115 protein-coding genes and 2 tRNA genes (3 of these 117 cut by a window edge) are annotated in these 109966 nt (G+C 68.6%); 43 read left to right on the top strand and 74 right to left on the bottom strand.

Translation table 11 applies throughout. The annotated features are described in order from the left end of the window. Positions 1-16, top strand: the final stretch of a protein-coding gene (locus tag ACZ5KV_RS15100; RefSeq protein WP_464240111.1) for a hypothetical protein. It extends 1205 nt beyond the left edge of the window; the window shows 16 of its 1221 coding nt (coding positions 1206-1221); its start codon lies off the left edge, out of view; it ends in the stop codon at positions 14-16. Continuing rightward, a protein-coding gene (locus tag ACZ5KV_RS15095) for an OmpA family protein (RefSeq protein WP_464240110.1) crosses the window boundary here: on the top strand, positions 1-713 show its 3' portion. 1 nt of this gene lie to the left of the window's left edge; only the last 713 of its 714 coding nucleotides appear in the window; the start codon is cut by the window's left edge — 2 of its three bases fall inside, at positions 1-2; the stop codon is at positions 711-713. Before ACZ5KV_RS15100 ends, ACZ5KV_RS15095 begins: the two co-directional genes overlap by 17 nt. Further along, positions 700-1584 carry an HNH endonuclease gene (locus ACZ5KV_RS15090; RefSeq protein ID WP_464240109.1) on the top strand — a complete coding sequence of 295 codons (885 nt, stop codon included), beginning with the start codon at positions 700-702 and terminating at the stop codon, positions 1582-1584. Before ACZ5KV_RS15095 ends, ACZ5KV_RS15090 begins: the two co-directional genes overlap by 14 nt. Before the next feature lie 128 nt (positions 1585-1712). Here ACZ5KV_RS15090 and ACZ5KV_RS15085 read toward each other — a convergent pair whose 3' ends face one another. From ACZ5KV_RS15085 to ACZ5KV_RS15030, 12 genes are all read right to left on the bottom strand, one after another. After that, a complete protein-coding gene (locus ACZ5KV_RS15085; RefSeq protein WP_464240108.1) occupies positions 1713-2222 on the bottom strand; it encodes a GNAT family N-acetyltransferase in 510 nt (169 codons plus the stop codon). Continuing rightward, positions 2219-2488, bottom strand: a complete 270-nt coding sequence (locus ACZ5KV_RS15080) for a type II toxin-antitoxin system TacA family antitoxin (protein ID WP_464240107.1) — start codon at positions 2486-2488, stop codon at positions 2219-2221. The genes ACZ5KV_RS15085 and ACZ5KV_RS15080 overlap by 4 nt, the downstream gene beginning before the upstream one ends. Positions 2489-2728: 240 nt before the next feature. Further along, positions 2729-3718 (bottom strand): ketol-acid reductoisomerase, encoded by a 990-nt coding sequence (gene ilvC, locus ACZ5KV_RS15075; RefSeq protein ID WP_464240106.1) that lies wholly within the window; start codon positions 3716-3718, stop codon positions 2729-2731. Positions 3719-3861: 143 nt separating this feature from the next. Continuing rightward, on the bottom strand, positions 3862-4341 hold the full coding sequence (gene ilvN, locus ACZ5KV_RS15070) for an acetolactate synthase small subunit (RefSeq protein WP_464240105.1): 480 nt from the start codon (positions 4339-4341) through the stop codon (positions 3862-3864). Between the two features lie 13 nt (positions 4342-4354). Then, positions 4355-6052, bottom strand: a complete 1698-nt coding sequence (gene ilvB / locus ACZ5KV_RS15065; RefSeq protein WP_464240104.1) for a biosynthetic-type acetolactate synthase large subunit — start codon at positions 6050-6052, stop codon at positions 4355-4357. 1 nt (position 6053) lies between these two features. Then, on the bottom strand, positions 6054-6281 hold the full coding sequence (locus tag ACZ5KV_RS15060) for a DUF465 domain-containing protein (RefSeq protein WP_464240103.1): 228 nt from the start codon (positions 6279-6281) through the stop codon (positions 6054-6056). Positions 6282-6333: 52 nt separating this feature from the next. Further along, the gene (locus ACZ5KV_RS15055) at positions 6334-6627 is read right to left on the bottom strand and encodes a DUF167 domain-containing protein (protein WP_464240102.1); all 294 of its coding nucleotides are present in this window, start codon (positions 6625-6627) and stop codon (positions 6334-6336) included. Positions 6628-6631: 4 nt separating this feature from the next. Continuing rightward, a complete protein-coding gene (locus ACZ5KV_RS15050) occupies positions 6632-7138 on the bottom strand; it encodes a DivIVA domain-containing protein (protein WP_464240101.1) in 507 nt (168 codons plus the stop codon). Between the two features lie 12 nt (positions 7139-7150). Then, positions 7151-7441, bottom strand: a complete 291-nt coding sequence (locus ACZ5KV_RS15045) for a YggT family protein (RefSeq protein WP_464240100.1) — start codon at positions 7439-7441, stop codon at positions 7151-7153. Between the two features lie 81 nt (positions 7442-7522). After that, positions 7523-8227, bottom strand: coding sequence for an HAD family hydrolase (locus tag ACZ5KV_RS15040; RefSeq protein WP_464240099.1), 705 nt, complete (start codon positions 8225-8227; stop codon positions 7523-7525). Positions 8228-8234: 7 nt separating this feature from the next. Beyond that, positions 8235-9092, bottom strand: a complete 858-nt coding sequence (locus ACZ5KV_RS15035) for a hypothetical protein (RefSeq protein ID WP_464240098.1) — start codon at positions 9090-9092, stop codon at positions 8235-8237. 37 nt (positions 9093-9129) lie between these two features. Further along, positions 9130-9507, bottom strand: coding sequence for a hypothetical protein (locus ACZ5KV_RS15030; protein WP_464240097.1), 378 nt, complete (start codon positions 9505-9507; stop codon positions 9130-9132). A gap of 199 nt (positions 9508-9706) precedes the next feature. Between ACZ5KV_RS15030 and ACZ5KV_RS15025 the strand changes: the two genes are divergently transcribed. Beyond that, positions 9707-9901, top strand: a complete 195-nt coding sequence (locus ACZ5KV_RS15025; protein ID WP_464241849.1) for a twin-arginine translocase TatA/TatE family subunit — start codon at positions 9707-9709, stop codon at positions 9899-9901. A 139-nt stretch (positions 9902-10040) separates the two neighbouring features. On the opposite strand, the gene ACZ5KV_RS15020 is transcribed toward ACZ5KV_RS15025, so the two are convergent. The 3 genes from ACZ5KV_RS15020 to ACZ5KV_RS15010 all read right to left on the bottom strand — a co-directional run bounded on the left by ACZ5KV_RS15020 (position 10041) and on the right by ACZ5KV_RS15010 (position 12857). Further along, on the bottom strand, positions 10041-10604 hold the full coding sequence (locus tag ACZ5KV_RS15020; protein WP_464240096.1) for a CDP-alcohol phosphatidyltransferase family protein: 564 nt from the start codon (positions 10602-10604) through the stop codon (positions 10041-10043). A gap of 32 nt (positions 10605-10636) precedes the next feature. Then, the gene (locus ACZ5KV_RS15015; RefSeq protein ID WP_464240095.1) at positions 10637-11575 is read right to left on the bottom strand and encodes a hypothetical protein; all 939 of its coding nucleotides are present in this window, start codon (positions 11573-11575) and stop codon (positions 10637-10639) included. Positions 11576-11759: 184 nt separating this feature from the next. Then, on the bottom strand, positions 11760-12857 hold the full coding sequence (locus ACZ5KV_RS15010) for a hypothetical protein (protein WP_464240094.1): 1098 nt from the start codon (positions 12855-12857) through the stop codon (positions 11760-11762). A gap of 193 nt (positions 12858-13050) precedes the next feature. On the opposite strand from ACZ5KV_RS15010, the gene ACZ5KV_RS15005 reads away from it, so the two are divergent. After that, a complete protein-coding gene (locus ACZ5KV_RS15005) occupies positions 13051-14364 on the top strand; it encodes a calcium/sodium antiporter (protein WP_464240093.1) in 1314 nt (437 codons plus the stop codon). Positions 14365-14746: 382 nt separating this feature from the next. Here the strand turns inward: ACZ5KV_RS15005 and miaA are convergent, their stop codons facing one another. From miaA to ACZ5KV_RS14985, 4 genes are read right to left on the bottom strand one after another with little or no spacing between them, the layout of a single operon-like run. Further along, on the bottom strand, positions 14747-15661 hold the full coding sequence (gene miaA / locus ACZ5KV_RS15000; protein WP_464240092.1) for a tRNA (adenosine(37)-N6)-dimethylallyltransferase MiaA: 915 nt from the start codon (positions 15659-15661) through the stop codon (positions 14747-14749). Beyond that, positions 15658-16188: a pantetheine-phosphate adenylyltransferase gene (gene coaD / locus ACZ5KV_RS14995; RefSeq protein WP_464240091.1), complete on the bottom strand. Its 531-nt coding sequence runs from the start codon at positions 16186-16188 to the stop codon at positions 15658-15660. Before coaD ends, miaA begins: the two co-directional genes overlap by 4 nt. After that, the gene (gene rsmD / locus ACZ5KV_RS14990) at positions 16167-16736 is read right to left on the bottom strand and encodes a 16S rRNA (guanine(966)-N(2))-methyltransferase RsmD (RefSeq protein ID WP_464240090.1); all 570 of its coding nucleotides are present in this window, start codon (positions 16734-16736) and stop codon (positions 16167-16169) included. The genes coaD and rsmD overlap by 22 nt, the downstream gene beginning before the upstream one ends. After that, the gene (locus ACZ5KV_RS14985) at positions 16736-18343 is read right to left on the bottom strand and encodes an MBL fold metallo-hydrolase RNA specificity domain-containing protein (protein WP_464240089.1); all 1608 of its coding nucleotides are present in this window, start codon (positions 18341-18343) and stop codon (positions 16736-16738) included. The genes rsmD and ACZ5KV_RS14985 overlap by 1 nt, the downstream gene beginning before the upstream one ends. Before the next feature lie 150 nt (positions 18344-18493). Here ACZ5KV_RS14985 and ACZ5KV_RS14980 point away from each other — a divergent pair, with 150 nt between their 5' ends. From ACZ5KV_RS14980 to ACZ5KV_RS14950, 7 genes are all read left to right on the top strand, one after another. Further along, on the top strand, positions 18494-19150 hold the full coding sequence (locus ACZ5KV_RS14980; RefSeq protein ID WP_464240088.1) for an LOG family protein: 657 nt from the start codon (positions 18494-18496) through the stop codon (positions 19148-19150). Positions 19151-19204: 54 nt separating this feature from the next. Then, positions 19205-20095 carry a DMT family transporter gene (locus ACZ5KV_RS14975; protein ID WP_464240087.1) on the top strand — a complete coding sequence of 297 codons (891 nt, stop codon included), beginning with the start codon at positions 19205-19207 and terminating at the stop codon, positions 20093-20095. Positions 20096-20170: 75 nt separating this feature from the next. Beyond that, a complete protein-coding gene (locus ACZ5KV_RS14970; protein WP_464240086.1) occupies positions 20171-21082 on the top strand; it encodes a phosphoglycerate dehydrogenase in 912 nt (303 codons plus the stop codon). Next, positions 21079-21729 (top strand): HAD family hydrolase, encoded by a 651-nt coding sequence (locus ACZ5KV_RS14965; RefSeq protein WP_464240085.1) that lies wholly within the window; start codon positions 21079-21081, stop codon positions 21727-21729. Before ACZ5KV_RS14970 ends, ACZ5KV_RS14965 begins: the two co-directional genes overlap by 4 nt. A 26-nt stretch (positions 21730-21755) precedes the next feature. Further along, positions 21756-22829, top strand: coding sequence for a glycosyltransferase (locus ACZ5KV_RS14960; protein WP_464240084.1), 1074 nt, complete (start codon positions 21756-21758; stop codon positions 22827-22829). After that, positions 22826-23956, top strand: a complete 1131-nt coding sequence (locus ACZ5KV_RS14955) for a glycosyltransferase family 9 protein (RefSeq protein ID WP_464240083.1) — start codon at positions 22826-22828, stop codon at positions 23954-23956. The genes ACZ5KV_RS14960 and ACZ5KV_RS14955 overlap by 4 nt, the downstream gene beginning before the upstream one ends. Then, positions 23947-25029 (top strand): glycosyltransferase family 4 protein, encoded by a 1083-nt coding sequence (locus ACZ5KV_RS14950; protein ID WP_464240082.1) that lies wholly within the window; start codon positions 23947-23949, stop codon positions 25027-25029. The genes ACZ5KV_RS14955 and ACZ5KV_RS14950 overlap by 10 nt, the downstream gene beginning before the upstream one ends. Before the next feature lie 301 nt (positions 25030-25330). On the opposite strand, the gene ACZ5KV_RS14945 is transcribed toward ACZ5KV_RS14950, so the two are convergent. The 7 genes from ACZ5KV_RS14945 to pgl all read right to left on the bottom strand — a co-directional run bounded on the left by ACZ5KV_RS14945 (position 25331) and on the right by pgl (position 30516). Continuing rightward, a complete protein-coding gene (locus ACZ5KV_RS14945; protein ID WP_464240081.1) occupies positions 25331-25534 on the bottom strand; it encodes a hypothetical protein in 204 nt (67 codons plus the stop codon). Between the two features lie 221 nt (positions 25535-25755). Next, positions 25756-26763, bottom strand: coding sequence for a glycosyltransferase (locus ACZ5KV_RS14940; protein ID WP_464240080.1), 1008 nt, complete (start codon positions 26761-26763; stop codon positions 25756-25758). A gap of 13 nt (positions 26764-26776) precedes the next feature. Next, positions 26777-27019 (bottom strand): hypothetical protein, encoded by a 243-nt coding sequence (locus ACZ5KV_RS14935; RefSeq protein WP_464240079.1) that lies wholly within the window; start codon positions 27017-27019, stop codon positions 26777-26779. A 2-nt stretch (positions 27020-27021) separates the two neighbouring features. Further along, positions 27022-28578 (bottom strand): 2,3-bisphosphoglycerate-independent phosphoglycerate mutase, encoded by a 1557-nt coding sequence (gene gpmI / locus ACZ5KV_RS14930; protein ID WP_464240078.1) that lies wholly within the window; start codon positions 28576-28578, stop codon positions 27022-27024. Between the two features lie 90 nt (positions 28579-28668). Further along, a complete protein-coding gene (rsfS, locus tag ACZ5KV_RS14925; RefSeq protein ID WP_464240077.1) occupies positions 28669-29115 on the bottom strand; it encodes a ribosome silencing factor in 447 nt (148 codons plus the stop codon). Between the two features lie 24 nt (positions 29116-29139). Next, positions 29140-29730: a nitroreductase family protein gene (locus ACZ5KV_RS14920; RefSeq protein ID WP_464240076.1), complete on the bottom strand. Its 591-nt coding sequence runs from the start codon at positions 29728-29730 to the stop codon at positions 29140-29142. Between the two features lie 66 nt (positions 29731-29796). Beyond that, positions 29797-30516, bottom strand: coding sequence for a 6-phosphogluconolactonase (pgl, locus tag ACZ5KV_RS14915; protein ID WP_464240075.1), 720 nt, complete (start codon positions 30514-30516; stop codon positions 29797-29799). 350 nt (positions 30517-30866) lie between these two features. Here pgl and ACZ5KV_RS14910 point away from each other — a divergent pair, with 350 nt between their 5' ends. From ACZ5KV_RS14910 to ACZ5KV_RS14885, 6 genes are all read left to right on the top strand, one after another. After that, positions 30867-32171 (top strand): phenylacetate--CoA ligase family protein, encoded by a 1305-nt coding sequence (locus tag ACZ5KV_RS14910; protein ID WP_464240074.1) that lies wholly within the window; start codon positions 30867-30869, stop codon positions 32169-32171. Between the two features lie 113 nt (positions 32172-32284). After that, the gene (locus ACZ5KV_RS14905; protein WP_291498728.1) at positions 32285-32716 is read left to right on the top strand and encodes an ACT domain-containing protein; all 432 of its coding nucleotides are present in this window, start codon (positions 32285-32287) and stop codon (positions 32714-32716) included. Positions 32717-32810: 94 nt separating this feature from the next. Then, on the top strand, positions 32811-33143 hold the full coding sequence (locus ACZ5KV_RS14900; protein WP_464240073.1) for a TraR/DksA family transcriptional regulator: 333 nt from the start codon (positions 32811-32813) through the stop codon (positions 33141-33143). A gap of 464 nt (positions 33144-33607) precedes the next feature. Next, on the top strand, positions 33608-33805 hold the full coding sequence (locus ACZ5KV_RS14895; protein WP_464240072.1) for a YqaE/Pmp3 family membrane protein: 198 nt from the start codon (positions 33608-33610) through the stop codon (positions 33803-33805). A 764-nt stretch (positions 33806-34569) separates the two neighbouring features. Then, positions 34570-35610 carry a hypothetical protein gene (locus tag ACZ5KV_RS14890; protein WP_464240071.1) on the top strand — a complete coding sequence of 347 codons (1041 nt, stop codon included), beginning with the start codon at positions 34570-34572 and terminating at the stop codon, positions 35608-35610. Between the two features lie 2 nt (positions 35611-35612). Then, positions 35613-36191: a hypothetical protein gene (locus ACZ5KV_RS14885; RefSeq protein ID WP_464240070.1), complete on the top strand. Its 579-nt coding sequence runs from the start codon at positions 35613-35615 to the stop codon at positions 36189-36191. A 91-nt stretch (positions 36192-36282) separates the two neighbouring features. On the opposite strand, the gene ACZ5KV_RS14880 is transcribed toward ACZ5KV_RS14885, so the two are convergent. The 6 genes from ACZ5KV_RS14880 to uvrB all read right to left on the bottom strand — a co-directional run bounded on the left by ACZ5KV_RS14880 (position 36283) and on the right by uvrB (position 44462). Beyond that, the gene (locus tag ACZ5KV_RS14880; RefSeq protein ID WP_464240069.1) at positions 36283-37017 is read right to left on the bottom strand and encodes a 4Fe-4S double cluster binding domain-containing protein; all 735 of its coding nucleotides are present in this window, start codon (positions 37015-37017) and stop codon (positions 36283-36285) included. 460 nt (positions 37018-37477) lie between these two features. Beyond that, positions 37478-38257 (bottom strand): 4-hydroxy-tetrahydrodipicolinate reductase, encoded by a 780-nt coding sequence (gene dapB / locus ACZ5KV_RS14875; protein WP_464240068.1) that lies wholly within the window; start codon positions 38255-38257, stop codon positions 37478-37480. Positions 38258-38282: 25 nt separating this feature from the next. After that, positions 38283-40433 (bottom strand): NAD-dependent DNA ligase LigA, encoded by a 2151-nt coding sequence (gene ligA / locus ACZ5KV_RS14870; RefSeq protein WP_464240067.1) that lies wholly within the window; start codon positions 40431-40433, stop codon positions 38283-38285. A gap of 36 nt (positions 40434-40469) precedes the next feature. After that, entirely contained in the window at positions 40470-41267 is a 798-nt protein-coding gene (locus tag ACZ5KV_RS14865; protein ID WP_464240066.1) for a glycosyltransferase, read from the bottom strand. Between the two features lie 37 nt (positions 41268-41304). Then, positions 41305-42336, bottom strand: a complete 1032-nt coding sequence (locus tag ACZ5KV_RS14860) for a potassium channel family protein (RefSeq protein ID WP_464241848.1) — start codon at positions 42334-42336, stop codon at positions 41305-41307. Positions 42337-42446: 110 nt separating this feature from the next. Continuing rightward, positions 42447-44462, bottom strand: coding sequence for an excinuclease ABC subunit UvrB (gene uvrB, locus ACZ5KV_RS14855; RefSeq protein WP_464241847.1), 2016 nt, complete (start codon positions 44460-44462; stop codon positions 42447-42449). A gap of 220 nt (positions 44463-44682) precedes the next feature. Between uvrB and ACZ5KV_RS14850 the strand changes: the two genes are divergently transcribed. Both ACZ5KV_RS14850 and ACZ5KV_RS14845 read left to right on the top strand, forming a co-directional pair. Continuing rightward, entirely contained in the window at positions 44683-45117 is a 435-nt protein-coding gene (locus tag ACZ5KV_RS14850) for a MarR family winged helix-turn-helix transcriptional regulator (protein ID WP_464240065.1), read from the top strand. Positions 45118-45259: 142 nt separating this feature from the next. After that, on the top strand, positions 45260-45739 hold the full coding sequence (locus tag ACZ5KV_RS14845; RefSeq protein ID WP_464240064.1) for a hypothetical protein: 480 nt from the start codon (positions 45260-45262) through the stop codon (positions 45737-45739). 175 nt (positions 45740-45914) lie between these two features. On the opposite strand, the gene aat is transcribed toward ACZ5KV_RS14845, so the two are convergent. From aat to ACZ5KV_RS14825, 4 genes are all read right to left on the bottom strand, one after another. Continuing rightward, positions 45915-46625, bottom strand: coding sequence for a leucyl/phenylalanyl-tRNA--protein transferase (gene aat, locus ACZ5KV_RS14840; RefSeq protein WP_464240063.1), 711 nt, complete (start codon positions 46623-46625; stop codon positions 45915-45917). Positions 46626-46832: 207 nt separating this feature from the next. Then, a complete protein-coding gene (clpA, locus tag ACZ5KV_RS14835) occupies positions 46833-49133 on the bottom strand; it encodes an ATP-dependent Clp protease ATP-binding subunit ClpA (RefSeq protein ID WP_464240062.1) in 2301 nt (766 codons plus the stop codon). After that, positions 49134-49445, bottom strand: a complete 312-nt coding sequence (locus tag ACZ5KV_RS14830; RefSeq protein WP_464240061.1) for an ATP-dependent Clp protease adaptor ClpS — start codon at positions 49443-49445, stop codon at positions 49134-49136. It abuts the gene before it with no gap. Positions 49446-49609: 164 nt separating this feature from the next. After that, a complete protein-coding gene (locus ACZ5KV_RS14825; RefSeq protein WP_464240060.1) occupies positions 49610-50236 on the bottom strand; it encodes a class IV adenylate cyclase in 627 nt (208 codons plus the stop codon). Between the two features lie 89 nt (positions 50237-50325). Here ACZ5KV_RS14825 and ACZ5KV_RS14820 point away from each other — a divergent pair, with 89 nt between their 5' ends. Then, positions 50326-50703, top strand: coding sequence for a fluoride efflux transporter FluC (locus ACZ5KV_RS14820; protein ID WP_464240059.1), 378 nt, complete (start codon positions 50326-50328; stop codon positions 50701-50703). 20 nt (positions 50704-50723) lie between these two features. Further along, complete coding sequence (locus tag ACZ5KV_RS14815) at positions 50724-51071, top strand: DUF190 domain-containing protein (RefSeq protein ID WP_464240058.1); 348 nt, start codon at positions 50724-50726, stop codon at positions 51069-51071. Here ACZ5KV_RS14815 and ACZ5KV_RS14810 read toward each other — a convergent pair. The 8 genes from ACZ5KV_RS14810 to ACZ5KV_RS14775 form a co-directional block, all read right to left on the bottom strand. Next, positions 51068-52141 (bottom strand): protein-glutamate methylesterase/protein-glutamine glutaminase, encoded by a 1074-nt coding sequence (locus tag ACZ5KV_RS14810; RefSeq protein ID WP_464240057.1) that lies wholly within the window; start codon positions 52139-52141, stop codon positions 51068-51070. The genes ACZ5KV_RS14815 and ACZ5KV_RS14810 overlap by 4 nt on opposite strands. A 13-nt stretch (positions 52142-52154) precedes the next feature. Then, complete coding sequence (locus ACZ5KV_RS14805; RefSeq protein WP_464241846.1) at positions 52155-52967, bottom strand: CheR family methyltransferase; 813 nt, start codon at positions 52965-52967, stop codon at positions 52155-52157. 67 nt (positions 52968-53034) lie between these two features. Further along, positions 53035-55158 (bottom strand): chemotaxis protein CheA, encoded by a 2124-nt coding sequence (locus ACZ5KV_RS14800; RefSeq protein WP_464240056.1) that lies wholly within the window; start codon positions 55156-55158, stop codon positions 53035-53037. 54 nt (positions 55159-55212) lie between these two features. Next, positions 55213-55575, bottom strand: a complete 363-nt coding sequence (locus tag ACZ5KV_RS14795; RefSeq protein WP_464240055.1) for a response regulator — start codon at positions 55573-55575, stop codon at positions 55213-55215. Positions 55576-55578: 3 nt separating this feature from the next. Continuing rightward, on the bottom strand, positions 55579-55902 hold the full coding sequence (locus tag ACZ5KV_RS14790) for an STAS domain-containing protein (RefSeq protein ID WP_464240054.1): 324 nt from the start codon (positions 55900-55902) through the stop codon (positions 55579-55581). Between the two features lie 42 nt (positions 55903-55944). After that, entirely contained in the window at positions 55945-57861 is a 1917-nt protein-coding gene (locus ACZ5KV_RS14785; RefSeq protein WP_464240053.1) for a hypothetical protein, read from the bottom strand. 207 nt (positions 57862-58068) lie between these two features. After that, on the bottom strand, positions 58069-59268 hold the full coding sequence (locus ACZ5KV_RS14780) for an aminopeptidase (protein WP_464240052.1): 1200 nt from the start codon (positions 59266-59268) through the stop codon (positions 58069-58071). Between the two features lie 32 nt (positions 59269-59300). After that, positions 59301-59558 (bottom strand): hypothetical protein, encoded by a 258-nt coding sequence (locus tag ACZ5KV_RS14775; RefSeq protein ID WP_464240051.1) that lies wholly within the window; start codon positions 59556-59558, stop codon positions 59301-59303. Between the two features lie 413 nt (positions 59559-59971). On the opposite strand from ACZ5KV_RS14775, the gene ACZ5KV_RS14770 reads away from it, so the two are divergent. After that, positions 59972-60508: a GDSL-type esterase/lipase family protein gene (locus tag ACZ5KV_RS14770; RefSeq protein WP_464240050.1), complete on the top strand. Its 537-nt coding sequence runs from the start codon at positions 59972-59974 to the stop codon at positions 60506-60508. A gap of 97 nt (positions 60509-60605) precedes the next feature. Here ACZ5KV_RS14770 and ACZ5KV_RS14765 read toward each other — a convergent pair whose 3' ends face one another. The 12 genes from ACZ5KV_RS14765 to ACZ5KV_RS14710 all read right to left on the bottom strand — a co-directional run bounded on the left by ACZ5KV_RS14765 (position 60606) and on the right by ACZ5KV_RS14710 (position 71748). Beyond that, complete coding sequence (locus ACZ5KV_RS14765) at positions 60606-61337, bottom strand: amino acid ABC transporter ATP-binding protein (RefSeq protein WP_464240049.1); 732 nt, start codon at positions 61335-61337, stop codon at positions 60606-60608. 9 nt (positions 61338-61346) lie between these two features. Continuing rightward, positions 61347-62018 carry an amino acid ABC transporter permease gene (locus ACZ5KV_RS14760; RefSeq protein ID WP_464240048.1) on the bottom strand — a complete coding sequence of 224 codons (672 nt, stop codon included), beginning with the start codon at positions 62016-62018 and terminating at the stop codon, positions 61347-61349. A 92-nt stretch (positions 62019-62110) separates the two neighbouring features. Continuing rightward, positions 62111-62863, bottom strand: a complete 753-nt coding sequence (glnH, locus tag ACZ5KV_RS14755; RefSeq protein ID WP_464240047.1) for a glutamine ABC transporter substrate-binding protein GlnH — start codon at positions 62861-62863, stop codon at positions 62111-62113. 648 nt (positions 62864-63511) lie between these two features. After that, positions 63512-64348, bottom strand: a complete 837-nt coding sequence (locus ACZ5KV_RS14750; protein ID WP_464240046.1) for an FAD/NAD(P)-binding protein — start codon at positions 64346-64348, stop codon at positions 63512-63514. After that, the gene (locus ACZ5KV_RS14745; RefSeq protein ID WP_464240045.1) at positions 64341-65414 is read right to left on the bottom strand and encodes a 4Fe-4S dicluster domain-containing protein; all 1074 of its coding nucleotides are present in this window, start codon (positions 65412-65414) and stop codon (positions 64341-64343) included. Before ACZ5KV_RS14745 ends, ACZ5KV_RS14750 begins: the two co-directional genes overlap by 8 nt. Next, entirely contained in the window at positions 65411-66379 is a 969-nt protein-coding gene (locus ACZ5KV_RS14740) for a 4Fe-4S dicluster domain-containing protein (RefSeq protein WP_464240044.1), read from the bottom strand. The genes ACZ5KV_RS14745 and ACZ5KV_RS14740 overlap by 4 nt, the downstream gene beginning before the upstream one ends. Beyond that, on the bottom strand, positions 66376-66846 hold the full coding sequence (locus ACZ5KV_RS14735) for a hydrogenase iron-sulfur subunit (RefSeq protein WP_464240043.1): 471 nt from the start codon (positions 66844-66846) through the stop codon (positions 66376-66378). Before ACZ5KV_RS14735 ends, ACZ5KV_RS14740 begins: the two co-directional genes overlap by 4 nt. Further along, positions 66816-68795: a 4Fe-4S binding protein gene (locus ACZ5KV_RS14730; RefSeq protein ID WP_464240042.1), complete on the bottom strand. Its 1980-nt coding sequence runs from the start codon at positions 68793-68795 to the stop codon at positions 66816-66818. The genes ACZ5KV_RS14735 and ACZ5KV_RS14730 overlap by 31 nt, the downstream gene beginning before the upstream one ends. Before the next feature lie 2 nt (positions 68796-68797). After that, positions 68798-69676: a CoB--CoM heterodisulfide reductase iron-sulfur subunit B family protein gene (locus ACZ5KV_RS14725; RefSeq protein ID WP_464240041.1), complete on the bottom strand. Its 879-nt coding sequence runs from the start codon at positions 69674-69676 to the stop codon at positions 68798-68800. Continuing rightward, positions 69673-70230 (bottom strand): 4Fe-4S dicluster domain-containing protein, encoded by a 558-nt coding sequence (locus ACZ5KV_RS14720; protein ID WP_464240040.1) that lies wholly within the window; start codon positions 70228-70230, stop codon positions 69673-69675. The genes ACZ5KV_RS14725 and ACZ5KV_RS14720 overlap by 4 nt, the downstream gene beginning before the upstream one ends. Positions 70231-70375: 145 nt before the next feature. After that, positions 70376-71263, bottom strand: coding sequence for a nitroreductase family protein (locus tag ACZ5KV_RS14715; protein WP_464240039.1), 888 nt, complete (start codon positions 71261-71263; stop codon positions 70376-70378). After that, complete coding sequence (locus ACZ5KV_RS14710) at positions 71260-71748, bottom strand: Lrp/AsnC family transcriptional regulator (RefSeq protein ID WP_464240038.1); 489 nt, start codon at positions 71746-71748, stop codon at positions 71260-71262. The genes ACZ5KV_RS14715 and ACZ5KV_RS14710 overlap by 4 nt, the downstream gene beginning before the upstream one ends. Positions 71749-72037: 289 nt before the next feature. Here ACZ5KV_RS14710 and ACZ5KV_RS14705 point away from each other — a divergent pair, with 289 nt between their 5' ends. The 5 genes from ACZ5KV_RS14705 to ACZ5KV_RS14685 all read left to right on the top strand — a co-directional run bounded on the left by ACZ5KV_RS14705 (position 72038) and on the right by ACZ5KV_RS14685 (position 77880). Next, positions 72038-73234 (top strand): glycine C-acetyltransferase, encoded by a 1197-nt coding sequence (locus tag ACZ5KV_RS14705; protein WP_464240037.1) that lies wholly within the window; start codon positions 72038-72040, stop codon positions 73232-73234. Between the two features lie 26 nt (positions 73235-73260). Then, positions 73261-74295 carry an L-threonine 3-dehydrogenase gene (tdh, locus tag ACZ5KV_RS14700; protein WP_464240036.1) on the top strand — a complete coding sequence of 345 codons (1035 nt, stop codon included), beginning with the start codon at positions 73261-73263 and terminating at the stop codon, positions 74293-74295. 850 nt (positions 74296-75145) lie between these two features. Continuing rightward, positions 75146-76042, top strand: a complete 897-nt coding sequence (locus ACZ5KV_RS14695) for a flagellin N-terminal helical domain-containing protein (protein WP_464240035.1) — start codon at positions 75146-75148, stop codon at positions 76040-76042. 428 nt (positions 76043-76470) lie between these two features. Then, positions 76471-77370: a flagellin N-terminal helical domain-containing protein gene (locus ACZ5KV_RS14690; protein ID WP_464240034.1), complete on the top strand. Its 900-nt coding sequence runs from the start codon at positions 76471-76473 to the stop codon at positions 77368-77370. A gap of 81 nt (positions 77371-77451) precedes the next feature. Continuing rightward, positions 77452-77880 (top strand): hypothetical protein, encoded by a 429-nt coding sequence (locus ACZ5KV_RS14685; protein ID WP_464240033.1) that lies wholly within the window; start codon positions 77452-77454, stop codon positions 77878-77880. Between the two features lie 219 nt (positions 77881-78099). Here the strand turns inward: ACZ5KV_RS14685 and fliD are convergent, their stop codons facing one another. The 7 genes from fliD to ACZ5KV_RS14650 all read right to left on the bottom strand — a co-directional run bounded on the left by fliD (position 78100) and on the right by ACZ5KV_RS14650 (position 86929). Next, positions 78100-79800 (bottom strand): flagellar filament capping protein FliD, encoded by a 1701-nt coding sequence (gene fliD, locus ACZ5KV_RS14680; RefSeq protein ID WP_464240032.1) that lies wholly within the window; start codon positions 79798-79800, stop codon positions 78100-78102. A gap of 54 nt (positions 79801-79854) precedes the next feature. Next, on the bottom strand, positions 79855-81339 hold the full coding sequence (gene flgL, locus ACZ5KV_RS14675; protein ID WP_464240031.1) for a flagellar hook-associated protein FlgL: 1485 nt from the start codon (positions 81337-81339) through the stop codon (positions 79855-79857). Between the two features lie 10 nt (positions 81340-81349). Continuing rightward, on the bottom strand, positions 81350-83443 hold the full coding sequence (flgK, locus tag ACZ5KV_RS14670) for a flagellar hook-associated protein FlgK (RefSeq protein WP_464240030.1): 2094 nt from the start codon (positions 83441-83443) through the stop codon (positions 81350-81352). A 66-nt stretch (positions 83444-83509) separates the two neighbouring features. Next, complete coding sequence (locus ACZ5KV_RS14665) at positions 83510-85087, bottom strand: flagellar hook protein FlgE (protein ID WP_464240029.1); 1578 nt, start codon at positions 85085-85087, stop codon at positions 83510-83512. Between the two features lie 32 nt (positions 85088-85119). Further along, positions 85120-85818, bottom strand: coding sequence for a flagellar hook assembly protein FlgD (locus ACZ5KV_RS14660; protein ID WP_464240028.1), 699 nt, complete (start codon positions 85816-85818; stop codon positions 85120-85122). Between the two features lie 216 nt (positions 85819-86034). After that, complete coding sequence (locus ACZ5KV_RS14655) at positions 86035-86346, bottom strand: zf-HC2 domain-containing protein (RefSeq protein ID WP_464240027.1); 312 nt, start codon at positions 86344-86346, stop codon at positions 86035-86037. A gap of 22 nt (positions 86347-86368) precedes the next feature. Next, positions 86369-86929 (bottom strand): RNA polymerase sigma factor, encoded by a 561-nt coding sequence (locus ACZ5KV_RS14650; RefSeq protein ID WP_464240026.1) that lies wholly within the window; start codon positions 86927-86929, stop codon positions 86369-86371. 362 nt (positions 86930-87291) lie between these two features. On the opposite strand from ACZ5KV_RS14650, the gene ACZ5KV_RS14645 reads away from it, so the two are divergent. Both ACZ5KV_RS14645 and ACZ5KV_RS14640 read left to right on the top strand, forming a co-directional pair. Beyond that, complete coding sequence (locus ACZ5KV_RS14645; RefSeq protein WP_464240025.1) at positions 87292-88017, top strand: response regulator transcription factor; 726 nt, start codon at positions 87292-87294, stop codon at positions 88015-88017. Further along, positions 88014-89429, top strand: a complete 1416-nt coding sequence (locus ACZ5KV_RS14640; protein ID WP_464240024.1) for an ATP-binding protein — start codon at positions 88014-88016, stop codon at positions 89427-89429. Before ACZ5KV_RS14645 ends, ACZ5KV_RS14640 begins: the two co-directional genes overlap by 4 nt. Before the next feature lie 158 nt (positions 89430-89587). On the opposite strand, the gene ACZ5KV_RS14635 is transcribed toward ACZ5KV_RS14640, so the two are convergent. The 4 genes from ACZ5KV_RS14635 to ACZ5KV_RS14620 form a co-directional block, all read right to left on the bottom strand. Continuing rightward, the gene (locus ACZ5KV_RS14635) at positions 89588-90868 is read right to left on the bottom strand and encodes a DUF4857 domain-containing protein (RefSeq protein ID WP_464240023.1); all 1281 of its coding nucleotides are present in this window, start codon (positions 90866-90868) and stop codon (positions 89588-89590) included. Next, the gene (locus tag ACZ5KV_RS14630; RefSeq protein WP_464240022.1) at positions 90865-91563 is read right to left on the bottom strand and encodes a hypothetical protein; all 699 of its coding nucleotides are present in this window, start codon (positions 91561-91563) and stop codon (positions 90865-90867) included. Before ACZ5KV_RS14630 ends, ACZ5KV_RS14635 begins: the two co-directional genes overlap by 4 nt. 1 nt (position 91564) lies before the next feature. Further along, positions 91565-92449 (bottom strand): ATP-binding cassette domain-containing protein, encoded by an 885-nt coding sequence (locus tag ACZ5KV_RS14625; protein ID WP_464240021.1) that lies wholly within the window; start codon positions 92447-92449, stop codon positions 91565-91567. A 395-nt stretch (positions 92450-92844) separates the two neighbouring features. Next, a tRNA-Arg gene (locus ACZ5KV_RS14620) sits at positions 92845-92921 on the bottom strand. Positions 92922-93308: 387 nt separating this feature from the next. Between ACZ5KV_RS14620 and ACZ5KV_RS14615 the strand changes: the two genes are divergently transcribed. The 8 genes from ACZ5KV_RS14615 (at position 93309) to rho (ending at position 100491) form a co-directional block, all read left to right on the top strand. Continuing rightward, entirely contained in the window at positions 93309-94748 is a 1440-nt protein-coding gene (locus ACZ5KV_RS14615) for a Do family serine endopeptidase (RefSeq protein ID WP_464240020.1), read from the top strand. Between the two features lie 127 nt (positions 94749-94875). Beyond that, entirely contained in the window at positions 94876-95790 is a 915-nt protein-coding gene (ispE, locus tag ACZ5KV_RS14610) for a 4-(cytidine 5'-diphospho)-2-C-methyl-D-erythritol kinase (RefSeq protein ID WP_464240019.1), read from the top strand. Positions 95791-95797: 7 nt separating this feature from the next. Next, positions 95798-95873: transfer RNA gene (locus ACZ5KV_RS14605), tRNA-Gln, on the top strand. A 24-nt stretch (positions 95874-95897) separates the two neighbouring features. Continuing rightward, positions 95898-96839: a ribose-phosphate diphosphokinase gene (locus ACZ5KV_RS14600; RefSeq protein ID WP_464240018.1), complete on the top strand. Its 942-nt coding sequence runs from the start codon at positions 95898-95900 to the stop codon at positions 96837-96839. Between the two features lie 68 nt (positions 96840-96907). After that, positions 96908-97495, top strand: a complete 588-nt coding sequence (locus ACZ5KV_RS14595) for a 50S ribosomal protein L25 (protein WP_464240017.1) — start codon at positions 96908-96910, stop codon at positions 97493-97495. Positions 97496-97662: 167 nt separating this feature from the next. Next, positions 97663-98301 carry an aminoacyl-tRNA hydrolase gene (gene pth / locus ACZ5KV_RS14590; protein WP_464240016.1) on the top strand — a complete coding sequence of 213 codons (639 nt, stop codon included), beginning with the start codon at positions 97663-97665 and terminating at the stop codon, positions 98299-98301. Positions 98302-98354: 53 nt separating this feature from the next. After that, a complete protein-coding gene (locus tag ACZ5KV_RS14585; RefSeq protein WP_464240015.1) occupies positions 98355-98876 on the top strand; it encodes a CarD family transcriptional regulator in 522 nt (173 codons plus the stop codon). 367 nt (positions 98877-99243) lie between these two features. Then, positions 99244-100491, top strand: coding sequence for a transcription termination factor Rho (gene rho, locus ACZ5KV_RS14580; protein WP_464240014.1), 1248 nt, complete (start codon positions 99244-99246; stop codon positions 100489-100491). A 563-nt stretch (positions 100492-101054) separates the two neighbouring features. Here the strand turns inward: rho and argB are convergent. From argB to pyrR, 6 genes are read right to left on the bottom strand one after another with little or no spacing between them, the layout of a single operon-like run. Further along, positions 101055-101939 (bottom strand): acetylglutamate kinase, encoded by an 885-nt coding sequence (gene argB, locus ACZ5KV_RS14575; protein ID WP_464241845.1) that lies wholly within the window; start codon positions 101937-101939, stop codon positions 101055-101057. 33 nt (positions 101940-101972) lie between these two features. After that, positions 101973-103343 carry an ATP-dependent protease ATPase subunit HslU gene (hslU, locus tag ACZ5KV_RS14570; protein WP_464240013.1) on the bottom strand — a complete coding sequence of 457 codons (1371 nt, stop codon included), beginning with the start codon at positions 103341-103343 and terminating at the stop codon, positions 101973-101975. A 58-nt stretch (positions 103344-103401) separates the two neighbouring features. Continuing rightward, positions 103402-103941 carry an ATP-dependent protease subunit HslV gene (gene hslV / locus ACZ5KV_RS14565; RefSeq protein WP_464240012.1) on the bottom strand — a complete coding sequence of 180 codons (540 nt, stop codon included), beginning with the start codon at positions 103939-103941 and terminating at the stop codon, positions 103402-103404. Between the two features lie 27 nt (positions 103942-103968). Further along, positions 103969-104550, bottom strand: coding sequence for a macro domain-containing protein (locus ACZ5KV_RS14560; protein WP_464240011.1), 582 nt, complete (start codon positions 104548-104550; stop codon positions 103969-103971). 27 nt (positions 104551-104577) lie between these two features. Further along, positions 104578-106038: a M48 family metalloprotease gene (locus ACZ5KV_RS14555; protein WP_464240010.1), complete on the bottom strand. Its 1461-nt coding sequence runs from the start codon at positions 106036-106038 to the stop codon at positions 104578-104580. A 52-nt stretch (positions 106039-106090) separates the two neighbouring features. Continuing rightward, the gene (gene pyrR / locus ACZ5KV_RS14550; protein WP_464240009.1) at positions 106091-106624 is read right to left on the bottom strand and encodes a bifunctional pyr operon transcriptional regulator/uracil phosphoribosyltransferase PyrR; all 534 of its coding nucleotides are present in this window, start codon (positions 106622-106624) and stop codon (positions 106091-106093) included. Between the two features lie 255 nt (positions 106625-106879). Here pyrR and ACZ5KV_RS14545 point away from each other — a divergent pair, with 255 nt between their 5' ends. Both ACZ5KV_RS14545 and ACZ5KV_RS14540 read left to right on the top strand, forming a co-directional pair. Beyond that, positions 106880-107203, top strand: coding sequence for an IscA/HesB family protein (locus ACZ5KV_RS14545; protein WP_464240008.1), 324 nt, complete (start codon positions 106880-106882; stop codon positions 107201-107203). Between the two features lie 266 nt (positions 107204-107469). Continuing rightward, complete coding sequence (locus ACZ5KV_RS14540; protein WP_464240007.1) at positions 107470-107811, top strand: IscA/HesB family protein; 342 nt, start codon at positions 107470-107472, stop codon at positions 107809-107811. A 79-nt stretch (positions 107812-107890) separates the two neighbouring features. On the opposite strand, the gene ACZ5KV_RS14535 is transcribed toward ACZ5KV_RS14540, so the two are convergent. Beyond that, complete coding sequence (locus ACZ5KV_RS14535; RefSeq protein ID WP_464240006.1) at positions 107891-108157, bottom strand: hypothetical protein; 267 nt, start codon at positions 108155-108157, stop codon at positions 107891-107893. A gap of 209 nt (positions 108158-108366) precedes the next feature. On the opposite strand from ACZ5KV_RS14535, the gene hypA reads away from it, so the two are divergent. The 3 genes in view from hypA to ACZ5KV_RS14520 are tightly spaced (at most 43 nt apart) and all read left to right on the top strand, a layout consistent with a single transcriptional unit that may run on beyond the window. Continuing rightward, the gene (hypA, locus tag ACZ5KV_RS14530) at positions 108367-108717 is read left to right on the top strand and encodes a hydrogenase maturation nickel metallochaperone HypA (protein ID WP_464240005.1); all 351 of its coding nucleotides are present in this window, start codon (positions 108367-108369) and stop codon (positions 108715-108717) included. A gap of 43 nt (positions 108718-108760) precedes the next feature. Next, the gene (hypB, locus tag ACZ5KV_RS14525; protein ID WP_464240004.1) at positions 108761-109420 is read left to right on the top strand and encodes a hydrogenase nickel incorporation protein HypB; all 660 of its coding nucleotides are present in this window, start codon (positions 108761-108763) and stop codon (positions 109418-109420) included. Positions 109421-109433: 13 nt separating this feature from the next. Beyond that, positions 109434-109966, top strand: partial view of a sigma-54 interaction domain-containing protein gene (locus ACZ5KV_RS14520; RefSeq protein ID WP_464240003.1) — the beginning only. It continues 811 nt past the right edge of the window; only the first 533 of its 1344 coding nucleotides appear in the window; it begins with the start codon at positions 109434-109436; the stop codon falls past the right edge of the window.

The following is a 109966-nucleotide window of genomic DNA, read 5'->3' as shown; positions in this document are numbered from 1 at the left end:
TGACCGTATGGTCTAAAAAAGAAGAAAGCCACTGGCCTTCAATCTCCGACCTCATGTCTGGGCTTATGCTTGTCTTTCTTTTTATTGCAATTGCCTATATGAGGAATGTTGAGGACGGGCAAAAGCGAATAAAAAAAGTAGCCGTCGCCTACCAAGAAACACAAGTCAGCCTCTACAATTCTTTAATGGATGAATTCAAAAATGACCTTCCAAAATGGAAGGCAAGAATAGACCGCGACACATTATCTGTTCAATTCATGGAGCCTGACGTCCTTTTTCAAACAGGAAGCTCAGATGTAACGGCAACGTTTAAGTCTATTTTAGATGACTTTTTCCCAAGATACGTAAAAATTATATTCTCCAAAGAATACCAGAACTGCATTGAAGAGATAAGAATTGAAGGCCACACATCGTCAGAATGGGGAAATGGCAATGTCGAACATGAAGAGGCATACTTTAATAACATGCGCCTTTCTCAAGACAGGACAAGATCTGTACTCCAGTACTGCTTCAATTTGAAAAGCACAACAGATGAAAAAACAAAAATGGAACGATATATAACTGCAAATGGCCTATCTTCTAGCAGGCCAGTCAAGGATAAACAAGGCTTTGAACTAAAAGAGCTCTCCAGACGCGTTGAATTCCGAACCAGAACAAATGCCGAACAAAAAATAGTTGAGATCGTGGAACAAATAAACAATGAAGCTCCCTGACTATTTTAGTTGCGTCGAAGTCAAAGAAATTTTGATCAACATGGGAATCATAACGATCCCTGAGCTTGAGCCTATTGACTTTACATATGAAACCAGCAAAATAAAAGAAATAGAAGTCGAAAACCCTACTCTCCAGTTCAGCGAACGGCTTATGGTTGGAGCAATTTCACTCAGTGACCCAAATATAACAGTAACAATCTCTCAAGACGGCACCATCGAAGTCAATGGGCTCAAAGCCTGTGCATACATCAAAAAGCAATACATTGGCGTTGATATTTATTCAAAATCAAGCGGATACAGATATCACCTCTGCAACTGCCAAACAATTCAAAGAATGATACACAGCCAGCGCCTTAGCAGATATGTTTCAACGACAAGAAGCGATGGTTTTTTTCCTGTGATCACTCAAGTACAGCAGCAAGCGAGAGAGTGCATCATTAAGCTTGAATTATGCCAAAACTGCCGTGACATATTGCGTTCGCGGGGGATGTTGCCAGAACCATACTCTCTAAAACGATTCTTCGCGATATACCAACCAAACATTCCTCCAACAATTCTCCGGACAGAACAAGTTATTGTCGAAGAAAAATACGCGCCTAATCATCCAGAAATAGCCAGACGATACAAGAAAAAAGCAAATTACTGTTGCCAAATTTGCGGCGTCAACTGCTCTAGGGCTGAAAACCATTTGCATTTGCACCATAAAGATGGAAATGGCCAAAATAACAATCGTTCAAACTTGCTTGTACTCTGCATAGACTGCCATTCTCGACAACCGATGCACACACATATGCGCAACATTATTGAAAATATTAGATTAATAGCCCACATCAAACAACTAAGAAAAGAGCAGGGAATACATGAGCTCTAATAAAAGGCGTTCAACACATTACCAACTCCCCCTCTTGGCTGGCTGATTTTCAGGCGACCTTCCCGGTCGCCTTTTCCTTGCCCTTTCCCAATCTTGGACAGGTCGTCCAGAAAAATTTGTAAGCAAGGCTACCCCAGCGCCGCAATCAGCGCTCCGGCCTGTTTTCTGTGCATCCAGAGCGTGAGCGTGTTTTCATGGAAACGCTGGAAGAGGAATTTTTCGTAGAAGGCGGCGGCGCGGTCGGTTTTGGCATCGACCAGGAGGACGGCCCACGCCAGTTCGTTGCACCACGCCCGGCGAACGGCGTCCAGCACCAACAGGCTGCCGATATGCTGGCCCTGCGTGGCGGCGGACACGGCCAGCCGCCCCAGGCGGATGGCCGGTACGGCCGGGTAGCGCGGCATCTTGCGGGCCGTCGCATCCGGCAGAGCGGTCAGGAGAACCGACGCGGCGCACAGGGTGTAATACCCGACGATCACGGCAGGGCCGGAACTCTCGCGGGCGGCCACCACGGTGGCGAAGCCGCGTTTCATGTCCTGCCCGGCCTGTTTGTGCAGATAGGCATCAAGGACGGGTTCGCCGCAGGCAAAGCCGCTCCTGTCCATGTCCGGCGTCAGCAGCCCGAACAGCAGGCTCATTTATCGCGTATCCGCGCGGCGTACTCGGCGGCCAGCCCCTTGATGAACGGCGTGGCCTCCGTGACCTGCTCCTCCAAAAGAGCCTTGGCGAGCAATTCCTGATCCCGCACGGCCAGACGGAGGACCGCCTGCTCCGTGATGACCTTTTCCGCTTTCTCCAGCGCCGCTTCGATCAGAAAGTCCGTGCGGGTTCTGCCCTGCATGGCGGCGGCGCGGTCGATGGTTTCGCGGACGGAAAGAGGAATCCGCGCGTCGATCCGGGACATGGGATTTTCAGCCTGCTGTGTCATGGAAGATACCCTCGCGCCCCATTAATACGGATTTTTACCGTACAAAGCAAGAGGTCGGCACCGCTCTATGACGCTCCATCCGGCGGACCAAGGCCACCATCCCCCCTCTTCGGCAGGACCGACCCAACGGCCTGAACGCAGCCGCAACGCATTCCCCCGACGCAAAAAGGCCGCGCCCTCACGGGCGCGGCCTTTTCGTTCACGCGCGGGGGCGCGTTACTTCTTGAGCCAGGTCATCATGCCGCGCAGGCGCGCGCCGACCTTCTCGATGGGGTGCTCGGCGGTCATCTTGCGCATGGCGTGCATGGAGGCCTGCCCGGCCACGTTCTCAAGGATGAACTCCTTGGCGAAGCGGCCGTCCTGGATCTCCTGGAGCACGCGCTTCATCTCGGCCTTGGCCGCGTCGTTGACGATGCGCGGGCCGCGGGTGAAGTCGCCGTACTCGGCGGTGTCGGAGATGGAATGACGCATCTTGGCCAGGCCGCCCTCATAGATCAGGTCCACGATGAGCTTCACCTCGTGCAGGCACTCGAAGTAGGCCACCTCGGGCTGATACCCGGCCTCGCACAGGGTCTCGAAGCCCTTCTGGATCAGCGAGGTCAGGCCGCCGCACAGCACCACCTGCTCGCCGAAGAGGTCGGTCTCGGTCTCTTCCTTGAAAGTGGTCTCGATGACGCCCGAGCGCGCGCCGCCGATGCCCTTGGCGTAGGCCAGGGCGATGTCCTGCGCCTTGCCGCTGGCGTCCTGATGCACGGCCACCAGACACGGCACGCCGCCGCCCTCGGTGTACACCCGGCGCACCAGATGCCCCGGGCCCTTGGGGGCGACCATGACCACGTCCACGTCCTTGGGCGGCAGGATCTGCGAGAAGTGGATGTTGAAGCCATGGGCGAAGAAGAGCACCTTGCCCGGGGCCAGGTTGGGGGCGATGTCGGCCTTGTAGACGGCGGCCTGCACCTGGTCGGGCAGCAGGATCATGATGCAGTCGGCCTTCTTGGCGGCCTCGGCGGCGGACAGGGGCTCGAAGCCGTGCTCCTTGGCCAGGTCGTAGTTCGGGCCGCCGGGGCGCTGGCCGATGACCACGTTCACGCCCGAGTCGCGCAGGTTCTGGGCATGGGCGTGGCCCTGGCTGCCGTAGCCGATGATGGCCACGGTCTTGCCCTTGAGCAAGTCGAGATTGGCGTCCTGGTCGTAGTAGATTTTCATGGTCGTCCTCTCCAAATCGTTGTGGTTGAACCAAAATGCAGACGAGAAATCAGCCGCCGGAGGCTCCCCGCGCGGCTGATTTCCGTATCGGTTGATACCTCGTGCGCGCCGGGCGGGGTCTGCCGGCCGGCGCGGTGTCATTCCTACTGCATGCTCCTCTTCATGGCCACCGCGCCGGTTCTGGCGATCTCCTTGATGCCGAACCGCTGTAGTAGCGCGATGATGGCCTCCAGCTTGCCGCGGTCGCCCGTGGCTTCGATGGTCAGTTCGTCGGATGCGACATCGACCACCTTGCAGCGGAAGATGTCCACAATGCGCAGGATTTCCGCGCGCTTCTCGCCCTCGGCGCAAACCTTGACGAGCAGCATCTCGCGCTCCACGGAAACGTGGTCGTTCATGTCCACGACCTTGATGACCGTGACCAGCTTGCGCAGTTGCTTGATGATCTGTTCGATGACCACCTCCGGGGCGGAGGTGGCGATGGTCATGAGCGACACCTCGGAATCGAGGGTCGGGCCGACGTTGAGGGTTTCGATATTGTAGCCCCGGCCGCTGAACAGCCCGGCGATCCGCGACAGGACCCCCGGCTCGTTCTCCACCAGAACGGATAAGACGTGTCTCATGGCCGCGCTCCTTCTAGACCAGCAGCATCTCGTGCAGCGAGGCCCCGGCCGGGACCATGGGGTAGACGTTCTCCTCCCGCGAGACCACCACGTCCACAATGGTCAGCTTGCCGTTGCCGAAGGCCTGCTCCAGCACGGGCCGGACCTGGGCCGGGTCCGTGACGCGGTAGCCCTCGGCGCCATAGGCCTGGGCCAGCTTCACGAAGTCCGGCGCCCAGTCCATGCAGGTGGCGCAGTAGTTCTTCTTGTAGAACAGCTCCTGCCACTGGCGGACCATGCCCAGGTACCCGTTGTTGAGGATCACGATCTTCACGGGCAGGTCGTAGCACATGGCGGTGGCCATTTCCTGGATGCACATCTGGATGGAGCCGTCGCCGGCCACGTCGATGACCAGCTTGTCCGGGAAGGCCACCTGCGCGCCGATGGCCGCAGGGAAGCCGTAGCCCATGGTGCCGAGCCCGCCGGAGGTCAGCAGGGTGCGCGGCTTGTGGTAGTTGTAGAACTGCGCGGCCCACATCTGGTTCTGCCCGACCTCGGTGCTGATGATGGCCTCGCCCTTGGTCAGCTCATAGATCGTCTCGACCACGGCCTGGGGTTTGATCTCGCCCGCGCCCGCGCCGTTGTAGGTCAGCGGGTGGTCGATCTTCCAGGTCTTGATGGTTTCCGTCCACTGCTGGCGCTTGCGGCGCAGGGCGTCGGGGCCGCCCGCGGCCTCGACCTGGGCCTTGAGAGCCACCAGCGTCTCGCGGCAGTCGGCCACGATGGGCACGTCCACGCGCACGTTCTTGCGGATGGAGGTCGGGTCCACGTCGACGTGGATGACCTTGGCGTCCGGCGCGAAGGTCGCCAGCTTGCCGGTCACGCGGTCGTCGAAGCGCGCGCCCACGGCGATGAGCAGGTCGCATTCCTGCACGGCGCGGTTGGCCGCGTAGGTGCCGTGCATCCCGAGCATGCCCAGCCACAGCGGGTCGTCCCCCGGGAAGGAGCCCAGGCCCATGAGCGTCGCCGTCACGGGCACGTTGAGCTTCTTGGCCAGCCAGGTCAGCTCGCGGTGCGCGTCTGCCGAAACCACGCCGCCGCCCACGTAGAACAGGGGCCGGTCGGCCTTGTGGATGGCTTCCAGGGCCCGGGCGACCTGTTTGGCGTTGGGCGTCAGGTTCGGGTTGTAGCTGCGCATGCGCACCTGGCGCGGATACTTGAACTCGGCCCGGGCCTGGATCACGTCCTTGGGCAGGTCCACCAGCACGGGGCCGGGGCGCCCGGTGCGCGCCAGATAGAAGGCCTCCTTGATGACCCCGGCCAGACGCGTCACGTCCTTGACCAGATAGTTGTGCTTGGTGCAGGGCCGGGTGATACCCACGATGTCCACTTCCTGGAAGGCGTCGTTGCCGATGAGCGGCGACGGCACCTGCCCGGTGAAGATCACCACGGGGATGGAGTCCATGTAGGCGTTGGCGATGCCGGTGACGGTGTTGGTGGCGCCGGGGCCGGAGGTCACCAGGCAGACGCCGACCTTGCCCGTGGCCCGGGCGTAGCCGTCGGCGGCATGGATGGCCCCCTGCTCGTGGCGCACCAGATAGTGCTTGATTTCCGGGTGCCTGGGCAACTCGTCGTAGAGGTCGATGACGGCCCCGCCGGGGAAGCCGAACACCGCGTCCACGCCCTCGCGCTTCAGGCTCTCGAAGAGAATCTGGGCCCCGGTAAGCTCCATGTCATTCCTCCTCGATGCGCCTGTCCAGAACCTTCTGCAGCTTGGTCTTGCCCATGAGCTTCTTCTTCTTGATTTCCTTCATCACGCGCTCCTCCTCGGGAGTGCGGTAGGTCTTCTTCTCCAGCTTTTCCAACTGCTTTTCATAGAGGAGATGCTCTTCCCACAGGGCCTTGACTTCGGGGCTCTTGTCGGCCATCTCGGCAATCAGGTCGAGGTCCTTCTTCTCCATGGATCCTTCTCCTTTGGTAGTTGCGCGTTCGCGCCCCCGGCCTCGCGCTCCGCTAGGCGGGCCAGGACGGCGACGTTTCTGCCGCTATGAGCAGCGTCTTTTCGCGGCTCTTTTCGCCGCTGGCGATGCTGACGCCGCTTTTCTTCACATGAAAGAGCGTTGCCGCGAAGGCCACCAGAGCCTTGTTGGCCTTGTTGTCCACCGCCGGGGCCGTCAGGCGGACCTTGAGCCGCCCGTCGTGAATGCCGTCCACGGCGTCCTTGCGGGCCCCGGGCACCACGCGGATCTGCACCCGCCACCGGCCCGGCCCGCAGGGGCTGACGTATTCCGGCAGCCCCGCGCTCATGGGGTCAAGCCCCGGCCTTGGTCAAAAATTTCAGCTTGGACTCGGCGTCGTCCAGCTTCTCCTGCTCCTCCTTGTCCGCCTCCAGCATGCGCAGGTGGGCGTCGAGGATGGAGCGCAGCTTGATCTCGAACTGGGTGCGCTGTTTCTTCAGCTCCGAAATGTCGCCGTGCAACTGGGCCAGACGCTGGTGGGTCTGATTCAGCATGACCTCGGCCTTCTGGTTGGCCGCGTCGATGATGAGCTGGGCCTCCTTCTGGGCGTTGGCCTTCATGTCGTCCATCATGCGCTGGGTGGTCATCAGCGTGTCGCGCAGGGTAGCCTCGCGGCTCTTGTGCTCGCCCAGGGCCTCTTCCAGCACGGCCACGCGGGCCTCCAGGGCCTCCCTGGCCTCGGCCAGCTCGCCCAGGCTCTGGGCCGCGTCCTGAAGGAAGGCGTCGACCTCGTCGCAGGCATAGCCCCGGAAGGAGCGGCTGAATATCTTGTTCAGCACGTCGATCTTGCTGACTTTCATAGGCGGGCTCCCCTAGAAGCGCTGGGCCAGGGCCACCAGGTTGTTCACCAGGAAGGTATCCAGGAAGACCACGGCGAAGATGACCACGATGGGCGACAGGTCGAACCCGCCCACGCGCACGAAGGGCAGCCAGGTGCGGATGCGGTAGAACAGCGGCTCGGTCAACCCGCGCAGGGTGCGCACGACGGGATTGTAGGGGTCGGGGTTGACCCAGGTCAGCAGCGCGGAAATGATGACGATCCACATGTACAGGTTCAGGGCCATGCCGAGGACTTTGGCCACCGCCAGCAGGAAGTATCCCAATGCAGCCTCCTTTCAGGCCCCGCGGGCGCACAGAAAGTGGAACGCGGGTACCAATTTAGTTCGCACAGACACAACAACGAATCAAGGGAAATTTCCGCGCGCCGTCCGCCAGGGCACGCCAGCCGGGCGTCGCCCCAGCCCGGCCAGCCGCCGCCCCAGGCACCAGAAGTCGTTCACGTGCAGGTCTGCCGCCAGGGCCTCGGAGCGGTAGGCCCAGAAGCGCACCCCGGCCCCGCGCGCCGCGCGCTGGTCCAGGCTCGTGTCGCCCACGAAGGCCACCTGCCCCGCCGTGGCGCGCCAGCGGCCCAGGATGCGCCGCAGCCCCTCGGGCGCTGGCTTGGGCGGCACGTCGCGCGCGGTGATGACCGGCTCGAAGAAATGGTCCAGCCCGAAGGTTTCCAGCACCAGTTCCATGGTCGAGGAGCGGTTGGTGAACACGCCCAGGCGCAGCCCCGCATCGCGCGCGGCGTCCAGCATGGGCACCAGCCCCGGGGCCGGGCGCATGAGATGGATCAGGTCGCGGTAGTCCAGGGACGCGCGCACGGCCTGGGCCTCGTTCAACCGCCCCTCGGGGGTGATGCGGACGATGGATTCGCTTACCGCGTGGGCGTGGACGTAATGCTCCATGTCCGCGTCCATGGGCCCCAGGCCCAGGCCCTCGCGGATGGCGTTGTAATAGGCCTTGTTGACTTCCCAGGAGTCGAAGAGCACGCCGTCGCAGTCGAAGACCAGCCCGGTCAGCCCCTCCATGAACCGGGGGTCGGTGAAATCGGTGCACAGCAGCATGGGCGCCCTACTCCCCCGCTCCGGCCTCGCGGGCCAGCACGGTGCGCTCCTCGTCCAGCCAGGGCGCGTCGGCCAGGGGCCGGGAGGCGCCCATGAGCACGCGCCCCGGGCAGCGCGCCAGCAGGCGGCGCCCCGCCCCGGCCCCGGGCAGCAGGGCGTCCAGCGCCGCCCCGGCCACGGGCTCCAGAGGCACCCCGGCCTCGCGCCAGAAGTCCAGCACCGGCGCGGCGTCCACATACAGCACCGCCCCTGGGGGCAACAGGCGCAGCATGGCCGCCAGCACGGGCTGCCACTGGCCGGGCTCCGCATAGGGCGCCTCGGGGGCGGCGTCCAGGGCCAGCCCGCCCGCGGCGGCCAGCTCTTCCATGTCTTCCGGCTCCAGGCCCAGGGTGGCGCCCAGGCGTTCCACGGCGCCGCCGTGGGCCGCGCCCAACGCCCGGACCTCGGCCAACCCGCGTTCGCGCTCCCAGGCCAGAAGCAGCACGGCCTGGGCCCGCAGGCGCGAGGCGTCCGCGCCCGTGGCGGGATCCCCGGCGGGCGCGGCACCGCCCAGGCCCTCCAGGGCCGCCAGCTCACCGACGATGGCGCTGACCGGGTCGCCGTAGGGGTCGGCGCCGGGGGCCTTGGCCGCCGCATCGGCGGCGCGCAGGGCCCCGGGGGCGAACAGACCAGCATAGCCCGTGGCCTGGGCCAGCCAGCGGGCGGCGGCGCGCGCGTCCAGAGGCAGATCCGGCGGCGTAAAGCGCGCCTCGGGGGCCAGACCGGAGGACAGCCCGGGGTCCAGGTGGCGCACGCCGGGCACGGCCGTACCGCGCGAGGCGGGCAGCAGTTCGGGAAAATGGATCAGCACGGTGGTTTCGGCCATGGTCATCCTCGTTGCGGCTTGGGGCGCCGGGGGCGCGTCAGTCCCCGGGCTCCGGGCAGGGGGCGAAATGCCCGCAGCGGCCCGGGCACTGGGGCAGCCGCAGCAGGCACAACTCGGCCACGCCGTGGGCGCAGCCCGTGGCCGTGCCGCCGCCCCGGCGGAAGTCCGGGCAGTCGGGCGCGGCGGCCACCAGCCGCTCCACGCGGCGCTCCCACAGCCCGGCCACGGCGGCCTCCTCCAGGCGGAAGGCCTCGGCGCGCAGCAGGAAGTCGTCGTAGGACGCCTCCCACTGCACCAGGACGCGACAACGCCAGTTGCGGTGGTAGCCGGGGTTGCGCTGTTCCTCGAAGAGGCAGCGCCCCGAGGCGAAATGGCGGCATTCATTTCCCGGCAGGCGCCGGATATGTGCGGTCATGGTCCTTGCGGGTCCTGGTCTGCGGGCGGCGGCCGCGCGTTTCCGGGGCCTTCCTCCAGGCGAACCGGAGGGGGAATCCTCCCACATTCTCCTAAAATAGCAAGCCGATTTTTCCCCCGCCATCCGGGCCCGCGCCTTGACCTGCCCGGGGCCCGCGTGTATACGCCATCCAACACCCCAACGGAGGTCGCACACCATGATGTTCGGAACCCCGGGCTTCGGCGAGTTGATCATAATCCTGCTCATCGTGCTGGTCATCTTCGGTGCCAAGAAGCTGCCGGAGATCGGCGGCGGCCTGGGCAAGGCCATCAGCAACTTCAAGAAGGCCACCACCCAGCCCGACGAAATCGACGTGACGCCCAAAAAGGACACCGAGGAGAAGAAGGGCGAATAGCCCCTCTCCCCGCCCATATCCGCGCCCCGGCGCGAAAACGGGAAGACCCGGCGGCTCTGCGCTCCGCCGGGTCTTCCCGTTTTCATGCCCCCGCGGCCCCGGGCGATCCGCGCGCCCCGGGCCCCTCCGGGCGCGCGGGTCAGTCCTCCTGGGTGGGGAACAGGGACAGCCCGCGCAGCACGTAGCTCACCCCCGTGACCACCGTCAGCACGCTGACCAGCACCATCACCGTCGCCTGGGTGCCCGGCAGGGAGAGCATCCCGGCCCGGTCGGTCAGCACCAGGAACAGGAACACGAGTTGGGCCGTGGTGTTGACCTTGCTGAGCGCGCTGGGGCGGATGGTCGCGCGCACCTCCACGCCCCAGAAATGCAGCACGCCCAGCCCGCCGACGATGATCACGTCGCGGCTGATGACCAGCACCACCAGCCAGTCGGGCGCCCAGCCCACGATGCCCAGGCACAGAAAACCGGTGACGATGAGCACCTTGTCGGCCAAGGGGTCGAGCATGGCCCCCAGGCGGGTGCGCTGGTGCAGCACGCGGGCCAGGGCGCCGTCCAGAGCGTCGGAGACGCCCGCCAGGGTGAAGACCAGCAGCGCCAGATGCACATGGCTGGACACGAAGCTCATCACGAAGACCGGGGTGAGCAGAATCCTGAACACCGTCAGGATGTTGGGGATGGTCCAGTTGTTTTCCGGCTGCATGGGCGCCTCGCGGCGGGGCGGGGTCGGGGTGCTCAGGGCGCCTGGGCGCCCGGGCCTTCCCAGGTCAGGCCGCGCGACGGCAGGACCTGGGCCAGTCGGCGGGCCAGGGCGTCGGGGCTCAGGGTGCGCACGGTCCAGACCCCGGCCACGCCCTCGGGCAGCAGCAGCACCCGGGTCAGCACCCGGCCCTCCACCAGCCCGTCCCAGGCACCCAGCTCGGCGTCGAAGGCCTTCACGCCGTCGGCGGCGGACCAGCCGCGCACCGTCAGCGCCACCTGCGCCACCACCCCGGCCTCGGCCCCGGGGCGCGAGAAGTAGTGCCCCAGCAGCTCGAACCAGACATCGGCCAGGGCCGAGCCCTGGGCGGCCCAGGTCTGGCCGTCCTGCTCCAGGCGCCCGCTCCAGGTGCCCGCATCCAGGTTGGCCGACAGGGTCACCAGCGGCTGGGCGCCCCGGCGCACGGTGAAGCCCGAAAGCTCCTGAAGCCGTGCCAGCTCGTCCAGGGCGCCGCCCGCGCCGCCCTCCAGGGCCAGGTCGTAGTCCCGCCCGGCATGGACAGTGTAATAGACGCCCATGCGTTGCAGGGCCTTTTTCAGGGCCGGGCGGTTCACGGTCACGTCCAGGCGCAGCACAGTGGCGCCCTCGGGCGCGGCCAGGGCCGGGCCCTGGGGCGCGGCCTCGGAATAGCTCTGCACGTAGCCCGCCGCGCGGGGCAGCAGATAATGGCGCAGCAGTTCCTGGCGCGGGGCGGAGAGCGCCCCGGGCAGAAGGTCCATGGCCTCGGCCAGGGCGGCGTCGCGGAAAGCGGCCACCCGGGCCTGTTCGCGCGTGGCCGGGCCCTGGCCCTCGGCCGCGCCGGGGGTCCAGGCGACTTCCACCACCCGCGCCCCGGCGGGCGCGCAGGCCAGGACGACCACGGCGGCCACGGCCCAACAGGCCGACAGCAAACGGAAGGAAGATGCGTTGCTCATGATGCGGGCAGTACACTCTTTGCGTTGAAAAGGGAATCTCCATCGGCCCGCCGGGCCGGGCGCCGCGAAACATCCCCGGGCGGGCCCCCTGGCGATCCGGGTTTCGCCCGGGTGGCCGAAGGGCGGAAGCGCCGGGGCGCCGTGGTCCATTGCGCCACCGTGCCGCGGCCGCGCAACCGCAAAGCTATTCCAGAATCACCACCACCCGGCCCTGGGCCAGCAGGCGTGGGGCCTCGGGCAGGGCGGCCAGCCGGGCGGCGGACTCGTCGGGCAGCACGAGGTCCGTGCGCCCGGGGCCGCCGACCGCGCGGGCGGCGAGCAGCAGCGGGTTGCCCGCCACGCGGCGGTGGGCGCTGGCCGTCTCCAGGTCGCGCACGTAGACGGCCATGCCCGATCCGGCGGCCAGTTCGCGCGGCAGGGACGCCGGGCCGTAAAGCTCGCGGCCCTGACCGTCCAGCAGGCGCGGCAGGAGCGCCGGATGGGCCCCCAGGCCCCGGGCGTCGACCACCACCCCCGTGTACGGCGCCGCCGGGAGCGCCGCAGGCGCGGCCGGAGCGGTGTCCGGCCCCAGGCTCGGAACCAGGGACGGCGCCGGGGCCAGGGACGGCGCCGGAACCGGGGCGGGCGCGGGAGGCTCGGCCGGGGCGGGCTCCGGGGCGGCGGGCGCGGCCCGCCCGCCGAAACGCGAAGCCGGGGGCAGCAGCGCGTCGGCCAGGGCCCCGCGCAGGCCCATGTCCACGGCGACCACCATCGCGCCGTCGGACGCCTGACCCGCACTGGCCAGATGCGAATTCTGCACCAGCCCGCGCACGCGCGCGGCAACGCGCGGGTCGGCGTCCATGGCCGAGCAGATGGTGGTCGCGGCATCGACCTGCACGTTGCACAGCAGGCCGAAAAGCCCGCGCCGGGCGGCCACGGTGGCCGCGCGCCGGGCCAGGGCCAGGCCCTGCTCCTCCCCGGCCAGTTCCGCCGGGACCATGCTCCGGCCGCGCGCCGTGGCCAGCCCTGTCTCCCAATCCAGTTCCCCGGCGGGAGACATCTCCCGGTACGGCCCGGCGGGAGCGGACGCCGAGGCGCCGGGCAGCCCCCCGGGCAAGGTCAGCCCCGGGGCCAGCGGTCCGGCCGGGGCGACCGGAGACGCGGGCGTTTCGGGGGCCGGGGCCGGGGCCGCGGAAGGCTCCGGGCCGGGCGCGCCCTGCTGGGCCGGGGCGCCCGAGGCCTGGGCCAGGGCGGCGGCCAGGGCCAGAACGCAAGCCAGAACGGTCTTGGTGGCGGTGTGCATGGTCGGTTCTCCTTCCAGGCGCTGCGGCTCCGGGCCGGGGGGGCCCGGGCGCGCCGGGCCTTGTTTTCGCAGCGATTTCGCGCAAGCGCAAGCACAACCCGCGCCCGGGAGCCCGATCCTGTCCGCCGGGGGCTTGCCTCCGGCCCCGGATGGGCCCATCATGGACAGAAACAACCCATCGGAGACCGCACCCATGCCCATGGATTGGATACTGCTCGCCCTGGGGCTGGCCGTGTTGCTGGCCGGGGCGGAGATGCTGGTGCGCGGGGCCTCGCGCCTGGCCCTGGCCGCCGGGCTCTCGCCGCTGGTCACGGGCCTGACCGTGGTGGCCCTGGGCACCAGCGCGCCGGAGTTGTTCGTCAGCGTCGGCGCGGGCCTGGAGGGCCGTTTCGCCCTGGCCGCCGGAAACGTGCTCGGCAGCAACATCTTCAACGTCTTCGCCGTGCTGGGCATCTCGGCACTCATCGCCCCCCTGGCCGTGGAGCGCGAGGTGATCCGCTTCGACGTGCCGGTGATGATCGCCGCCTCCCTGGGCTGCTGGCTGGCCCTGGCCGACGACGTACTCACGCCCTGGGAATGCGCCCTCTTCCTGGCGGGCATGGGCGCCTACATGGTCATCCTGGTGCGCCGCAGCCTCCAGGGCCCGGGCGCCCTGCCCGAGATGGTCCTCGAAACGGCGCCGCCGCCGCCGCGCGGGGCCAGGGTCCTGGCCCTGGCGGGGGCAATGGCCGCCGGGGGCATCGCCCTGCTCGGCCTGGGGGCGGATACCTTCGTGGGCGCGGCGGCGGCCCTGGCGGCGGGCATGGGCGTGTCCGAGGCGCTCATCGGCGCCACGGTGGCCGCCGCGGGCACCTCCCTGCCCGAGCTGGCGACCTCGGCCCTGGCGGCCTTCAAGGGCGAGCGCGACCTGGCCGTGGGCAACGTGGTCGGCAGCAACCTGTTCAACATCCTGGTGGTGCTGGCTGCCGCGGGGCTGGTCGCCCCGGCGGGCACCGCCGTGCTGCCGCTCCAGGCGTCCTTCGACCTACCGGTAATGGCGACGGCGGCCCTGGTCTGCCTGCCGGTGTTCGTCACCGGCGCGGCCATCACCCGCGTCGAGGGCTTCGTGTTCTGCCTCTACTTCGTGGCCTACCTGGCCGCGCGCATCGCCATGGACCTTGGCCGGGGCTGGGGCCTGGCCGTGCAGGAGCATGCCCTGGCCACGGCCCTGGCGGCCACGGGGCTGGTCTACCTCCTGGCCCTGGGCCACGGCCTGGGCGCGCTGCGCACCCTGGAGGCCGACACGCGCCGGGCCCTGCGCAAGGTCGTGGTGCTGGCAGCGGGGTCGCTGGTACTCCTGGCCGGGGCGGTCATGCTGGTCACCCCCGGGCCGGGGCTGGCGGCCATTGCCCTGGGGCTGATCATCCTGGCCGGCGAATTCGCCTGGGCGCGGGCCCTGCTGGAGCGCCTCAAGGCCCGCTGGGCCGGACTGGCCGCGCGGATCAAGGGCCCCGGGGACGGCGCCTGACCCCCGCAGGCGCATGCGGGCCGCGACCGGAGCCTCCCGACCGGGTGCATTCCGGGGAGGATCGGGGCACCCAGCGCGCCCGCGCACCGTGGGGAGGTTCCTTCCCTGCCCCCATGCTGACCCGGAGTCCCCGCGCGACCGCGCGCCGTGCAACGACGAGGCAGGACATACTGCCGCTCGACCCGAGAAGAGCTTCCCGCGCACCGTTCAACTGCGTCGGATTTCGTGCGGGCGGCGTGACGGAGCCCCGGCGCGCCCGGCGGGCACGCCGGAAGGACGCCCGGCCCACGACAGCGCAACACGCCGCAATCACACTGTTTTTGATTTTCGCTAATGATTATCCAGACTTTCTGAAGCTCCGGAAAGCCCGGCTCCCGGGGCTTCAGGCGGCCAGAAAGCGCCGCGCGGCGGCGATCATGGCCGCGTGTTCCCCGGGGCGGTGCCAGCGGATGGCGGCGTCGGCGCGGAACCAGGTGAGCTGGCGCTTGGCGTAGGCCCGGGTGTTGGCCGCCCAGCGGCGCACGCACTGGTCCAGGTCCAACTCGCCGCGCAGGTGGGCCAGGCACTCGGCGCAGCCGATGCCCGTCCAGCCCGGGGCGGAGGGGTCGGCGTTCACGGCCATGGCCGCCCGGGCCTCGTCCAGGGCCCCGGCGCCGAGCATTTGCCCGATACGCCGGGCGAGCAGCGGCGTCAGTTCCTCCAGGTCCAGCCCCACCCCGAGCTTGAGCACGCGCAGGTCGCGCGGGGGCGGGGTCAGCGCCTGCCACTCCGAGAGCGGCCGCCCCGAGGCCAGAAAAACCTCCACCCCGCGCATGATGCGCTGGCTGTCGTTGGGGTGCAGGCGCGCGGCCAGGGCCGGGTCCATGCCCGCCAGGTCGGCGTGCAGCGCCGGGGCGCCGCGCAGGGCGCAATCCTCGCGCACGCCCCGGCGCACGGCCTCGGGAATGTCCGGAATGGGCGCCATGGGTTGCAGCAGCCAGCGCAGGTAGAGCCCCGTGCCGCCCACGAGGATGGGCACCCGCCCCCGGGCGCGGACCTCGGCCAGGGTGCCCAGGGCGAGGTCCGCATAGGCGGCGGCGGTCATGGTTTCGGTCAGGCCCAGCAGGCCGTAGAGCAGGTGCGGGCAGCGGGCGCGCTCCCCGGCGTCGGGCTGGGCGGTGATGATGGGGAAGTCCGCGTAGAGCTGGCGCGAGTCGAAGTTGACCACCTCGCCGCCCAGGGCTTCGGCCAGGGCGATGCCCGCCCCGGTTTTGCCCGCGCCCGTCGGGCCGGGCACGCAGACGAGAGCCATGGTCATGAGGACGGGTCTTGCTCCCGGCGCTGGCGCTCCAGGGCCGCGAATTTCTTGTAGACCTCGGGCACCAGGACGTTGGGGATCAGCCCCTGGATGTTCCCGCCGTGGCGCGCGGCCTCCTTGATTATCGAAGAGCTGATATACATCCACTTGTAGTCGGTCATCAGGAACACGGTCTCGATGTCGCGGTGCAGGCGACGGTTCATCAACGCGAGCTGGAACTCGTACTCGAAGTCGGACACCGCGCGCATGCCGCGCAGCACCGCCCCGGCGCCCCGGCGCGACACGTAGTCCACCAGCAGGCCGGTGAAGCCCTCCACCTGCACCCGGGGCTCGTTCTTGAAGACCTCGCGGATCATGGCCACGCGTTCGTCGATGGTGAACAGCGGGGTCTTGCCCGAATCGCGCGCAACGGCCACCACCACCGTCTGGAACAGCTTGAGCCCCCGGCGCACGATGGAAACGTGGCCGTTGGTCAACGGGTCGAAGCTGCCGGGGTAGACCGCCGTCACGCAGCAGAGTTTGTCCATGCCAGAATCCTTGTCTGCCCGTAGAGTTTGTCGGCAAGCGGGGCCAGGGCCGGATGGGCCGCGCCGGGGTCGAGGGCCAGCCGGGCCTCGACCTCGGCCAGCACCACGGCTTCGGGGGCGATCCAGCCGCTCGCCAGGGCCAGTTCCAGGGCGGGCAGCAGCAGGTCCTGGCCGTAGGGTGGGTCGATGAACACCACGTCGAAGGGCGCCTCGGGCGGTCCCTTGAGCAAGGCGAACAGATCGGAAGCATATACCCGGGCGCGCCGCGGGCCAAGGCCCAGGTCCGCCAGGGTGCCCTGGATGGCCGCAGCGGCCTTGCGGTTCTTCTCCACGAAGGCGGCAAAGGCCGCCCCGCGCGACAGGGCCTCCAGGGCCAGGCTGCCCGTGCCCGCGAACAGGTCGAGCACGCGCAGCCCGGGCCAGCGCACGCCCCGGGCCTCCAGCATGGAGAACACCGCCTGGCGGACCTTGGAGGTCGCCGGGCGATACCCCGGGCCGGACACCGAGCGGACCTCGCGCCCGCCGAACTGGCCGCTGATGAGCCGCATCACGCCTCGGAAACCAGGGTCATCAGGTTCTTGTTGACCTCGAGCAGCCGGTCGCGCAGCTCGGTCTGGTCCAGCCAGGGGCGGCTTTCGATGGCCTCCAGGCGCTGGCGCAGGTTGGCGAGCTGGCCCTCGGTCTGGCCGAGCAGGAAATTCCAGTCGATGCGCGGGGTGGCGGCTTCCTTGTCCACCACGGCCTCCAGGGGCTGGCCGGGGACCATGGTGCAGATTTCCAGGTAATCCGGAATGTGGACCTCCAGCCCGAAGCGCTCGCGGATGAGCTTGGCCAGCACGCGCTGTTTGAGCAGCTCGCCGTGGACCAGGAAGACCTTCATCTTGCGCGAGGTGAAGTGCTCCAGCCAGGCCAGGATTTCGCTCTGCCCGGCGTGTGCCGAAAAGCCGCCGATGGTGAAGACCCGGGCCTTGACGGCGATGTCCTCGCCGAACAGGCGGATGCTCTGGGCGCCGTCGACGATCTTGCGGCCCGGGGTGCCCCGGCCCTGGTAGCCCACGAAGACCACCGCCGCCCCCGGGCGCCAGAGGTTGTGGCGCAGGTGGTGCTTGATGCGCCCCGCGTTGCACATGCCGCTGGCCGAAATGACGATGGCCGGGCCCGTGGTGGCGTTGATGGCCTGGGAGTCGGCCGTGGACAGGGTGAACTTCAGGTTCGGCAGCTTGAGCGGGTCGTTGCCGTTCTGGATCATCTCCTTGGTCTGATGATCGAAATATTTTGGATGGTTGCGGAAGACTTCCGTAGCCCGGATGGCCATGGGGCTGTCCACGTAGACGGGCATGTCGGCGGGCAGGCGGCCGTCCATGCGCAGCAGGTTCAGGCTGTAGAGCACCTCCTGGGTGCGCTCCACGGCGAAGGCGGGGATGATGACCTTTTCCTTGTTGCCGTAGGCGTAGGCGATGGCCTGGGCCAGCTCGCCGCGGCTGGTGGACTCGTCCTTGTGGTCGCGGTCGCCGTAGGTGGACTCGATGAACAGGTAGTCGGCGTCCTTGATGATGGCCGGGTCCTGAAGCAGCAACTGGTCGGGGCGGCCCAGGTCGCCGGAGAACACGGCCTTGAAGCCGCCGCCGTTCTCCTTGACGCTCAGTTCGATGAAGGCCGAGCCCAGAATGTGCCCGGCGTCGCGGTAGGTCACGGTCATGCCCGGGAAGGGCTCGAAGGCCGTGTTGTATTCGACGGTCCGGATCAGCGTCATGGCCCGCTGGGCGTCGGCCACGGTGTACAGCGGGGTGGTCAGCTCCTTGCCGTAGCGCTGGCGCTTGCGGTTGCGCCATTCGGCCTCCATCTCCTGGATGTGGGCGCTGTCTTCGAGCATGATTTCCAGCAGGTCGCGCGTGGGCGGCGTGCAGTAGATCGGCCCGGAGAAGCCCTCCTTGGCCATGCGCGGCAGCAGGCCGGAATGATCGATGTGCGCGTGGGTGACGAGGAAGAACTCCACTTCCCGGGGGTTGTATTTCCAGGTGTCGTAGTTGCGCTTTTCCATCTCGGCGTTGCCCTGGTGCATGCCGCAATCCACGGCGAAGCGGTGCCCGGCGGTCTCCATCATGTGGCAGGAGCCGGTCACGGTCTGTGCGGCGCCGAGAAATTGAATCTTCATGCGGGGTTCTCCTTGGATTGGGGGGCCCGGGGGCAGGATGGGCGGTTCCCTCGCGGGGAAAAACAGGCTATCAGGGCCGGGCAAGCCATTTCCTTTACCCAACGCGGACCAGTCCTGTAAAGAATCACCTGCCCACTCAAGGAGGGGCCCGTGGCCGACAAGAAGCAATTCCTCATCGACGAGTTGTCCATGCGCGAGTCCTGGCGCCTGTTCAAGATCATGGCCGAAGTGGTGGACGGCTTCGACGCCATGAGCGAAATCGACAACGGCGTGTCCATCTTCGGCTCGGCGCGCGTCGCCCCCGAGGATCCGCTGTTCAAGGACACCGAGGAGATCGCCGCCAAGCTGGTCCAGGCGGGGTTCTCGGTCATCTCCGGCGGCGGCCCCGGGCTCATGAAGGCCGCCAACAAGGGCGCCTTCGAGGCCGGGGGCGAATCCGTGGGCCTACACATCCACCTGCCCTTCGAGCAGGCCACCAACGAGTACCTGACCACCAAGGTCGATTTCCGCTACTTCTTCGTGCGCAAGCTCATGTTCGTGAAATACGCCACGGCCTACGTGGCCATGCCCGGCGGCTTCGGGACCATGGACGAACTCTTCGAGGCATTGGTGCTCATCCAGACCCGACGCATCAAGCACTTCCCCATCGTACTCTACAAAAGCGACTATTGGAGCGGGCTGGTGGACTGGCTCAAAACGCGCATGGTGGCCGACGGCTTCGCGGGCCCCGGCGACCTGGACCTGCTCACCGTGCGCGACACGCCCGACGAGGTCGTCTCCTACATCAAGCGCCACGTCATCGTGTAGCGCGGCCCGGGGCCCCGGCGAACACCGGGGCCCGCGCCCAAGGCGGCACAGCCCATGCGCAGGCAGACCAAGGCGACCCTCTACGGCCTGGCCACGGTGCTTTTATGGTCCACCGTGGCCTCGGCCTTCAAGCTCTCGCTGCGGGTCATGACCCCGTTGCAGCTTCTGCTGTGGTCCTGCGTCTTCTCCCTGGCGGCGCTGGTGCTCATCCTGGCCGCCCAGGGCCGCCTGGGCCTGCTCGCGGGCATGGGCCGCCGCCAGTGGCTGCTGTCCGCCGGGCTGGGGTTCATGAACCCCTTCCTGTATTACGTGGTGCTCTTTTCGGCCTACGAGCTGCTGCCCGCCCAACAGGCCCAGCCCCTGAACTACACCTGGGCCGTGACCCTCTCGCTGCTCTCGGTGCCGCTGCTGGGCCAGCGCCTGGGCGCGCGCCAGGTGGCGGCGCTGCTGGTCAGCTACGCGGGCGTGGTCTGCATCGCCACCCAGGGCGAGCCCCTGGCCCTGCGCTTCACCAGCCCCCTGGGCGTGGCCCTGGCCCTGGGCAGCACGGTCATCTGGGCGCTGTACTGGATATTCAACACCCGCGACACGCGCGACCCCGTGGCCGGGCTGGCGGCCAACTTCATCTGCGGCACGCTCTACGTGCTGGCGGCCACGCTGCTGTTCTCCGACCCCGTGGTCGCCGACTGGCGGGCCCTGGCCGGGGCGGCCTACGTCGGCGTGTTCGAGATGGGCGTGACCTTCGTGCTCTGGCTCACGGCCCTGCGCCTGACGGACAGCGCGGCCAGGATCGGCAACCTGATCTTCCTGTCGCCCTTTTTGTCGCTGTTCCTCATCGGCACCCTGGTGGGCGAAACCATCCTGCCCTCGACCCTGGCCGGGCTCGGGCTCATCGTGGCCGGGATCGCCCTGCAACAGGCGGGAGGGCGCCGCGCCGGGGCCTGAGCCCGGCGTTGTGGGCCACGCCGGTTTCTGGTACCAAGGCGGCCCGAACGACATTTCACCGCAACAAGGACCGCCATGAAGATCGCCGTCACCACCTCGTCCTTCGCCACCTACGGCTCCGAGCCGCTGGACCTGCTGGCCCGGGCCGGGGCGGACATCGTGACCAACCCCCACGGCCGCAAGCTGCGCCCCGAGGAGACCGTGGCCCTGCTGGCGGGCTGCGCGGGCGTGGTCGCCGGAACCGAGGACCTGGGCGCCGCCGTGCTCAAGCGCCTGCCGGAGCTGCGGGCCATCTCGCGTTGCGGCGTGGGCCTGGACAACGTGGACCTGCCCTGGTGCGAGGCCCACGGCGTGGCCGTGCTGAACACACCCCAGGGCCCGACCCTGGCCGTGGCCGAACTGACCCTGGGCCTGATCCTGGACCTGCTGCGCAACGTCTCGCGCATGGACCGCGAGCTGCGCGGCGGCACGTGGAAAAAGCGCATGGGCTGGCAACTGGCGGGCAAGCGCGTGGGCGTGGTCGGCTACGGGCGCATCGGCCGGGCCACGGGCGAACTGCTGCGCGCCGCCGGCTGCGAAGTGGCCAGCTTCGACCCCCGGCCCACCTGCCCCACCACGCCCTGCCTGCCGCTGCACGACCTGCTGGCCTGGGCCGACATCGTGACCCTGCACTGCTCCAAGCCCGAGGGCGACTGCGCGGTCATCGGCGCCGCCGAACTGGCGCGGATGCGCCCGGGCTCGTGGCTGGTGAACTGCGGGCGCGGCGGGCTGGTGGACGAGGACGCGCTCTTCGCCGCCCTGGATTCCGGCCACCTGTCCGGCGCAGCGGTGGACTGCTTCGGCCAGGAGCCCTACACCGGCCCCCTGCGCGGGCTGGACAACGTCATCCTGACGCCCCACATCGGCTCCTACGCCCGCGAGGGCCGGGTGCGCATGGAGGCCGACGCCGTGCGCAACCTGCTGGCCGCCCTGGGAGGACACGCATGACCACCACCGCGCGGGGCACGGCCCTGGACGCCATCGTCTTCGACTGCGACGGCGTGCTCATCGACTCCATGCCCCTGAAGACCGCGACCTTCGGGCGGCTCTTCGAGAACCTCGGCCCCGAGGCCGCCCGGTACGTCATGGACTACCACATGGAGCACGGCGGGGTGTCGCGCTACGTCAAGTTCGAGCATTTCTACCGGAAATTCCACGGCCGTTCGGTGACCCCCGAGGAATCCGCCGCTCTGGACCGCCGCTTCGGCGAACTGGCCATGCAGGAGCTGCTGCGCACCCCGGCCCTGCCCGGCGCGCGCGAGTTCCTGGAGGCCCACAGCGCCACCTGGCCGCTGTTCGTGGCCTCGGGCGCACCCAAATACGAGCTGGACGCCGTGCTGGGCGCCATGGGCCTGGCGCAGTACTTCAAGGCCATCTGCGGCGCGCCGCCCGCCAAAACCGAAGTGCTGCGGGCCATCGTCGAAGGCGAGGGCCTGGACCCCGCCCGGGTGCTCATGATCGGCGACGCCAACACGGACCTGAACGCCGCCCGGGCCGTGGGCACGCATTTCCTGGGCGTGGGGCCGTTCCCCGAGCCCGTGACCTGGATGGCCGACCTCACGGGGCTGGCGGACTACATCGCCAGCCTGGGATAAACGCGCCAGCCGCGCCCAAGGCCGCAATGCATATCGCTTTCGTCAACGCCACGCGCCGCTTCGGCGGGGTCAAGGCCTGGACCCTGGACCTGTGCCGCACCCTGGACGCCCGGGGGCACAAGACCTGGATCTTCGCCCGCCCCGGCCCGTTCCTGGACCGCGCCCTGGCCCTGGGCCTGGACGCGCGCCCGGGCTGGTTCGGCTTCGACTACAACCCCGTGAGCGTCTGGCGCTTCACGCGCTTCCTGAAGGCCAACGCCGTGGACGCCCTGGTGGCCAACGTCGGCAAGGACCTGCGCATCGCCGGGGTCGCCGCGCGGCTGGCGGGGGTGCCCGTGGTGCACCGCGTGGGCCTGCCGCGCGACATGCGCGACACGCCCAAGGTCCGCCGCACCCACCGCTTCACGCGCCCGGCCCTGCTGGTGCCCTGCCAGGACATCAAGGACGGCCTGCTGGCCGAGATGAGCTTCCTGCACCCGGAGGGCATCACGGTCATCCCCACGGGCAAGGCCCCGGCCCTCCAGGCTCCGCCCGCCCCGCGGGCGCCCCGGGCCATCGCCGTCACCAGCCAGCTCAACCCCGACAAGGGCCACGCCGACCTGCTGCGCGCCCTGCACCTGCTCGCGGGCCGGGGCCGCGATTTTCACCTGCACGTGGCGGGCACGGGCCGCGACGAGGCGGCCCTCAAGGCCCTGGCCGCAAGCCTGGGCCTGGGCGGGCGCGTCACGTGGCACGGCTTCGTGGCCGACGTGGGCGCGGTGCTGGACCGGGCCGATCTTTTCTGCCTGCCGTCCCTGTCCGAAGGGCTGCCCAACACGCTGCTGGAAGCCATGGCCCGGGGGCTGGCCCCCGTGGCCCGCGACGTGGGCGGAATCCACGAAGCCTGGCCCGGGCATCTGGCGCCCCTGGGGCGGACCCTGGTGCCTACGGCCCGGGGGCCCGAAGGCCTGGCCGAGGCCCTGGACGCCCTGCTGGCCCTGGACGACACGGCCCTGCACGCGCTGCGCACCGGGGTCTGGCAATGGTTTTCCGCCGTGCATTCCCTGGATGCCCGGGCCACGCAATTCGAGCACTTCGTCCGGGAGCTGCGACGGCCATGAACCCCGACACCGCCCCCTCCTCCGCCCCCGGCGCATCCCTGCCGCGCATCGACCTGAACCCGGCCCGGGTGCGGCGCATCCTGGTCTGCCAACTGCGCCAGATCGGCGACGTGCTGCTGGCCACCCCGGCCATCCACCTGTTGCGCCAGCGCTACCCGCAGGCCGAAATCCACCTGCTGACCGAGGCCAAGGCCGTGCCGGTGGTGGCGGGCAACCCGGACATCGCGCGCATCCACGCCGTGGACCGCAAGGCCCACCGCGACCCGCGCGCACAGTTGCAATTCTACCTGGAAGTCGCCCGACACCGCTTCGACCTGCTGGTGGATTTCCAGCAACTGCCGCGCATCCGCTGGGTGCTGGCCCTGGCCCGCTTCTTTCCCCCCCCCGGCGGGGCACAGGTGCGCCTGTCCTACCGGGCACCGTGGTACAACGGCTGGCTGTACACGCACACCGTCCAGCCCCTGGGCGGTTATGCGGCCATGGCCAAGGCCAGCGTGCTGCGGCCCCTGGGCATCCACTGGAACGGCGAGGCGCCCCGGATGCATCTCACCCCCGGGGAACTGACCGGGGCCGACGCCATCCTGGCCGAGCACGGCATCGGCCCGGGGCAGACCCTGATCACCGTGGACCCCACCCACCGCCGCGACACCCGGCGCTGGCCCGGCGCGCACTTCGGACGACTGGCGGCCATGGCCGCCGCGCAGGACCCGGCCCTGCGCTTCCTGGTGCTCCACGGGCCCGGGGAGTTGCCCGAGGCCCGGGCCGTGGCCGAGGCGGCGGGCAGCCCGGCCTGCGTGGTCGCCCGGCGGGTGCTGACCCTGCGCGAAATGGCCGCCTGCATCGCCCGGGCCCGGCTGCACCTGGGCAACTGCTCCGCGCCCCGGCACATCGCCGTGGCCGTGGGCACCCCGACCCTGACCATCCTCGGCTCCACCAGCTCGGCCTGGACCTTCCCCGGCCCCGGCCACGCGGACCTGCGCCTGGGCCTGGACTGCCAGCCCTGCAACGAAAACGTCTGCCCCCTGGGGCACACGCGCTGCCTGACGGACCTGGCCCCCGAAACCGTGCTGCCCGCGCTGATGGCCCGCCTGCGCGCGGGCAAGGGAGACGCCGCCCCGTGCGCCTGATCTTCATCACCTCCTCCTCGTCGCTGTCCGGCGGCACGCGGCAGGCCATGTACCTGGCCCGGGGCCTGCGCGGGCGCGGCCACGAGCTGGCCTTCTTCGTGCCCCACGACGCGCAGATCCCCGAGTTGGACCAGGACCTCGACTGGCGCCACCTGCCGCCCCGGCCCGGGGACTGGCGCGCGGCCGTGGCCCAGGCTCTGCCGCCCCGGGGCGAGCCGTGCATCGTCCACGCCTTCCACAACCAGGCCAACAAGGCCCTGGCGTGGTGGAGCCTCGCCTGGCGCGCCCGGGGCTGCGTCTGCCTGGGCTACCGGGGCGTGGTCTACCGCCCGCACAACCCCCTGCCCTACTGGTCGCCGGGCATGGACGGCTTCACGGTCAACTCCCGGGCCTGCGCGCGCGTGTTGCGCACGGTGGGCCTGTCCGCCCGGCGCATGGCCGTGGTGCCCAACGGCATCCCGCGCGAGCGCGTCACGGCCCGGACCCCGCGCGAGGCCATGCGCGCGGCCCTGGGGCTGACTCCGGGCCAGCTCGTGTTCGGCTCCGTGGCCGGAGACAAGCCCGTCAAGGGCGTGGAGCATCTGCTGCGCGGCTTCGCCCTGGCCACGGGCCAGGGGCTGGACGCCCGACTGGTGGTCACCGGGGCGCGGCCCCGGCGCTGGGAGGGCCTGACCCGCGAACTGGGCGTGGCCGGGCGCGTCGTGCTCACCGGGCGGGTGGAAAACGTGGCCGACCATCTCCAGGTTCTGGACGCCTTCTTCCTGCCTTCGCTCTCGGAAAGCATGCCCAACGTGCTGCTCGAAGCGCTGTTCTTCGGCCTGCCCGTGGTCGGCTCCGACGTGGGCGGGGTGCCCGAGCTGATCGACGACAACGGGCTGCTGGTGCCGCCCGCCGACCCCGAAGCCCTGGCCCGGGCCATGCTCAAGCTGGCGGCGGACCCGGAACTGCGCCGCGTGTTCGGCCGTGCCAGCGCGGCCAAGGCCGGGGGTTTCACCCTGGAAACCAAGCTCGCCAACAGTGTGGCCGTGTACGACGAACTGCTGGCCCGGCGCGGGTTCCCCGAGCGCCTCTGACGATTCCCACCTCCCGGACGCACGCCGGAGAGCCTTGGCGGCCCTGCCGCCCGGCAGCGCCCCCGGCACGACGACAAAGGCCCCGGCCCCCGGAAAACCGGGGCCGGGGCCTTTGCGCGTACCATCACGACACAAACGCCGAAAAACCTGCGGCCTTCGCGGGCCGTTGAAAACGGCGCCCGACTGCGGCGCCTCGACAATCCGAACCCACGCCCCCTTGCCACACGCCGGTCCCGGATTTTTCCGCGCCGTCGGTTCACCGTTTTTGAACGGCGGGGAGAACGCGCTGTTCAGCCTTCCGCTAGGCCTGGGGCTCCTCATCGGCGAACACGCGGCCCGTGCCGCCGCAGGCCTGGCAGGAGCACGGCGCCTCGTCGGGCACCGGGGAGCTGAACCAGGCCCGGCCCCCGCAATACGGGCAGGGCACGGACGCAATGGGCTTGCCGGAGCGCTGCCGCGCGGACGCGGCGCCCTGGGTCTTCTCTTTCACACTGGCGGTCTGCATGGCGCCTCCTTCTTATGCTGCATGGTCCCGGGCCGCACCACGGCCCTTCAAAATCCATAGCAGATTGCAACAGGCTGTCAAAATCGCCTCCGGAAAACCGCGCCCCGGCACTCTTTCATTCCTGCGCACGTAGGCCACGGGGGTTTTCCGTTCCGAAAGAAAATCGCCCCCGGGATGGGAGCGACAAAAAAAAACCAACAAATCCGCAACCGAGAAAATTTCTAGACAGGAAAACCTTCCAGGCCCAGCACGGGCCACAGCCGCCGCAGGGCCGCCGCCAGCCCGAAGCGCTCCACCACCCGGGCCCGGGCCCGGGCGGCCATGCGCGCGCGCAGGCCCGGGTCGCGCACCAGGTCGGTCACGTAGCGCGCGAAATCCGCTGCGTCTCCGGCCAGGAAGCCGTCGCGGCCGTGGGTGATGATTTCGCGGTTGAAGCCCACGTCCGAAGCCACGGGCACGGCCCCGCAGGCCATGTATTGCAGCAGTTTGAAACCGCATTTGCCCCGGGTGTACTCGTCGTCGGTCAGGGGCATGAGCCCGATGTCCATGGCCTGGAGGGCGGGGATTTCCGCTTCCGGGCTCCAGCGCAGGCAGCCCCCCGCGAAGCCGGGGGGCAGCTCCAGATGCCCGTCGGACACCACCGACAGGCGCATCTCCCCGGCCAGGGGCGCCAGGGCCTCCAGCAGCGGCGGCAGAAAGAACAGGTTGCACGAGGTGCCCATCCAGCCGACCACGGGCAGGCCGGATGCGCTCCGGGCCGCCCCGGCGGGCACGTAGCGGTCGGTGTCCAGCGGCGTGGGCAGCACGGTCACCCGCCGGGCCGCGGCGCGGACCTTGTCGGCCAGAAACGTGTTGCCCGCCACGACCTCGTCCACCCCGGCGCACACGCGCAGCAGCCGGGCCAGTTCCCCGGGGGTTTCGCTGCCGCCGCGGGCACCCTGCCCCGGATGCGCGGCCCACAGGGCGTCGTCGAAATCGAAGACCAGCCGCCCGGCTTTGCGCCGCAACAGGGCCAGCTCCAGGGGCGAAACGAGCTTCTTTTGCAGTACGACCACCGGCGTGCGCCGCAGGGCCGCGAAAAAGGCCACGCGGCCCAGGGCCGTCTTGGGGTAGCGCCGCCAGGCGGCGTCCACCCCGGCGGCCCGGGCGGCCTCGACAAAGGGCAGCACGCGAAAGCGCACGCTGGGCAGGGTCGGCCCGGATTGGGTCAGGAACAGCAGCCGGGGCACGGCGTATCCCGCTCTAGAGGAAATCCGGGTCCACGGCCGAGCGGCCGTTGCCGGTCATGATCTTCATGAAGCGCACCCCGCGTTCGTCCACGGGCACGATGGGAAAGTCCTTGCCGCAGGAATCGCAGCGGACCATGGCCGGCTGGGTCGGCGACACCAGGGGCACCTCGCGCGAGCAGAACGGGCAGGGGTAGAAGCAGATGATTTCCATGCCCGAAGGCTTCACCGGGGTCAGGGGCCGTTTCTTCTCACCCATGGCTAATTCTCCTCCACGAGGCTGCGCCCGGTCATGCCCTCGGGCAGGGCCACGCCCCACAGGCCGAGGATGGTCGGGGCGATGTCGCCGAGCACCCCGTCCCGGCGCAGGCGTACCGGGGGCAGCCCCCCCGCCCGCGGCGGCTCCACGAGCACGAAGGGCACCTTGTTGCGGCTGTGGGCCGTCTGCGGGCCGCCGTCCGGGCCGAGCATCTCCTCGGCGTTGCCGTGGTCGGCGGTGACCATGACCCGGTACCCGGCCCGGCGCGCGGCGTCCAGGATACGCGCCACGCAGCCGTCCACGGCCCGGGCCGCCGCACACACGGCGGGGATGATCCCGGTGTGGCCGACCATGTCCAGGTTGGCCAGGTTGCAGGCCACGAAGGGGTATTGCCCCTCGCCCAGGGCCGCGCACAGCTTGTCGGTCACCTCGCGGACGCTCATCTCGGGCTTCTGGTCGTAGGTGGCGACCTCGCGCGGCGAGGGCACGAGGATGCGCTCCTCGCCGGGGAAGGGCTCCTCGCGCCCGCAGTTCATGAAATAGGTCACGTGGGCGTACTTTTCTGTTTCGGCGATGCGCAACTGCGAAAGGCCCAGGCCGGAGACGACCTCGCCCAACACCCCGTCCAGGGACACGGGCGGGAAGGCCACGGGCAGCGGAAAATCCGCCTCGTAGCGCGTCATGGTCGTCACTTCCAGGCGCGGGAAGCGCTGGCGGGGAAAGCCCGTGAAGTCCGGGTCGAACAGGGCGCGCACGATCTGCCGGGCACGGTCGGCCCGGAAGTTGAAGAACAGCACGGCGTCGCCGTCCTCCAGCAGGGCCACGGGCGCACCGTCGGCCCCGGTGACCACGCAGGGCTCCACGAACTCGTCGGTCTGCCCGGCGGCGTAGGCCGTGGTCACGGCGGCCACGGGGTCGGCCACGGCCCGGCCCAGGCCCAGGGTCATGGCGTCGTAGGCGCGCTGGTTGCGCTCCCAGCGCTTGTCGCGGTCCATGGCCCAGTAGCGGCCGGTGACGGTGGCCACCCGCCCGTGGCCCAGGGCCTCCAGGCGCGCGGCCAGCGCGCGCATGAAGCCCTCCCCGCTGGTGGGCGCCGTGTCGCGCCCGTCGAGGAAGACATGCACGAAGGTCGGCACGCCGTGCCTGCGGGCCAGCTCCAGCAGGGCGAACAGGTGCCCGGTGTGGCTGTGGACCCCGCCGTCGGAAAGCAGACCCATGAGATGCACCCGCGTCCCGCGCTCCCGCGCGCCCTCGAACACCCGGGCCAACGCGGCGTTGCCCGCCAGCCCGTCCCGCTCGATGGCCATGTCGATGCGCGTCATGTCCTGGTAGACGATACGCCCGGCGCCGATGTTCATGTGCCCGACCTCGGAGTTGCCCATGAAGCCCTCGGGCAGGCCCACGGCGCGGCCCGAGCAGGTCAGAAGCGTCCGCGGCCGCTCGGCGCGCAGGGCGTCCAGGGTCGGGGTTTCGGCCAGGGCCACGGCGTTGCCCGGCGAGGCCGGAGCGTCGCCCCAGCCGTCGAGGATCAGCAGCAGGGTCGGAGTCGGTGCGGTCATGGACATATCCGTGCCCGGGCCCAGGGTGCCCGGTGCGCTGTCCGGCGCGGTGCCGGGGCTGCGGGTTGCGGGGGCGGGGTGCGCCCGGGCTCAGGCGTCCAGGTCGTCCAGGTCGCCGAGCCCGTCCCCGGCGGCGGCGCCGGGCAGGGCCAGCTCCACCTCGCGGGCTTCGGCCCACAGGCCTTCGAGGTTGTAGAACGAGCGCGAACCGTCCTGGAAGACGTGCACGAGCACATCGTTCAGGTCCAGCAGGATCCACGACCCGGCCTGATAGCCTTCCATGCCCAGGTAGACGCCGTCGGCCCGGCCGCACATGTCCAGCACGTGGTCCGCCAGGGCCTGGGCGTGGCGCACGCTGCCCGCCGTGGCCAGCACGACGCCCTCGGCGATGTCGCACAGTCCGGCCACGTCCAGGGCCACGATGTTGCGGGCCTGCTTGTCGTGCAGCCAGGCGGCCACCTCGCGCATGCGGGCCTCGGTCTGGGCCGGGGTGGGCCGTTCGGCCTTGATTTTGACCTTGGTCTTCTTGGTGCTCATGCAATCACTCCGTTGCGGGCCCGGCTAGCTGCCGGAGGGGAAGCGGCGCAGCACCACGTCGGCGGTGCGCAGTTTGGGCACGTGGTGCACGCTCTTGTCGTCGCGCCAGTATTTGCAGTCGCCGCCGGGCTCCTGGTCCTCGACCACCACCGTCTCGGCGGGCACGCCCAGGGCGAGGACGAGCTGGATCTCGCAATCCTCCGGCAGGTCGAGAACGCGGGCCACGGCCTCGCGGTTCACGGTGCCGATCATGCAGCCGCCAAGGCCCAACTCGGCGGCGCCGAGCAGGATGGTCTGGGCGGCGATGCCCACGTCGGCGCGGGTCCACGGGCCGGACTTGCCTGCGGTCATCATGACCACATAGGCCGCCGGGCGCTCGCCCTCGGCGGGGCCGGGCCAGTCCTTGAGATAGCCCGCCCAGCCCAGGGCCGGAAAAATCTCGGCGTTCTTTTCGCGGTCGGCCACCAGGGCGTAGCACAGGGGCTGCTGGTTCATGCCCGAGGCGCAGTAGCGCGCCAGGCCCGCCAGTTCCTCCAGCGCGGCCATGGGCACCTCGCGGGACTGGTCGAAGCGGCGGTAGCTGCGGTTGCGCTTGACGATATCGGCGAAAGGCATTGCGAATCCTCCTTGGGGCCCCTGCGGGCCGGGCGTTCCCTACCCCATTTCCGGGGCGGGGGCAAATCAGCGGGCGGCCAGCCAGACGAGCGGCCCCGCCGGGGCCAGCCGGGCGACGGGGTAAACCTCGCGGGCGGCCTCGGGGTCGGCCAGGATGGCGTCGAGCACGGCGCGCTTGGCCGGGCCCTGGAGGAGCACCACCACGGCCCGGGCGGCGTTGATGAGCGGCAGGGTCATGGTCACCCGGGGCACGGCCGGGTCGCCCACGGGCTCGGGCACGGCGTGGACGTACTGCGTGCGAGCCGCCAGGGCCTGCCCGCCGGGGAACAACGAGGCCACGTGCCCGTCGGCGCCCATGCCCAGCAGCACGCAATCCAGAGCCTTGTCCTGCGGGCCGCCGGGACACAGGCGCAAAAAGAAGTCGCGCACGGCGCGCTCGTATGCGGCGGCGTCGATGCCCGTGGAATAGCCGCCGACGGTCACGGGATGGACGTTGGCCGGGGGCAGGGCCACGCGCGAGAGCAGCGCCTCGCTGGCCATGCGGTAGTTGCTGTCCGGGTCGTCATGGGGCACGGCGCGCTCGTCGGAGAAGAACACGTGGGTCTTCTCCCAGGGCATGGCGTGGTCCGCCGCCAGGAGTTCATAGGTCCGCCGGGGGGTGGAGCCGCCCGCCAGGGCCAGCCCGAAAACACCGCGCGCGGCCACGGCCCGGGCCGCCAGCGTGCCCACCAGGGCCGCCGCGTGGGCCGAAAGGGCCTCCAGATCGTCGAATTCCAGAACTTCCATGCGCGCTCCTTGGGGTTGCGGGCGGGCGGCGGCGCCAGGGCCGCGCGGGCTTCCGCCAGCGGTGCGGGCGAAGCCTGTGCCGCCGGGCCCGCGCCCGGCAGTGGGCCACACTCTACCTCCGGCGGCGGGAAAAGCAACCCCCGGAGGGCGTGCTTTTCCCGGTCGGGGCGGCGGCCTCGCGGCCCAGGCCGCCCGGGCGCGGCGGCCATCCGGCGCGGAGCCGGTGCGGGCCCGGCACGGGCTTGACGCAAAGGCCCGCTGCGGGCAATGTAATCGATCACGCACGGGAGGGACGCGGCCCGGCCCGGGCGCGACCCAACCCCCCGCAACACCACAGCAAGGAGCCCGCCATGATCTTTGATGTCGACCTGGAAACCCTGCCCCGGGAGGACCTGGAAGCGCTCCAGCTCAGGCGCCTCCAGGCGTTGGTTTCGCGCGTTTACAACAACGTGCCCTTCTACCGCCGCAAGTTCGACGAGGCGGGCGTCCTGCCTTCCGACATCAAGAGCCTGAAGGATCTGACGCGCCTGCCCTTCACCATGAAACAGGACATGCGCGACCACTACCCCTTCGGCCTGTTCGCCGTGCCCAAGGACAACGTGGTGCGCATCCACGCCTCGTCGGGCACCACGGGCAAGGCCACCGTGGTCGGCTACACCAAGCGCGACGTGAAGAACTGGGCCCGGCTCATGGCCCGCTGCCTCATGGCCGCCGGGGCCACCTCGCTGGACACCGTACACAACGCCTACGGCTACGGCCTGTTCACCGGCGGGCTGGGCGCACACTACGGCGCCGAGGAGCTGGGCGCGACCATCGTGCCCATCTCCGGCGGCGGCACCAACCGCCAGGTGCAGCTCCTGCGCGACTTCGAGCCCACGGTCATCTGCTGCACGCCGTCGTACATGCTGGTGCTCATCGAGGCCGCCGAGCAGGCGGGCGTGGACATCCGCAAGCTGCCCCTGCGCATCGGCATCTTCGGCGCCGAGCCCTGGACCGACGAAATGCGCCGCGAAATCGAGGAGCGCGCGGGCATCACGGCCATCGACATCTACGGCTTGTCGGAAGTCATGGGCCCGGGCGTGGCCATCAGTTGCCACGAGGCCCAGTGCGGCCTGCACCTGTTCGAGGACCATTTCCTGCCCGAGGTCATCGACCCCGAAACGGGCGAGCCCCTGCCCCCCGGCTCCACGGGCGAGCTGGTGCTGACGACCCTGACCAAGGAAGGCCAGCCGCTCATCCGCTACCGCACGCGCGACATCACCTCGCTGAACTACGTGCCCTGCAAATGCGGGCGGACGCACGTGCGCATGCAGCGCGTCACGGGCCGCAGCGACGACATGCTCATCATCCGCGGCGTGAACGTCTTCCCCTCGCAGATCGAAACCATCCTGCTGGAAACCGAGGGCACCGCGCCCCATTACCAGCTCATCGTCGACCGCACGGGCAGCCTGGACACGCTGGAAGTGCGCGTGGAGGTCAACGAGCGCTTCTTCACCGACGAGATCAAGGGCCTGCAACGCCTGGAGGGCAAGATCAAGAAGTCCATCAAGGAGTTCCTTGGCGTATCCACCAAGGTCACGCTGGTGGAGCCCCGGGGCATCGAGCGCAGCGTGGGCAAGGCCCAGCGCATCGTGGACCTGCGCAAGAAGCAATAATCGTTTGAAGTGGCCGGGTTGCCACCCGGGCGGATATCCAGTACACCAGAGGCAGTGGACCCGGCCCCCGGCCGGGCCCGCCACCGCCAACGCAAGCAAGGAGACCGGCTCCCATGAAGTGCGAACAGATTTCCATCTTTCTGGAAAACCGTGCCGGGCGACTCTCGGAAGTCACCCGCGTGCTGGCCGAGTCCCAGATCAACATCCGCGCCCTCTCCCTGGCGGACACGTCCGACTTCGGCATCCTGCGGCTCATCGTCTCGAACTTCGAGAAGGCCAAGCAGGTGCTCAAGGACAACGGCTTCACCGTGGGGCGCACCACCGTGGTGGCCGTCGAGGTGCCCGACCAGCCGGGCGGGCTGCACAACATCCTGGCCCTGCTCTCCACCCATGGCGTCAATGTGGAATACATGTACGCCTTCGTGCAGCAGAGCGGGAAGAACGCGGTGATGATCTTCCGCTTCGACCGCACGGATCAGGCCATCGAAATCCTGACCCAGGGCGGACTGAAGATCATCCCTGGCGACGTGTTGTACACGATGTAAACGCCGCGAACCCGAAAGCTGAACCACCATCAACAAGCCGGGCCGCAGCCCGGCTTTTTCATGCCGCGCCCGGCCCGCGAACACGGAGGATGCAATGACCCCCGCCGAGCGCGCCACGCTGCGCCGCCGCATGGAACAGGAACTCGCCGCCCTGCGCGAGATCATCACCGACCTGGAAGAACAAGTGGACCCCGAGGAACCCGACGCCGCCGTCGGGCGCCTCTCGCGCCTGGACACCATGCAGAGCCAGGCCATCGCGGGCGCGTCCCTGGCCAACTCGCGCCGCCGCCTGCTGCGCCTGGAGTCGGCCTTGCGCCGCATCGACGACGAGGACTTCGGCGAGTGCGCGAATTGCGGCGAGCCCATCCCCGTCGCCCGGCTGCTGGCCATGCCCGAAAGCACGCTGTGCGTGCGCTGCGCGGAGTAGTCGCGGCAACTGCCCGCAGCAGCGGAGGCGCGGAGTGAAGCGCCCTGCCCCGCCGACGGGCCCCGCCCGCAGACCAACCGCGTGAATGGACGAAGGGACGAGGGGCGGAAGGACCGGGACGAACGGAGCACACCGGACCCGGCGCCCCAGGGCAGGGAGCACCGCAAGCACGGCGCCGCCGCCCCATGCGGACCAAGGGCGCGCGCGAATAAGGCGGGCTCCGGGCGGCCCCGGCGTGCAGCGCCCCCAAGGGCGCCGAAATACCCGCTCCCAGCGTCCACCGCCAGAAGGCGACACGCACACAACAAGAAAAGCGGGCGCGACAACCAGCGTCGCGCCCGCGAAATTCCGCAACAGTGCATTTCCCCGTTGCGGAGCCTGCCGGGGTCATGTTTTAAAGGCGGACGCCCACCCACGGGCGCGCACCCGCTCCCCTGTGAACCCCAACCCAAGGCAGGTCCACCATGCGCCTCCTGCTAGCCATTTTTCTTCCCTTTGCGGTCTTCTTCACCATCGGCCGCCCCATCGCGGGCATCGTCTGCCTGCTGCTGCAAATCACCATCCTGGGCTGGATTCCCGCCGCCTTCTGGGCCGTCTACGCCCTGGGGCAGTACAGGACGGACAAGAAGATCGAGCAGATACAGGGTGGGTGGAGGCCGTAGGAAGCAGGCGCGCAAGGGTGCCCTTCGCGGGGACCGCCCGGAGGTGGCAAGCGGGCGGCGCGACGGCGGAAGCCCTGGCCAGGCAACTCGACATCTACGCCGAGTTCCCCCCGGTCTTCCAGACCGCCGCCACGCGCTGGGCCCCCCCTGGCCCCCCCCACCCCGGCCCCCCTGCTCACCACGCCAAGCACCCCCGCCCGCTAGATTTTCCTGAACGAGGCCACAGTCGTATACTGGACCTGCTACACGCGGTTGCGGTGAGGGGACGACGCAGGGCGGCTGCCATAAGTTAGCGGGGTAGGGGCGATACAGCAGCGCTCAGGGGCTACGCTGTGGGCTGGCAGGTTACGGGCGGGGAGAACAAGCTGGTGGAGATGCTCCCTTCCGGGATGTACGGGAAGCCCTTGTGCTTAACCTACAGTCTTTCACCCCCTAGGCGGCGGCACCGATCCTCAGGGGGGCGGCACTAGAGCCATGGACTACCATGCTCGACAGCCTGCCCGCCGCCTAGGGCTCCCCGACTACAATCCCGGTACCTAGAACTCCGCCAGAAACGGCAGTGTCAGGTCAATACTATCTCTGTACACCTTGGGTATCTTCCAATCGCCTGGAATCATTACTCCGCTGGTTCTAATTTGGGCGGCTTAACACCTTGAATTGAGCTTGCGAATATTTCTTAGTTAAAATAAAAGGATGATTTGAAACTGAATATTTGATTGTGTGAATTGGTTTTTCCCAATCATATATTTAGGGGGTAGGTCTTCGTGGACATCCGTAAAACCATCGCATCCAGGCTTAAAGAAGAAATTCCACGGCATGGGTTTCAAATTAAAGGGCTTGCTGAAGCAGCTAAGCTCACTCCTTCTATTGTAAATGACTATCTCAATGGAAAGAGGGCTCTTAAATTTAACGAACTGGGGTCAATCTGTACTGCGATGGGACTAAATCTGTTTAGTTTTATCTCAAAGAATTATCAGACTCCAAGTCTGCAGTTCCGTGACAACGGCCTGAACGAGAGCAAACAGAATACACAAGCTGTTGAGAATGCCTTTCAAGTTATCAAAGGTTTGCTGCCTGTCCCTGAGCAAACAAATTTATCCAGAGACAATCTGCCTAACGATCGTGTCATAATTGCAGCATTTGCTGACACAGCTGCTCAGAATGTAAAAAAGCAATATGGGGATACTGTTGAAGTCATCTACGACAGGTTGAATATCCCTGTTATCCCTGTTTATTTGGACGGTTTTGAGGCTCTATTCTTGGAGTCTGGAGAAAAATGTGCTGTCTGCGTCAATCGTAAAGCTAGTGCAGTTTCACGTTTGCATTTTTCACTGTTACATGAACTATCTCACTATTTTTTTGACCGAGGCAGCCATGTAGTCGTTGATACGGATAGAAATATGTATGCTCGTAATATAGCGAAAGGAATGGAGAGAGAGTTTTTTGCTACTAAATTCGCACAATTTTTCCTTGTTCCCCTTTCTGTTGTTTTGCGAATGGCGCTTGACTGGCCTAAATTCGACAAAAATATAATGCAAGGAGTTGTTGCGTCTGGAAGATGCAGTATAGATGTACTCGCAAATGCGTTGTTTGATGCAATAGAAATTAAAAAAGGGGCTAGAGAGAGTTATTCTAACATATATGCTGTTCTAAAAGAAAATGTTCGTTCGACACAAATAGTCGGAATAGATTCCTTCTTAGATAGAAAGCAATCTGAAATTGAATATTTACTCATGAAAAATGAGTCAATATTTTCTGAAGATGTGCTTATGAAGTTGAAAAATGACCTTTGGGGGTACGTATAAAAATGTCTGCTTTTTTTGATGCATGCTTTGTCTCACAAGCCTATAGAGTTAGTAAATATTGCGACATCCTAGAGTGGATTAGTAGCTTTGTGTCAGATGGATGTTACACATTTAAAGATCAGTATGATGTTAGCACTTGCAATGCTGTCACCAATTGTTGTGAAGATATTGATGATCAAGTGGATGACGAGGATGTTGTATTGTTTTTTTACGACGAGCCGGAGGGTGTTTCTTTAGAAAAAATTATGGTTTATAATTTTGATACGCATTCTGGAGACTTTTTTGATGTCCGTGCTGCATATGCAGCGTATAAAAATAATTACGAAGTATATACTTGCGACAAGAAGCTACTGCAACTATGCAAGGATTTAAAATTAACACATAAGTGCTTTAAAAAAGCGGTTTACGACTTGCACTGCAAAATTGATGATGATTTGTATGCGCTTAAGGGGTTTGAGTTTGGTTTTATGTTGGACAAAAACCAAGATAACCCTTTTCTTGGGTATTACAAAAGTGCACACTGCGCTAAATGTAATGGTGCGCCATGTGATTTTACCCCGCTAATTGGTACGTCGAATTGATTTTTTATTGGTTGAGAGTCATGACTTGATGATCAAATAAGTTTAGTATAAATTTTTAGTGTGTTTATTAATAGTTGCATTCTTCTTCCACTCAGACATTCCCCACTCGAGATTGCCCCCACGGGCAGACCGACACGCACACGCCGCAGATCAAGCCCGCGATGTGCGGCAATCCCCCGAAAACATCCCTGACCTGGGTGACGCATTTGTCGAAATCCAGGGCCTCGTCGCGGGTGGAGAAGTGGGTCGTGGTGTTCACGCCGCGGATGGCTCCGGCGGGGCAGGCGTCGCGGCATTTGGTGCAGCGGCCGCAGCGGTTCTTGAGCGGGGCGTCGGGGGGCAGGGGCGCGTCGGTGAGCACCGTGGTCAGGCGCAGGCGCGGGCCGTGGTCGGGGCTCACCACCAGCAGGCTCTTGCCCTGCCAGCCGACCCCGGCGGCGATGGCCACGGCCTTGTGCGAGAGGTAGGAGGTCCAGCGCTCGGAGTCGAGAATCTGGCTGGCCGGGATGGGCAGGGCCCGCGCGCCGCCGGACTCAAGCAGGTTCGTCACGCGCACGGCGATGTCGTCCAGCACGGCGTTGACCCGCGAATAATGCGACGAATACAGCGGCGTGGGCCGGTCCACAATGGCGTCGAGCATGGGGTCGGACAGGCGCACGGCGATGCTCACCGCGCGCGGAAAGGCCGCCAGCAGGTCGGCGGGCTCCGTTTCCAGCCCCGCAAGCAGCGCCGTGTCGGCCACGCGCAGCACCGTGGCGCCCCAGCCCCGGGCGGCCTCCCGCAACTCCGGTGCGTCCACCGGCTCCCTGTGCGCCTTGCGACCCATGTCGTCCTCCTGCTTTTCGCGCGGGTTTCCCGCCTGTTTTCAACGAGCCGCTCCCGCCTCCGGGTGCGGAGGGCAAGCGGCGCAGACCGCACGCAGCATAGCCTCCTCGCGCCCAGGGTGCAACGCGCCGCAAAACCCGCACTTCACCCGGGCGCCACTCCCCGCGCCCCGCCCTCCGCCTCTCTGTTCCCCCTGCACGACTGCCCGGTTCCCGCCTCTTCGGTCTGCCCAGACTGCCCGGTCTACCCCCTGGCGCCACCCGCCCAGCCTCCATCTTCCGCCCGGCTCTCCCCGCGCTGCCCGGGGCCTCCATTCCCCTGCCTTGGCCTCCCACCCGCGAAAGGACAAACCAGCACGCCCCGTTTCCATCGCCCCCCAGCACGCGCAAAAAAAGAGCCGACGAGGGCAATCCCCGTCGGCTCCATACGCCCCGCGCCCCGCAGCCGGGGGCCCAAAGGGATCAGAACATGTCCTGCATGGAGTACAGCGCCCCGGCCCCCCGGCCCGCCATCCACTTGGCGGCGCGCAGGCTGCCCCGGGCGAAGTTCTCGCGCGAATGGGCCTGATGGGTGATCTCGATGCGCTCGCCGGGGCCCATGAAGTACACGGTGTGTACGCCGACCACGTCGCCGCCGCGAATGGTCTGCACGCCGATCTCCTTTTTGGGCCGCGCGCCGATGATGCCCTCGCGGCAGTAGGCGCCCACCTCGTCCAGCTCCCAGTCCCGCGCTTCGGCCAGGCATTCGGCCAGCTTCAGCGCCGTGCCGCTGGGGGCGTCCTTTTTCTGGTTGTGGTGCAGTTCGACCATTTCGATGTCGTAGCTCTCGCCCAGGGCCCGCGTCAGCTCGGGCAGCACCTTGAGCAGCACGTTCACGCCCACGCTCATGTTCGGCGACCAGAACACCGGGCCCTTTTCGGCCACGGCGCGCAACTCGGCCTGCTCCTCGGCGGACAGGCCCGTGGTGCCGATGACGATGGGGTTGCCGTGCTCGGCGCAAACCCGGGCATTGGCCAGGCTCACTTGCGGCGCGGTGAAGTCGATGACCACGGCCCCGGGGAACTCGGGCAGCATGGCCCCCAGCTCCGTGCCGCACACGCAGCCGTAAGCGTCCAGCCCGTCCTCGCAACCCTCGCGCTCCACAACGCCGACCAGGGTCAGCTCCGGGTCGGCGCGCACCAGCCCGGCGATGGTCGAGCCCATGCGCCCCTTGGCGCCCATGACGATGATCGAAATGCTCATACCCTCGCTCCTTTCACGTTGATTTCTATGAAATATCCAGCAAAGACCCCTGCGCGGCGCCCGGGGCGCCCGCCCCGCCCGGCCCCTCCGGTCCGCGCCCTTCCAGCAGGGCCAGAAAGCCCGCGTAGTCCGTCACGGCGACGCCCAGGGCCCGGGCCTTGTCCAGCTTGCTGCCCGCCTTGTCCCCGGCCACGAGCCAGTCCACCTTCTTCGATATGGCGCCGACCACGCGCGCCCCGGCGGCCTCGGCCAGGGCCTGGGCCTGCCCGCGCGCCACGGGCAGCGCCCCGGTGAACAGCAGCGTGCGCCCCGCCAGGGGCTGGGTGGCCGGGTCGGCCTCGGCCCGCGCCGCCGCCACGGGCCACAGCCCGGCCTCGCGCAGCCGCTCCAGCAGGCGCTGGTTGTTCTCGTTGCGGAAAAACGCGCGGATGGCCCCGGCCACCTCGGGGCCGATGTCGTCCAGGGCGGTCAGGTCTTCCACCGTGGCTTGGCCCAGGGCGTCCAGGTCCGTAAAGGCCGCCGCCAGGGTCCGCGCCGTGCGCTCGCCCACGTGGCGGATGCCCAGGGCGGCGATGAGCGCCTCCAGGCTGGCCGTCTCGCGCGTGCGGGCAATGGCCGCCACCACGTTCTCGGCCGATTTGGCGCCCATGCGCTCCATCTGCGCCAGCACGCCCGGGCGCAGGGCAAACAGGTCCGCCGGGGAGTGGACCATGCCCTGGGCCACGAGCTGCTCCACCAGCTTGCGGCCCACGCCCTGGATGTCCAGCCCGGCCTTGGACACGAAATGCACGATGCCCTGGCGCAACACCGCCGGGCAGGACACGTTGACGCAACGCCAGGCGACCTCGCCCTCCAGGCGGACCACCGCGCTCCGGCACACCGGGCACTCCCGGGGGAAGACGAATTCCCACTCCGCCCCCGTGCGCGCCTCGACCACCGGGCCGACCACCTCGGGAATCACGTCGCCCGCGCGCTGCACCAGCACCGTATCGCCGACCAGCACGCCCTTGGCGCGGATTTCGTCCTCGTTGTGCAGGGTCGCGCGCGACACCGTGACCCCGCCCACGCTCACCGGCCGCAGGTGCGCCACGGGCGTGAGCACTCCGGTACGCCCGACCTGGATTTCGATGGCTTCCAGCACCGTGCGCGCCTGACGCGGGGGGAACTTGAGGGCCAGGGCCCAGCGCGGGGCCCGCGCCGTGAAGCCCAGGGCCTGTTGCAGGGCCAGGTCGTCCACCTTGGCCACCAGCCCGTCGATCTCGAAGGGCAGTTCGTCGCGGGTCGTGGCCAGTTCCCGGTAGCGCGCGGCCACGGCCTCGGGGCTCTCGCAGCGCGCGGCCCGGGGCGGCACGCTCAGGCCCAGGCGCTCCAGCTCGGCCATGGCCTCGCCCTGGGTGGCCCAACGTTCATAGGCCGAGCGCGCGCCCCCGGCCCAGCGCGCCAGCCCCACGCCATAGGCCAGGAAGCGCAACGGCCGCGCGGCGGTGACCCGCGAATCGAGCTGGCGCAGCGACCCGGCGGCGGCGTTGCGCGGGTTGGCGAAGACCTTGCCGCCCTCCTCCTCCTGGGCCTGGTTCAGGGCGTGGAAATCGTCCTTGGCGATGACCACCTCGCCGCGCACTTCCAGCAGCTCCGGCGGCGCCTCGCCCGGCGCCGTGCGCAGGGTCAGGGGCAGGTTGCGCACGGTGCGCATGTTCGCGGTGACGACCTCGCCGGTCTCGCCGTCGCCCCGGGTCAGCGCCACCGTCAGGGCGCCGTGTTCGTAGATGACCTCCACGGCCAGCCCGTCCATCTTGGGGTCGGCCCAGAAGGCCGGTTCGGCGTCGGGCTCCAGGCGGCGCAGGCGTTCCACCCAGGCCTGCCAGTCGTCCAGGGAAAAGCCGTTGTCCAGGCTGAACATGCCCAGGGAGTGCGCGCGCTTCTCGAAACCCTCGCGCGGGGCCCCGCCCACGCGGCGGGTGGGCGAGTTGGGGTCGTCCAGTTCGGGATGCTCGCGCTCCAGGGCCTGCAACTCGCGCAGCAGCGCGTCGTACTGGGCGTCGGTGATTTCCGGGTCGTCCAGCACGTAGTAGCGGTGGTTGTGATATTCCAGCAGGCGGCGCAGCTCCGCCACGCGGGCGGCGGGGCCGGAGGCCGTGGGGGCAGCGGCCCCGGAGGCCTTGAGAGCGTCGGTCATGGGATGGTCGTCCTTCGTCTTGCCGGGGCGGCAGGGTCAGCGGGGCAGGGAATAGCGCCGCCGCGCCGCCAGGGTCTCGTTGCGCGCCAGGGGTTTGTCGCGGCGCTCGGCGGTGTCGGGGGCCAGGTAATACAGGCCGAGCACCTCGGGCAGCAACAGGAAATTCTCGGTGCGGCCCACGCGCAGCCAGAACTCGTAGTCTCCGGCGATCTGGAAATCGCGGTCGAACCAGCCGTGGCGCGCATGCAGGCTCGCGCGCCACATGGGCTGCGGGCCGACGTAGTTGTAGGTGAACAGGGCCTTGCGGTCAAAGGCTGGCCAGTCCGTGCGCCCGATGGGCGTGGCCTCGGCGAAGCGCTGATTGGGCGTGGCGGTAATCAGCGAGTTGGCGTAGACCAGGGCCGCGTCGGGATGGGCGTCCAGGGCGGCGGCCATGCGCTCCAGGGCGTCGGGCCGGTGGCGGTCGTCGGCGTTGGCGTTGGTCAGGTAGCGGCCCCGGGCGGCCTTGCAGCCCCGGGTCCAGGCGGCGTAGATGCTCTCGCGGGCCAGGGTGCGCACGACCGTGATGTTCCCGTGCTCCTCGCGGCAGGCGTCGATGACGGCCGCCTCGCCCTGCTGCGTGCCGGAAATGACGGCCACGATTTCCAGGCGCGGCCCCAGGGTCTGTTCCAGCAGATCGTCCAGGCAGCCCCGGATGAAGCGCTCGCAGTTGTAGACCGAGACGATGGCCGAGACCACGGGCTCCGCCCCTGGGGCGAAGTGCGCGGGTTCCACGGCGGCCTGCTCCGGCGCCCCTGCGGCGGTGCCATGCCGCGCTACGTCGCGTTCGGTCATGCCCTGTGCTCCCCTCGCCGCGCCCGCCCGCGCGGGGCTAGCTGGTGATTTCCCACAGTCCTTGCAGGCCTTCGTCGCCGCCCACGGCCAGCAAGGTGTCCCCGGCCTGCATTTCCAGCGTCGCCGGTGGGTTGAAGAGCATCTGCCCGTCGGCGCGCTTGATGGCGATGACGATGACGTTGAAGCGCTGGCGGATCTTGGAATCGATGAGGTTCACCCCCGCCAGTTCCGAACGCTCGGAGATGGGCAGCTCCTCCATGGTCAGGTCCAGCCCGTTGCCCGCGGCCGTCAGCTCCAGAAAGCTCGTCACCGTGGGCCGGATGACGGACTGGGCCATGCGCACGCCGCCCAGGGTGTGCGGCAGCATGACGCGGTCGGCCCCGGCGCGCTCCAGGCGGTGGATGTGCGACTCCTCGTTGGCCCGGGCCACGATATGCAGGCCGGGGTTCATCTGCCGCGCGGTGAGCGTCACGTAGACGTTGGCCGCCTCGGAGGACAGGGCCGCGATGAGCGACTTGGCCCGCTCGATGCCCGCCCGGCGCAGCACGTCGTCGTCCGTGGCGTCGCCGTGGACGAAGAGCACGTCGTCGTCCTCCATGCGCCGCACCAGGGCGTCCTCCTTCTCCACGCAGACCACGGGCAGGCCCTCGCGCACGATCTCGCGCACGGCGATGGAGCCGATGCGCCCGTAGCCGCAGACGATGATATGCCGGTGCTGCTTGTCGATGGCGCGCTGCAATCTGTGCCTCCCCCAGATGGTTTGGATGCGCCCCTCCACGAGGATCTGGGTGAAGGAGCCGATGAGGAACGCGAAGTTGCCCACCCCGAGCAGGATGAGCACGCTGGTCAGCACCATGCCGTCGTCGGACAGGGGCCGGACCTCCTCGAAGCCCACGGTGGCCAGGGTGATGAGCACCATGTAGAAGCTTTCGAGGTAGCTCCAGCCCTCCACGGCCATGTAGCCGTAGACGCCGGCGAAGAACAGCACCAGCAGGGACACCAGCCCGCTGAGCAGCGGCCACAGGGCGCCGTAGCGCCGCTGGAGGCGGCGCAGCCGGGGCCAGCCCACGGCCTTGCGGCGCCGGGCCTCGGGGCGGCGCCGGGGCCCCCGGGCCGCGCGGGCGGCGGGGGGCGGCACGGGCGGCACGCCCGGGGCGGGCGGGGCGGCGGGCAACGGGCTCACAGGGCCCTCATGAGCTCGCGCAGCTCGGCAATGCGGTCGCGCAGGCGCGCGGCGGTTTCAAATTCCAGCTCCCGGGCGGCGGCGCGCATTTCGCGCTCCAGGCGCTTGATCTCGGCGGCCAGGGCCTTGGCGTCGCCCGGCGCGGCCGGGGCGGCGGCGCGGCGTTCCTCCTCCTGCTGCCCGGCGTAGAGCGCCTCGAGCACGTTGTCCATTTCCTTGCGGATGGTTTGAGGCGTGATGCCGTGCTCGGCGTTGAATTGCGTCTGCACCGCGCGGCGGCGGGCGGTTTCGTCCATGGCTTCGCGCATGGAGCGGGTCACCGTGTCGGCGTAGAGGATCACGCGGCCCTTGGTGTTGCGCGCGGCGCGCCCGAAGGTCTGGACCAGGGAACGCGTGCTGCGCAAAAAGCCTTCCTTGTCCGCGTCGAGGATGGCGACCAGGGTCACCTCGGGGATGTCCAGCCCCTCGCGCAGCAGGTTGATGCCCACGAGCACGTCGAAGGCGCCCTGGCGCAGGGCCTGGATGATGGCCACGCGTTCCAGGGTGTCGATGTCCGAGTGCAGGTAACGCGTGGCCACGCCCATTTTCTGGAGGTATTCCGTCAGGTCCTCGGCCATGCGCTTGGTCAGGGTGGTGATCAGCACGCGCTCGCCCGCGTCGCGCCGGGCGCGGCATTCGGCCATGAGGTCGTCCACCTGGCCGCGCGTGGGGCGCACCTCCACCTCGGGGTCCACCAGCCCGGTGGGGCGGATGATCTGCTCCACCACCAGCCCCTGGGCGCGCTCCAGTTCCCAGGGCCCGGGCGTGGCCGAAACGTAGACCGTCTGGTGCTGGCGGGCCAGGAACTCCTCGAAGGTCAGGGGCCGGTTGTCCAGAGCCGAGGGCAGGCGGAAGCCGAAGTCCACCAGGGTCGTCTTGCGCGAGCGGTCGCCGTTGGACATGCCCCCGATCTGCGGCACGGCCACGTGGGATTCGTCGATGAACATCAAAGCGTCGTCGGGCAGGTAGTCGAGCAGCGTGTGCGGCGGCTCGCCGGGGGCCCGCCCGTCCAGAAAGCGCGAGTAGTTCTCGATGCCGTTGCAGTAGCCCAGTTCGTCGATCATCTCCAGGTCGAGCTGGGTGCGCTGCTCCAGGCGCTGGGCCTCCACGAGCATGTTGCGCTCCTGGAACCAGACCAGCCGCCCGCGCAGTTCGTCGCGGATGTCGCCCATGGCGCGCTCGAGGTTGGTGCGGTCGGAAACATAGTGGCTGGCCGGGAAGATCAGCGTCTTGGGCACCGCGCCGAGCACTTCCCCGGTCACCGGGTCGGTCTCGGTCACGCGGTCGATCTCGTCGCCGAAGAACTCCACGCGCAGGGCCTTCTGGCTGCTGTAGGCGGGCAGAAGCTCCAGCACGTCGCCCCGGATGCGGAAGGTGCCGCGGTGGAAGTCGTAGTCGTTGCGCTCGTAGTGGATTTCCACCAGCCGCTCCACCAGCCGGTCGCGCGACATGCGCTGGCCGGGCTCCAGGGGCACGACCATGCGCGAGTAGTATTCCGGCGAGCCCAGGCCGTAGATGCACGACACCGAGGCCACGATGAGCACGTCGCGGCGGGTCAGCAGCGCGTGGGTGGCGCTGTGGCGCAGCTTCTCGATCTCGTCGTTGATGGACGAGTCCTTCTCAATGTAGGTGTCGGAGTGCGGCAGGTAGGCTTCGGGCTGGTAGTAGTCGTAATAGCTGACGAAATATTCCACGGCGTTGGCCGGGAAGAGCTGGCGGAACTCGTTGAAAAGCTGGGCGGCCAGGGTCTTGTTCGGCGCCAGGATCAGGGCCGGGCGCTGCACGGCCTCCACGACCTTGGCCATGGTGAAGGTCTTGCCCGAGCCGGTGACGCCGAGCAGGACCTGATCGTGCACCCCCTGGCCGAGGTTGGTCACCAGCTCGCCGATGGCCTGGGGCTGGTCGCCGCAGGGCGCAAAAGGGCTGTGGATGCGAAAGGGGATGTCGTGGGAGACGTTGTCGCGCGAGGGCATGGGGCCGAACATACGCGCCCGGGGGGCGGAGGTAAACCGTTTCCCACGCCGGGCGGCGGGGGGCGGCCCGGGCATGGGGCGCCCCGGGGCGCCCGGGACGCGGCCGGGGCCGAAATCGCGGCCAGCACCAGGGCCAGGCCCGCGCGCCACGGCGCCCCACCCGCCCGCGCGCGGCATTTTCCCCTTGACTGACACTTTGATATCAAACTATCATTCCGGCATGATCCATCCCACAGTGGTGAGCATGGTCGCGGCCATCCGGCGCCGGGCCAACGAATACATGCTCAGGCAACTGGCGGACCAGGGCCTGGAGGGTCTCGGCCCGTCCCATGCGGGCATCCTCGGCCGGCTGTTCCAGCACGGCGACATGGCCATGGCCCAGATCGCCGCCGCCATCCGGCGCGACAAGTCCACGGTCACCACCCTGGTGCGCAAGCTGGAGGCCATGGGCTACGTCGCGCGGCGCAAGGCGCCGGACGACGCGCGCAAGAGCCTCATCTCCCTGACGCCCAAAGGTCGCGCCCTGCGCCCGAGCTACGAGCGCATCATCCGCGAACTGACGGACCTGGCCCTGACGGGCCTGGACGCCGAGGAGCGCCGTACGCTCATGGCCCTGCTGCAACGGGTGCGCAACAACCTGAGCCAGCCCCGCTAGCCGCCGCGCGCGGCCCGCCCGCCCGCAAGGCCGCACCGGGGCTTCACAGCGGCGCCGTTGTGGCGTAGACAAGGAGCACTCCGGGCCGCCTCCGGGCGCCGTGCGCCCCCGCCCCTCCCCCGCGACCATCCGAGGTGCCGTCATGCAGATCCACAGCGTTGCCTCCGAACGCCCCCTGCCCGCCGACCGGGCCTATGTCCTGACCATGACCATCAAGACCTTCAAGGGCCGCCGCGACGTGAAGGTCCACCTGTTCCGCCCGGTGGCCGACGAGGCCGAGTTCGCGGCCTACGCCTGGGCCAACCTGCTGGGCGACGCCATCGAGCCCGGCCACGACGACCCCGAAGGCAGCAAACGCGTGCTGCTGGAAGCCTTCACCAGAGCCGAACGCGACCAGGCCCTGGCCTACATCCAGGAGCGCTACGCCGAGCGCGTGTCCGAAGTCACGGCGCGGCCCATGAGCTTCCCCATCCCCAAGGGCCTCGTGCCCCTCTCGGCCATCCCCGAGGGCAAGAGCATCGGCGTCATCCGCCTCTCGGACCTGCCCAACTATCCCCTGCCCTTCCCCATGCACGGCCTCTACGACCTCTCCCAGCACGCCCCGCTGCTGGACGAAGGGTAGGCACGCAGCCGCGCGGGCGCCGGAACAAACCCCCAGCCCCGCGCCCAGGAAGCAGGTGCGCGAATCAAAGCCCCCCGCCGGAAATCCGGCGGGGGGCTTTTGGCAATGTGCCCCGCAGTCGGGTATTCCCGGTGTCTGCCGCGAAGCCAGCGCCCAGCCCTGCCCAAAGATCCCCTCACCCCAGCGGGTCGAAATCCCGGGGCGGGGTCCAGGCGTCGGGGGCGGGGCGGGCGGTGCGCAGGTGGGTCAGGTGGGCCAGAAAGCGCGCACGGGGCATTTCCGTGGCGCCGAAGCGCAGCATGTGGCGGGTGGTCTGCTGGCAGTCGATGAGGCCGTAGCCCCAGCGGGCCAGCAGGCGCGCGAGGTGGACGAAGGCGGCCTTGGATGCGTCGGGCGCGGTGTGGAACATGGATTCGCCGAAAAACATCCGCCCCAGGGCCACGCCGTAGACGCCGCCCGCCAGGGAGCCGTCGGTGGCCCAGGCCTCGGCGCTGTGGGCCGCGCCCAGGGCGTGCAGGCGCACGTAGGCCTCGATCATCTCGGGCATCAGCCAGGTGCCCTGGGCGTCCGGGCGCGGGGTCCGCGCGCAGGCGCGGATGACCCGGGCGAAGGCCCGGTCGATGGTCACGGCATAGGTCCGCCGCCGCAGGGTCCGCGCCAGGGAGCGCGGCACGTGCAGCGCCTCGGGCGCCAGCACGCAACGCGGGTCCGGCGACCACCACAGGATGGGGTCGCCGGGGCCGTACCAGGGGAAAATGCCTTGGGAATAGGCGCGCAGCAGGCGCCCGGGGGCCAGGTCGCCGCCGAAGGCCAGCAGCCCGTCGGCCCCGGCGCCCGCAGGGTTCGGGAACCAGTCCTCCCCGGGGGGGATGAACTCGATGGTCACGGCCCGGCCTCCGGAGGCACCGGGGGCCAAGCCCCTGCCCGGCGGCTTTGCGCCCGCCCCGGGCCGGGCAAAGCCCACGCCGCCGGGTCGACCGCACACCGGCGCACACCGCACGGCCAAGGGGCCACGGACGCGGCCACGCGGCGCGCGCGACTCATGGCCTTCGGGCTCCGACAACCAGCGCGGGCATCGCGGCGCCCTCCCCGCCTAGCCGGGCAGCCGGAAACGCAGGGCCCCGCCGCCGCCCGCCGCGCCCTTGCGCGGGGCCTCCACCACCACCTCGCCGCCCGAGCGCAGGGCGCCGAAGAGGATTTCGTCGGCCAGCGGGTCTTCCACTTCCTTCTGAATAAGCCGCCCCAGGGGCCGCGCGCCGAACTGGTTGTCGTAGCCCCGCCCGGCCAGCCAGGCCCGGGCGCCCGAGGTCAGGCGGATGCTCACGCGCCGCTCGGCCATGCGCCGGTTCAGGTCGGCCATGAACTTGTCCACCACGCGCTCCATGATCTCCGGCGTCAGGTTGCGGAAGGGCACCACGGCGTCCAGCCGGTTGCGGAACTCGGGGGAGAATATCTTCTCCACGGCCTTCAGGCTCAGGTCGCTGCGGTCCTCCACGGCCTGGGCGCCGAAGCCCAGGGACTTGCCGCTCATCTCCCAGGCGCCCGCGTTGGAGGTCATGAGCACGACGACGTGGGAGAAGTCCGCCTTGCGCCCGTTGTTGTCGGTCAGCGTGGCGTAGTCCATCACCTGGAGCAGGATGTTGAACACGTCGGGGTGGGCCTTCTCGATTTCGTCGAGCAGCAGCACGGTGTGCGGGTTCTTGCGCACGGCGTCGGTGAGCAGGCCGCCCTGGTCGAAGCCCACGTAGCCCGGGGGCGCGCCGATGAGCCGCGACACGGCGTGCTTCTCCATGTACTCGCTCATGTCGAAGCGCAGGAAGCCGATGCCCAGGCAGGCCGCGAGCTGGCGGGCCAGCTCGGTCTTGCCCACGCCAGTGGGCCCCACGAGCAGGAAGCTGCCCACGGGCCGCCCCACCGGGCGCATGCCCGCGCGCGAGCGCTTGATGGAGCGCGCCAGGGTCGTCACGGCGTCGTCCTGCCCGAAGACCACGGCCTTCAGCTCCGCGTCGAGGTTGCGCAGGCGCTCGCGGTCCGACGTGGAGATGCGCTCGGAGGGGATGCGGGCCATGCGCGCGATGACCTCCTCGATGTCCTCGGGGCGGATGGCGTCGTCCTTGCGGCGCCGGGGCCGCAGGGTGTAGGCCGCGCCCGCCTCGTCGATAACGTCGATGGCCTTGTCGGGCAGGAAGCGGTCGGGCAGGTGGCGCGCCGACAGCTCGGCGGCGGCCTTGAGAGCGCCCAGGGTGTAGTGCACCCCGTGGTGCTCCTCGTAGTGCGTGCGCAGGCCCTTGAGAATCTCCACCGTGTCGGCCACGCTGGGCTCGGTCACGTCGATCTTCTGGAAGCGCCGCGACAGGGCGCGGTCCTTCTCGAAGTGGTTCTTGTACTCCTCGTAGGTGGTGGAGCCGATGCAGCGCAGCTTGCCCGAGGCCAGCACGGGCTTCAGGATGTTCGAGGCGTCCATGGTGCCGCCGGTGGTGGCCCCGGCGCCGACCATGGTGTGGATTTCGTCGGCAAAGAGGATGGAACCCGGGATGGCCAGCAGTTCCTTGATGACGCCCTTGAGCCGGGCCTCGAAGTCGCCGCGGTACTTGGTGCCCGCCAGCAGGGCGCCCATGTCCAGGGAAAAGACGCGCGTGTCCTTGAAGCTGTCGGGCACGTCGCCCTCGTGGATGCGCAGGGCGAGCCCCTCGGCCAGGGCCGTTTTGCCCACGCCGGGGTCGCCCACGAAGAGCGGGTTGTTCTTGCGGCGGCGCGAGAGCACCTGCACCGTGCGGTGGATTTCGGAGTCGCGGCCGATGAGCGGGTCGATCTCGCCCTGGCGCGCGCGGGCCGAAAGGTCCACGGTGAACTGATCGAGCATGGAGCCGCCCTCGGGGGCTTCGGCGGCCTTGCCCGGCCCGGCTTCCCGGCCCGGCAAGGGCGCGCCGGGGGGCCGTTCCCAGCCCGGCCCGGGGCCGCTCGCGCCGCCCATGCCGTGGGCGATGTACTCCAGGATGTCCAGGCGCGACACGCCGTGGGATTTCAGAAAATACACGGCGTAGGAGTCGTCCTCCTCGAACAGCGCAGCCAGCACGTCGCCCACGCGCACCTCGTCGCGCCCGGCGGACTGGATCTGCAATATGGCCCGCTGGAGCACGCGCTGCACGCCCAGCGTCTGCACCACGTCCGCCGCAGCGTCGTCGGGCAGGATCTCCATATGATCGATGAAGAAGCGCTCCAACTGATGCTTCAGGCGGATGACGTTGACCCCGCAGTTGACGAGGATGTCGCGCCCGCTTTCCTCCAGGAGCACGCCATAGAGCAGATGCTCCAGGGTCAGGTACTCGTGGCTGCGGCGCTTCACTTCCTTGACGGCGGAACTCAGCACTGTCTCAAGCTGCTTGGAGAGCATTTACACCTCTTCCATGGTACATTTCAGGGGAAACCCCTCGCTGGCCGCCCGCTGGCGCACCACGGCCACCTTGGTCTCCGCGACTTCCACGGTATAGATGCCGCATACGCCGACGCCGTCGTGATGCACCCGGAGCATGATCTCCATGGCCTCGGCCTCGGTCTTGCGGAACACCTCGCGCAGAATCTCCACGACGAACTCCATGGTCGTGTAGTCGTCGTTGTGCAGCAGCACCTTGCATTTTCGCGGCTCGCGGACCTCATCGTCCACGTAGACCCCGGGCTCCCCGGGGCGGGAAAACGGATTGGGCACGTCTGCGGCTCCCCCTGGTCCGCGCCCCGGGCGGGCTGCCCCGGACGGTGAAGACTCCTGGTCGTTGCATACAATTACGGGAAATCAGGCCCGGGGTAAAGGGGCCCGCCCCGCTCCACCACAGTAAGATTCCCGGCGGGGTTGTCCAGCGGGCGGCGTGGGATTCAGGCGCCGGGAGTGCCGGACGCGCCGGAGGGATCGGAGGGATCGGACCCGCCGGGGAACTCCGGGGCCGCCCCCGGGGCGAAGGTGAAGCCGGCCTCGGCGGGCAGGCCCCGGGCGGCGCGGTGGGCGCGGTTCAGCTCATGGTAACTGGCGGAAGAGGCAGGCAGACGGGCCAGCCCCAAGGCGGCGGCCACCCCGGCCAGGGCTTCGGGCGGCCCCTCGACCTCCACGAAATCGCCGAAGGGCAGGCGGTCGAGGCAGACGTGGCAGTCGCCCAGGGCCCACTCCTCGCGCAATTTCTCGTACACGCAGGCCACCTCCAGCCCCAGAGCCGCCAGGGCAACCCGCAGGGGCCCGAGGTCGGCCACCTCGGTCTCGTGCTCGCGCAGGGCCTTGACCCCGGCGGGCGCCGGGGCCTCGGGCGGCAGCTTGACGGTCAGCAGGTTGCGCCCGTCCGCGCGCAGGCGTATGAGGATACCTCGGGCGCGCAGGCCGCGCCCGGGGTCGTCGTAGACCTCGTTGCGCTCGCGGCGCCGCGCCAGACGCCGGGCCCCGGCCGCACGCAGGGCGGCGGCCACGGCGTCCAGGTTCGCGTCCAGGTATTTGATTTCGGTTTCCAGCGGCATGGTCGTCCCCCGGCGGCGGCCTGCGGCGCGCCCCGGCCCGAGGGTATACCGCCCGGCCCGAAACCGCAAACGCCCCCGGAGGGCCCGCCATGGAAAAACTCGCACTGCTCGGCCTGGCCGGAGCCCTGGGCGCCCTGTCGCGCTACGGGCTGGCCGGGCTGGTGCAGCGCCTGGCCGGAGGGGCGTTCCCGGCGGGCACCTTCGTGGTCAATCTGGTGGGCTGCCTGCTCTTCGGGCTGGCCTGGGGCCTGCTGGAAGACCGCACAGGCCTGGGGCCCCAGGCCCGGGCCGTGGTGCTCACGGGCTTTCTGGGCGCCTTCACCACCTTTTCCACCTTCATGTTCGAAAGCGCGGCCCTGCTCCGCTCCAGCCAGTGGGCCTACGCCCTGCTGAACATCGGCGGGCAGAACCTGCTGGGCCTGGGCTGCCTGCTGGCCGGGCTGGCCCTGGCCCGGCTGGTGCCGTAAGCCGCGCGGGAGGAAACGCCATGAAGCTGCCGACCCAGGCCGAACGCCTGCGCATCTACACCGGCGAGAGCGACACCTCGGGCGGGCGCCCGTTGCACGAGATCATCGTGGAGGAGGCCCGGCGGCGCGGGCTGGCCGGGGCCACCGTGCTGCGCGGGGTGATCGGCTTCGGGGCCAACAGCCGCGTGCGCACGGCCAAGATACTGCGCCTGTCCGAAGACCTGCCCATGGTCACCGAAATCGTGGACGCCCCGGAGAAGATCGACGCCTTCCTGCCCCTGCTGGACGGCCTGATCCGCGAGGGGCTCGTGGTGCGCGAGCCGGTGCGGGTGCTCGTCTACCGCCACAACGACGGCGCCAAGGGCTAGCCCGCCGCGCGGCGCACGGCCTCGGGGGCGATGCGCTCCAGGGGCAGGATCTTGTCCACCCCCCCGGCCTTCACGGCCTCGCCGGGCATGCCGTAGACCACGCAGGTGGCCTCGTCCTGGGCGATGTTCCAGGCCCCGGCGTCCTTCATTTCCTTCATGCCCACCGCGCCGTCGTCGCCCATGCCGGTCATGATGACCCCGACGATGTTCGGCCCGCCGTAGCGCGCCGCCGAGCGGAAGAGCACGTCCACGCTGGGCCGGTGGCGGCGCACCAGCGGCCCGTCCTTGATTTCCACGTAGTAGCGCGCCCCGCTGCGCTTGAGCAGCATGTGCCGGTTGCCCGGGGCGATGAGCGCCTGGCCGCGCAGCACGGTGTCGTTGTCCGCCGCCTCCTTGACGGTGATGCGGCAGATGCCGTCCAGGCGCTTGGCAAAGGCTGCGGTGAACATCTCGGGCATGTGCTGGACGATGACGATGCCCGGGCAGTCCATGGGCATGGCTTCCAGGAACTCGCGCAGGGCCTCGGTGCCGCCGGTGGAGGCGCCCACGGCGATGATCTTCTCGGTGGTTTGCAGGGTCGTGGGCCGGGGGGCCGGGCCGGAGATGACCGCATCGGCCGAGAGCTTGGGCTGCACCTCCATGCGCGGGGCGGCGAGCTTGCGCAGGTTGGCCCGGGCGGCGGCCTTCACGGCGTCGGTGATGCGGATGCGCGACTCCTCCAGGAACTGGCGCGTGCCCAGGCGCGGCTTCTGGATGATGTCCACCGCGCCGTATTCCAGAGCGCGCATCAGGGTCTCGGAGCCCTGCTCCGTCAGCGTGGAGCACATGACCACCGGGATGGGGTGCTGGCTCATGATCTTGCGCAGGAAGGTCAGCCCGTCCATGCGCGGCATTTCCACATCCAGGGTGATGACATCGGGCGCGACCTGCTCCATGCGCTTGGCGGCGACGAACGGGTCCCCGGCGGTGCCCACCACCTCGATGTCCGGATCCGCATCCAGAATTTCGGCCATGGTGTTGCGCACCACGGCCGAATCGTCCACCACCAGCACCTTGATCTTTTGGGACATACAGCCTCCGCCCCTAGGGCTTGCGATAGATGGTGGGCGCAGCCTGGGCCAGGGGCAGGGCCATGCCCGCGAGGCTTTCGGAATGCCCGATGAACAGGTGGCCGCCGGAACGCAGGGTCTGGCAGAAGCGCGAAAGCAGGTCGTGCTGGGTGGGCTTGTCGAAGTAGATGATGACGTTGCGGCAGAAGATGATGTCGTGCGGCTCGCGGAATCCGAATTCCTCCATGAAGTTCAGCCAGCGGAACTCCACGCAGCGGCGCAGCTCGGGGACGAGGCGCACCTGGCGGCGCGCCCTGTCCTTGCTGCGCATGAAGTACTTGCGCAGCATGGCCTCGGGCACGCCCCGGGCCTGATCCTCGGTGTAGATGGCCGCGTGGGCTTTCTGGAGCACCTGGCGCGAAATGTCCGTGGCCACGATCCCGAAGCGGAAGTCGGGGTTGGCCTCGCGGAACTCGCTGAAAACCATGGCCAGGGTGTAGGGCTCCGCGCCGATGGAGCAGCCCGCGCTCCACACGCGCAGGGGGCGCCCGCGGTGCCGGGAATGCCACTCCGGCAGCACCCGCGCGCTCAGGAACTCGAAATGCTTGGGCTCGCGGAAGAAGTCCGTGGTGTTGGTGGTCACCTGATCGATGAGGTGGCGCAGTTCGGAATCCAGCCCCTGGGGGCTGAACAGGAACTCGCTGTACTCGGCGTAGTTCGAAAAGCCCAGGGCCCGCAGGCGTTTTTGCAGCCGCGCCTCCAGCATGGTCTTCTTGGTGGGCGGCAGCTTGATGCCGCACTCGCGGCCGATGAACTCGGCAAAGCGCTGGAAGTCCTTGTCGGACATGCTCCGGTTCACGGACTGCTCGCCGGAGGCCACGCGGCCCTTGGCCGCCCCGCCGTTCACGGGTGCCTCACGCCCGGGCCTCGGCGGCGATGCGCACCAGCCGGGGCACGTCCAGAATAAGGGCCATGGAACCGTCGCCCTTGATGGTGGCGCCGGACAGGCCCTGCACGTCGCGGTACACGCGGCCCAGGGTCTTGATGACCGTCTGGTGCTCGCCGATGACGTGATCGACCACGATGCCCACCCGCTGGCCCTCCACGCCGGTGACCACGATCTGCTCGATCTCCGGCGGGGCGCCGGGGATGGCGAACCAGTCGCGCAGCCGCAGATAGGGCACGATGGCCCCGCGCAGGTTGAGCACCTGCTGCTCGCGGCGGCGCTCCTCCGGGCTCTGGATCAACTCCACGCACTCCTCCACCAGCGACAGGGGCACCACGTAGAACTCGTTTTGCACCTGGACCTGGAGGCCGTCGATGATGGCCAGGGTCAGCGGCAGGCGCACGGTAATGGTCGTGCCCACGCCCTTCTCGCTGTCCACGTCGATGGAGCCGCGCAGGGCGTCGATGCCGCGCTTGACCACGTCCATGCCCACCCCGCGCCCGGAGACGCTGGTGACCTTCTGGGCCGTGGAAAAGCCCGGGGCGAAGATCAGGTTGAAGATTTCCTTGTCCGTCAGGTCGGCGTCCTTGGCGATGAGCCCGCGCTCCACGCCCTTGGCGCGCAGGGCGGCGGGGTCCATGCCCTTGCCGTCGTCGCGGATGGTGATGAGCACCTCGCCGCCGGAGTGCTCGGCGGACAGAAGAATCTCGCCGCAGGGGTTCTTGCCCGCGGCGCGGCGCACGTCCGGCGGCTCCACGCCGTGGTCGATGCTGTTGCGCAGCAGGTGCACCAGCGGGTCGTTCAGCCGCTCGATGACGGTCTTGTCCAGTTCGGTCTCGGCGCCCTTGGTCTGGAGTTCGATCTGCTTGCCCAACTCGGCGGACAGGTCGCGCACCAGGCGGCGGAACTTGGAGAAGGTCGTGCCGATGGGCAGCATGCGCACGGACAGGGTCGAATCGCGCAGTTCGTCGGACAGGCGCTCCAGCTCCTCGGCCAGGGTGGTCAGTTCCTGGTCGCCCCGGGTGCTGACCATCTGGGAAATCTGAGCCTGGACGATGACCAGCTCGCCCACCAGGTCCACCAGATCGTCGAGCTTGTCGGCCGCCACGCGGATGCTCGACGCCGTGGCCTGCTCGTCGCGGTCCTTGCGGATGCGCCGCACGGCGGCTTGCTCGGCCAGGGCCGATTCCACGTTTTCGCGCGACACCACGCCGGATTCGGCCAGCATGTCGCCCAGGCGCGGCTGTTCGCCGAGCACGCGGCGCAGGTCGTCGGCGGCAATGTCCCCGCGCTCCACCAGAATCTCGCCCAGGCGCTTGTAGGTCGAGTCGCCCTCCAGGGCGCCCAGGGTGTCGATGACCTGAATGGTCACCTCGCAGTCGTCCTCCACGAAGATGAACACGTCGCGGATGGCGTCCTCGCCCTTGTCGGTGGACAGGATCATGTCCCACCACACGAGGCAGGACTCGGGGTCCAGCTCCGACAGGGGCGGCACGTCGCCGATGTGCGCGGCGACCTGGCTCATGCCCAGTTCGCGCAGTTCGGCCAGCAGGGCCAGGGGGTTGGTGCCGCTGTGCAGGATGTCGTGCCCGGGGCGGATGCGGATGCGGTAGGTCACGGCCTCGGTGTCGCCGGGGCCGACGGCCTCGGGCTCCCTGGCGGCCGAGGGCAGAGGTGCCGCGCCCGCCGGTGCGGCCGCGGCAGCACCCTCCGCGCCGGACAGCCTGCGCAGCCCGGCGATGATGGCTTTGGCCGCCTCGGACCCGGCGCAGGTGCCCGTGGCGTCCTCCAGCAGCTCCAGGATATGGTCGCGGGCCCTCAGGGTCAGGTCCAGCAACTCGCGCGTGACGGGAATCTCCCCGCCCCGGACCTTGTCGAAGGCCGTCTCCACGTCGTGGGTGAAGGTGGCGATGTCGTCGAACCCGAACATGGCGCCGGAGCCCTTGACGGTGTGCATGGCGCGGAACACACGATCGATAAGCTCCTGGTCCCGGGGGTTTTCCTCCAGTTCGAGAAGCGCGGACTCCAATTCGCCCAGGAGGTCGTAGGCCTCTTCCTTGAACGCTTGGCGGTTGATGTCGTCCTGGGGCATGCGGCGGACCTCCCTGCCTGCTTGCCGCGCCCGGGCCGGGCGCGTGCCGGAATGCTAGCGCAGCACCTTCTTGACCACGGCCAGCAACTGATCGGGCTTGAAGGGCTTGACGATCCAGCCCGTGGCCCCGGCGTCCTTGCCGTCCTGTTTCTTGGTGGCCTGGGATTCTGTGGTCAGCATGACGATGGGAATAAACTTGTAGGCCGGGTTGGCCCGGATGTTTTTGATAAGCGAAATGCCGTCCATATTGGGCATGTTCAGGTCGGTGATGACCATCTTGATGGGCCCGGAGAGCTTGGACAGGGCGTCCTTGCCGTCGGAGGCCTCGATGACATCGTATCCGGCGTTCTTCAGCGTGAAGCTCACCATCTGCCGGACGCTGGCGGAATCGTCCACCGTCATGATCAACTGCGACATGGGTTACCCCTTTTTCCAGAAACACTGCTCGTAACTGCCAAGCGACATGCCCGCCTCGTCGGCCAAGTCGGCCACCACCGGGGGCGTGCCCCGGCTGGCCGACAGGCTCTTGCCGCGTTTCCCCATTTCCGCCTGCGTGGCCACGACGAGCTGGAGAAAGGACAGGTCCGCGCTTTCCACGGCGGTCATGTCCAGGTCCAGGTCCTCGAAGCGTTCCAGCGCCTCGGTCAGCGCCTGCTTCATGACTGCGGCATGCTCGATGGTGCACTGGCCCGAAAAGGCCAGGGTTCCCGAAGGGCCGGTGCCGTGCAATTCATACGAAGCCATGCGTCCTCCCGGCGGCGCGCCGCCCGCCCCCGCGCCCGGGGGCTAGAAGAGTTCGATGTTGTCCCAGTTCTCGCCGTCTTCGCCCGCCGGGGCGCCGGGGCCGTCGTCGAACAGCTCCACCCCGCCCTCGTCCTCGTGGCGCAGGGTCCGGGGGCCCGCCGCGTCCGCCCCGAAGGCCGACTCGTGGACCACGCGCTCGACCTCCATGGTGTAGCGCGACAAAAGCTGCTTCAGACGCTCGGGGCGCCCGGTGTCGTCGGCCACGGGCACGGCCTTGCGGCAGGCGGCCACGATCCTGCCCAGCTCGCGCCCGGCCTCGTCCAGCCCGGGCAGGATACGCCGGTCCAGGTCCACCGAGCGGGCCAGGGCGTCCACATCGGCGCCCAGGGCGCGGCAGCCCCGGGCCAGGGCGTCCATGCGCGCGGCAAGGTCGCGGTCCAGGGCTGCCAGTTCCGCGCTGAATTTTTCCTGGCTCCCGGAATAGCTGGCCAGCAGTTCGGAGCTGCGGGTGTCCGCCGCGCGGCCTTCCAGCTCGCGGGACACGTCGGCCACGGCGCGCAGCACGTCGGCCACGCCCCGGGTGCGGTCGCGGGCCTCCACGGACAGGCGCTGGATGGCCTGGGCCAGCACGCCCAGGGCCTTGCCCTGGTCGCCGGTATGCGCGGCCTTGATGCTCGCGTTGATGGCGATGAGCTCGATCTCCGAGCCCACCTCCTCGATGCTGCTCACAAAACGCGAGGTCTCCGACACCGTGGCGGCCACTTCGCCGATGAGCGCGGCGATCTCGCGGGCCTGGCCTCCCGAGCGCTCCATGGCGCGGATCACGCGGGCCGTGCTGCGGGCCACGCGGGCGAACACGGTGCCCTCGCCCCGGTCCCCCGCGGCGGTGATGGTCTCCAGGTCGGCCAAGAGGTCCCCGGTCTGGGCCGAGATGCCCGACAGGCCGTCGCGCAGGCCCTGGACGGCGGCCCCGAAGCGCTGGGAGGCGTTGCCGAGCTGGGACACCTGCAACTCGGACACGTCGGCCATCCAGCCCACCAGATCGCGCCAGCAGTCCTCGCTCTCTCCGGGCTGTCCGTCGCCCTCCGCGCCGTCCGCGCCGTCGGGCGCGGCGGGCGACGCCTCGGGGCAGGCGCGTTCGGCGGCCAGCTCGACCATGTCGCGCAGGGCCTCCTCCACGTGCTCCACCTGCTGGCGCACGATGTCGTGGAACTGCAACGAGGCCACGACCTCGGCCACGCTCCCGCCCACGGCCCGGGAGCGGTCGGCGAGGCTGCCCGACACCTGGCGGGCCTTGTCCATGAGGGCGGTGAGCGTCTGGAAGGCCTCGGCGATGTCCTCGCCCATGGCCCGGGCCTGCTCGGCCTGCTCCTGGCCCAGGGCGGCGGTACGGGTGCGCGCGGTGTGCACCAGGGTGGCCAATGCCCGGGATTTTTCGGCGATCATGCCGGAATCCTGAACGATCTTGCCGGCCAGAGCCTCCACGTCGTCGGCCAGGGTGCTGAAGCCCAGGCCCTGGTCGCCCAGGCGTGCGCTTTCGATGCGCGTGGAGATGCCGAGCATCTGAAGGCTGCGGATGATGCGCCCGAACTCGCCCACCTGCTGGTCCAGGCTGGCCAGCAGGTCGCCGGTGCGGCCCAGGGCCTGCACGTCGGCATCGACGCCCCCGGCGCCCGAGGCCGCGCCCAGGCCCTCGAGCTCGGCCTCAAGCTGGGCCGTGCCCCGGGAGATGTCGTCCCCGGCGCACAGGGACGCCAGGTCGGCGGCGCTCTCGGAAATGGCGGAGGACTGGGTGCTGTACTCCATGAGCCGCGCGCCCAAGGCCAGGAACTCCGCCTCGCGGCTCTGGATGAGCGAATCGAGGCGCTTGCCGAGGGCGCGCATCGTCGTCGCCGTGCTGGCGACGAGGGACGAAAGGGCGGCGCTGGCGCCGGAAGAAGCCGTTTTCTTTTCGGTCATATCCTTCGCGTTGAGGCCCGGAGGTGTCCTGCGGCGACCGGCAACCCGCCGCCATTGCTGGACAGTCACAAAGCTTACGGGCAAACCGTTGCCGAATCAAGCCTCTTTCCAAGAAAAAGCGGACGCATCCAAAACAGGCACGCACCGCAAAAGCGCCTGGTGCCCAAAGGAAAGCCGCGCGGAGCGCAAAAATACGGCCCGCGGGCCCTAGCGGGTGAACTCGCCGTTTTCATAGATCACCCGCCGCCGCCCCCCGGGCAGGGTGGCCGTGACGGTCTTCGGGCCGGTGTTCACCAGGTCCCAATGCAGGGCCGAAGTGTTGAAACCCAGGTCGCGCCTGCGCTCGGGGGTCAGGTCGTCCTGGGCGCCCGCGTAGGTGGAAGGGTACGACGCGCCCAGGGCCACGTGGCAGTTGCCGTGAGCGCCGCCGAAATTCTCGTCGAACAGGGTCATGGCCATGAAGCGGTCGATGGCCGAGAAACGCCGGTCCGTCAGGGAGAACTCGCCGAGCTTGTCCGATCCGGCGTCCATGGCGACCTGGTCGCGCAGGAAGCGCTCGCCCTCTTCGGCCTGGGCGCGCGTGACCCGGCCGTCCTCGAACCACAGGCGCACCCCGCGCACGAGGTTGCCGCCCCGGAAGGACGGCTGATCGGCAAAATAGGTGCCGCGCGTGCCCCGCCAGTCGGGGGAAAGATACAGCTCGAAGCTCGGGATGTTGTGCCCGGTGAGGCCCAGCCAGCGCCGCTCCGCCCCGGGGGTGACCTCCAGGTCCACGCCCTCGGCCGCAACGTGCAGCCGCGTGGCGCCCAGGCCGTCCAGCCAGGCGCGCAGCTCGCGCATGCCTTCCAGGGCCTCCCGCCAGCGGGCCACGGGGTCCGGATCGTCCAGATGGCAGGCCCGGGCCACCTGGGCGGCGTAGTCCTCAAGGCTCAGACCGGCCTTGGCCGCCAGTTCGGCGGTGGGCCACAGGCACAGCGTCCAGGAGAACAGGCCCTGCTGCTCGCGGCGTTCCAGGATATCGCGCAGGGGCTTGCGCGCCCGGGCCACCGAGGCGATGCGCCCGGGGTCGATGTCCGCCAGATGCGTCAGGGCGTCGGGGGCCAGCAGATGCACCGAGGCGTTCATGGCCGCGTGCAGCTCGGCGCTGCCCGGGGCCACGAAGCCGAGCTGGGCCTCGTCGGCGGCGCGGTAGAAGTCCAGCTCCATGCCGGGAGTGCGGTTCAGGCGGTGCAGGGTATGCACGCCCCGGTCCACCAGCCGCGCGGCAACGGCGCGGGCCAGGTCCAGGGCGGCGAGGTCGAAGCGCACCAGGGCGAGGTCGCCCCGGCGCAGAGGCGCGGGGCGCGAGGCGTCCAGGGCCCAGACCAGAACATCGGCGTAGCGTTCGAGCACGAGAGGGGGGAACATGAGGCTCCGGGGGATGTTCGCGGGCGAAAGGGCTAGACCTGGAGGCTGCGCACGAGGCCGAGAAGATGCTCGGCGGCGACCATGCTGCGCCGGGGCAGGTCCAGGATGCTCGGATATTGCCCGCCCACCTGGGTGGACCACATGTAGGACGCGGCGGTGGCGTCGGCCACGGTGAACTGCATCCGGTTCTCGGCCTTGTCCTGGAGCAGGGCCTTGGTCAGCCTGGGCCCGCTGTTGGTGACCACCGATTCGGCGTTCACGCTGGGGGCCTGCATGGAAATGGCGGCCATGTCGCTTCTCCCGCATTGATGAAATCTTGCGTAATGACCAAATCATGCCACGGCGGTGCGTAAAACGCAACGGCACATCGCAACGCGGCACCCAAATACGCCCCGGTGCGCCCCAAGATCGGCCGGAGCCGATGCCCCCCAGGGCACCCGGATGGTCTCTTGAGTTTTTAACGCCGTGAAAGTAGAACTGCGGAACCATGAAAAAGCCCCGCGCCGCCGCGCAATCCGCCCGCCGCCGCCACTGCGGCCCCGAAGCCGCCCCGGGCAGGCCGTGCCCCGGGCGCCCGGGGCCTGCGCCAGGGCACGGGGAGCGGGAAAGACTCCCGGCGCGGCGCTCCCCGGTCGAGCTGGCATGGCTCGCGGCGCTGGCTCTGTGCTGGATTCTCGCGGCCTGCTCCGGGCCGGACGCGGCCTTGCGTCCCCTGGCACCCGGGGCCGTGATCCTGGCCTTCGGCGACAGCCTGACCTACGGCACCGGTGCCCCGGGCCAGGGCTACCCCGAGCGGCTGGCCGCCCTCAGCGGGCATCCGGTGGTCAACGCGGGCGTGCCCGGCGAACGCGCCGCCCAGGGGCTGGCCCGCCTGCCGCGCCTGCTGGCGGCCCACGCCCCGGCCCTGGTCGTCCTGTGCCACGGCGGCAACGACCTGCTGCGCGGCGGCGCGCGCGAGCCCCTGGCCGCCGACCTGCGGGCCATGATCGCCCTGTGCCGCGAAGCCGGGGCCGACGTGGCCCTGGTGGGCGTGCCCAACCCGGGGCTGCTGCTTTCCGCCGCCCGGGTTTACGAAGACGTGGCCGCCGCCGAGGGTGTGCCTCTGGACAACCGGACCCTGGCCGCCATCCTGGCCGACGGCGCCCTGAAATCGGACATGATCCACCCCAACGCCCGGGGCTACGACCGACTGGCCCGCGCAGTGGCCGCCCTGCTGCGCGCCAAGGGCGCCCTGCCCTGACGGGAAACGCGCCCTCCGCCAAAGAACACCAGGGCCCCCGTGCGTCAGAATTACGCGCGGGGGCCCTTGTGCGTGGCGGGGAGCGCCCGGCCGGGGGCTAGGTGTGCGAGACGACCTTGCCCAGGAAGTCGCGCAGCCGGGGGTTGCGCGGGTTGGAGAAGAATTCGTGGGGCGGGCCGTCTTCCTGGATGACGCCCTGATCCACGAAAATGACCCGGTCGGCCACTTCCTTGGCGAAGCCCATCTCGTGGGTGACCACGACCATGGTCATGCCCTCGCGGGCCAGGCGTTTCATGACTTCCAGCACTTCGCCCACGAGTTCCGGGTCCAGAGCGCTGGTGGGCTCGTCGAAGAGGATGACCTTGGGTTGCAGGGCCAGAGCCCGGGCGATGGCCACGCGCTGCTTCTGCCCGCCGGAAAGCTGGTCGGGATAGTTGGCGGCCTTGTCGGCCAGCCCGACCTTGGCCAACAACTCCAGGCCCAGGGCGTCGGCCTTGTCGCGGGCCATGCGGCGCACCTTGCGCGGCCCGAGGGTCACGTTCTCCAGCACCGACATGTGCGGAAACAGGTTGAACTGCTGGAAAACCATCCCGGCCTCGGTGCGCACGAGGTTGATGTTCGTGGCCGGGTCGGTGATGTCGTGGCCGTCGACCACCACGCGGCCCGAGGTCGGCCGCTCCAGGCGGTTGATGCAGCGCAGCACGGTGGACTTGCCCGAGCCCGAGGGCCCGATGATGCAGACCACCTGGCCCTTGTCCACATGCAACGAAATGCCGCGCAGGACCTTGAGGGCGCCGAAGCTCTTGTGCAGGTTTTCGATGGTGATCACGGGAGCCTCCTAGCGCGTGGTCCGCGCGGCGAGGTGTTTTTCCACCCGCCGCAGGGCGTGGGCGATGGCCATGGTCATGCACAGATAGACCAGCCCCACGGTGAGATAGACCTCGAAGGCCCGGAAATTCACGGCCACGATCTCCTGCCCGGTGCGCAGCAGCTCGCCCACGCCGATGACGGCCAGGAGCGAGGTGTCCTTCAGGCTGATGATGAACTGGTTGCCCAGGGGTGGGATCATGCGCCGGAAGGCCTGGGGCCAGATGACGTAGCGCATGGTCTGCGTGCGGGTCAGGCCGATGGAGCGTCCGGCCTCGAACTGGCCGATGTTGATGGACTGCACGGCGCCGCGCACGATCTCGGCGATGTAGGCCCCGGAGTTGATGGCGATGACGATGATGCCCGCCACCAGCGGAGGGATGCGGATGCCCAGGGCCATGGGCACGCCGAAGTACAAAAACATGGCCTGCACGAGCATGGGCGTGCCGCGGATGGTTTCCACGTAGGCCCCGGCGAGCTTGCGCACGCCCCAGCCGCGCGAGAGCTTCATCAGCCCCGCCGCCGCGCCGAGGATGAACCCGAAAAACAGCCCGCCGACGGTAATCAGCGCCGTCCACTTCAGCCCGCGCACGAGCATGGGCACGGTGTCCAGCATGACGCCCGGATCGAAATTGAATGCCATTGGTTCCGTCCTTTGAGGCGCGGGGGAAACGCGGGGGCGGCTCGTGCCGCCCCCGCGGCCGCTGTGCGGTGTTTCCCCGATTTATCCTGGGCTTACTTGGGCTCGGTGCCGAACCACTTCATGTACAGCTCGGCGTAGGAGCCGTCGGCGCGCAGGCCCGCCAGGGCCTCGTTGACCTTGGGCACCAGCGCGCTGCCCTTGGGGAAGGCGATGCCGTAGGACTGGCCCTGGTACAGCGGGCCGACCACCTTGACCTGGCCCTTGCCGGCCTTGCGCATGAAATCGGCGATGACCGGGGAGTCGAAGACCACGGCGTCGGCGCCGCCCGAGAGCAGCTCCATGAACATGGCGTCGTTGTTGGGGAAGAGCTTCACGTCCTTGGCGCCCGCGTTGGCCTTGACGAAATCCTCGGAAGTGGTGCCGAGCTTGGTGGAAACCACCTTGCCCTTGAGGCTTTCGATGCCGTCGATGCCGTTCTCGGAAGCCTTGACCAGCACCAGCAGACCGGCGTTGTAGTAGCCGTCGGAGAAGTCCACCACCTCGGCGCGCTCGGGCTTGATGGTCATGCCCGCGATGCCCACGTCGATCTGGCCGGATTGCAGGCCGGGGATGATGCCGTTGAAGTCCATGGGCTGGAGGTCATACTCCGCGCCGAGCTTCTTGGCGATGGCGTCCCACAGCTCCACGTCGAAGCCGGTGTGCTTGCCGGTTTCGGGGTCCTTGAACTCGAAGGGCGGGAAGTTGGTGTCGGTGGCGACGGTCAGGGTCTTGGCCGAAGCCACGGTGCAGGTCAGGGCCAGGGCCAGGGCGCAGCCCAGGGCGAAGAAACGTTTGACGACGGTCATCAGGAACCTCCTGGAAAGACGGTGAAGAACGGCAGGGGGCGCCCGGCGCCCCCCGCGCGGGTTTCCCGGCAGGGATGTTCCTCTATGCCCCAAATCCGGCCCTGCGGCAAGGAAAACCAGGAGCAATATCAGCATCCATTCCGAATGGTTAGACACTCCCGCCCCCTCGAAAATCAGTCCGAACACCGGCAAAAACAGGCACCTGCACAGCGCAGCGAGAAGCAAACAGCCCGGCGACGCAGGATATTTCGCAGGACAGGCTCCGGGGAGCGGACAAAAAGAGGGCGGCCCGCCGATGGCGGGCCGCCTGTGTCCCAGGAGGAGGGCACATAAAGCCGGAAGACACGGTTCGGCGGGCGCGGGAGGAAGACAGGCAGCGCGCGGAGTAAGGGAATCCCGCCGCAGGAAGGGTCGCGTCCGGAAAAAGTGGATGGCGCGCTTCCGACGCCAAGAGAAAAGCAGAAAGCGTGCCAGGGGCACAGCCCCGGGCACGCCGGAAAAACGGGAACGACAACACGCCGGATTAGCAGAGTTTAAAACCAAGCGCCCGCTGCGATCTCCTGCGGCGCCAGCGCCCGGAGCCGCAGCGGCGCCCAGCCGAAGTGGACAAATCGTCCATTTTGACTGGACACACCTTCCACCACGCCGCTACAGCTCCGGCGGCAACTCGCCCAACTCGGCCATGGTGAACACCGGGCCGTCCACGCAGACGTAACGCGGCCCGATGTTGCAGCGCCCGCACAGGCCGAGGCCGCACTTCATGCGCCGCTCCAGGGTGGTTACGATGGCCGCGTCGGCAAAGCCCAACTCGCGCAGGGCCTGCACGGTGAAGCGGATCATGATCGGCGGCCCGCAGGTGACGGCCACGGCACCCCGGGCGCTGGGCGCCAATTCGCGCAGCACGTTGGGGATGAGCCCCGTGCGGTGCGGCCAGTCGGGGTCGGGCACGTCCACGGTCAGGGTCAGCTCCAGGCCCGGGGCGGCGGCCCACTGGTCCAGCTCCGCCGCGTAGGCCATGTCGCGCGGGCCGCGCGCGCCGTAGACGAGGCGGATGGTTCCGAAATCCGCGCGGTTGTCGAGCATGTACAGCAGCAGCGTGCGCAGCGGGGCCATGCCGATGCCTCCGGCCACGAGCAGCACGTCGCGCCCGCGCAGGGCCTCCAGGGGAAAGGCGTTGCCCAGGGGCCCGCGCAGCCCGACCTGATCGCCCGCGCGCAGGCCGTGCAGCGCCTCGGTGACCTCCCCGGCGCGCATGACCGAACATTGCAGAAACTCCGGGCGCGTGGGCGTGGAATTGAGCACGAAGGTCGCCTCGCCCACACCGTAGACCGAAAGCTGCACCACCTGCCCGGGGCGGTAGGTGAACGTCTCGCGCGCCGCCGGGTCGTCCAGGGTCATGCGCAGGGTCTTGATGGCCGGAGTTTCGTCCACCACCTCCACGACGGTGGCCGCCAGGGGCAGATAGGGGTTCGCGGCGTCAGTCACTGCTGCCTCCCAGCACGGCCAGGGCCGCCCGGCGGATGTCCATGCTCCCGGGGCACAGGCGCACGCAACGCCCGCAGCCCGTGCAACCCGGCGCGCCGTCCGGGCGCTGGTCGCGGTTGTAGACGAATTTGTGGCCCAGGCGCTGGCGATAGCGCAGCCCCTTGCCCGCGCGGGGGTTGTGGCCGCTGGCTTCCAGGGTGAAGCCGTGGGCCATGCAGTGGTCCCAGGTGCGCAGGCGGCGGCCCGTGGCGCCGTGGCGCTCGTCGGTGATGTTGAAGCACTGGCAGGTGGGGCAGACGTAGGCGCAGGCCCCGCAGCCCACGCAGGCGCGGCTCAGGCCCTCCCAGAAGGCCGCGTCGCCGAAACGCGCCTGAAAGGCTTCGGGCAGGCGCGCAAGGTCCGGCGCCGGGCCCATGGCCTCGCGGGCGGCCCGCACGCGCGCGGCCACCTCCTCCTCGCGCTCCGGCACGGGCACAGCGGCGGCCAGGGCCAGCAGTTCGGCGCCCAGGGCCGTCTGGGCCCGGGCCGCGAAGCTGCCCTCCAGGGGGAACAGCCACACGTCGGCCCCCGGGGCCGCGCAAGGCCCGGCGGACCAGTGGCAGAAGCAGGCCGCGTCGTGCGGCCCGGCGCAGGCCAGGGCGACCACCGCCGTGGCCGCGCGGCGCGCGGCATAATATGGGTCCGCCACCGGCCCGGCGGTGAACACGCGGTCGAGTTCCGCCAGCCCGCGCACGTCGCAGGGTCGCGCGGCGAAGAGCACGGCGGGCTCCGGCCCCGGGGGCACGCGCACCTCGGTGCGCGCCCGCCCGGTTTCCGGGTCGCGGGTGAAGTGCAGGTGCAGCAGGTCTTCGGTCTGGGGCAGCACGGCGCCCCGGGGCGACTGGGCGGCGGGCCGCTCCAGGTCCAAGGCGCCCTCCCCGCCTTCGGGGGCGTCGCAGTCCGGCGGGCCGAAGAGCACCACGGGCCCGCGCCGCACGGGGGCCAGCACGCGCCGTGCCCCGGCCAGGGCGCGCAACCACGGCCCCACGGCCTCCCGGGGCAGGAACAGCAATCCGTTCGAGCTCATCGGTCGCCCTCCCCGGTTCCGTGGTCGGGGATGGTCGGCTCCTCGGCCCGGAAGGTCAGCAGCGGCGGCACCTGGGCCGGGTCCGTGCCCGCCACGTGGCCGAACAGGGCCTCGGCCTCGCGGGCCAGCACGCGCTTCATGGTCAGCAGCGGAATGCCCACGGGGCAGGCCCGCTGGCATTCGCCGCACTCGGTGCAGCGCCCGGCGGTGTGTACCGCGTGGATGACCTGGAAAAGCAGCTTCTCGCGCACCGACGACGACTGGCTGAGCCAGCCCGGGCGGCGCGTCTCGGCCAGGCAGTGGTCGCGGCAGACGCACAGCGGGCAGGCGTTGCGGCAGGCGTAGCAGCGCAGGCAGCGCCCGAGCTCGCGCTCCCAGTGGCGGAAGCGCTCCATCACGGGTTGGGCCAGGAAAGCGTCCAGGTCGGCGTGCGGCCCGCCCTCGGGCTCGCGCGGGGTGCGCTCGGGGCCGATGGTCACATCGGCCAGCACGGGGTTGGGGAAGCGGCAGCGCAGGCAGCGGGCGTCCAGAAGCGCGTCGGGCACCGAGGGCCAGCCCTCCGGCGCATCCCGCTCCGGTTGCGCGGGCCCGTCGGCGGGCAGCCCGTCCCGGCCCAGCACCCCGGCGCACGGCAGGCCGATGAGGATCAACTCCTCGCGGCGCAGCAGCCCTTCGGACAGAAGCTGAACCACGCTGCGGCTGTCGCAGCCCTTGACGCACACGGCCACCTTGCGCCCGGCCAGCCCGCGCAGGTAACCCGCCAGATTCCGCACGGCCCCGGGCCCGAAATCCAGGGCCGCGCATTCCTCGGCGCTGGCGGCGAACAGGGGTGCCAGGGTCGCCGGGTCCGGCCCCGGGCCCCAGCCCAGGACCAGTTCGGCCCCCCCGGCCAGGGCCTCGCGTGCCGCGCGGCGCAAGGCCTCGCGCAGGGCGTCCGGGTTCGTGCTGCCGGACCGGTCGCTCATGCGCCCTCCCCGGGGGCCGCCGGAGGGCAGGCCGCGGCGGCCAGATCGGTTTCACGCAGCCGGGGCATGGGCCCCAGGGCGTGGATGCGCGCCGTGAAGTCGGCCACCACCTGCTGCCAGCGCTGGCCCTCGGAGGCCGAAACCCAGGTGTACAAAAAACGCGCGGGGTCGATGCCCAGGGCGGGCAGAAGACGCAGGAAGAGTTCCAGGCGCCGCCGGGCGTGGTAGTTGCCCTCGGAGTAGTGGCAGTCGCGCGGGTGGCAGCCGGACACGAGCACCCCGTCGGCCCCGCCGTAGAAGGCCTTGGCGATGAACAGCGGATCGATGCGCCCCGAGCAGGGCACGCGCACGATGCGCAGGTCCGTGGGCTGGGCCAGCCGGGCGACCCCGGCGGTGTCGGCGCCGCCGTAGGAGCACCAGTTGCACAAAAAGCCGATTATCCGCAGGTCGGCAGCGGGGTCCGGCATAGGGCCTCCACCTCGGCGAGGATCTGGTCGTCGGTGAAATGCTGGAGCTGCACGGCGCCCTGGGGGCAGGTCACGCAGCACACGCCGCAGCCCTGGCAGACGGTTTCCACCACCAGGGCGCGCACGGCCCCGTCCCGGCCCTGCTCCTCGCGGATGGCGCCGAAGGGACAGGTCTTCAGGCATTTGAGGCAGCCCACGCAGCGGCGCGGGTCCACCAGGGCCACCTGCGGGTCGCCGGTCAGGGTACCCCGGGCGAAGAGCCCGAGCACCTTGGCCGCCGCCGCGCTGGCCTGGGACACGGAGGCCGGAATGTCCTTGGGCCCCTGGCAGGCTCCGGCCAGATACACGCCCGCCGTGTTGGTCTCCACGGGCCTGAGCTTGGGGTGGCCCTCCAGGAAGAACCCATGTTCGTCGATGGACACGCGCAGGGTCGCGGCCAGCTCCTGGGCGCCCGGGGCATGCTCGGCGCCCACGGCCAGGACCACGAGGTCCGCCTCCACCTGGACCTGGGCGGCCATGAGCGTGTCCGCCCCGCGCACGACCAGCCGGTCGCCCTTGGGGAAAATGCGCGAGACACGGCCCCGGATGTAGCGCACGCCGTACTCCTCCATGGCCCGGCGGATGAACTCGTCGTAGCCCTTTCCGGGGGAGCGGATGTCCATGTAGAACACGTAGGCCTGGGCGCCGGGCACGTGGTCGCGGGTCAAAATGGCCTGCTTGGCCGTGTACATGCAGCAAAAGCCCGAGCAGTAGGGCCGGCCGATGTGCCGGTCGCGCGAGCCCACGCACTGGATGAAGACCACGCTCTGCGGCTCGCGGCCGTCGGAGGGGCGCAGCACGTGCCCGCCCGTGGGCCCGCTGGCCGAGAGCATCCGCTCGTACTGCATGGAGGTGATCACGTCGGGGTAGCGCCCGCCGCCGTACTGGCCGTACACCTTGGGGTCGAACAGTTCGTAGCCCGTGGCCACGATGATGGCCCCGACCTTCTCGGTGACGGTGCTCCCGGTCATGGCGTAGTCGATGGCCCCCGAGGGGCAGACCTTGGCGCAGACCCCGCACTTGCCCGTGGTGAGTTGCTTGCAGTGGGCGGGGTCGATGACGGCTTTCTTGGGAATGGCCTGGGGGAAGGGGATGTTGATGGCCCGGGCGGGGGCCAGCCCCGCGTTGAAGGGGTCCGGCGCGTCCTTGGCCGGGCATTTCTTCACGCACTCGCCGCAGCCGGTGCATTTGCTCCAGTCCACATAGGTGGGCTTGCGGCGGATGGCGACCTCGAAATTGCCCACCCAGCCCGACACGGCGGCCACCTCGCTGTAGGCGTGCAGCGTGATGTTCGGATGCTGGGCCACGTCGACCATGCGCGGGCCGAGCACGCACGAGGAGCAGTCCACGGTGGGGAAGGTCTTGTCGAGCTGGGCCATTTTGCCGCCGATGGACGAGGTGCGCTCCACGAGCACCACCTCCAGCCCGCCGTCGGCGCAGTCCAGGGCGGCCTGGATGCCCGCCACGCCCCCGCCGATGACCAGCACCCGCCGCGTGACCTCGAACTCCCGGGCCGTCAGCGGCCGGTCGCGGCGCAGCTTCTCCACGGCCATGCGCACCAGATCCGTGGCCTTGGCCGTGTTGCGGGCCTTGTCGCGCCCGACCCACGAAACGTGTTCGCGGATGTTGGCCATCTCGAACATGTAGGGGTTGAGCCCCGCGCGGGCCACGGTACGCCGGAAGGTGCGCTCGTGCATCCGGGGGCTGCACGAGGCGACCACCACGCCGTCCAGCCCGTGCTCGGCCACGGCGGCGACGATAGCCTCCTGGCCGGGCTCGGAGCAGGTGTAGACCGAGTCGGCGGCAAAGGCCACGTCGGGCATGGCGCGCGCGGCCTCGGCCACGGCGGCGCAGTCCACGGTGGCGGCGATGTTGCTGCCGCAGTGGCAGACGAAGACGCCCAGGCGCATGGTCAGCCCCCCGCCCCGAGCTTGCGCAGGGCGCCTTCCGGGGCGACCACCAGCCGGTCCAGGCCCAGGGCGGCCCGGTCCAGCCCCAGGGCCAGCCCCAGAAGCTGCGTGAAATAGAACACCGGAATGCCGAAGGCCCGGCGGCGGCTGGCGGCGACCTGCTCCTGGCGCAGGTCCAGGTTCATCTGGCACAGCGGGCAGGCCACGGCCAGGGCGTCGGCGCCCAGGTCGGCGGCGGCCTCAAGCAACCGGCCCGACAGCTCCATGACCAGATCCTTGCGCGGCACGCCGTAGGACGCGCCGCAGCATTCCGTCTTGAAGGGAAAGGCCACCACCTCGGCCCCGGCGGCTTCCAGAAGCCGGTCCATGGCCACGGGGTTCTCGGGGTCGTCGAAGGCCATGAGCTCCGGCGGGCGATGCAGGATGCAGCCGTAGTACGGCGCGACCTTGAGCCCGGCCAGGGGCCGGACCACGGCGGCGGCCAGGGCCTTCGGCCCGGCCTGCTCGTACAGCGCCTGAAGCAGCGACACGGCGGGCAGCCCCTCTTCGCAGGGCGTGGTCAGCAACGCGTTGATGCGCTGGCGATGGCCGGGTTCGCCCAGGTCGCGGGCGGCGGTGCGCAGGTTCACCAGGCAGTTGGGGCACGGGGTGACCACGCCGGTGAATCCGCCCCGGCGGGCCAGCTCCAGGTTGCGCGCGGCCAGGGCGCCGGAGAGCACGGTGTCCACGGCATGGGCCGGGGAGGAGCCGCAGCAGCTCCAGTCGGGAATTTCGGCCAGTTCGATGCCCAGGGCCGCGCAGCAGGCGCGCCCCGAGCGGTCGTAGTCCTGGGCGGTGCCTTCCAGGGAGCAGCCCGGATAGTAGGCGAAGGCGGGGCTCATTTCTCCTGGGCCTCCCGGTAGCGGCGGAAGATGGCCTCCACCTCGCCGCGGCCGCGGATGTCGCGCGCGCGCAGGAAAAGCTTGCCCCGGGCCAGGGCCTTGGGCCCGAGGTCCACGTCCGTCAGGCGCCGCGAGCGGGCGATGAAGCTCATCATCGTGCCCAGCTCGAACACCCGGCCATGGCGCATCACCGATTGCAGGAAGCTGTCCTGGAACTGCTTGATCTGCTTTTCGGGGGCGTAGCCCTCGCGGCGCGAGATCTGACGCAGCACTTCCATGATCCGGGCCACGTCGATGTTGTTGGGGCAGCGGGTCGAGCAGGTCTTGCAGGTGGCGCAGATCCAGATGGACCGGCACGAGAGCACCACCTCGCGCTGGCCCCACTGCAGGGCGCGCATGACGCTGGAGGCGGGCAGGTCGTAGGCGAAGGTGAAGGGACACCCGGCGGTGCAGTTGCCGCACTGGTAGCACAGGGTGAGGTTCTGGCCGCTTTCGCGGGCCACCTCGGCCACGAACTGCATGTCGCAGGAGTGCGTCAGGTCGAGGACGGTCACGCCGGGGTTCCTCCTTGGGCGGCTTGCGCCCTGCGGGGGGCACATTCTGAAAAACGAGAATAAATCATGCCAGATTTTTTGGCAATATGAAAATTTTTATTCCTCTAATTTTTTGTTCTGAAAATATAACCACGGAACAACCGCCCTATTCCAGCCAGTCCACGCGGGGCGCGCGGCGCGGGGGCACGCGGCGGTAGCGGAAACGGGCCCTGCCCAGGATGACGGCGGCGAACACGCCGTGCCCCGGGGCCACTCCCAGGGCCTCGGCCAGGGGCGGATATTCGCGCGCGGCCTCCATGAGGAACCCGGCCCAGCAGGCGCCCAGGCCCCGGGCGTGGGCCGCCAGCTCCAGGTAGGCGGCGGCGGCGCAGCAGTCCTCGGCGGGGTTCAGGCCGTCCAGGGGCGCGGTGGCCACGGCCACGTGCGGCGCGCCGCGCAGCACGCGGTCCTCCCCGGCGGCCCAGTGGCGCTGGATGCCGGGAAACAGGCCGCGCGCGGTCATGTGCTCCACCACCAGCCCGGCCAGGGCGCGGGTGCGCCCGGGTGTGGCGCTGACCACCCAGCGCACGGGCTGGCGGTTGTGGGCGCTGGGGGCGTGGGAAGCCACGGCCAGCAGGTGCTCCAGGGTCGCGCGGTCCAGGGCTTCGGGCCGGTAGGTGCGCACCGAGCGGCGCGAGGCCAGGAAAAGTTCGGCGGCCTCGGGCGCCGGGCGCGCCTCGCGCATCACGGGCGGGCAATCGCCGGGGCCGACCTCGGGGGTCACGGGCATCTCGGGCAGGGTCAGCGCGCCCACGGGGCACACGGCCACGCAGTGCCCGCAGCCGATGCACATCTTGCGCGCCGCGCGGCGCAGGGAGGGGACGCCTTCGGCGTCGGCCACAACGACTTCGAACGGACACTCGGCGACGCAGGCGCCACAGCGTTTGCACAAATCGGTATCGCAGAACATGGCGGGCAGATACGCATCGGCGCCGGGCTTGGCAAGCCCCCGGGGCGAAGCGGCCTCCGGGCCCCCGGGCGGGCGGGGGCTCATTCGGGCAGGGCTCCGGCCGGGGCGTGCTCGCGCAGCTCCACCCATTTGCCCTCGGCCTCCAGGTACACGAAGCTCTCGGTGGAGGTCACCCCGCCCACGGCGGCCAGGTCGTCCACCAAAAAATGGCGCAGGGCGCGCCGCGAGGTGACGGACACCTCCGCCAGCAGGTCGAAACGCCCGGTGACGTTGATGACCGACTGCACGCCGGACATGTCGGCAATGCGCCGGATGATGGCCTCGTTGGCCGGGTGGTCCAGGCAGATGCCGACCATGGCCGAAATCTGGGTCTCGAAGAACAGCGGGTTCACCGAAGCGGTCACGCGCAGGTATCCGGCGCGCATCATGCGCTCGGTGCGCAGGCGCACCGTGCCGTCGGACACGCCCAGACGCTGGGCGATGCGCTTGTAGGACTCGCGCCCGTTCTTCTGCAATTCCGCGATGATGCCGTAGTCGATGGCATCCAGGGTCAGGGTCTTGCCGTGCAACTCGCAGCCTCCTTGGGGGCGTTGGGGCGTGGTCCTCCGTGCGCAGGGGCCACCGTATCCTCGCGGGGCGCCCGGCGTCAATTTGCGCCGCAGCGGCGCGGCGCCCGGGCCGGGCGTCACCCCCCGCCCCCGGCTCCGGCGGCCCGGCCGGGCCGCCGCGCCGAAAGGCGAAAGGAATCCGGCCCCTCTTGCGTTTTGCGCAATAGCACGACCACCAATTTCTTGACAACGAATTTTCAAAGCCTGTATTTGACTGTTTGCGAACACAACCCCACCGGAGAAATCACGCATGCCACATCCGCTGCTGGAAGCCCTGGCCAGTCAGACCGAGGCCCTGCGCGCCCAGGGCCTGTTCAAGCACGAGCGGATCATCGCCTCGCCCCAGCAGGCCGCCGTGACCCTGGCCGGGGGCCGCGAGGTGCTGAACTTCTGCGCCAACAACTACCTGGGCCTGGCCAACGACCCCCGGCTGACGGAGGCGGCCAAGATCGCCCTGGATCGCTACGGCTTCGGCATGTCCTCGGTGCGCTTCATCTGCGGCACCCAGGACGTGCACCGCGAGCTTGAGCGGCGCCTCTCGCAGTTCCTGGGCACCGAGGACACCATCCTCTACGGCTCGTGCTTCGACGCCAACGGCGGCCTGTTCGAGGCCCTGCTCGGCCCGGAGGACGCCGTGGTCAGCGACGCGCTGAACCACGCCTCGATCATCGACGGCATCCGGCTGTGCAAGGCGACGCGCCTGCGCTACGCCAACAACGACATGGGCGACCTGCGCGCCAGGCTGGCCCAGGCCCGGGCCCAGGGCGCGCGGCACATCCTGATCGCCACCGACGGCGTGTTCTCCATGGACGGCTCCGTGGCCGACCTGGGCGCGCTGTGCGCCCTGGCCCGGGAATTCGACGCCCTGACCATGGTGGACGACTCCCACGGCGTGGGCGTGCTCGGCGCGGGCGGGCGCGGCAGCCACGAGCACCGCGGCGTCATGGGCGGGGTGGACATCCTCACCGGCACCCTGGGCAAAGCCCTGGGCGGCGCCTCGGGGGGCTACGTCTCGGGCCGGGCCGAGGTGGTGGGCTGGCTGCGCCAGCGTTCGCGGCCCTATCTCTTTTCCAACACCCTGGCCCCGGTCATCGCGGCCACATCCCTGGCCGTGCTGGACATCCTGGCCGACTCCGGCCCCCTGCGCGGGCGGCTGCACTCCGCCGCGGCGCGCTTTCGCGCGGGCATGACCGACGCCGGGTTCCAGGTGCTGCCCGGGGCGCATCCCATCGTCCCGGTGATGCTGGGCGACGCGGTGCTGGCCCAGCGCATGGCCGCGCGCCTGCTGGAAGAAGGCATCTACGTGGTGGGCTTCGCCTACCCGGTGGTGCCCCAGGGCGCGGCGCGCATCCGCGTGCAGCTGAGCGCCGCGCACACCGACGGGCATGTGGACCGCGCGGTGGACGCCTTCACCCGCGTCGGCCGCGAACTGGGCGTCGTCGCCTAGCGGGCCGCCGCCATGAGGAATTTGCCATGACGACCATGAAAGCCCTGGTCAAGGCCGAAGCCGGGCCCGGCATCTGGATGCGGGACGTGCCCGTGCCCGGGATCGGCCCCAACGACGTGCTGGTGCGCGTGCGGAAAACCGCCATCTGCGGTACGGACGTACACATTTTCAACTGGGACCAGTGGGCCCGGAAGACCATCCCCGTGCCCATGGTCGTGGGCCACGAATTCATGGGCACGGTGCAGGCCGTGGGTGCCGAGGTGCGCGGCGTCGCCCCGGGGGACCGCGTGTCCGCCGAAGGCCACGTGACCTGCGGGCACTGCCGCAACTGCCGCGCCGGGCGGCGCCACCTGTGCCGCAACGCCGTGGGCATCGGCGTGAACCGCCCGGGGTGCTTCGCCGAATTCCTGGCCGTGCCCGCCGCGAACATCTTCCGCCTGCCCGACGCCGTGCCCGACGAGGTCGGCGCCATTCTCGACCCGCTGGGCAACGCCGTGCATACGGCCCTGTCCTTCGACCTCGTGGGCGAGGACGTGCTCATCACCGGGGCCGGGCCCATCGGGGCCATGGCCGTGGCCGTCTGCCGCCATGTGGGCGCGCGCCACGTGGTCGTCACGGACCTGAACCCCTACCGCCTCGACCTGGCGCGGACCATGGGCGCCACGCGCGCGGTGGACGTGCGCCGCGAGGACCTGGGCGCCGTCATGGCCGAGCTGGGCATGACCGAGGGCTTCGACGTGGGCCTGGAGATGAGCGGCAGCCCGGCGGCCTTCAAGGGCATGCTCGGGCTCATGAACCACGGCGGCAAGGTCGCGCTGCTGGGCATCCTGCCCGGGGAGACGGCCGTCGACTGGGATCAGGTGGTCTTCAAGGGCCTGCTGCTCAAAGGCATCTACGGCCGGGAGATGTTCGAGACGTGGTACAAGATGGCGACCATGCTGCAAAGCGGGCTGCGCGCGGCCCCGGCCATCACCCACCGCTTCGCGGCGGACGAATTCGCAAAAGCGTTCGAGGTCATGCGCTCGGGACAATCCGGGAAGGTGATCCTCGACTGGACGTAGGCCCGGAACGGTACGCAACTGACACCCGGCGGACGGTCCGCCGGAGAATCCGGCCTTACTCCTCCTCGTGAAGGGCCCCCGCGCGGTCGCAGCGCGGGGGCCCTTCCTTTTGGCCGAAAAGCCGCCCCCCCGAGGGCGCGGCCGGGCCTTATTCTTCCAGCAAGTGGGGGCTTGAAGGGGGGGAATGGAGCGGCCCTGGCCGCGCCCGCGGGGGGACGGAAAACACGGACGGCGCGACGCGACGGGAATGTGCCATCAGGAGTGCAACGGAACGTGCGTCGCGCCGCCCGCACCTCTCTTGAATCATCCCCGCCGCTCCGGGACAAGTTAAGATAACCCAAGAAATGTCCGCGCCCTGAACGGGTCTGAACACCGCTGAACCAGGCGTGCCCCCGGCCTCGGTTCTCCCGCTCCGGCGGACGGGTTCCGACCAGGCGCCGCCCGCTCCCCTGCACGCTGCCCCGCTCCACTCCGCCCCTCCCCCGCCGCGCGCCGTCGCGGAGCCCTTGCCTCGCGCGCCGCGCTCCGTGGTTGCGCTCCGGCCCGCTCCCACCGTTCTGCCGCCCCCCCCCGCCCGGGCCGTTTCGCGGCGGGGCTCATGGATGCCCGCGCGGCCCGCAGTCGGGGAAACAGGCGGGAATTTCAACTTTTTTATCAAATTAAAACAGCGTCATAGCGAAAAATTGCAAAAAATCACGCCCGCCCCCCTCAAGGGCCGAATTCAAGGGTTTGGCCATTGCGTCGAATGGTCTGGCACAGGCCACGGGGAACACCGTCGCAGCTCTCGCCCCGGGGCCTGGACGAACAAAGGCATGGATGCACTTCAACAATCCAATGGAGGGAAGAACCAATGTCGCTCATCATCAACCACAACCTGACCGCAATGACCGCCGCCCGCAACCTCGGCACATCCTATCAGGCCCTCTCGGCCTCCACGGCCAAGCTCTCCTCGGGCCTGCGCATCAGCACCGCCGCCGACGACGCGGCGGGCCTGGCCATCCGCGAGCTCATGCGTTCGGACATCGCGTCCCTGAACCAGGGCGTGCGCAACGCCAACGACGCCATCTCGCTGATCCAGACCGCCGACGGCGCCCTGGGCGTCATCGACGAGAAGCTGATCCGCATGAAGGAACTGGCCGAACAGGCGGCCACGGGTACCTACAGCTCCGACCAGCGCCTGATCATCGACTCCGAGTATCAGGCCATGGCCTCGGAAATCACCCGAATCGCCAACGCCACGGACTTCAACGGCATCTACCTGCTGAACGGCAACCTCTCCGGCGCCACGAGCACCCACGACGGTTCCGGCCTGGTGTCCACCGGCCCGCTGAAGGTCCACTTCGGCACGGCCAACGACAGCGCCGAGGACTACTACTACGTGAGCATCAACAGCGCCACGGCCTCGGCCCTGGGCGTGGGCAACTCCGCCTCGGCCGACAGCGACGGCTACAGCATTTCCACCCAGGAGGGCGCGCAGAAGGCCCTGGAAGCCATCAACGAGGCCATCGTCTCCAAGGACAACATCCGCGCGGCCCTGGGCGCCACCCAGAACCGCCTGGAGAACACCGTGTCCAACCTCCAGATCCAGGCCGAGAACCTCCAGGCCGCCGAGGCCCAGATCTCCGACGTGGACGTGGCCACGGAAATGACCGAATTCACGCGCCAGCAGATCATCTCCCAGTCGGCCACGGCCATGCTGGCCCAGGCCAACAGCCTGCCGCAGCTCGCGTTGCAGCTCCTGGGGTAATCCTGCCGGGAGCGGCCATGGCGTGACCCGGGCTCCCGGCGTCGGCCCTCGGGCCGAAACCGCCCCGCCCCCCGCCCGGGGGCGGGGCGGACTTTTTTTCACCGGCCGTGGATGAAGCGCCCCCCGGGGCGCGTATATCTATGCAGGACGACGGCGATTCGCCCTCGCCGCCGCCCGAACCGAACCGCGCAGCCTGACACCTGCAGCCGCGCCCCCCGCCCAGCCTGACGGACGGGGGGCGCTTCCCTTTTCCCCGCCCGGCAAATTTTTTTTCGGGCCGCCATGGATGAAACCTCCCGCCCCGCCCGTATCACATGCAAACGCCGGAGTTTCCGGCGTGTCCGGGCCATGGTCGGCCCGGCAAGCGGACACGACACCACGGCGCATGTTCCCGCCCCCGGCGGGACGCACAACAAGGAGGTTGCACCATGTCGCTCGTTATCAATCATAACCTCATGGCCATGACCGCGGCCAGAAACCTGGACCAGTCCTATAGCAAGCTCAGCACGTCCACCCGCCGCCTGTCCTCGGGCCTGCGTATCGGCACCGCCGCCGACGACGCGGCGGGCCTGGCCATCCGCGAGCTGATGCGCGCGGACATCTCGACCCTGAACCAGGGCGTGCGCAACGCCAACGACGCCATCTCCATGATCCAGACCGCCGACGGCGCGCTCCAGGTCATCGACGAGAAGCTCATCCGCATGAAGGAACTGGCGGAGCAGGCGGCCACGGGCACCTACAACTCCGACCAGCGCCTGATCATCGACTCCGAATATCAGGCCATGGCCTCGGAAATCACGCGTATCGCCGAAGCCACGGACTTCAACGGCATCCACCTGCTCGACGGCACCCTCTCGGGCATGGAGGCCGACCACGACGGCTCGGATCTGTCCTCCTCGGGCCCGCTGAAGATCCACTTCGGCACGGGCAACGACTCCAGCGAGGACTACTACTACGTCCGCGTCGGGTCCTGCACGGCCTCGTCCTTCGGCCTGGGCAACTCCGCCGACCCCACCAGCGCCGGGTACACCATCTCCACCCAGGAGGCCGCCCAGAGCACCCTGGACGCCATCAACGCGGCCATTATCTCCAAGGACAACATCCGCGCGCACCTGGGCGCCATGCAGAACCGGCTGTCCAACACCATCTCGAACCTGGAGATCCAGGCCGAGAACCTCCAGGCCGCCGAGTCGCGCATCTCCGACGTGGACGTGGCCACGGAGATGACCGAGTTCACCCGCCAGCAGATCATCACCCAGTCGGCCACGGCCATGCTGGCCCAGGCCAACAGCCTGCCGGAACTGGCGCTCCAGCTCCTGGGCGGCTAATCCGCCCGCGCGCCGCCGCCGGGGCCCGAGGGCTTCCGGCGGCGGCGCGGGCCGACGGCCCCGCCCGAGGTCAGCCCCGCCATGCGGCCTTTCGACATTCCCCGCCTGCTGCGCCTGGTCCGCGCCGGGGTGGACGAACGCCTCGTCCGCCGGGCGGCCCTGCGCCAGGCCGCACGCCCCAGGCCCTCGGCCCCGGGCGCCCCGGCGCCCGCAAGCCCCCTGCCCCCGAAGCCCGCCCTGCCGCCCCTGCGTCTGGCCGTGGCCCTGCGCGCGCTGCTGCGCCTGCTGGGCATCGGCGGGCCGCAGCGCGTGGAGCGCGCCCAGGCCCTGCCGCCCCTGGCCCTGCCCGGCCCGGAGGCCTCCGGGCAAAGCGGGCGAACCCAGCTCCTGCCCGAGGCCGAAACAGGCCGCATCGTCAACGTCCGCGACACGTCCGCCTCCGGCGTGCGCACCCCGGGTGCCCCGGATTCCACGAACGCCGGATCGGGCGAGCCTTCCTCCCCGCGCTGACGCACCCGCCCTCCTCCTCCCGGCTTCCTTTCCCGCGCACACCCCGCGGCTTTTTCCAACCGCCCCGCGAAGTGCGGAACGCATGACGCCCGGTGGAGCAATCCACCGGGCGCATCTGCTTCCTCCGTGCGGGAGGAAGTGGACCGGCCCCGGCGCCAAGGAGGGAATTGTGGCGCAACCCCTGGGGGCGCCGGGGCCGATCAACTTTGGTGCCGCGTGCTAGCTGCTGGTGCTCGGGAGCTGGTCGATGAGCGAATCCAGGGACGTGTCCAGACTCTCGTATTCCGACAGGGTGGCCTCCAGGCGCGAGTACATCTCGCGCAGGGTGCTTTCCTTGAGTTCCAGACGGGCTTCCTCCTCGGTGATGCGCGTCTCGGTGTTGTCGACGATGGTCTGGTAGTTGTCGGCGATGATGTTCAGGATGCCGCTTTCGGAGTCGGTGATGTCGGCCAGGGTGTCCACCATCTCGGCGATGGTGCCCTGCTTGATGCTCACGGTGCCCGAGTAGCTGCCGTCGTCCAGGTTGTGGACCTGCAGGACCATACCGGCGGCGGCGGTGCCCGAGGCGCCGGTGATGGTGTTGCCGCTGATGGTCGCGGCCTCGCCGTTGATGGTCGCCGAGACGATGGCTCCGCCGGAAACTTCGTAGGCGACCTCGTGGTCCCCGGGCTCGGTGATGCCCGAGATGTTGGACACGTGCCCGAAATCCGAGGACGAAGTCACACCCTCGTTGTCGGCCACGAACAGGTCGGCCACGGCCAGGGGATCCTCGGCCAGGGCCTCGATGAGGGTCAGGCCCGCCGAGGGGTCGGTGTCCAGGATGAGCATGCCGAAGGTTTCGGAGCTCTCGTCGGTATCGGTGATGATGCCGATCTGCGCGAGGCTGGTGAACAGGTCGCCGCTGCCGGTCTCCTCGTCGTAATAGCTGAAGCCCAGGGCCTTGGAGGACGTGATGTCCTTGAGCTGCTGCTGGATCATGTCCACGCCGTAGTTGCCGGTCATGATCGAGCCCTCGCCGTCGTCGCTCACGGCCGTGAGTTCGTCGATGAGCGCGTAGATGGTGTTCAGCGACTCCATGAACGAAACGATGCTCTCGTACATGGCGTCGGTGTCCACGGTCACGGACAGGGTCACGCCGCTGGAGCTGGACACCCCGAGCAGGTTCAGGGTCATCCCGTCGATGACATCGGTGACGGTGTTGGTGTCGCGCTCGATCCACTCGTCCTCGCCCGAGGGGTAGCCGTCGACCTTGATCCGGGCGTTCTGGGCGGTCTGGGTGTTCTCGAAATCCTCGGGGGCATAGCCGTCGATGGTGCAGGCGGTGATGGCCACGGCATTGTCCTCGCCCATGTCCATGCCGTAGAGTTGCAGGTGGTAGGCGTCGCCGTCGTTGATGAGCGAGGCGCGCACGCCGGAGCTGGACAGGGTGTTGGAGTTGATGATGTTCACCAGCTCCGTCAGGGTCGTGCCCGCCGGCACGTCGATGGTGTACTCCTCCCCGGCGTAGGAATAGGTCATGGTCGCGTCGGTGTCGGTAACGGAATCCGAGGAGGACTCCGAGCCCGTGGCCGAGTTGATCCAGATGTCGTTGCAGGCCAGTTGCCCGACGACCACGGTGTGGTTGGCCACGTCGGCGTCGCCCGTGGAGGTCACCGACAGGGAGCTGGAATCGGAGACCGACACGTCCATGGTCACGAACTCGGCCTTGGTGTCCATGGCGCCGAGGGCCGTGCGCAGGGCCAGAAGCTCCGTGTTCAGCTCCTGGAGCACCTCGACCTTCTCGGTCCAGGTGTCGCGCCATTCTTCGAGCTGGGTCAGCCGGAAGCTCTCGGCGGTCATGGTCGCTTCGATGATGGAATCGAAGTCCGTGCCGTTGCCGAGGCCCGTGAAGTAGATGGCTCCGGAGGAGTATTCGGCCATTGTCGCCTCCCGTGCGGCCGCCCGGGGCGGGCCGTGGGCTTGCGGCGGCGCCTGCTAGAGCAGGTCCACCATGGACAGGGTCATGATCTCGGCGGAAGTCTCGACCACCGAGGTGTAGGCGGTCTGGGCCGCCTGAAGCTGGGTCATCAGCGTCACCAGGTCGGCGTCCTCGATGGCGCTCATGAGTTGGGTATCGGACTCCTTGCGCAGGGCTAAAGCGGCCTCGACGTTCTGCACGGTGGTCTCTCGCGCGCCAACGCTTGCGGCGCCTCGCAAAACCTGCTCCTGGGCCGCGTCGAGATCTTCCAGGCACTGGCCCACGGCATCCACGTCGTCGGTCTCCAGGGCGGCCACGAGCCTGCCCATGGTCTCGAAGAGGTTGCCGCCGGACACGGCGTCGGCCGAGGTTTCCCCCGGGGCCTGATAGAGGCCGCCGAAGATGTCCTTGCCCACGTTGTTGATGACCACCGAATTCCCATCGGAAATGTTCACGGCGATGTCGGCCTGCTCGGGAACCAGGGTGAACTGGTCGCCGGCGTAAAGGTCCGTGCCGCCGTCGGGCGAAAGGGTCAGCGTGCCGCCCGGCACGGTGAGCACGCCGCCGGTGGCGGTGTTGCCCGTGACCCACGTGGAGCCGCCGTCGGTGCTGTAGGAATAGGATACCGACCCGGCCAGGGTCGTGTCGGCGTCGATGCGCACCACCACGTTGGTGGAAAACACGCCGCTGGCCGTGGCGCTCACCGGGGAGCTGCCCGTGTGGCGGACCACGGCGCCGTCCTTGGCGTCGCCCTGGTACAGGGCGGTGGGGCGCACCACCAGGGAGCTTTGCCCGGCGGCGTCGGCCTCGCCGCTGACCGCGGCCCCCGAGGCCAGGTTCACCGAGCAGGAGCCCAGGGTCAGGGTCGTGTCCCCGGCGGCCAGGGTGGCGGTGGTCCACGTTTCCCCGCCGTCGTCGGACCAGCGGTATTCCAGGTCCGCCGCGCCGCCCACGGTGCCCGAATCCACGAATTCCACCTGCACGCTGTGCGCGGCGTCGCCGGTAATGGACACCACGTCGTCCCCCGCAAGGGTCGGGCCGGACACGTCGGCGGTCAGGGTCAGCACGTAGGCGTCGGAGTCGGTGTTCTGCCCGGCGAAGATGCTGTCGCCCAGGTATTCGGTATTGGCCTGCACGAGCATCTGCTCCATGAGCTGGCGCACCTCGTCGGCGAGCATCTCGCGCTGCTCGGCGGACAGGGTGCCCGTGGCGCCCTGCTCGGCCTTCTCCTTGGCGCTGGTGATCAGTTCGCTGACGGTGGCCAGGGCGTCGTCGGCCGTGGCCAGGGCCGCCGAGGCCAGGTCGATGTTCTCCTGATACTGCTCCAGGGCCGCCAGGTGGTTGCGCAGGGCCAGCACCGTCGAGGTGCCCGCCGGGTCGTCGCTCGGGCGGTTGATGCGCTTTTCCGAAGCGTTCTGCTCGTTCAGGGCGTAGTAGCGTTCCAGGGCGTTGTTGGTATTGCGGATGACCGACGTGTAGACCATGCTGTTGGTGATACGCATGGCGAATCTCCTATGACTTCAGTGACATGAGGGTGTCGAACATTTCCATGGATGTCTGGATCATGGTCGAGGCCACCTCGTACATGCGCTGGAACTGTTCGATGCGGATCAGTTCCTCGTCCAGGTTCACGCCGCCCACGGACTCCTGCTGGTCGTACAGGCTCTCGGCCAGGGCCGCGTAGTAGGTGGTGTTGAAGGTGGCCGTGGAGGCTCCGGACCCGACCTTGCCGACCAGGGTGCCGAAGTAGTCCTGGAGCGAGGAGGTGCGCGAACTGCCGGCGCTGGTGGTGATGGTCACCTCCTTGTCGGCCAGGGCCGCGATGGCCAGGGCGGTGGTGTTGCCGCCCGTGTTGGCGTCGCCCGTGGCGTCCACGGCCGAGGCGTTGACCCGCGAGGGGTCCGTCAGCAGCGGATTCAGGGCGATGTCCGAGGCGTCGGAGCCGGTGAAGTAGGTGTTGATGCCCAGGGCGGCCAGAAGGCCGGTGGAGTCGCCCGCGAACTGGAACTCCACGCCGTCGGCGGCGGCGATGGTCAGGCTGCCGTTGGTCACGCTGGCCGTGAGCTGGCCGGAGAAGGTGGCGTTGATGGCCGTGGCCACGTCGTCCAGGGAATGGACCGCGGGGTCGAACACCGCCACGCCCGGAGGCACGACGGAGGAGAAGTCGAGGTCCGTCACGCTCAGGGATTCGCCGGTGTCGGCGTCGTACAGGGCGATGGCCAGGGAGCCGGACTGGACCCGGTCCGCGAAGGCCAGGCCGCTGTCGGCCAGGGCGGCGGAGGAGTCCTCGGCGGCGTAGGTGCCGGTGACGGAGGTGAAATTGGTCAGGCCCGCGCCCTGGCTGTGGGCGAAGTTCGTCTCCCAGATCAGCGAGGAGGCCAGGGCGTCCAGCTCGCTCTGCCAGGTGCCCAGGTACTGGTCGCGGGTGGTCAGCAGCCCGGCGATGCTGCCGCCGGTCAGGCGCGAGGTGTTGTCCGTGCCCGCGCTGGACAGGCTGGTCACGTTCATGAAGGACGAGGTGTTCTCGTACCAGTAGACCCCGCTCTTGGGCATGACCGTGAAGGTGTCGCCCGAGGCCAGGGCGCCCGAGGCCGCCGCGCCGGAGTCGTCCGTCGCGCCGAACCAGATTTCCACGCCGTCCACGGTCACCGAGCCGGTGGCATCGTCGGCGGTGAAGAGCTGCACGTTGCCGTTCTCGTCGGTGAGCCAGGTCTTGCCGCCGTCGTAGGACACGCGGAAGGTGGCCGCGCCCGCGCCGCCGTCGGCGCTGCCCGCGTCCACGACCTGCAAGGTGATCTCGTTGGACGAGGAGCCGTCGAAATACACGGCGCCGTCGAAGGTCGAGGCCGAGGTCAGCGACGACCAGGACTTGGGCCCCTCGTAACGCAGCTCGAAGGTGGACGCGCCGTCCACCAGGGTCTGGCCCGAGCCCAGGAACACCGAAACCTGCCCGTTGTCCTTGTAGAGGACATCCACGTCCACCAGTTCGGCCAGGTCGCGGATCAGGGCGTCGCGCTCGTTGAGCAGGTCGTTGTCGTCGGGGCTGGCGAGCAGACTCTGGTTGATCTCGCCCAGGCGCTCGATGATGGAGTTGGCCTCGTCCACGTCCTGCTCGATGGCCTCGTTGATGAGCTCCTCCTGGCGGGCCAGGTCGGCGCTCATGTCGGTCAGCAGGGTGGTCAGGGTGGTGGTGGCGGAGGTCAGCGCCTCGCGCACGGCCAGGTCGGACGGATACTGGGTCACGCTCTCCCAGGCCGTGAACCAGTTGGTCAGGGCCGTGTCCAACCCGGTTTCCGAGGACTGGTTGAAGACGTTCTCGATGCTGGCCAGCCAGCTAGAGGCCGTTTCCCAGCGCGCGGCGCTGGAGCTTTCCTCCAGGTACTGGCGCTCGATGTACGTGTCGAAGCAGCGCTCCACGCTGGAAACGCTGACCCCGGTGCCGATCAGCCCCCCGTTGACGGAGATGTAGGAGGTATCCGTCAGGTTGACCGTCTGGCGGCGGTAGCCCTCGGTGTTCGCGTTGGCGACGTTGTTGGAATAGATGCTCAGGGCGTACTGGGCCACGCTGAGCGTGTTGCCGCCGATGGTCAGCAGGCTGTCGGCCATGTCCGTACCCTCCCGCCCGGGGCCCGCGCCCCCGCCGCATACGGCGGGGGGCGGGCGCGCGGGCCGCTAGCGCTTGAGTCCGATCACGGTCTGGAGCATTTCGTTGGCCGTGGAGATGATCTTGCTGCTGCCGTCGTAGACGCGCTGCAGGGTGATCATCTGGACCATCTGGGTGGCCATATCCACGTTGGACTGCTCCAGGGTGTTGGAGTTGATGGTGCCCAGGCTGGAGGTGCCGGGAGTGCCCGTAACGGCCTCGCCCGAGTCGCGGGTCTGGGAGAAGAGGTTGCCGCCCTGGCGCTGGAGGCCGTCCTCGTTGGCGAAGCTGCACAGGGCCACCACCCAGAGGTCCTCGATCTGGCCGTTGGAGTAGGTGCCGGTGATGACGCCGTTGGTGTCCACGCTGATCTCCAGCAGATAGCCGGAGGTGTAGCCGTCCTGGGCCTGGGTGCGCGTGGTGGTGGACGAATCGTAGCTCGTGGTGGACGAGGTTTGCAGGTCGGGCTCCAGGTAGTTGCCGATGTTGGTGAAGCTCGTGCCGATGGCCGCCGCGTTGGCGGCCATGGTCGCGCTCCAGCCGGTGCCGGTGATGTTCGAGGTGCCCATGCCCAGGTTCAGTTCGATGGACTGGGCCTCGGCCTCCTGGGTGGCGCTGGCGTTCTCCGCCCCCGTGAAGTTGGCGGTGAAGACCGGGAAGCCGTCGTCGGAGAACTCCGCCGGGGTCCAGTTGGCCAGGTTGCTCATGTTGCCCGTGGCGCCGCTGGACAGGGTGTAGGCGGTCATGCCCTTCATTTCGCCGGAGGAACTGAAGGTCATGGTGCCGGTCATGAGCAGGCCGGCGGCCGATGTGGTGGCCAGGGCCGTGCCGTCGATGGTCCGCCCGTCCTCGGAGGGGTCGCAGGTGACGACGTATTCCCAGACCGTGTTGCCGGAGGTGCCGTCGGTGTAGGTGTCGTCGCCGACCTTGTCGAAGTAGATGGTCAGCACGTGGGAGGCGCCGTTCTCGTCGTAGACGGTGATGGAGTTCTGGTAGGAGTACAGCGCGTCGCCCAGAGGCGTGTCTTCGGTGCCGTCCCAGGCCGAGAACATGGCGAAGAACGGGTTGGTGTCGTCCACGCAGCAGTCCTCGGCGGTGGAGTCGAGGTTGAAGAGCATGCTCACGCTGGTGGTGGCGCTGGGCGGCGACTGGGAGCTGTCGATCTGGATGTTGGTGGTGGCGCCCACGGGGTTGCCGTCGTCGTCCACCACCCAGCCCTGGACGTTGTAGCCGTGGGCGTCCACGAGGTAGCCGTTGCTGTCGAAGGTGAAGTCGCCCGCGCGGGTGTAGTAGACCGAACCGTTGACCGGGTTGATGAGTTCGAAGTAGCCGTTGCCGTTGATGGCCAGGTCCGTGGCGCTGGTGGTGGACTCGTAGGCGCCCTGGGAGAAATCGCCGTAGATGGCCGACACGGTGACGCCCGTGCCCACCTGGCTTACGCCCTGGGCGGAGTTGATGGCCTGGTAGAAGGTATCCTCGAAGGTGATCTTGGACCCCTTGTAGCCAACGGTGCTGGTGTTTGCCAGGTTGTTGCTGACCACGGACATACCCGTGCTCGAAGTGAGCATGCCGGAAATGCCGGTGTACATGGTGCTCATGACGCTCATGGCGGTGCTCCTTGCGGGTGGCTGCTGGTGCGTTATTCTTCGTCGGTGGAGGCCGTGAGGCTCGTGTCCACGACCTTGGTCACGTTGGCCAGGGACACGGTACGCCCGTCGGACAGGCCGAGCATGACCTCGCCGTCCTCCTGGTAGACGGAGGTCACCAGGCCGGAGACCTGGGCGCTGGCGTAGAAGCTCTCGCCGTCCTCGGTCTCGCCCAGAAAGGCGATGGCGTACTGGCCGTCGTCGGCCTCGTTGCCGTCGGCGTCCTTGCCGTCCCACTCGAAGGTGTGCTCGCCGCTGGTCTGTTCGCCCAGCTCCACGCTGGCCACGATGTTGCCCGCGGTGTCGAAGACGTAGGCGTAGGTGTTCACCGAGTCGGCGCCCAGGGTGTAGGTCACGGTGCTGATGGAGTCGCCGTCCTTGCTCAGGGACGACCCCGCGGCCTCGACCTCCTTGCCGATGTAGCTCGCGGCGCTCATGGAAATCTGGCTGGTCAGCAGTTCGGTCATGGAGTCGAGCTGGCCGGTCATCTCCTGGAGGGCTTCCAGGCTGGAGAACTGGGCCAACTGGGCGACCATCTCGGTGTCGTCCATGGGGTCGAGGGGATCCTGCCACTCAAGCTGGGCCATGAGCAGTTGCAGGAACGCATCCTCGCCCAGTTCGCTGGACGCGGTGCTGTCCGTGAGGGTCGAATCGTAAGTCGAGTTCAGATAGGACGTGACATCGACGTACATGGCGGCTCGCCTCCCTTTCGGGATGGACCGCCGGACGGTGAGGCCCCCTATGGGCCGCTGGCTCCGGCGGACGGTTGTTGCGAGCAGGCCGTACCGGTCGGAAGGTTCGGACCCGGGCGGAGGCGGACCCCCGCCCGGGGATGGTGCGAAATCGGATGCGTCGTGTGGCGCGGCCGGAGCGTCTCCCTACGCTCCGGCGCGGTCCGGGGCGTCTCCCTACGCCTCGGTGCGGCCACCGCCGGGCACAAGCTCCACGGCGAAGCGCTTCAGGCTCTCGGGCGCCGGCTGGCGGCGCTCCTTGAGCACCAGGTAGAGTTCCACCACCAGCCTGCGGCACAGCGGGCACTCCACCAGATGTTCCTCCACGGCGTCCTTGGCGGCCCCGCGCAGGGTGCCGTCCAGGTAGCCGCCGAGTTCCAGCATTCCCGGACACTGCTCCCCGAAGGCTTCCCCGCTCTTGTTCAGCAACGAGGTTTCCCTCCGCCCCAGGGCGCTTTCGAAATCTCCCCAGATCACTTGTCCGGCCATTGTCGTCTCCCCAACCTGGTTCCTACGAGGCCCGGGCCTGCTCGTAATGCTCGCGCAGCCGCGTCAGGGCCTGGTGCTTGATGGATCGTACCGTCTGGGCCTTCACGCCCAGCGCCTCCGCCGCCATGGACACGTCGTAGTCCTTGTAGAAGAGCAGGCGCAGGATGGTCGCCTGCCGCTCGGTGAGCACGCCCTCGGGCAGCTCCAGCGAGTCGTCGGGCTCGAAGGCCTCCACCCGCGCGTCGCGGTCGAAATCGTCCAGCGGGATGGAGTTGAAGAACCCGTAGCGCAGGAAGTCCAGCGCCGTGCTCCTGGCGATGATGGTCAGGTAGGTCGCCATGGAGCAGCGCGTGGGGTCGTAGCGCCGCAGCAGGTTGAAGTCCTTCTTCACCAGCCGCACGAAAACGTTCTGCGCCACTTCCTGGATGTCGTCCTCGCTCGCCCTGAAAATCTTGGCCTGGATCACCTTGCGCACTGCCGCATGGACGACCCCGGCGTACTTCTCAACAAAAGCTCTCCACGTCTGGTTGTTTCCGCAGATGCAGGAATCCACATCAACGAAAGTGCTGCATGAACCGCGCATCGTGACTCCAGTCGAGCTGCATTCGGTTTGACTCCCCTCAAAATCCGAACTCGCCTTCCAGGTAGGCTTTCGCCAGGCCTGCTCGCTTTGTATTTCGTTATACGAGCGGCCTCCGTGCGTTCATCCACGGCACCTGAATTTTTTTTACGACTGGAATTTATTAAGACACCTTGAACGGAACAATGCCGAGTCGGCTCATTACCGTTCAGACGGTTCAAGAATACCTTTCCAACGTCAGCTTGTGTCAGCTTTTACAAAGAGACCAAATGTTCCTTAATATTTCTTTACGTCAGACGGCGACCGGCCGTGTTCCCAAAGCCCCCGACATGGGCTAGGAATCGATTCGGAGGAGACTGCCACACATGGATGAAAAGCTGATTCTCGTGGTGGACGACGACGAGGAACTCTGCGGGTTGCTGACCCAATACCTGGAGCCCGAGGGTTTCCGGGTCCGCGCCGTGCACGACGGCGCCGTGGGCCTCGGCGAGGCCCTGTCGGGCCGGTATGCGCTGGTCATCCTGGACGTGATGCTGCCCGGGGCCAACGGCTTCGAGGTGCTGCACCGCATCCGCGAGGCCTCGCCCCTGCCGGTGATCATGCTCACCGCGCGCGGCGACGACGTGGACCGCATCGTGGGCCTGGAAATCGGCGCCGACGACTACCTGGCCAAGCCCTTCCTGCCGCGCGAGCTGGTGGCGCGCATGCGCGCCGTGCTGCGCCGGGCCCGGGCCGACGCTCCGGCCCCGGCCAAAGCCGGCCCGCTGACCCTGGGCGAGGTGACTCTGGTGCCCGACAGCCGCTCCCTGCGCGTCAACGGCGCCCAGGTCCACCTGACCGACGCGGAATTCTCCATCCTGCACGCCCTGCTGGCCGGAGCCGGGAGCGTGGTCGCGCGCGAGGAGCTGTGCCGCCTGGCTCTGGGCCGCGAGGCCGCCCCCGAGGACCGCAGCCTGGCCGTGCACGTCTCCAACCTGCGCCGCAAGCTGACCGACGCCGGGGCCCACCCGGTCATCAAGGCCGTGCGCGGCGAGGGCTACATCTTCTGCCGCCCCGAGCAGGGGGAAAACGGCCAGGAGCTCTCCGCGTGAGGCGGATATCCAACTCGCTGTTCGGAAAGATATTCCTGTGGTTCACCCTGGCCATGGCGGCGGGCACCCTGGGCAATGTGCTGGTCATGGACCTGCTGGACACCCGGCACATCAAGGTGCCGGACCACCCCCAGGCGCGCGAAATGTTCGTCCTGCAAAGCCGCCTGCTGCTCGACGCCTACGTTCACGACGGCCTCACGGGCGTGCGCCGCTGCGTGGACCTGGCCCCGGGCCTGCGCTTTTCCATGCGCCTGTTCGACAGCCAGGGCCGCGAGTTGACCGATTTCGGGCCGCACCCGGACATGGACCAGGATTTCTTCAAGGAAATGCAGGCCGCCCTGGGCGACAGGACGGACCGCGACGGCTACGCCGAGGGAACCCTGGCGCCGTTCTTCCTGGCCTCGAAAGCGGACGCCGACGGCCGGACCGTGTATCTGGCCATGGAGTACCCGCGCCTGCCGCCGCCGCCGAGCCTGCTGGGGTCGTGGATGTTCTGGAAACGGCTGGTGCCCATGTTCCTGGCGGGCGGCGTGCTGGCCTTCCTGCTGGCCCGGCACCTCAGCGGCCCGGTGCGCCGCCTGCGCGAGGCCACCCGCCGCGTGGCCGGGGGCGACCTGACCCACCGCATCGGCTCCAGCCGCGACCGGGGCTACGAGGAGATCAACGCCCTGTCCGAGGATTTCGACCGCATGGCCGAGCGCGTGGAGCACCTGGTGCTCTCCCAGCGGCGGCTGCTGCGCGACATCTCCCACGAACTGCGCTCGCCGCTGACGCGCCTCAACGTGGCCCTGGAACTGGCGCGCAAGCGCACCGGCGACGCTGCCCGGGCCGAGCTGGACCGCATCGAGCTGGACGCCGGACGCCTGGACGAGCTCATCGGCCAGATGCTGGCCTACACCCGGCTGGACCACATGCAGGAATGCCGCGACACCACGCGCGTGAACCTGGGCGCCCTGCTGCTCAGCGTGGTCCGCGACACGGACCTGGAGTCGCAGTACAAGGGCGTTTCCGTCCAGGTGACCACCGGGGCCCCGGCCATGATCGACGCCGTGCCGGAGCTTATCCGCCGGGCCCTGGAGAACGTCATCCGCAACGCCATCCGCTACACCCCGGCGGGCAGAAACGTGCGCGTCGTCCAGGACGTGGAGCACGACGAGGACCAGGACGGGCAAACCCTGCGGGCCCGGGTGGTGGTCCTGGACATGGGCCCCGGCGTGCCGGACGAGGCGCTGGACAAGCTCTTCCTGCCCTTCTACCGCGTGGACGACACCCGCGAGCACAAGTCCGGCGGCTCGGGCATCGGCCTGGCCATCGCCCAGCGCGCCATCCTGCTCCACGGCGGCACCATCACCGCCAGCAACCTGCCCCAGGGCGGCCTGCGCGTGGACATCACCCTGCCTCTGGCCCGCTAGCCGACTGCCGGGGAGTCCCTTTTCCCCGGCCGCCCGAAAAGGGAGGCCGAAGGCGCAAAAAAGCAGCGCCCCGCGTGCCGAAACGGACGCGGGGCGCTGGTTTTTCCGAACAACCCGGCAGAACGCCTTCGGGAGCGGCCAGTCGGCGGCCCGGCGCCCTACTCCTCCTCGACCACCAGCCGGGCGGCGAATCCGTACACCCCCGCCACGCAGACCAGGGCCACTCCGCCCCAGGCGGGCCAGCGCCCCCGGCGCGCCCGGCTCCAGCCCGCATAGCCCAGCGCCAGCAGCGCACTGGCCAGCGCCGACCAGGACAGGGGATACGCCCCCGCCCGGACGCCCGGGCGGATCATGCTCGTGTCCGGCGCGCGCAGGGTGACGCGAAAGGGCAGCAGCACGTCGCGCAGGGCGTGGCGCCACGTCCTGGCCCCGGTGGACATGGCGTGCTCGTAGCGCGCCAGGGGCCGGTAGTTCCGGTCCATGACCACGGCGCGCAGCGTCGTTTCGTCGGAGTAGACCGCCGTGCGGTACAGCGGGTCGAAAAGAATCTTCAGATCCATGCGCCCGGGGTCGTAGCCCTCCAGGGGCAGGGGGATGACGCCGTAGCCCCGGGCCAGCAGGTGGACCCCGCCGCCCTGGTCCACCAGCAGCCCGTGAAAGCGCCCGCTGCCGCTGCCGGACACGGACACATGCCGGAGCCGGAGCCCGGCGGGCAGGGCGACCCGCGCCACCTGCGGCCGCCCCTCGACCCGGAGGAGGTGAAACAGCGTGCCCCGGGCATCGACCAGGAGCACGCCGTCCTCGTAGGGTTTGAGGATGGTGAAATTACCCGCCACGAGCCGCGCGGGAAAAACGAACCCCCGCTCCCGCAGGGCGGCGGTGAAGGTCCGCGTCAGGGTCGCGTCCACGGCGTTGGCGTCGGCATTGACGAACTCCATGGCCGAGTCGGTGATCCGGAAACGGTCGTCGGGGAAGACCAGCATGGCCTGCCCGGGGCGGGACTCGATGAGCGGCCAGACGGCTTCCGGCGGCGTGTGCCCCGTCACGGTCCGCGCGGGCAGTTCCATGACCAGGCGTTCGGCCTGGATGGTATCCAGGTCGTAGGTCCGCCCGTCGATCTCCACGGGCAGCAGCCCGCGCAGGGCCAGGTTCTTGTGGTAGAGGAACGGCAGCAGGCGCTCGAACTCCAGGCGGTCGTAATAGGTGCCGTCCTGGTCCTTGTAGACCACGTCGGCGTGGTGGTCGTCGGCCTTTGCCGCCGCCCGGGGGTCGGCGACGGCCGCCTTTTCCGTGTAGATGAAGCGCTCGGTCACCGGGCTGTAGAAAAGCTGGGTCTTCCTGATGTCCTCGACGAGGGCCATGTCGTAGAGCGTCGGCAGGAACAGCGCCAGAACCGCGACGACGAGCAATTGCATGGCCACGGATGCCAGAAGTTTCATGCGTCGGTCCTCCTGTGGCGAAAGCGGCCGGCGGGCAGCAACGCCCCGAGGGCAAGCAGCGGCGGCACCGCGAAAAACCAGGGCAGGGCGCGGGCATAGCCCCCCGGGGACACATGCTCGAACAGCGGCGCCACGAGCCCGGCGGTGAGCAGCATGTAGAACACGCGGCGCTTCAGCCCCGGCTCCAGCAGGACGATGGCCTGACCCAGATAGCCCACCAGCCCGGCCAGCAGCCAGGGCAGAATGGTAAGCAGCGCGGTGCGCGCCACTTCGGCGGGAAAGTAGTGCAGCGTCAGCCCGGCCACGAAAGCCGCCTCGCAACCCAGCAGCAGGCCGAGCCCGGCGGCCCCGGCCGCCAGGTGGCCCAGGATCACGACGTTGGAATCCACGGGCAGATGCAGGGCCAGGCGCAGCCGCTCGTCGCGCATCTCCGGCAGGAACTGCATGCAGGCGAAGACGAGCCCTGTAATCAGCGGAACAAAGCGCAGGGGCGCATAATGGACCTGCCCCAGGGCGATGACGCGGTACCAGACCACTTCCGGGTGGTCCAGGCGGAAAAGTTGCCGTGTTTCCAGCCCGACCCAGGCCAGGAAGGCGGCACTCAGCACCAGCAGCACCAGCCAGCCCGTGCGCAGCTTCACAAATTCCTTGAAAAAAATGCCCGTCACCAGGGTGCGGCCAGGCACGCGGCGCATCTCAATACCTCCCCGTGTAGCCGACGAAGGCGTCTTCCAGGGTCATGGGCACCGGGCGCAGGCCCTGCGGGGCGACGCCCTGGCGGTGCAGCGCCCCGGCAACGGCGTCCTGTCCGGCGAAGCTGAAGATGTCCCAGTGGCCCGGGTGCTCCTCCACGTTCTTGATGCACTCCCCGGCCCGGGGCGCGAGGCCGGGCGCGCGCTCCAGGCGGTAGCAACGGAAATCCCGGGTGAAGGCGTCCATGGAGGTCCGTAGCGTCCGCCCGCCGCGCTCGACGAAGACGATCTCGTCCACGAAGGACTCCATGTCCTGGATGACGTGGGAGGTCAGAATGACCGTGCGCCGCCCGTCGCGCAGGTGTTCGCGCAGGTAGTCGATGAACAGGCGGCGGTATCCGGCGTCCAGGCCCATGGAATAGTCGTCGAGAATGAGCAGGTCGGCGCCCTGGGCCAGCAGCAGCCCGAGCACCACCTGCGAGCGCTGCCCCTCGCTCATGGTGCCCACGACATGCGAGGGAGACAGGCCAAGGCGCCCCACCATGTCATGATAGATGGCGCTGTTCCAGCGGGGGTAGAACCGCGAGTGGAAACGTTCGATCTGCCCGATGGTGAAGAATTCGTAGGCCAGGTGCCGCTCGAAGAGCAGCCCCACCCGCTCGCGGGTGGCCGGGGAGATGCCGCTGGCGGGGTCGCCGAACACGCGGCACTGCCCGCCCCGGGGCCGCAGGAAGCCCATGAGAATCTTGATGAGCGTGGTCTTGCCCACGCCGTTCTTGCCGAGAATCCCGTAAATCCTGCCTGCGGGGAATTCCAGGTTCAGGTTTTCGTAGATGACCGTCCGCCCGTAGCGGTGGCTCAGATTCTCGATTTCGACGGGGTGACCCATTGCCGCTCCTTTTTGGGCTGAAAGATATTGACTATCAATTTCATAGTCAAGGCAACCGCCTGAAATAGCACTCTATTCAATCAAGGCAATCAAATCGGCACACGCTCCCTGCCCCCCAGGGCACGATCCGCGCCCCCGTCCCCGGAACCCAACCAGACCCGCATACGTTTTCCGGCCTCGTGCCTGCCGGGAGGGGGAAGGCGAAAGCGCGCAGCGCTCTCTGCGGCGCATATTGGCTGCGGCCCTGGCGAATTGGGGGCATTCCAGGAAAGGCAGGTCGGGGCCGCATCCTGCGACATACCGGAGTAGCCGCCGAACAGAGGCAGGGCACCCCACCGGATTCGACGCAGAAAATCCCCAGGAACCGTGCGGTTCCTGGGGATTTTTCGGCTGTGTGGTGCGCCCGGCAGGAATCGAACCTGCGGCCTACAGCTTAGGAGGCTGTCGCTCTATCCGACTGAGCTACGAGCGCACGGACCGGCCGGAAAGCCGGAAGGGCAATACACCTAGCCAAGGCCGGGGGAAATTGCAACCGCTATTCCCCCGGCCGGAGCGCGGCCACGGCTGCGGCGCACCGAAGCACGCACCCGGCGCCACCCTCTCCATCCATATCCATAAAAGCTTCCCTCGGGCCGTCGTCTCCCTGGCGCCGGACGCCGCTGGACGCAGCGCGGCAAAGCCAGCGGCCCCGCCCCCCCGCCCGCAAATTCATGTGCGAATATCGACACAAGCGGTTTACACAAATCGCGCGGGCATTATACTTCTGGCCATGGCGGCGCAACGCCGCCATCCGCGCCGCCCGGCATGCCGCACGGCACACGCCGGGGCGCGAACAGACGCCTATCCATGGAGGACACGAATGCAGCTCAAGACAGCCAAAGCCCCGCTGCTGGCGGCGCTGCTCGTCGTGGCCTGGACCATCCCGGCCCTGGCCTTCGGCGGCCTGCCCGAATTCACCGATCTCGCCAAGCGCACCGGCGACGCCGTGGTCAACATCAGCACCGAAAAGACCGTGGCCCAGTCGCAGCAGATGCGCGACTTCTTCAAGTTCCATCAGCGCGGCACGCCTTTCGACGACTTCTTCGACCAGTTCGACAAGTTCTTCAACCAGAACCCCAACCAGCAGCCGCGCAAGGAGCGCTCCCTGGGCTCGGGCTTCATCATTTCCCAGGACGGCTACATCGTCACCAACAACCACGTGATCCAGAACGCCGACCAGGTGCAGGTCAAGCTGCGCGGCAGCAAGGATTTCATCGAGGCCGCCATCGTCGGGCGCGACCCGGAAACGGACCTCGCCCTGCTCAAGATCGACCCGCCCAACGGCGACCTGCCCACCCTGCCCTTCGGCGATTCCGAGAAGGCCGAGGTCGGCCAGTGGGTCATCGCCATCGGCAACCCCTTCGGCCTGGACCACTCGGTCACCGCGGGCATCATCAGCGCCAAGGGCCGCATCATCGGCTCCGGCGCCTTCGACGACTTCATCCAGACCGACGCCTCCATCAACCCCGGCAACTCCGGCGGCCCGCTGCTGAACATGGACGGCGAGGTCGTGGGCATCAATACCGCCATCATCGCCTCGGGCCAGGGCATCGGCTTCGCCATCCCCAGCAACATGGCCCGACGGATCATCGAACAGCTCAAGACCGATCAGGCCGTGCACCGCGGCTGGCTGGGCATCACCTATCAGCCCGTGGACGACAAGACCGCCCAGGCTCTGGGCCTGGGCACCGCGCGCGGGGCGCTGGTCAACGAGGTCATCGCCGGGCAGCCCGCCGCCAAGGCCGGGGTCCAGCCGGGCGACGTGATCCTCAAGGTCGACAAGACCGACATCGCCGAAGCCGGGGATCTGGTGCGTGCCGTGGCCTCCCTGCCCCCGGGGCGGACCATCACCCTGGGCCTGTGGCGCGACGGCAAGCAGCGCAGCGTCAAGGTCACTCTGGGCGAACGCGGCGACCAGCTCCAGGCCCAGGGCGACGACGGCGCCCCGGGCGCCCCGGGCGACGCCAAGGCCATCCTGGGCATGACCGTGCGCGCCGTGGCCCCGCAGGAGGCCGAGGCCCTGGGCGTGGAGCCCGGCAAGGGCCTGCTGGTCACCGAGGTGGACAACGGCTCCCCGGCCCAGGACAGCGAAATCCGCCCCGGCGACGTGATCCTGCAAGCCAACCAGAAGACGGTGAATTCCGTAAGCGACCTGAACGCCGTCTACGAAAAGGATGCCAACGACAAGGGCGTCCTGCTGCTGCTCATTCAGCGCCAGGGCAATACGATCTTCCGCACCATCACCCTGCCCGGCAAGTAGCCCGGCAAACCGCCCGGAAACCCGCCGGGCAACGCCATCGAACCATCCGACGGGGGGCCCCGGGGCCCCCCGTTCTTTTTCGCCGCCCCCCTTGCTTCCGGGCCGGATTTCGGCCACCCTGCCGCCTATGGGCGCCCCCGACATCGCAAGCACCGACACCGTGACCCTGGCCACCGGCTGCAAGGTCAACCTGCACCTGCGCCTGACCGGACGGCGCGCCGACGGCTACCACACCCTGGAGTCGCTGTTCGTGCCCCTGGCCGCACCCGGCGACCGCCTGACCCTGACCTTCGGCCCCCAGGGCGGCCCCTTTTCCCTGGCCGCCGGAGACCCGGCCCTGGAGGGCCCGGGCAACACCGTGGCCCGGGCCTGGCGGGCCTTCGGCGCCGCCACGGGCTTCGCCCCGGGGCTGGCCGTGCGCTTGGACAAAGGCGTCCCCATGGGCGCGGGCCTGGGCGGGGGCAGCGCAGACGCCGCCGCCGTGCTGCGCGCCCTGAACGAACGCGCCGGGGCCCGGGCCCTGGGCGAGGCGGCCCTCGCCCGCCTGGGGGCGGCCGTGGGCGCCGACGTGCCCTTCTTCCTGGGCCGGGGCCCGGCCTGGGCCGAGGGCATCGGCGAGGCCCTGACTCCGGTGGACGCGCCCCTGGCCGGGCTGACCCTGGTCCTGCTGTGCCCGGAGGTACACGTCAGCACCGCCTGGGCCTATGCCGCCTGGGACGCGGCGCACCCCGAGGCGGCCTCCGCGCCCCGGCCTTCGGGCCCGCAGGCGCATCACAGTTCCTTGACATGGACCAAGGAGCGGTTTAAAAGCTCCCCTTGCTCTTTGCCCCCGCTGTACAACAGCTTCGAGGAAGTGGTCTTCCCCGCGCATCCCATCCTGCGGGAATACAAGGAAGAACTGCTTCGCTCCGGAGCGTGCGGAGCGGTGATGAGCGGGAGCGGGGCCAGCCTGCTCGGGCTGTTCCGCGACGCCCTGCGGGCCGGGCGCTGTGTGCGCGGGTTCCAGGCGGCGGCGGTGCGCGCCTTCGTGCATCATTTCTAGTCAGAGCTGGGGCGTCGCCAAGCTGGTAAGGCAACGGGTTTTGGTCCCGTCATCCGTGGGTTCGAGTCCTACCGCCCCAGCCACGTCATCTTTTCGAGGAAGTGCCAATGGCCATCGGCGAATTGAAGATCATGACCGGCTCCGCCAACCCCGGGTTGGCCAAGGAGATCTGCAACCACCTGGGCTGCGAGCTGACCCAGTGTCTGACCGACACCTTCAGCGACGGTGAAATCCGGGTGGAAATCGGCTCCAACGTGCGCGGGGCCGACGTGTTCGTGGTACAGCCCACCTGCGCGCCGGTGAACTTCCATCTCATGGAGCTGTGCATCCTGCTCGACGCCCTCAAGCGCGCCAGCGTGGGCCGCGTCACCGCCGTGGTGCCCTACTACGGCTACGCCCGGCAGGACCGCAAGGTCGCCCCGCGCGCACCCATCAGCGCCAAGCTCGTGGCCGACTTCCTCACCGTGGCGGGCATCGACCGCCTCGTCACGGTGGACCTGCACGCCGGGCAGATCCAGGGCTTCTTCAACCTGCCGGTGGACAACATCTACGCCGCCCCGGTGCTGCTCGAGCACCTGCGCAAGACCGACGACGACATCGTCATGGTTTCGCCCGACGCGGGCGGCGTGGAACGCGCCCGGGCCTACGCCAAGCGCCTGGGCGCCAGCCTGGCCATCATCGACAAGCGCCGCGACGCGCCCAACCAGGCCAAGGCCATGAACGTCATCGGCGACGTGAAGGGCAAAACCGCCATCGTGCTGGACGACATGATCGACACCGCCGGGACCATCACGGCCGCCGCCGACGTGCTCATGGAAAACGGCGCCAAGGAAGTCATGGCCTGCGCCACCCACGCCGTGCTCTCCGGCCCGGCCACCGAGCGGCTGCAAAAGTCCCTCTACTCCCAGGTCATCGTCACCAACTCCATCCCGATGGGCAACAAGGTCGAGCAGTGCCCCAAGCTGCAGGTGCTCTCCCTGGCCAGCCTGCTGGGCAAAGCCATCCACAACATCCACACGGAATCCTCCGTGAGCGTGCTTTTCGTCTAAACACTGCCGCACCGTCCCTCGGGCCGCAGCGCGCCCGGGCAAGAACGGGGCCAAGGAGAACCCAACCCATGTCCGAACAGATCACCCTCACCGTCCAGAAACGCGAAGTGACCGGCAAAGGCGCCATGCGCGAGCTGCACCGCCAGGGTCTCGTTCCCGGCGTGTACTACGCCAAGGGCGAGAACGTGCTCATCCAGGTGGAGCCGTTGCCGCTGAACAAGGCCTACGCCAAGGCAGGCAACTCCCAGCTCGTGTACCTGAACATCGAGGGCGGCGAGACCCGCCCGGCCCTGATCAAGGAGCTGGTGCGCCACCCCTTCAAGACCGAAATCACCCACGTGGACTTCTTCGGCGTCGACCTGAAGAAGGCCGTGCGCGTGCGCGTGCCCGTGGAGACCGAAGGCAAACCCAAGGGCGCCGTCATGGGCGGCAAGCTCATCGTCTTCCGCGACGGCCTGGACGTGGAATGCCTGCCCACCGACATCCCGGACAAGATCGTCCTGGATGTGTCGCCCCTGGACCTGGGCGAGAACATCCACATCGCCGACATCGCCATGCCCAAGGGCGTGCAGGCGATGTACGACGAGAACTTCGCCGTGGTGGGCCTGAGCGCACCCACGGCCGAGGCCGAGGAAGGCGAAGCCGCCGCCGAGTAGCCTCGCGGCGGCCCCGCGCCGCCTCCTGCAGGAGCATCGGGCCCCGGGGAGCCTCCCCGGGGCCTTTTGCGCTGCCCGGCCGGGCCCTTGCGCCACCCGCCCCCCTGGGCTAGACTGCCAGCTTGGCCCCGGGCGCCAGCTCCACCCACCCCGACCCCGCACATGCCATGACAAACTACTCCGCCCTCGTCGCCGGGCTGGGCAACCCCGGCCCCGAGTACGAGCCGACGCGCCACAACTTCGGTTTCCTGGCCATCGACGCCCTGGTGGACGCCGCCGGGGGCCCGGCCAAATGCCCCCCCGTGGCCCTGCGCGGCGACTGCGTGACCAACGAGTGCCGTCTGGTGCGCAACGCGGCGCCCCTGCTGCTGGCCAAACCCCAGACCTACATGAACCTCTCGGGCGTGGCCGTGGGCAAGCTGGCCGCGCGCTTTGCCCTGGCGCCCGGCGAGGTCATCGTGCTGCACGACGACCTGGACCTGCCCCTGGGGCGCATGAAATTCAAGAAAGGCGGCAGCGACGCGGGCCACAACGGCATCAAATCCATCACCGAGCACCTGGGCACGCCGGACTTTTTGCGCCTGCGTCTGGGCATCGGCCGCCCCGAGGCCCGGGGCGGCGCGCGCGACTACGTGCTCGACCCTTTCGCCCCGGACGAGATGGAGATTGTGGCCCAGGTGGTCCGGGCGGCGGCCAAGGGCCTGACCCTGTATCTGCGCCGGGGCTTCGCCCAGGCCGTGCAGTACCTGAACGCATTCGACGCCCGGCCCGGTGAAAAGCCCGATGAAACCTGGACTAATTCTTGATTCTGGTCTATCCTGGCCCTCTGTGTGTGTAATTTCTCAAGGTGTGTGGTAGTGTGCCGACCCATTTTGCAATAGGCGACCTCGTGGTCTACCCCGCCCAGGGGGTGGGCAAGGTCGAACGCATCGAAACGCAGGAAATCGGCGGGGTCAGAGCCGAATTCTACATCGTTCGCATCCTGTCCAACAACGTGACCCTGATGGTTCCGGTGCTCAACGCCCTGAACGTCGGACTGCGCGCGGTGTGCTCGCGCAAGAAGGCCCAGGCCATCCTCAAGACCCTTCAGGACCGCACCGACTTCACCGGCTACTCCGGGCAGAACTGGAACCGCCGCTACCGCGAATACTCCGAAAAGCTCAAGAGCCAGGATCTGGCCGACGTGGCCTACGTGCTCAAGGAGCTGCTGCTCATCGGCAAGGACAAGGAGCTGTCCTTCGGCGAACACCGCCTGCTGGAGCAAGCCATGGGCCTGCTGACCCTGGAACTGGCCCACGCCCTGGGCCGCGACCAGGACACCGTGCGCGCCGAGGTGGAGGCGATTTTCGCCGACGTGATCCGAACCCGGGAAGAACAGTAGAAAGCCCTTGCAAACGCCTTTTTCCTGCGGTAGTAGTCGGCAACTGTTTGCAAGGTTTCTTGTGGGTCCTTCTCAAACCAGCAACCCGCTTCGACAATACCCCTAAGTCCGTACATCCGCCCTTTGCCGCGAAGTCGATAGAACGGCCACGGTCGCAGCACGTTCGTTCTGCATCCCGGGCGGACAGTACGCTTGCGGATTCCTGTACCCGCAGCAAATTCACGGCTCTTTCTTTTTGCATTCCCCTCCCCTGCGGACTGCGGTCCGGAGCCGGGCTCCCCGCCGGCCGGGGAGTGTTGCGACCTTCTTACCAAACCACGACCGCCCGGGAACAGGGCCAGGAACATCGCCTCCAGCGGAGAGACACATGAACCAAGCCGAACTCAAAATGAAGTCCATGGCCGAGCTGATGGAGCTGGCCCAGGAATTCAAGATCGAGAACCCCAGCAGCCTGCGCAAGCAGGAACTCATCTTCGCCATCCTCAAGGCCTGCGCCTCGCAAAACGGCAACATCTACGGCGAAGGGGTGCTGGAGATCCTGCCCGACGGATTCGGCTTCCTGCGCTCCCCGATGTACAGCTACATGCCCGGCCCCGACGACATCTACGTCTCCCCCTCGCAAATCCGCCGCTTCGGGCTGCGCAAGGGCGACATGATAACCGGCCAGATCCGCCCGCCCAAGGAGGGTGAACGCTATTTCGCCCTGCTACGAGTCAGCGAAATCGGCATGGAAAAGCCCGAAGCCACAAAACGCCTGGTCCTCTTCGACAACCTGACCCCCATCTACCCCAACGAACGCTTCCGCCTGGAAAACGGCGAACAGAACTACTCCTCGCGCATCATCGACCTGCTGGTGCCCATCGGCAAAGGCCAACGCTGCCTGATCGTCGCCCCGCCCCGCACCGGCAAGACCATGCTCCTGCAAAACATCGCCAACTCCATCAACGCCAACCACCCCGACGCCTACCTCATCGTACTGCTCATCGACGAACGACCCGAGGAGGTCACCGACATGGAGCGCACGGTCAAGGCCGAGGTGGTGTCCTCCACCTTCGACGAGCCGCCCGCGCGCCACGTGCAGGTGGCCGAAATGGTGTCCGAAAAGGCCAAGCGCCTCGTGGAGCGCAAGAAGGACGTGGTCATCCTGCTCGACTCCATCACCCGCCTGGGCCGCGCCTACAACGCCGTGACGCCCTCCTCGGGCCGCGTGCTCTCCGGCGGCCTGGACGCCAACGCCCTGCAACGCCCCAAGCGCTTCTTCGGCGCCGCGCGCAACATCGAGGAAGGCGGCAGCCTGTCCATCATCGCCACCGCCCTGGTGGACACCGGCTCGCGCATGGACGAAGTCATCTTCGAGGAGTTCAAGGGCACGGGCAACAGTGAAATCCAGCTCGACCGTCACCTCTCCGAAAAGCGCGTCTTCCCGGCCATCGACATCAACCGCTCGGGCACCCGCAAGGAGGAACTGCTCCTGGAGCCCGACGTGCTGAACCGGGTCTGGATTCTGCGCAAGCTGCTCTCGCCCATGAACACCATCGACAGCATGGACTTCCTGCTCTCCAAGATGAAGGGCACCAAGAACAACAAACTCTTCCTGGACATGATGAACAAGTAGCACGCAGTGCGGCACGCAGTGCGGCACGAAGTGCGGCACGAAGTGCGGCGCAACGCGCGGCGCAACGCGCGGCGCACGAAGACGCGACGGCGCATGGCGCGCCGGAAAGCGGCTGGCCGCCCGCGCCTCCGGGCAACGCTCCGGCCCATCCCGGCAGCGCCCGCAGCCCCAGGAAATACCGGCAAAGCCGACCCCATCCGGTCGGCTTTTTCATTTTGCACACCACGATTCCCACGCATCCCAGGCCGGGGAATCCGTGAAAACGCAGCGCTCAGGCCCGCGATTTCCAGCATCCGCTACCCCCAAAATCGCCGTTTCCATACGCCCACGGCGCGAAATTCGAGCTAAAAACCCACTCGAATTCCACCGGAACGCTTCCCGCTGGGCCCTCAAAAACCTTTCGTTTCACCTCAAAAACAGGGTCGAACACCCGGTCAAGCACGCCTGAAAACGAACCTCATGCCCCGCAGAAGCCGCCCCGAATGCACCAGAAGCGCGCAAAAAAGCCGCCGCCCGGGCGGGGCGGCGGCCTTCCAATCGGCATCCTGGCGGAACGAAAAGCCCTAGCGCACGATCTGGGTGCCGATGCCTTCGCGGGTGAACAGTTCCAGAATCAGCGAATTCTCGATGCGCCCGTCGATGATCTGGGCCTTCTCCACGCCCGCGTCCACGGCCTCCAGGCAGCATTTGAGCTTGGGGATCATGCCGCCCTTGGCCGTGCCGTCCTCGATGGCCCGCACGGCCTCGCGGGAGGTCATGGTCGAAATCAGCTCGCCGTCCTTGTCGAGCACACCGGCCACGTCGGTCAGCAGGATCAGCCGCCGCGCGCCCAGGGCTCCGGCCACGGCGGCGGCCACGGAGTCGGCGTTGATGTTGTAGGTGCGGCCCTCGTCGTCCACGCCCACGGGCGCGATGACCGGAATGAAGCCTTCGCGCTCCAGGGTGCGGATCAGCGTGGGGTCGATGTCCGTGACCTCGCCGACCTGGCCGATGTCGATGATCTCCGGGGCCAGGGTCGGATCCTCGGGGGCGACGGCGATTTCCAGCTTGCGGCAGCGGATGGTCCGCCCGTCCTTGCCGGAAAGGCCCACGGCCCGCCCGCCGTTCTGGTTCACCAGGTTCACGATCTGCTTGTTCACCGTGCCCGCCAGGACCATTTCCACCACGTTCATGGTCGCCTCGTCGGTGACGCGCAACCCCTCGCGGAAGGTGCAATTGATGCCCAGCTTCTCGAGCATCTGGCCGATCTGCGGCCCGCCGCCGTGGACGATGACCGGATTCACGCCGATGTAGCGCAGCAGGATCACGCACTTGGCGAAGGCGTTTTTCAGCTCCTCGTCCTTCATGGCGTGCCCGCCGTACTTGATGACGATGGTCTCCCCGTAGAACTCGCGCAGATACGGCAGGGACTCCAAGAGCAGCTTGGCGACCTTGCTTTCGCGTCTCAGATCTTTCACGGCGGGCTCCCTTGGCGCAGCCGGTTAGAGGATGTAGCGCGACAGATCGCGGTTGGCCGTCACGTCCGCAAGGTGGGCGCGCACGTAGTCGCGGTCCACCACCACCGTGGCCCCGCCCTTGTCCGGCGCCTCGAAGGACAGGTCGGAAAGCACCTTTTCCATGATGGTGTACAGCCGCCGGGCGCCGATGTTCTCCGTTTCCTCGTTCACGCGTTGGGCGAACCCGGCCACCTCGTCCAGGGCGTCGGGGGTGAATTCCAGGGTCACGCCTTCGGTGGCCAGAAGCGCCGTGTACTGCACGGTCAGCGCGTTGCGCGGCTCGGTGAGGATGCGCAGGAACTGGGCCTTGTCGAGCGCGGAAAGCTCCACGCGCAGGGGAAAACGCCCCTGAAGCTCGGGGATCAGGTCCGACGGTTTGGTCAGATGGAAGGCCCCGGCGGCGATGAACAGGATGTGATCGGTGCGGACCATGCCGTACTTGGTGTTGACCACGCTGCCCTCGACGATGGGCAGCAGGTCGCGCTGCACGCCCTCGCGCGAGACCTCGGCCCCGCTCTTGCCCTGGCTGGCCGTGCCGGTGCAGATTTTGTCGATCTCGTCCAGGAACACGATGCCGCTCTGCTCCACGCGCTCGCGCGCGGCCTCGACGACCTTGTCCATGTCCACCAGCTTGGCGGCCTCCTCCTCCACGAGCAGGTCGTAGGCTTCGGGAACGAACATGCGCCGGGTCTTCTTCTGCCCGGGGAACAGGCGGCCCATCATGTCGCGCACCTGCGTCTCCATGTCCTCCATGCCGGGAATGGCCATGACGCCCACGGGGCCGCCACCCTGCACGGTGACTTCCATCTCCACCTGGCGCTCGTTCAGCGCGCCCTCGCGCCAGAGCTTGCGCAGCTTCTCGCGGGTGGAGTCCGGCGCGGGCTCCTGGGGCGCGGCGCCGCCCGCCCCGGCCATGAAGCCCAGCCCCGGCTCCGGGGCCTTGCGCGGATAGAGCAGGTCGAGCAGGCGTTCCTCGGCGCTCTTGCGCGCCCGCACGCGCACAAGCTCCGTCTCCTCGGCGCGGACCATGCTCACGCCGATTTCCATCAGGTCGCGGATCATGGATTCCACGTCGCGGCCCACATAGCCGACCTCGGTGAACTTGGAGGCCTCGACCTTGAAGAAGGGCGACCCCGAAAGCCTGGCCAGACGGCGGGCGATCTCGGTCTTGCCCACGCCGGTGGGGCCGATCATGATGATGTTCTTGGGCGCGATCTCGTCGCGCAGTTCGGGGGGCACCTGCTGGCGGCGCCAGCGGTTGCGCATGGCGATGGCCACCATGCGCTTGGCGTCCTGCTGGCCGATGATGAACTTGTCCAGTTCGGAGACGATCTCGCGGGGCGTGAACTGCTGCACGGAAGACTCCCGGCGGCGCGGCGCGCGGCCCGGCGGGCGGGGCGCACCGGGCGGCCTGCTATTTGTCCAGGCGTTCCAGGGTGATGTTGTCGTTGGTATAGACGCACATTTCGGCGGCGATGGCCATGGCCTTGCGGGCGATGTCCTCCGCGGGCAGGGCCGTTTCGCGGCGCAGGGCGCGGGCCGCGGCCAGGGCGTAGGGCCCGCCCGAGCCGATGCCCACCAGCCCGTCGTCGGGCTCGATGACATCGCCCGTGCCCGAGAGGATGAGCACGGTTTCGGCGTCGGCCACCACGAGCATGGCCTCCAGGCGGCGCAGGTATTTGTCCATGCGCCACTCCTTGGCCAGCTCCACGCTGGCGCGGGTGATATTGCCGCCGAACTGTTCGAGCTTGGCCTCGAAGCGCTCGAAGAGGGTGAAGGCGTCGGCCGTGGCCCCGGCGAACCCGGCCAGGATGCGGTCCTTGTACAGGCGGCGCACCTTGCGCGCGGTGTGCTTGAGGGCGATGTTCTGGCCGAAGGTCACCTGGCCGTCGCCCGCCAGGGCAACGCCGTGGTCGTCCTTCACGGCCAGGATGGTGGTTCCGCGTAGTTCCATGGAACTCCTCGTGGGGATTGGGGAAAATCAGCCCGAAGCGCCCGGGCGCCCGGGGCCGGCGAGGTGCTCGCGGGCGGCCCGGGCCCACGTCTCGGCGGCGTCGGCGGAGAATATAACCATGCGCGCCCGCTTGACCAGCCCCCCGCGCAGCCCTTGGGCCAGTTCGGCCACGGCCAGGGCCGCCGCGCGGGCCACGGGAAAGCCGTACACCCCGCAGGACACGGCGGGGAAATCCACCCAGGCGGCGCCCAGGCCCCGGGCGGCCAGCAGGCAGTTGCGGTAGGCCCGGGCCAGCAGGGCGTCCTCGTCGTGGCCGCCACCGCGCCACACGGGGCCCACGGTGTGGATGACCCACGACGCGGCCAGCCCGAAGCCCGGGGTGACCACGGCGTGGCCCGTGGGCAGGGGCCCGTTGACCGCCACCCAGGCCCGCCCGGCTTCCAGCAGCCCCGGCCCGGCGGCGCGGTGCAGGGCGCCGTCCACCCCGCCGCCGCCCGCCAGTTGCGCGTTGGCGGCGTTGACCACCGCCCCGGCGGCCGAGGCCGTCAGGTCGCCGACGCAGACGCACAATTCGCCGTCGCCCACGGCCAGGGTCAGCACGGTGTCCATGGTCGTTCCGCCAGTCCGTCCCGGCGGCTACGCGCCGCCCTTCCAGAACTCGGCACGCGATTTGTAGACCTCTTCCAGCTTTTCCAGGTCCTTCTTCTGGGCCTCGGTCTTGGCCAGGGCCTGGGCCTTCTTGAGGTTGAAGTCGGCCTGCTTGCGGTCCAGCCCGTAGATGCCCGAGTAGGCCAGGTGCAGATGCCCGGCGAAGGTGTCGCCGGACTCGCCCAGGGTCCGGCCCAGGTGGTAGTGGACCTCGGCGTCCTCGGGCAGCGTGTCGAGCACGCGGCGGAAGTACTCCACGGCCCGCGCCGTCTGGCCCGCGTCGGCCTGCAGGCGGCCCAGGTAGAACAGGGCCATGAGGTCCTTGGGGTTCAAGATGCTGGCCTTGGTCAGGTAGCGCCCGGCCTTGGCCGCGTCGCCGCTGCGGTAGTGGAAGGCTCCGGCCTCGCGCAGCACCAGGGGGTCTTCGGGCGAAATGGCCAGGGCCTCGTCGAAGGCCGCCGCGGCCTCGGCCACGCGGTTGCGCCGCGAGAGCACGATGCCCCGGCCCATGGCCAGCAGGGCCGGATCGCCGTCGCCCTGGACAAAGGCGCCCATGGCGGCCTCGGGGTCGGCGTGGCGCGCGCGGACCAGGGTCTTCACGCGCACGAAGCGGGTGTCGTTGTGCGGGCGCTCGCGCACCTCGGGGGTCAGGCGGTTCACACGGTCCTGAAGGTAGCCGATACGCTCGGCCACGTCGGGGTGGGTGGACAGATACTGCGGCACGGAGCTGCCCGCGAGGTACTGCTTGCGGCGGATCTTCTGGAAGGCGCCGATCATGCCCTCGGGCTGAAAACCAGCGGCCACCAGAAAGTTCATGCCCACCTGGTCGGCCTCGCGCTCGTCGATGCGGCTGTAGTTGAGCATGGCCGAGGTTCCGGCGGCCATGGAGCCGATCAGCAGCGCCTCGCTGGCCTCGCCCATGTTCGTGCCGCCCCCGGCCGTGCCCAGGAACATGCCCGCCAGCATCCCGGCCAGCATCCCGAGCTGCACGTTCTGCATCTGCTCGATGCGCTTGGCCACGTGGCGCTGGGAAACGTGGCCGAGTTCGTGCGCCAGGACTCCGGCCAGCTCGTCCTCGTGCTCCAGGTCGGTGATCAGCCCGGTGAACACGTAGACGTAGCCGCCGGGCGTGGCAAAGGCGTTGATGGCCGAGTTGCGGATGACCGTGACGTTGGCCGGGAAGGGTTGGGGCGGGAGCTGGGCGTAGAGCCGGTCCACCAGATCGCGCACGTAGGCCACGATCTCGGGGTCCTCGACCACCGGATACTGGGCGCGGATCATGGTGTGGTATTTCTGGCCCAGCTCGCGTTCGTCCTCGATGCCGAAGGAGCCGCCGAGCAGCCCGGCGCGGGCCGGAACGGGGCCCGGCAGGCTGCCCAGGGCCACGGCCAGGGCCAGCAGCGCCGCCAGCACCCGGCGCGGGAAAAAGCGAAGCGACGAAAAGGGCATGGCGTCGTCCGATTGCGGGCCCGGGGCCCGGATGGGGGCGGGGCGGTGAAGCCTAGCCGACGAGGACCACTTCCTCGCGGCCGTCGCGCTCGTCCAGAAACACGTCCACGTGCTCGCCGCGGCGGGTTTCCACGCGCGCGCCGACGTAATCGCCGTGGATGGGCAACTCGCGGTGGCCCCGGTCCACAAGCACGAGCAGCTCCACGCGCTCGGGGCGGCCGAAGTCGAGCACGGCCTCCAGGGCCGCGCGGATGGTCCGCCCGGTGAAGAGCACGTCGTCGACCAGGACGATGCGTGCGCCGTCGATGTCGAAGAAAATCTCGGTCTTGTTGATCTGCGGCTGCACGTCCAGGGTCGTCCAGTCGTCGCGGTAGAGGTTGATGTCCAGCAACCCCAGGGGGATGTCGCGCCCGAGCTTGGCATCCAGGGCGGCCTTGAGGCGCCGGGCGAGGTCCACCCCCCGGCGCTGGATGCCCAGGATGGCGAGGTTGGCGCAATCGGCGTGGCGCTCGATGACCTCGGTGGCGAGGCGGTCCATGGTCCGGCCGATCTCCGTGGCGTTCATCACGACCCTGGTCTGGCTCATAGATATGTCTCCTGGAAGATGGGCGCCTGGCGCCCGGGGTGCAACCGTTTCGGAACGATACGGAATCTCCGGCGGCATTGCAACACGCCCCCGCGCCCTCCCGGGGCATATATTGGGATTACCTATCGATAACATCGTTTTCAATCTATATATATTGACAATCCCGACCCCGGCCCTTACATCTGCCTCCTGGCTGCCGGGCGCCCCGCGGGGCTTTGCCCGCAGCCCACCCTGCCCACACCTATTGGAGGACCCATGCTCGAACTTACCGACAAGGCCCGCCAGGAGCTGCTGTCCTATTTCAGCGACAAGACGGTCTCCCCCATCCGGGTCTATCTCGCGCCGGGCGGCTGAGCCGGCCCGCGCCTGTCATTGGCTCTGGACGAGCCAACCGAAACCGACGCCGTGTTCGACTTCGAAGGCGGCATCACCTTTGTGATGGACAAACAGCTTCTGGACAGCGCCGCCCCCGTGAAGGTGGACGTGAGCTACACCGGCTTCACCGTGGACTCCAGCCTCCAGCTTGGCGGCGGCGGATGCTCCTCGGGCTCCTGCTCCAGCGGCAGTTGTTCCTGCTAGCCGCGCCCGCGCGACTGCACCGCACACGGCGGCCCCCACCCGGGGCCGCCTTTTTTGTGTGCCGCCGCCGGGCCGCCGGGGGATGAATCCTGCACCCTGCCCGCCGGGGCAGGCTCTAGCCCTCGCCCGGCTTGCCCCGCCGCGAGGGCCGATGCCCGGGGGCTCAATCGATACGTTCTATCAATGCCATTGACAATCGCCGGGGGCTGGTTACCTTGGGGGCTCAGAGCCAACACCAACACCGGAGCCAACACCGGAGGAACCCCATGCTTGAACTGACCGACGCGGCGCGCACCGAACTGCTCAACTACTTCAAGGACAAGACCCCCGAGCCCGTGCGCGTGTTTCTGGCGCCCGGCGGGTGTTCCGGCCCGCGCCTGTCCCTGGCGCTGGACGAGAAACGCGAGGACGACCAGGTTTTCGACTTCGAGGGCGGCCTGACCTTCGTCATGAACCAGGCCCTGCTGGAAGAAGCCAAACCCGTGAAGATCGACGTGACCTACACCGGCTTCACCGTGGACTCCAGCCTGCAACTGGGCGGCGGATGCAGTTGCTCCTCGGCGTCCTCCTGCGGCTCCGCCGGGTCCGGCGGTTGCGGCTGCGGTTGATCCCCGGCCCACCGCGCACATACGACGCAAAAAAGGGCGGCCCCCCGGGCCGCCCTTTTTTCGCGCCGTTTCACGGCCCTCACAGGGCCGGGTCGTCCGCCACGCGCACTTCGAGCATGGCTGCCCACAGGGCCAACAGATCCTCACGATTCTCGCGGACCCACTCCTCGCCCATGTCCTGGCGCATACGGGTCATGCCTTCCAGGAACTCGTCCTGCCCCGGGCCGTCCAGCCCGCGCAGGGTTTCGACGCCCAGCAGGGCCAGGGCCTCGGCCAGGGTGATGGCGGGGACGGGGGCATCCGCCGCGTCGGGAGCCGCGTGGGGAGTGTCTTCGGTGTCGCTCATGGGGTTCTTCTAGCCCAAAATCCGGCCCCAGGCCAGGGGCAAGGCGGCCCCCGGCGCGCCGGGGGCGCGGAATGTCCGGGCGCCCCCGCACGGGGCGGCGGATTCCCCGCCCGGGCGCACGGAATTTCCCCGTCCCGACCGCGCGTGGGCGCCCCGCGCGGCGCAACCGTCTGGACGCCGCCTTTTTTTTCCAGTACACAGCCAGTGCCATGCACGAAATGTCCATCGCCCAGAGCCTTGTGGCCATCATCAAGGAAGAAATGGAAAAGCACGGGCTGACCCGGCTGCACGCCGTGCGCGTGTGCCACGGCCGCCTGGCCGCCCTGGTGCCCGAAGCCCTCGCCTTCGCCTTCGAGGCCTGCACCCTGGGCACGCCCATGGAGGGCGTGCAGTTGGAAATGCAGGACATTCCCATCGTGCTGCGCTGCTCGCAGTGCGGCACGGAGTTCTCCCCCGAGGCGGGCGACCTGTTCATGCCCTGCCCGAGCTGCGGCGAGGGCCTGGGCCACGAGGTGCTTCAGGGCAAGGAGCTGTACCTGGACAACATCGAGGCGGAATAGCCGCCCCGTTTCCCCCCGCCACCCCCGCGCAAAGGAGCCCGCCATGGAAGTTCCCGTCGTCCGCAACATCCTGGAAGCCAACGACCGCATCTCCGCCCAGTTGCGCAAGGTTTTCGCCGAGCACAAGGTGCTCGTGCTGAACCTCATCAGCTCCCCGGGCTCGGGCAAGACCTCGACCCTGGAGCGCACCCTCACCGACCTGGCCCCGGAGTTCAAGATGGCCGTCATCGAGGGCGACCTGCGCACGGACAACGACGCCCGCCGCGTGGCCGCCACGGGCGCCCAGGCCGTGCAGATCAACACCGACGGCGCCTGCCACCTGGACAGCTCCATGGTCCAGGAGGCCCTGGAGGCCATCGACGTGCCCGGGCTGGACATCCTGTTCGTGGAAAACGTGGGCAACCTCGTCTGCCCGGCGGAATTCGAGGTCGGCGAGGACTACAAGATCAGCCTGCTGTCGGTGACCGAGGGCGACGACAAGCCCGAGAAATACCCGCTGCTGTTCGCCGAGTCCGCCGTCATGCTGCTGAACAAGACGGACCTGCTGCCCTACGTGGACTTCGACATGGCCCGCGCCGAACGCTTCGCCCGCGCGCTGAACAAGGACATCGCCGTGTTCCCGGTCTCCTGCCGCTCCCGCGAGGGGCTGGAGGCGTGGTACGACTGGCTGCGCGCCAAGGTGCGGGAGAAGAAGAACGCCTGATCCCGGAGGGACGATGCCGTTCCCCAAGGGCCTGCCCGCCGAGGCCATCCTCGACTCGCTGGCCGACGGCGTGTTCACCGTCGACCCGCAGTGGAACGTCACGTTCTTCAACCGTGCCGCCGCGCGCATCACGGGCATCGAGCCCGCCGAGGCCCTGGGCCGCAAGTGCTGGGAGGTCTTCCGCTCCAGCCTGTGCGACGGCGATTGCGCCCTGCGCGCCTGCATCCGGGGCGGCGGCACGGTGGTGGACCAGCCCATCTTCATCGTGCGCGCCGACGGCGAGCGCGTGCCCGTGTCCATCAGCGCCGCCCCGCTCGCGGCGGCGGACGGCACGCCCCTGGGCGGGGTGGAAACCTTCCGCGACCTGACGGAAATCCACCTGCTGCGCAAGGCCATGGAGGCCTCCTACACCTTCGAGGACATCGTGGGCAAAAGCCCGGCCCTGGAGCGGCTGTTCGCCATCCTGCCCCAGGTGGCCGCCAGCCCGTCCACCGTGCTGCTCACGGGCGAGTCGGGCACGGGCAAGGAGTTGTTCGCCCGCGCGCT

The organism is Desulfocurvus thunnarius, from assembly GCF_055390965.1.
This window is presented reverse-complemented; position numbering and strand designations above follow the sequence as displayed.

Coding starts and splice junctions, on each gene's coding strand:
- ACZ5KV_RS15090 (WP_464240109.1), top strand. CDS start 700: ATGAAGCTCCCTGACTATTTTAGTTGCGTCGAAGTCAAAGAAATTTTG.
- ACZ5KV_RS15085 (WP_464240108.1), bottom strand. CDS start 2,222: ATGAGCCTGCTGTTCGGGCTGCTGACGCCGGACATGGACAGGAGCGGC.
- ACZ5KV_RS15080 (WP_464240107.1), bottom strand. CDS start 2,488: ATGTCCCGGATCGACGCGCGGATTCCTCTTTCCGTCCGCGAAACCATC.
- ilvC (WP_464240106.1), bottom strand. CDS start 3,718: ATGAAAATCTACTACGACCAGGACGCCAATCTCGACTTGCTCAAGGGC.
- ilvN (WP_464240105.1), bottom strand. CDS start 4,341: ATGAGACACGTCTTATCCGTTCTGGTGGAGAACGAGCCGGGGGTCCTG.
- ilvB (WP_464240104.1), bottom strand. CDS start 6,052: ATGGAGCTTACCGGGGCCCAGATTCTCTTCGAGAGCCTGAAGCGCGAG.
- ACZ5KV_RS15060 (WP_464240103.1), bottom strand. CDS start 6,281: ATGGAGAAGAAGGACCTCGACCTGATTGCCGAGATGGCCGACAAGAGC.
- ACZ5KV_RS15055 (WP_464240102.1), bottom strand. CDS start 6,627: ATGAGCGCGGGGCTGCCGGAATACGTCAGCCCCTGCGGGCCGGGCCGG.
- ACZ5KV_RS15050 (WP_464240101.1), bottom strand. CDS start 7,138: ATGAAAGTCAGCAAGATCGACGTGCTGAACAAGATATTCAGCCGCTCC.
- ACZ5KV_RS15040 (WP_464240099.1), bottom strand. CDS start 8,227: ATGCTGCTGTGCACCGATTTCACCGACCCCCGGTTCATGGAGGGGCTG.
- ACZ5KV_RS15035 (WP_464240098.1), bottom strand. CDS start 9,092: ATGGCCGAAACCACCGTGCTGATCCATTTTCCCGAACTGCTGCCCGCC.
- ACZ5KV_RS15030 (WP_464240097.1), bottom strand. CDS start 9,507: ATGACCGCACATATCCGGCGCCTGCCGGGAAATGAATGCCGCCATTTC.
- ACZ5KV_RS15025 (WP_464241849.1), top strand. CDS start 9,707: ATGTTCGGAACCCCGGGCTTCGGCGAGTTGATCATAATCCTGCTCATC.
- ACZ5KV_RS15020 (WP_464240096.1), bottom strand. CDS start 10,604: ATGCAGCCGGAAAACAACTGGACCATCCCCAACATCCTGACGGTGTTC.
- ACZ5KV_RS15015 (WP_464240095.1), bottom strand. CDS start 11,575: ATGAGCAACGCATCTTCCTTCCGTTTGCTGTCGGCCTGTTGGGCCGTG.
- ACZ5KV_RS15010 (WP_464240094.1), bottom strand. CDS start 12,857: ATGCACACCGCCACCAAGACCGTTCTGGCTTGCGTTCTGGCCCTGGCC.
- ACZ5KV_RS15005 (WP_464240093.1), top strand. CDS start 13,051: ATGCCCATGGATTGGATACTGCTCGCCCTGGGGCTGGCCGTGTTGCTG.
- miaA (WP_464240092.1), bottom strand. CDS start 15,661: ATGACCATGGCTCTCGTCTGCGTGCCCGGCCCGACGGGCGCGGGCAAA.
- coaD (WP_464240091.1), bottom strand. CDS start 16,188: ATGGACAAACTCTGCTGCGTGACGGCGGTCTACCCCGGCAGCTTCGAC.
- rsmD (WP_464240090.1), bottom strand. CDS start 16,736: ATGCGGCTCATCAGCGGCCAGTTCGGCGGGCGCGAGGTCCGCTCGGTG.
- ACZ5KV_RS14985 (WP_464240089.1), bottom strand. CDS start 18,343: ATGAAGATTCAATTTCTCGGCGCCGCACAGACCGTGACCGGCTCCTGC.
- ACZ5KV_RS14975 (WP_464240087.1), top strand. CDS start 19,205: ATGCGCAGGCAGACCAAGGCGACCCTCTACGGCCTGGCCACGGTGCTT.
- ACZ5KV_RS14970 (WP_464240086.1), top strand. CDS start 20,171: ATGAAGATCGCCGTCACCACCTCGTCCTTCGCCACCTACGGCTCCGAG.
- ACZ5KV_RS14965 (WP_464240085.1), top strand. CDS start 21,079: ATGACCACCACCGCGCGGGGCACGGCCCTGGACGCCATCGTCTTCGAC.
- ACZ5KV_RS14960 (WP_464240084.1), top strand. CDS start 21,756: ATGCATATCGCTTTCGTCAACGCCACGCGCCGCTTCGGCGGGGTCAAG.
- ACZ5KV_RS14955 (WP_464240083.1), top strand. CDS start 22,826: ATGAACCCCGACACCGCCCCCTCCTCCGCCCCCGGCGCATCCCTGCCG.
- ACZ5KV_RS14945 (WP_464240081.1), bottom strand. CDS start 25,534: ATGCAGACCGCCAGTGTGAAAGAGAAGACCCAGGGCGCCGCGTCCGCG.
- ACZ5KV_RS14935 (WP_464240079.1), bottom strand. CDS start 27,019: ATGGGTGAGAAGAAACGGCCCCTGACCCCGGTGAAGCCTTCGGGCATG.
- gpmI (WP_464240078.1), bottom strand. CDS start 28,578: ATGACCGCACCGACTCCGACCCTGCTGCTGATCCTCGACGGCTGGGGC.
- rsfS (WP_464240077.1), bottom strand. CDS start 29,115: ATGAGCACCAAGAAGACCAAGGTCAAAATCAAGGCCGAACGGCCCACC.
- ACZ5KV_RS14920 (WP_464240076.1), bottom strand. CDS start 29,730: ATGCCTTTCGCCGATATCGTCAAGCGCAACCGCAGCTACCGCCGCTTC.
- pgl (WP_464240075.1), bottom strand. CDS start 30,516: ATGGAAGTTCTGGAATTCGACGATCTGGAGGCCCTTTCGGCCCACGCG.
- ACZ5KV_RS14910 (WP_464240074.1), top strand. CDS start 30,867: ATGATCTTTGATGTCGACCTGGAAACCCTGCCCCGGGAGGACCTGGAA.
- ACZ5KV_RS14905 (WP_291498728.1), top strand. CDS start 32,285: ATGAAGTGCGAACAGATTTCCATCTTTCTGGAAAACCGTGCCGGGCGA.
- ACZ5KV_RS14900 (WP_464240073.1), top strand. CDS start 32,811: ATGACCCCCGCCGAGCGCGCCACGCTGCGCCGCCGCATGGAACAGGAA.
- ACZ5KV_RS14895 (WP_464240072.1), top strand. CDS start 33,608: ATGCGCCTCCTGCTAGCCATTTTTCTTCCCTTTGCGGTCTTCTTCACC.
- ACZ5KV_RS14885 (WP_464240070.1), top strand. CDS start 35,613: ATGTCTGCTTTTTTTGATGCATGCTTTGTCTCACAAGCCTATAGAGTT.
- ACZ5KV_RS14880 (WP_464240069.1), bottom strand. CDS start 37,017: ATGGGTCGCAAGGCGCACAGGGAGCCGGTGGACGCACCGGAGTTGCGG.
- dapB (WP_464240068.1), bottom strand. CDS start 38,257: ATGAGCATTTCGATCATCGTCATGGGCGCCAAGGGGCGCATGGGCTCG.
- ligA (WP_464240067.1), bottom strand. CDS start 40,433: ATGACCGACGCTCTCAAGGCCTCCGGGGCCGCTGCCCCCACGGCCTCC.
- ACZ5KV_RS14865 (WP_464240066.1), bottom strand. CDS start 41,267: ATGACCGAACGCGACGTAGCGCGGCATGGCACCGCCGCAGGGGCGCCG.
- uvrB (WP_464241847.1), bottom strand. CDS start 44,462: ATGCCCTCGCGCGACAACGTCTCCCACGACATCCCCTTTCGCATCCAC.
- ACZ5KV_RS14850 (WP_464240065.1), top strand. CDS start 44,683: ATGATCCATCCCACAGTGGTGAGCATGGTCGCGGCCATCCGGCGCCGG.
- ACZ5KV_RS14845 (WP_464240064.1), top strand. CDS start 45,260: ATGCAGATCCACAGCGTTGCCTCCGAACGCCCCCTGCCCGCCGACCGG.
- clpA (WP_464240062.1), bottom strand. CDS start 49,133: ATGCTCTCCAAGCAGCTTGAGACAGTGCTGAGTTCCGCCGTCAAGGAA.
- ACZ5KV_RS14825 (WP_464240060.1), bottom strand. CDS start 50,236: ATGCCGCTGGAAACCGAAATCAAATACCTGGACGCGAACCTGGACGCC.
- ACZ5KV_RS14820 (WP_464240059.1), top strand. CDS start 50,326: ATGGAAAAACTCGCACTGCTCGGCCTGGCCGGAGCCCTGGGCGCCCTG.
- ACZ5KV_RS14815 (WP_464240058.1), top strand. CDS start 50,724: ATGAAGCTGCCGACCCAGGCCGAACGCCTGCGCATCTACACCGGCGAG.
- ACZ5KV_RS14810 (WP_464240057.1), bottom strand. CDS start 52,141: ATGTCCCAAAAGATCAAGGTGCTGGTGGTGGACGATTCGGCCGTGGTG.
- ACZ5KV_RS14805 (WP_464241846.1), bottom strand. CDS start 52,967: ATGTCCGACAAGGACTTCCAGCGCTTTGCCGAGTTCATCGGCCGCGAG.
- ACZ5KV_RS14800 (WP_464240056.1), bottom strand. CDS start 55,158: ATGCCCCAGGACGACATCAACCGCCAAGCGTTCAAGGAAGAGGCCTAC.
- ACZ5KV_RS14795 (WP_464240055.1), bottom strand. CDS start 55,575: ATGTCGCAGTTGATCATGACGGTGGACGATTCCGCCAGCGTCCGGCAG.
- ACZ5KV_RS14790 (WP_464240054.1), bottom strand. CDS start 55,902: ATGGCTTCGTATGAATTGCACGGCACCGGCCCTTCGGGAACCCTGGCC.
- ACZ5KV_RS14785 (WP_464240053.1), bottom strand. CDS start 57,861: ATGACCGAAAAGAAAACGGCTTCTTCCGGCGCCAGCGCCGCCCTTTCG.
- ACZ5KV_RS14780 (WP_464240052.1), bottom strand. CDS start 59,268: ATGTTCCCCCCTCTCGTGCTCGAACGCTACGCCGATGTTCTGGTCTGG.
- ACZ5KV_RS14775 (WP_464240051.1), bottom strand. CDS start 59,558: ATGGCCGCCATTTCCATGCAGGCCCCCAGCGTGAACGCCGAATCGGTG.
- ACZ5KV_RS14760 (WP_464240048.1), bottom strand. CDS start 62,018: ATGGCATTCAATTTCGATCCGGGCGTCATGCTGGACACCGTGCCCATG.
- glnH (WP_464240047.1), bottom strand. CDS start 62,863: ATGACCGTCGTCAAACGTTTCTTCGCCCTGGGCTGCGCCCTGGCCCTG.
- ACZ5KV_RS14745 (WP_464240045.1), bottom strand. CDS start 65,414: ATGAGCTCGAACGGATTGCTGTTCCTGCCCCGGGAGGCCGTGGGGCCG.
- ACZ5KV_RS14740 (WP_464240044.1), bottom strand. CDS start 66,379: ATGAGCGACCGGTCCGGCAGCACGAACCCGGACGCCCTGCGCGAGGCC.
- ACZ5KV_RS14735 (WP_464240043.1), bottom strand. CDS start 66,846: ATGCCGGACCCCGCTGCCGACCTGCGGATAATCGGCTTTTTGTGCAAC.
- ACZ5KV_RS14730 (WP_464240042.1), bottom strand. CDS start 68,795: ATGCGCCTGGGCGTCTTCGTCTGCCACTGCGGCAGCAACATCGCCGCC.
- ACZ5KV_RS14725 (WP_464240041.1), bottom strand. CDS start 69,676: ATGAGCCCCGCCTTCGCCTACTATCCGGGCTGCTCCCTGGAAGGCACC.
- ACZ5KV_RS14715 (WP_464240039.1), bottom strand. CDS start 71,263: ATGAGCCCCCGCCCGCCCGGGGGCCCGGAGGCCGCTTCGCCCCGGGGG.
- ACZ5KV_RS14705 (WP_464240037.1), top strand. CDS start 72,038: ATGCCACATCCGCTGCTGGAAGCCCTGGCCAGTCAGACCGAGGCCCTG.
- tdh (WP_464240036.1), top strand. CDS start 73,261: ATGACGACCATGAAAGCCCTGGTCAAGGCCGAAGCCGGGCCCGGCATC.
- ACZ5KV_RS14695 (WP_464240035.1), top strand. CDS start 75,146: ATGTCGCTCATCATCAACCACAACCTGACCGCAATGACCGCCGCCCGC.
- ACZ5KV_RS14690 (WP_464240034.1), top strand. CDS start 76,471: ATGTCGCTCGTTATCAATCATAACCTCATGGCCATGACCGCGGCCAGA.
- ACZ5KV_RS14685 (WP_464240033.1), top strand. CDS start 77,452: ATGCGGCCTTTCGACATTCCCCGCCTGCTGCGCCTGGTCCGCGCCGGG.
- fliD (WP_464240032.1), bottom strand. CDS start 79,800: ATGGCCGAATACTCCTCCGGAGCCATCTACTTCACGGGCCTCGGCAAC.
- flgL (WP_464240031.1), bottom strand. CDS start 81,339: ATGCGTATCACCAACAGCATGGTCTACACGTCGGTCATCCGCAATACC.
- flgK (WP_464240030.1), bottom strand. CDS start 83,443: ATGGCCGACAGCCTGCTGACCATCGGCGGCAACACGCTCAGCGTGGCC.
- ACZ5KV_RS14665 (WP_464240029.1), bottom strand. CDS start 85,087: ATGAGCGTCATGAGCACCATGTACACCGGCATTTCCGGCATGCTCACT.
- ACZ5KV_RS14660 (WP_464240028.1), bottom strand. CDS start 85,818: ATGTACGTCGATGTCACGTCCTATCTGAACTCGACTTACGATTCGACC.
- ACZ5KV_RS14655 (WP_464240027.1), bottom strand. CDS start 86,346: ATGGCCGGACAAGTGATCTGGGGAGATTTCGAAAGCGCCCTGGGGCGG.
- ACZ5KV_RS14650 (WP_464240026.1), bottom strand. CDS start 86,929: ATGCGCGGTTCATGCAGCACTTTCGTTGATGTGGATTCCTGCATCTGC.
- ACZ5KV_RS14645 (WP_464240025.1), top strand. CDS start 87,292: ATGGATGAAAAGCTGATTCTCGTGGTGGACGACGACGAGGAACTCTGC.
- ACZ5KV_RS14635 (WP_464240023.1), bottom strand. CDS start 90,868: ATGAAACTTCTGGCATCCGTGGCCATGCAATTGCTCGTCGTCGCGGTT.
- ACZ5KV_RS14630 (WP_464240022.1), bottom strand. CDS start 91,563: ATGCGCCGCGTGCCTGGCCGCACCCTGGTGACGGGCATTTTTTTCAAG.
- ACZ5KV_RS14625 (WP_464240021.1), bottom strand. CDS start 92,449: ATGGGTCACCCCGTCGAAATCGAGAATCTGAGCCACCGCTACGGGCGG.
- ACZ5KV_RS14615 (WP_464240020.1), top strand. CDS start 93,309: ATGCAGCTCAAGACAGCCAAAGCCCCGCTGCTGGCGGCGCTGCTCGTC.
- ispE (WP_464240019.1), top strand. CDS start 94,876: ATGGGCGCCCCCGACATCGCAAGCACCGACACCGTGACCCTGGCCACC.
- ACZ5KV_RS14600 (WP_464240018.1), top strand. CDS start 95,898: ATGGCCATCGGCGAATTGAAGATCATGACCGGCTCCGCCAACCCCGGG.
- ACZ5KV_RS14595 (WP_464240017.1), top strand. CDS start 96,908: ATGTCCGAACAGATCACCCTCACCGTCCAGAAACGCGAAGTGACCGGC.
- pth (WP_464240016.1), top strand. CDS start 97,663: ATGACAAACTACTCCGCCCTCGTCGCCGGGCTGGGCAACCCCGGCCCC.
- rho (WP_464240014.1), top strand. CDS start 99,244: ATGAACCAAGCCGAACTCAAAATGAAGTCCATGGCCGAGCTGATGGAG.
- hslV (WP_464240012.1), bottom strand. CDS start 103,941: ATGGAACTACGCGGAACCACCATCCTGGCCGTGAAGGACGACCACGGC.
- ACZ5KV_RS14560 (WP_464240011.1), bottom strand. CDS start 104,550: ATGGACACCGTGCTGACCCTGGCCGTGGGCGACGGCGAATTGTGCGTC.
- ACZ5KV_RS14555 (WP_464240010.1), bottom strand. CDS start 106,038: ATGCCCTTTTCGTCGCTTCGCTTTTTCCCGCGCCGGGTGCTGGCGGCG.
- pyrR (WP_464240009.1), bottom strand. CDS start 106,624: ATGAGCCAGACCAGGGTCGTGATGAACGCCACGGAGATCGGCCGGACC.
- ACZ5KV_RS14540 (WP_464240007.1), top strand. CDS start 107,470: ATGCTTGAACTGACCGACGCGGCGCGCACCGAACTGCTCAACTACTTC.
- ACZ5KV_RS14535 (WP_464240006.1), bottom strand. CDS start 108,157: ATGAGCGACACCGAAGACACTCCCCACGCGGCTCCCGACGCGGCGGAT.
- hypA (WP_464240005.1), top strand. CDS start 108,367: ATGCACGAAATGTCCATCGCCCAGAGCCTTGTGGCCATCATCAAGGAA.
- hypB (WP_464240004.1), top strand. CDS start 108,761: ATGGAAGTTCCCGTCGTCCGCAACATCCTGGAAGCCAACGACCGCATC.